Annotated in this window: 101 protein-coding genes and 1 pseudogene (2 of these 102 cut by a window edge); 35 read left to right on the top strand and 67 right to left on the bottom strand. The window is 71.1% G+C overall.

All coding sequences use genetic code 11. The features are described from left to right. Together KIK09_RS45370 and KIK09_RS45365 are read right to left on the bottom strand one after the other, a co-directional pair. Nucleotides 1–1,035 carry the 5' portion of an ATP-binding protein gene (locus KIK09_RS45370; RefSeq protein ID WP_214325743.1) on the bottom strand. Its footprint begins 42 nt before the window's first position, so the window shows 1,035 of its 1,077 coding nt (coding positions 1–1,035); its start codon is at nt 1,033–1,035; its stop codon lies off the left edge, out of view. Further along, nucleotides 1,032–4,523, bottom strand: a complete 3,492-nt coding sequence (locus tag KIK09_RS45365; protein WP_214325742.1) for a DUF4132 domain-containing protein — start codon at nt 4,521–4,523, stop codon at nt 1,032–1,034. The genes KIK09_RS45370 and KIK09_RS45365 overlap by 4 nt, the downstream gene beginning before the upstream one ends. 119 nt (nt 4,524–4,642) lie before the next feature. On the opposite strand from KIK09_RS45365, the gene KIK09_RS45360 reads away from it, so the two are divergent. Together KIK09_RS45360 and KIK09_RS45355 are read left to right on the top strand one after the other, a co-directional pair. Continuing rightward, complete coding sequence (locus KIK09_RS45360; RefSeq protein ID WP_214325741.1) at nt 4,643–5,080, top strand: RrF2 family transcriptional regulator; 438 nt, start codon at nt 4,643–4,645, stop codon at nt 5,078–5,080. 100 nt (nt 5,081–5,180) lie between these two features. Continuing rightward, a complete protein-coding gene (locus KIK09_RS45355; protein WP_214325740.1) occupies nt 5,181–6,365 on the top strand; it encodes a globin domain-containing protein in 1,185 nt (394 codons plus the stop codon). Nucleotides 6,366–6,394: 29 nt separating this feature from the next. On the opposite strand, the gene KIK09_RS45350 is transcribed toward KIK09_RS45355, so the two are convergent. The 5 genes from KIK09_RS45350 to KIK09_RS60815 all read right to left on the bottom strand — a co-directional run bounded on the left by KIK09_RS45350 (nt 6,395) and on the right by KIK09_RS60815 (nt 10,201). Next, nucleotides 6,395–7,033 (bottom strand): TetR/AcrR family transcriptional regulator, encoded by a 639-nt coding sequence (locus KIK09_RS45350; RefSeq protein WP_214325739.1) that lies wholly within the window; start codon nt 7,031–7,033, stop codon nt 6,395–6,397. A 106-nt stretch (nt 7,034–7,139) separates the two neighbouring features. Further along, the gene (locus tag KIK09_RS45345; protein WP_214325738.1) at nt 7,140–7,568 is read right to left on the bottom strand and encodes a hypothetical protein; all 429 of its coding nucleotides are present in this window, start codon (nt 7,566–7,568) and stop codon (nt 7,140–7,142) included. 308 nt (nt 7,569–7,876) lie between these two features. Then, nucleotides 7,877–9,124 carry a formamidase gene (gene fmdA, locus KIK09_RS45340; protein WP_214325737.1) on the bottom strand — a complete coding sequence of 416 codons (1,248 nt, stop codon included), beginning with the start codon at nt 9,122–9,124 and terminating at the stop codon, nt 7,877–7,879. Nucleotides 9,125–9,187: 63 nt separating this feature from the next. Further along, the gene (locus KIK09_RS45335) at nt 9,188–9,850 is read right to left on the bottom strand and encodes an AmiS/UreI family transporter (RefSeq protein WP_214325736.1); all 663 of its coding nucleotides are present in this window, start codon (nt 9,848–9,850) and stop codon (nt 9,188–9,190) included. A gap of 69 nt (nt 9,851–9,919) precedes the next feature. After that, nucleotides 9,920–10,201 (bottom strand): FmdB family zinc ribbon protein, encoded by a 282-nt coding sequence (locus KIK09_RS60815; RefSeq protein ID WP_372455771.1) that lies wholly within the window; start codon nt 10,199–10,201, stop codon nt 9,920–9,922. Nucleotides 10,202–12,557: 2,356 nt separating this feature from the next. On the opposite strand from KIK09_RS60815, the pseudogene KIK09_RS45320 reads away from it, so the two are divergent. Together KIK09_RS45320 and KIK09_RS45315 are read left to right on the top strand one after the other, a co-directional pair. After that, nucleotides 12,558–13,020: pseudogene (locus KIK09_RS45320) on the top strand (Clp protease N-terminal domain-containing protein); the annotation flags it as partial. Nucleotides 13,021–13,131: 111 nt separating this feature from the next. Then, nucleotides 13,132–16,047 carry an SCO7613 C-terminal domain-containing membrane protein gene (locus KIK09_RS45315; protein WP_214325734.1) on the top strand — a complete coding sequence of 972 codons (2,916 nt, stop codon included), beginning with the start codon at nt 13,132–13,134 and terminating at the stop codon, nt 16,045–16,047. Nucleotides 16,048–16,069: 22 nt separating this feature from the next. On the opposite strand, the gene KIK09_RS45310 is transcribed toward KIK09_RS45315, so the two are convergent. From KIK09_RS45310 to KIK09_RS45285, 6 genes are all read right to left on the bottom strand, one after another. Then, a complete protein-coding gene (locus KIK09_RS45310) occupies nt 16,070–16,666 on the bottom strand; it encodes an FkbM family methyltransferase (RefSeq protein ID WP_214325733.1) in 597 nt (198 codons plus the stop codon). Between the two features lie 92 nt (nt 16,667–16,758). Beyond that, entirely contained in the window at nt 16,759–17,919 is a 1,161-nt protein-coding gene (locus KIK09_RS45305; protein ID WP_214325732.1) for a hypothetical protein, read from the bottom strand. Between the two features lie 62 nt (nt 17,920–17,981). After that, a complete protein-coding gene (locus tag KIK09_RS45300; protein WP_214325731.1) occupies nt 17,982–19,175 on the bottom strand; it encodes an SGNH/GDSL hydrolase family protein in 1,194 nt (397 codons plus the stop codon). Nucleotides 19,176–19,188: 13 nt separating this feature from the next. Then, entirely contained in the window at nt 19,189–20,493 is a 1,305-nt protein-coding gene (locus KIK09_RS45295; protein WP_214325730.1) for an FAD-binding oxidoreductase, read from the bottom strand. A gap of 22 nt (nt 20,494–20,515) precedes the next feature. Then, nucleotides 20,516–21,220 (bottom strand): SDR family oxidoreductase, encoded by a 705-nt coding sequence (locus KIK09_RS45290; protein WP_214325729.1) that lies wholly within the window; start codon nt 21,218–21,220, stop codon nt 20,516–20,518. Further along, on the bottom strand, nt 21,214–21,666 hold the full coding sequence (locus KIK09_RS45285) for a carboxymuconolactone decarboxylase family protein (RefSeq protein WP_214325728.1): 453 nt from the start codon (nt 21,664–21,666) through the stop codon (nt 21,214–21,216). The genes KIK09_RS45290 and KIK09_RS45285 overlap by 7 nt, the downstream gene beginning before the upstream one ends. A 142-nt stretch (nt 21,667–21,808) precedes the next feature. Between KIK09_RS45285 and KIK09_RS45280 the strand changes: the two genes are divergently transcribed. From KIK09_RS45280 to KIK09_RS45270, 3 genes are all read left to right on the top strand, one after another. Then, nucleotides 21,809–24,550: an AfsR/SARP family transcriptional regulator gene (locus tag KIK09_RS45280; protein ID WP_214325727.1), complete on the top strand. Its 2,742-nt coding sequence runs from the start codon at nt 21,809–21,811 to the stop codon at nt 24,548–24,550. A gap of 241 nt (nt 24,551–24,791) precedes the next feature. Continuing rightward, nucleotides 24,792–26,717, top strand: coding sequence for an elongation factor G (gene fusA / locus KIK09_RS45275; protein ID WP_214325726.1), 1,926 nt, complete (start codon nt 24,792–24,794; stop codon nt 26,715–26,717). Nucleotides 26,718–26,918: 201 nt separating this feature from the next. Continuing rightward, the gene (locus KIK09_RS45270; protein WP_214325725.1) at nt 26,919–27,767 is read left to right on the top strand and encodes a S1 family peptidase; all 849 of its coding nucleotides are present in this window, start codon (nt 26,919–26,921) and stop codon (nt 27,765–27,767) included. On the opposite strand, the gene sigJ is transcribed toward KIK09_RS45270, so the two are convergent. After that, on the bottom strand, nt 27,745–28,680 hold the full coding sequence (gene sigJ / locus KIK09_RS45265) for an RNA polymerase sigma factor SigJ (RefSeq protein ID WP_214325724.1): 936 nt from the start codon (nt 28,678–28,680) through the stop codon (nt 27,745–27,747). The two genes, KIK09_RS45270 and sigJ, sit on opposite strands and share 23 nt — an antisense overlap. Nucleotides 28,681–28,829: 149 nt before the next feature. On the opposite strand from sigJ, the gene KIK09_RS45260 reads away from it, so the two are divergent. After that, nucleotides 28,830–29,228 (top strand): hypothetical protein, encoded by a 399-nt coding sequence (locus KIK09_RS45260; protein ID WP_214325723.1) that lies wholly within the window; start codon nt 28,830–28,832, stop codon nt 29,226–29,228. Nucleotides 29,229–29,270: 42 nt separating this feature from the next. Continuing rightward, nucleotides 29,271–29,792, top strand: coding sequence for a carboxymuconolactone decarboxylase family protein (locus tag KIK09_RS45255; protein WP_214325722.1), 522 nt, complete (start codon nt 29,271–29,273; stop codon nt 29,790–29,792). On the opposite strand, the gene KIK09_RS45250 is transcribed toward KIK09_RS45255, so the two are convergent. Beyond that, complete coding sequence (locus tag KIK09_RS45250) at nt 29,771–30,058, bottom strand: DUF1905 domain-containing protein (protein WP_214325721.1); 288 nt, start codon at nt 30,056–30,058, stop codon at nt 29,771–29,773. The two genes, KIK09_RS45255 and KIK09_RS45250, sit on opposite strands and share 22 nt — an antisense overlap. Before the next feature lie 19 nt (nt 30,059–30,077). Next, nucleotides 30,078–31,145 (bottom strand): zinc-dependent alcohol dehydrogenase family protein, encoded by a 1,068-nt coding sequence (locus KIK09_RS45245; RefSeq protein WP_214325720.1) that lies wholly within the window; start codon nt 31,143–31,145, stop codon nt 30,078–30,080. Between the two features lie 268 nt (nt 31,146–31,413). Between KIK09_RS45245 and KIK09_RS45240 the strand changes: the two genes are divergently transcribed. Further along, complete coding sequence (locus KIK09_RS45240) at nt 31,414–33,291, top strand: CASTOR/POLLUX-related putative ion channel (protein ID WP_250574781.1); 1,878 nt, start codon at nt 31,414–31,416, stop codon at nt 33,289–33,291. Nucleotides 33,292–33,300: 9 nt separating this feature from the next. Here KIK09_RS45240 and KIK09_RS45235 read toward each other — a convergent pair whose 3' ends face one another. The 4 genes from KIK09_RS45235 to wrbA all read right to left on the bottom strand — a co-directional run bounded on the left by KIK09_RS45235 (nt 33,301) and on the right by wrbA (nt 36,576). Next, nucleotides 33,301–33,804: a DUF3995 domain-containing protein gene (locus KIK09_RS45235; protein WP_214325718.1), complete on the bottom strand. Its 504-nt coding sequence runs from the start codon at nt 33,802–33,804 to the stop codon at nt 33,301–33,303. A gap of 95 nt (nt 33,805–33,899) precedes the next feature. After that, a complete protein-coding gene (locus tag KIK09_RS45230) occupies nt 33,900–34,364 on the bottom strand; it encodes a spore-associated protein A (RefSeq protein WP_214325717.1) in 465 nt (154 codons plus the stop codon). 122 nt (nt 34,365–34,486) lie between these two features. Further along, on the bottom strand, nt 34,487–35,881 hold the full coding sequence (locus tag KIK09_RS45225; protein WP_308164692.1) for an MFS transporter: 1,395 nt from the start codon (nt 35,879–35,881) through the stop codon (nt 34,487–34,489). A gap of 29 nt (nt 35,882–35,910) precedes the next feature. Beyond that, complete coding sequence (gene wrbA / locus KIK09_RS45220) at nt 35,911–36,576, bottom strand: NAD(P)H:quinone oxidoreductase (protein ID WP_214325716.1); 666 nt, start codon at nt 36,574–36,576, stop codon at nt 35,911–35,913. Nucleotides 36,577–36,654: 78 nt separating this feature from the next. On the opposite strand from wrbA, the gene KIK09_RS45215 reads away from it, so the two are divergent. Both KIK09_RS45215 and KIK09_RS45210 read left to right on the top strand, forming a co-directional pair. Next, entirely contained in the window at nt 36,655–37,104 is a 450-nt protein-coding gene (locus KIK09_RS45215) for a MarR family winged helix-turn-helix transcriptional regulator (RefSeq protein WP_308164691.1), read from the top strand. A 175-nt stretch (nt 37,105–37,279) separates the two neighbouring features. Further along, on the top strand, nt 37,280–37,816 hold the full coding sequence (locus KIK09_RS45210; RefSeq protein ID WP_214325715.1) for a hypothetical protein: 537 nt from the start codon (nt 37,280–37,282) through the stop codon (nt 37,814–37,816). 4 nt (nt 37,817–37,820) lie between these two features. Here KIK09_RS45210 and KIK09_RS60340 read toward each other — a convergent pair whose 3' ends face one another. Together KIK09_RS60340 and KIK09_RS45200 are read right to left on the bottom strand one after the other, a co-directional pair. Then, nucleotides 37,821–38,873 carry a helix-turn-helix transcriptional regulator gene (locus tag KIK09_RS60340; protein WP_214325714.1) on the bottom strand — a complete coding sequence of 351 codons (1,053 nt, stop codon included), beginning with the start codon at nt 38,871–38,873 and terminating at the stop codon, nt 37,821–37,823. A gap of 106 nt (nt 38,874–38,979) precedes the next feature. Beyond that, a complete protein-coding gene (locus KIK09_RS45200; protein WP_214325713.1) occupies nt 38,980–42,078 on the bottom strand; it encodes an ATP-binding protein in 3,099 nt (1,032 codons plus the stop codon). A gap of 130 nt (nt 42,079–42,208) precedes the next feature. Here KIK09_RS45200 and KIK09_RS45195 point away from each other — a divergent pair, with 130 nt between their 5' ends. The 6 genes from KIK09_RS45195 (at nt 42,209) to KIK09_RS45170 (ending at nt 47,096) form a co-directional block, all read left to right on the top strand. Beyond that, nucleotides 42,209–42,697, top strand: a complete 489-nt coding sequence (locus tag KIK09_RS45195; RefSeq protein WP_214325712.1) for a hypothetical protein — start codon at nt 42,209–42,211, stop codon at nt 42,695–42,697. Between the two features lie 86 nt (nt 42,698–42,783). Beyond that, nucleotides 42,784–43,527, top strand: a complete 744-nt coding sequence (locus tag KIK09_RS45190) for an SDR family oxidoreductase (protein WP_214325711.1) — start codon at nt 42,784–42,786, stop codon at nt 43,525–43,527. 48 nt (nt 43,528–43,575) lie between these two features. Beyond that, a complete protein-coding gene (locus tag KIK09_RS45185) occupies nt 43,576–44,448 on the top strand; it encodes an arginase family protein (protein ID WP_214325710.1) in 873 nt (290 codons plus the stop codon). Nucleotides 44,449–44,548: 100 nt separating this feature from the next. Next, nucleotides 44,549–45,346: a hypothetical protein gene (locus KIK09_RS45180; RefSeq protein WP_214325709.1), complete on the top strand. Its 798-nt coding sequence runs from the start codon at nt 44,549–44,551 to the stop codon at nt 45,344–45,346. Further along, a complete protein-coding gene (locus tag KIK09_RS45175) occupies nt 45,346–46,458 on the top strand; it encodes a sensor histidine kinase (RefSeq protein WP_214325708.1) in 1,113 nt (370 codons plus the stop codon). Before KIK09_RS45180 ends, KIK09_RS45175 begins: the two co-directional genes overlap by 1 nt. Continuing rightward, complete coding sequence (locus KIK09_RS45170; RefSeq protein ID WP_214325707.1) at nt 46,455–47,096, top strand: response regulator; 642 nt, start codon at nt 46,455–46,457, stop codon at nt 47,094–47,096. Before KIK09_RS45175 ends, KIK09_RS45170 begins: the two co-directional genes overlap by 4 nt. On the opposite strand, the gene KIK09_RS45165 is transcribed toward KIK09_RS45170, so the two are convergent. Next, entirely contained in the window at nt 47,066–49,834 is a 2,769-nt protein-coding gene (locus KIK09_RS45165) for an AfsR/SARP family transcriptional regulator (RefSeq protein ID WP_214325706.1), read from the bottom strand. The genes KIK09_RS45170 and KIK09_RS45165 overlap by 31 nt on opposite strands. Before the next feature lie 120 nt (nt 49,835–49,954). On the opposite strand from KIK09_RS45165, the gene KIK09_RS45160 reads away from it, so the two are divergent. Then, entirely contained in the window at nt 49,955–50,509 is a 555-nt protein-coding gene (locus KIK09_RS45160) for a dihydrofolate reductase family protein (protein ID WP_214325705.1), read from the top strand. Nucleotides 50,510–50,533: 24 nt separating this feature from the next. On the opposite strand, the gene KIK09_RS45155 is transcribed toward KIK09_RS45160, so the two are convergent. From KIK09_RS45155 to KIK09_RS45135, 5 genes are all read right to left on the bottom strand, one after another. Then, nucleotides 50,534–50,902 carry a barstar family protein gene (locus KIK09_RS45155; RefSeq protein WP_214325704.1) on the bottom strand — a complete coding sequence of 123 codons (369 nt, stop codon included), beginning with the start codon at nt 50,900–50,902 and terminating at the stop codon, nt 50,534–50,536. Between the two features lie 8 nt (nt 50,903–50,910). Continuing rightward, entirely contained in the window at nt 50,911–51,312 is a 402-nt protein-coding gene (locus tag KIK09_RS45150) for a ribonuclease domain-containing protein (protein WP_214325703.1), read from the bottom strand. A gap of 115 nt (nt 51,313–51,427) precedes the next feature. Further along, the gene (locus KIK09_RS45145) at nt 51,428–52,297 is read right to left on the bottom strand and encodes a lysophospholipid acyltransferase family protein (RefSeq protein WP_214325702.1); all 870 of its coding nucleotides are present in this window, start codon (nt 52,295–52,297) and stop codon (nt 51,428–51,430) included. Beyond that, nucleotides 52,294–53,010 (bottom strand): GNAT family N-acetyltransferase, encoded by a 717-nt coding sequence (locus tag KIK09_RS45140; protein WP_214325701.1) that lies wholly within the window; start codon nt 53,008–53,010, stop codon nt 52,294–52,296. Before KIK09_RS45140 ends, KIK09_RS45145 begins: the two co-directional genes overlap by 4 nt. A 224-nt stretch (nt 53,011–53,234) precedes the next feature. Continuing rightward, nucleotides 53,235–53,702: a nuclear transport factor 2 family protein gene (locus KIK09_RS45135; protein ID WP_214325700.1), complete on the bottom strand. Its 468-nt coding sequence runs from the start codon at nt 53,700–53,702 to the stop codon at nt 53,235–53,237. Between the two features lie 132 nt (nt 53,703–53,834). Between KIK09_RS45135 and KIK09_RS45130 the strand changes: the two genes are divergently transcribed. Continuing rightward, nucleotides 53,835–54,428, top strand: coding sequence for a TetR family transcriptional regulator (locus KIK09_RS45130; protein ID WP_214325699.1), 594 nt, complete (start codon nt 53,835–53,837; stop codon nt 54,426–54,428). 39 nt (nt 54,429–54,467) lie between these two features. Here the strand turns inward: KIK09_RS45130 and KIK09_RS45125 are convergent, their stop codons facing one another. Next, entirely contained in the window at nt 54,468–55,001 is a 534-nt protein-coding gene (locus tag KIK09_RS45125; RefSeq protein WP_214325698.1) for a P-loop nucleotide/nucleoside kinase family protein, read from the bottom strand. Between the two features lie 58 nt (nt 55,002–55,059). On the opposite strand from KIK09_RS45125, the gene KIK09_RS45120 reads away from it, so the two are divergent. Continuing rightward, a complete protein-coding gene (locus tag KIK09_RS45120; RefSeq protein WP_214325697.1) occupies nt 55,060–55,725 on the top strand; it encodes a hypothetical protein in 666 nt (221 codons plus the stop codon). Between the two features lie 13 nt (nt 55,726–55,738). On the opposite strand, the gene KIK09_RS45115 is transcribed toward KIK09_RS45120, so the two are convergent. Then, nucleotides 55,739–56,770 (bottom strand): hypothetical protein, encoded by a 1,032-nt coding sequence (locus KIK09_RS45115; RefSeq protein ID WP_214325696.1) that lies wholly within the window; start codon nt 56,768–56,770, stop codon nt 55,739–55,741. Between the two features lie 242 nt (nt 56,771–57,012). On the opposite strand from KIK09_RS45115, the gene KIK09_RS45110 reads away from it, so the two are divergent. Continuing rightward, nucleotides 57,013–58,026, top strand: a complete 1,014-nt coding sequence (locus tag KIK09_RS45110; RefSeq protein WP_214325695.1) for an MASE1 domain-containing protein — start codon at nt 57,013–57,015, stop codon at nt 58,024–58,026. 30 nt (nt 58,027–58,056) lie between these two features. Here KIK09_RS45110 and KIK09_RS45105 read toward each other — a convergent pair whose 3' ends face one another. Then, entirely contained in the window at nt 58,057–58,662 is a 606-nt protein-coding gene (locus KIK09_RS45105) for a TetR/AcrR family transcriptional regulator (RefSeq protein WP_214325694.1), read from the bottom strand. A 107-nt stretch (nt 58,663–58,769) separates the two neighbouring features. On the opposite strand from KIK09_RS45105, the gene KIK09_RS45100 reads away from it, so the two are divergent. Further along, nucleotides 58,770–59,999, top strand: a complete 1,230-nt coding sequence (locus KIK09_RS45100) for a glycoside hydrolase family 113 protein (RefSeq protein ID WP_250574780.1) — start codon at nt 58,770–58,772, stop codon at nt 59,997–59,999. A gap of 334 nt (nt 60,000–60,333) precedes the next feature. On the opposite strand, the gene KIK09_RS45095 is transcribed toward KIK09_RS45100, so the two are convergent. Continuing rightward, nucleotides 60,334–60,876, bottom strand: a complete 543-nt coding sequence (locus KIK09_RS45095; RefSeq protein WP_214325693.1) for an LGFP repeat-containing protein — start codon at nt 60,874–60,876, stop codon at nt 60,334–60,336. Nucleotides 60,877–61,066: 190 nt separating this feature from the next. On the opposite strand from KIK09_RS45095, the gene KIK09_RS45090 reads away from it, so the two are divergent. After that, entirely contained in the window at nt 61,067–61,525 is a 459-nt protein-coding gene (locus tag KIK09_RS45090) for a DUF2871 domain-containing protein (protein ID WP_214325692.1), read from the top strand. On the opposite strand, the gene KIK09_RS45085 is transcribed toward KIK09_RS45090, so the two are convergent. The 5 genes from KIK09_RS45085 to KIK09_RS45065 are packed head-to-tail and all read right to left on the bottom strand — an operon-like array spanning nt 61,522 to nt 67,355. Then, the gene (locus KIK09_RS45085) at nt 61,522–62,406 is read right to left on the bottom strand and encodes a DUF1028 domain-containing protein (RefSeq protein ID WP_214325691.1); all 885 of its coding nucleotides are present in this window, start codon (nt 62,404–62,406) and stop codon (nt 61,522–61,524) included. The genes KIK09_RS45090 and KIK09_RS45085 overlap by 4 nt on opposite strands. After that, entirely contained in the window at nt 62,403–63,389 is a 987-nt protein-coding gene (locus tag KIK09_RS45080) for an LLM class flavin-dependent oxidoreductase (protein WP_214325690.1), read from the bottom strand. The genes KIK09_RS45085 and KIK09_RS45080 overlap by 4 nt, the downstream gene beginning before the upstream one ends. Then, nucleotides 63,389–63,931 carry a YybH family protein gene (locus KIK09_RS45075; RefSeq protein WP_214325689.1) on the bottom strand — a complete coding sequence of 181 codons (543 nt, stop codon included), beginning with the start codon at nt 63,929–63,931 and terminating at the stop codon, nt 63,389–63,391. Before KIK09_RS45075 ends, KIK09_RS45080 begins: the two co-directional genes overlap by 1 nt. Continuing rightward, nucleotides 63,931–65,148, bottom strand: coding sequence for a metal-dependent hydrolase family protein (locus tag KIK09_RS45070; RefSeq protein WP_214325688.1), 1,218 nt, complete (start codon nt 65,146–65,148; stop codon nt 63,931–63,933). The genes KIK09_RS45075 and KIK09_RS45070 overlap by 1 nt, the downstream gene beginning before the upstream one ends. Next, the gene (locus KIK09_RS45065; RefSeq protein WP_214325687.1) at nt 65,145–67,355 is read right to left on the bottom strand and encodes an alpha/beta fold hydrolase; all 2,211 of its coding nucleotides are present in this window, start codon (nt 67,353–67,355) and stop codon (nt 65,145–65,147) included. Before KIK09_RS45065 ends, KIK09_RS45070 begins: the two co-directional genes overlap by 4 nt. A gap of 103 nt (nt 67,356–67,458) precedes the next feature. Here KIK09_RS45065 and KIK09_RS45060 point away from each other — a divergent pair, with 103 nt between their 5' ends. Further along, nucleotides 67,459–68,292, top strand: a complete 834-nt coding sequence (locus tag KIK09_RS45060; protein ID WP_214325686.1) for a MerR family transcriptional regulator — start codon at nt 67,459–67,461, stop codon at nt 68,290–68,292. Here KIK09_RS45060 and KIK09_RS45055 read toward each other — a convergent pair. The 7 genes from KIK09_RS45055 to KIK09_RS45025 form a co-directional block, all read right to left on the bottom strand. Continuing rightward, nucleotides 68,289–68,954, bottom strand: a complete 666-nt coding sequence (locus KIK09_RS45055) for a response regulator transcription factor (RefSeq protein ID WP_214325685.1) — start codon at nt 68,952–68,954, stop codon at nt 68,289–68,291. The genes KIK09_RS45060 and KIK09_RS45055 overlap by 4 nt on opposite strands. Then, a complete protein-coding gene (locus tag KIK09_RS45050) occupies nt 68,951–70,069 on the bottom strand; it encodes a sensor histidine kinase (protein ID WP_308164690.1) in 1,119 nt (372 codons plus the stop codon). The genes KIK09_RS45055 and KIK09_RS45050 overlap by 4 nt, the downstream gene beginning before the upstream one ends. 76 nt (nt 70,070–70,145) lie before the next feature. Beyond that, nucleotides 70,146–71,342 (bottom strand): alpha/beta hydrolase family protein, encoded by a 1,197-nt coding sequence (locus KIK09_RS45045; RefSeq protein ID WP_214325684.1) that lies wholly within the window; start codon nt 71,340–71,342, stop codon nt 70,146–70,148. Nucleotides 71,343–71,478: 136 nt separating this feature from the next. Next, nucleotides 71,479–74,766 (bottom strand): beta-galactosidase trimerization domain-containing protein, encoded by a 3,288-nt coding sequence (locus KIK09_RS45040; RefSeq protein WP_214325683.1) that lies wholly within the window; start codon nt 74,764–74,766, stop codon nt 71,479–71,481. Then, a complete protein-coding gene (locus tag KIK09_RS45035) occupies nt 74,763–75,575 on the bottom strand; it encodes a carbohydrate ABC transporter permease (protein ID WP_214325682.1) in 813 nt (270 codons plus the stop codon). The genes KIK09_RS45040 and KIK09_RS45035 overlap by 4 nt, the downstream gene beginning before the upstream one ends. Next, the gene (locus KIK09_RS45030; RefSeq protein ID WP_214325681.1) at nt 75,572–76,432 is read right to left on the bottom strand and encodes a carbohydrate ABC transporter permease; all 861 of its coding nucleotides are present in this window, start codon (nt 76,430–76,432) and stop codon (nt 75,572–75,574) included. Before KIK09_RS45030 ends, KIK09_RS45035 begins: the two co-directional genes overlap by 4 nt. Further along, nucleotides 76,429–77,721 carry an extracellular solute-binding protein gene (locus tag KIK09_RS45025; protein ID WP_214325680.1) on the bottom strand — a complete coding sequence of 431 codons (1,293 nt, stop codon included), beginning with the start codon at nt 77,719–77,721 and terminating at the stop codon, nt 76,429–76,431. Before KIK09_RS45025 ends, KIK09_RS45030 begins: the two co-directional genes overlap by 4 nt. A gap of 297 nt (nt 77,722–78,018) precedes the next feature. Between KIK09_RS45025 and KIK09_RS45020 the strand changes: the two genes are divergently transcribed. Further along, on the top strand, nt 78,019–78,756 hold the full coding sequence (locus tag KIK09_RS45020; RefSeq protein WP_214325679.1) for a DeoR/GlpR family DNA-binding transcription regulator: 738 nt from the start codon (nt 78,019–78,021) through the stop codon (nt 78,754–78,756). An 18-nt stretch (nt 78,757–78,774) separates the two neighbouring features. Here KIK09_RS45020 and merB read toward each other — a convergent pair whose 3' ends face one another. Together merB and KIK09_RS45010 are read right to left on the bottom strand one after the other, a co-directional pair. Continuing rightward, a complete protein-coding gene (merB, locus tag KIK09_RS45015) occupies nt 78,775–79,134 on the bottom strand; it encodes an organomercurial lyase (RefSeq protein WP_214325804.1) in 360 nt (119 codons plus the stop codon). Nucleotides 79,135–79,180: 46 nt separating this feature from the next. Further along, on the bottom strand, nt 79,181–80,119 hold the full coding sequence (locus KIK09_RS45010; protein ID WP_214325678.1) for a LysR family transcriptional regulator: 939 nt from the start codon (nt 80,117–80,119) through the stop codon (nt 79,181–79,183). Nucleotides 80,120–80,226: 107 nt separating this feature from the next. On the opposite strand from KIK09_RS45010, the gene KIK09_RS45005 reads away from it, so the two are divergent. Then, the gene (locus tag KIK09_RS45005; protein WP_214325677.1) at nt 80,227–81,039 is read left to right on the top strand and encodes an isocitrate lyase/PEP mutase family protein; all 813 of its coding nucleotides are present in this window, start codon (nt 80,227–80,229) and stop codon (nt 81,037–81,039) included. Between the two features lie 65 nt (nt 81,040–81,104). Next, nucleotides 81,105–81,731: a TetR/AcrR family transcriptional regulator gene (locus KIK09_RS45000; RefSeq protein ID WP_214325676.1), complete on the top strand. Its 627-nt coding sequence runs from the start codon at nt 81,105–81,107 to the stop codon at nt 81,729–81,731. Here the strand turns inward: KIK09_RS45000 and KIK09_RS44995 are convergent, their stop codons facing one another. After that, on the bottom strand, nt 81,732–82,700 hold the full coding sequence (locus KIK09_RS44995) for an LLM class flavin-dependent oxidoreductase (RefSeq protein WP_214325675.1): 969 nt from the start codon (nt 82,698–82,700) through the stop codon (nt 81,732–81,734). Between the two features lie 69 nt (nt 82,701–82,769). Between KIK09_RS44995 and KIK09_RS44990 the strand changes: the two genes are divergently transcribed. The 3 genes from KIK09_RS44990 to KIK09_RS44980 all read left to right on the top strand — a co-directional run bounded on the left by KIK09_RS44990 (nt 82,770) and on the right by KIK09_RS44980 (nt 85,045). Then, on the top strand, nt 82,770–83,438 hold the full coding sequence (locus tag KIK09_RS44990; protein WP_214325674.1) for a TetR/AcrR family transcriptional regulator C-terminal domain-containing protein: 669 nt from the start codon (nt 82,770–82,772) through the stop codon (nt 83,436–83,438). Between the two features lie 129 nt (nt 83,439–83,567). Then, a complete protein-coding gene (locus KIK09_RS44985) occupies nt 83,568–83,843 on the top strand; it encodes a DUF6011 domain-containing protein (RefSeq protein ID WP_214325673.1) in 276 nt (91 codons plus the stop codon). Next, nucleotides 83,840–85,045: an alpha/beta hydrolase family protein gene (locus KIK09_RS44980; protein WP_214325672.1), complete on the top strand. Its 1,206-nt coding sequence runs from the start codon at nt 83,840–83,842 to the stop codon at nt 85,043–85,045. The genes KIK09_RS44985 and KIK09_RS44980 overlap by 4 nt, the downstream gene beginning before the upstream one ends. On the opposite strand, the gene KIK09_RS44975 is transcribed toward KIK09_RS44980, so the two are convergent. The 9 genes from KIK09_RS44975 to KIK09_RS44935 form a co-directional block, all read right to left on the bottom strand. Beyond that, nucleotides 84,978–85,193: an FCD domain-containing protein gene (locus tag KIK09_RS44975; RefSeq protein WP_214325803.1), complete on the bottom strand. Its 216-nt coding sequence runs from the start codon at nt 85,191–85,193 to the stop codon at nt 84,978–84,980. The genes KIK09_RS44980 and KIK09_RS44975 overlap by 68 nt on opposite strands. A gap of 12 nt (nt 85,194–85,205) precedes the next feature. Continuing rightward, the gene (locus KIK09_RS44970; protein ID WP_214325671.1) at nt 85,206–86,585 is read right to left on the bottom strand and encodes a DHA2 family efflux MFS transporter permease subunit; all 1,380 of its coding nucleotides are present in this window, start codon (nt 86,583–86,585) and stop codon (nt 85,206–85,208) included. A 1-nt stretch (nt 86,586) separates the two neighbouring features. Then, nucleotides 86,587–88,203 (bottom strand): AMP-binding protein, encoded by a 1,617-nt coding sequence (locus KIK09_RS44965; protein ID WP_250574822.1) that lies wholly within the window; start codon nt 88,201–88,203, stop codon nt 86,587–86,589. Nucleotides 88,204–88,205: 2 nt separating this feature from the next. Beyond that, nucleotides 88,206–89,042 carry a family 3 encapsulin nanocompartment shell protein gene (locus tag KIK09_RS44960; RefSeq protein WP_214325669.1) on the bottom strand — a complete coding sequence of 279 codons (837 nt, stop codon included), beginning with the start codon at nt 89,040–89,042 and terminating at the stop codon, nt 88,206–88,208. Further along, nucleotides 89,039–89,740, bottom strand: coding sequence for a sulfotransferase-like domain-containing protein (locus KIK09_RS44955; protein WP_214325668.1), 702 nt, complete (start codon nt 89,738–89,740; stop codon nt 89,039–89,041). The genes KIK09_RS44960 and KIK09_RS44955 overlap by 4 nt, the downstream gene beginning before the upstream one ends. Further along, on the bottom strand, nt 89,737–90,720 hold the full coding sequence (locus KIK09_RS44950; protein ID WP_214325667.1) for an aldo/keto reductase: 984 nt from the start codon (nt 90,718–90,720) through the stop codon (nt 89,737–89,739). Before KIK09_RS44950 ends, KIK09_RS44955 begins: the two co-directional genes overlap by 4 nt. Before the next feature lie 2 nt (nt 90,721–90,722). Further along, nucleotides 90,723–93,776, bottom strand: a complete 3,054-nt coding sequence (locus tag KIK09_RS44945) for a non-ribosomal peptide synthetase (RefSeq protein ID WP_214325666.1) — start codon at nt 93,774–93,776, stop codon at nt 90,723–90,725. A gap of 71 nt (nt 93,777–93,847) precedes the next feature. Further along, on the bottom strand, nt 93,848–94,954 hold the full coding sequence (locus KIK09_RS44940) for an NAD(P)/FAD-dependent oxidoreductase (protein ID WP_214325665.1): 1,107 nt from the start codon (nt 94,952–94,954) through the stop codon (nt 93,848–93,850). A gap of 412 nt (nt 94,955–95,366) precedes the next feature. After that, nucleotides 95,367–96,110, bottom strand: coding sequence for a dienelactone hydrolase family protein (locus KIK09_RS44935; RefSeq protein WP_214325664.1), 744 nt, complete (start codon nt 96,108–96,110; stop codon nt 95,367–95,369). A 267-nt stretch (nt 96,111–96,377) separates the two neighbouring features. Here KIK09_RS44935 and KIK09_RS44930 point away from each other — a divergent pair, with 267 nt between their 5' ends. Further along, a complete protein-coding gene (locus KIK09_RS44930; protein ID WP_250574777.1) occupies nt 96,378–99,548 on the top strand; it encodes a glycosyl hydrolase family 95 catalytic domain-containing protein in 3,171 nt (1,056 codons plus the stop codon). Nucleotides 99,549–99,584: 36 nt separating this feature from the next. On the opposite strand, the gene KIK09_RS44925 is transcribed toward KIK09_RS44930, so the two are convergent. Beyond that, nucleotides 99,585–99,803 carry a hypothetical protein gene (locus tag KIK09_RS44925; protein ID WP_214325663.1) on the bottom strand — a complete coding sequence of 73 codons (219 nt, stop codon included), beginning with the start codon at nt 99,801–99,803 and terminating at the stop codon, nt 99,585–99,587. A gap of 123 nt (nt 99,804–99,926) precedes the next feature. On the opposite strand from KIK09_RS44925, the gene KIK09_RS44920 reads away from it, so the two are divergent. Beyond that, entirely contained in the window at nt 99,927–101,138 is a 1,212-nt protein-coding gene (locus KIK09_RS44920) for a sensor histidine kinase (RefSeq protein ID WP_214325662.1), read from the top strand. Between the two features lie 300 nt (nt 101,139–101,438). Here the strand turns inward: KIK09_RS44920 and KIK09_RS44915 are convergent, their stop codons facing one another. The 7 genes from KIK09_RS44915 to KIK09_RS44885 all read right to left on the bottom strand — a co-directional run bounded on the left by KIK09_RS44915 (nt 101,439) and on the right by KIK09_RS44885 (nt 109,329). Then, nucleotides 101,439–103,082 carry an FAD-dependent oxidoreductase gene (locus tag KIK09_RS44915; RefSeq protein ID WP_214325661.1) on the bottom strand — a complete coding sequence of 548 codons (1,644 nt, stop codon included), beginning with the start codon at nt 103,080–103,082 and terminating at the stop codon, nt 101,439–101,441. A 46-nt stretch (nt 103,083–103,128) separates the two neighbouring features. Beyond that, nucleotides 103,129–104,097: a PucR family transcriptional regulator gene (locus KIK09_RS44910; RefSeq protein ID WP_214325660.1), complete on the bottom strand. Its 969-nt coding sequence runs from the start codon at nt 104,095–104,097 to the stop codon at nt 103,129–103,131. Continuing rightward, nucleotides 104,097–104,888 (bottom strand): efflux permease Rv1217c-related protein, encoded by a 792-nt coding sequence (locus tag KIK09_RS44905; RefSeq protein ID WP_214325659.1) that lies wholly within the window; start codon nt 104,886–104,888, stop codon nt 104,097–104,099. The genes KIK09_RS44910 and KIK09_RS44905 overlap by 1 nt, the downstream gene beginning before the upstream one ends. After that, nucleotides 104,866–105,777, bottom strand: a complete 912-nt coding sequence (locus tag KIK09_RS44900) for an ABC transporter ATP-binding protein (RefSeq protein ID WP_214325658.1) — start codon at nt 105,775–105,777, stop codon at nt 104,866–104,868. Before KIK09_RS44900 ends, KIK09_RS44905 begins: the two co-directional genes overlap by 23 nt. A 97-nt stretch (nt 105,778–105,874) precedes the next feature. Next, nucleotides 105,875–107,347 (bottom strand): cobyric acid synthase, encoded by a 1,473-nt coding sequence (locus KIK09_RS44895; RefSeq protein WP_214325657.1) that lies wholly within the window; start codon nt 107,345–107,347, stop codon nt 105,875–105,877. Nucleotides 107,348–107,685: 338 nt separating this feature from the next. Next, entirely contained in the window at nt 107,686–108,414 is a 729-nt protein-coding gene (locus KIK09_RS44890) for a carbon-nitrogen hydrolase family protein (protein ID WP_214325656.1), read from the bottom strand. A gap of 402 nt (nt 108,415–108,816) precedes the next feature. Then, entirely contained in the window at nt 108,817–109,329 is a 513-nt protein-coding gene (locus KIK09_RS44885; protein WP_214325655.1) for a DUF1707 SHOCT-like domain-containing protein, read from the bottom strand. Nucleotides 109,330–109,436: 107 nt separating this feature from the next. Between KIK09_RS44885 and KIK09_RS44880 the strand changes: the two genes are divergently transcribed. Beyond that, nucleotides 109,437–110,384, top strand: coding sequence for a quinone oxidoreductase family protein (locus tag KIK09_RS44880; RefSeq protein ID WP_214325654.1), 948 nt, complete (start codon nt 109,437–109,439; stop codon nt 110,382–110,384). Here the strand turns inward: KIK09_RS44880 and KIK09_RS44875 are convergent. Next, the gene (locus KIK09_RS44875) at nt 110,381–111,109 is read right to left on the bottom strand and encodes an SDR family NAD(P)-dependent oxidoreductase (RefSeq protein ID WP_214325653.1); all 729 of its coding nucleotides are present in this window, start codon (nt 111,107–111,109) and stop codon (nt 110,381–110,383) included. The two genes, KIK09_RS44880 and KIK09_RS44875, sit on opposite strands and share 4 nt — an antisense overlap. A 53-nt stretch (nt 111,110–111,162) precedes the next feature. Here KIK09_RS44875 and KIK09_RS44870 point away from each other — a divergent pair, with 53 nt between their 5' ends. Further along, nucleotides 111,163–111,693 carry a TetR/AcrR family transcriptional regulator gene (locus KIK09_RS44870; RefSeq protein ID WP_214325652.1) on the top strand — a complete coding sequence of 177 codons (531 nt, stop codon included), beginning with the start codon at nt 111,163–111,165 and terminating at the stop codon, nt 111,691–111,693. Nucleotides 111,694–111,846: 153 nt separating this feature from the next. On the opposite strand, the gene KIK09_RS44865 is transcribed toward KIK09_RS44870, so the two are convergent. Together KIK09_RS44865 and KIK09_RS44860 are read right to left on the bottom strand one after the other, a co-directional pair. After that, on the bottom strand, nt 111,847–113,463 hold the full coding sequence (locus KIK09_RS44865) for a serine/threonine-protein kinase (RefSeq protein ID WP_308164689.1): 1,617 nt from the start codon (nt 113,461–113,463) through the stop codon (nt 111,847–111,849). 6 nt (nt 113,464–113,469) lie between these two features. Continuing rightward, a protein-coding gene (locus tag KIK09_RS44860; protein ID WP_214325651.1) for an HAD family hydrolase crosses the window boundary here: on the bottom strand, nt 113,470–114,072 show its 3' portion. 84 nt of this gene lie beyond the right edge of the window; only the last 603 of its 687 coding nucleotides appear in the window; its start codon lies beyond the right edge, outside the window; the stop codon is at nt 113,470–113,472.

Raw genomic sequence — 114,072 nt, 5'->3', positions numbered from 1 at the left:
CTGGTCGCCACCCCGCCTCTGCTGCAGGTATCTGCGGAGCTTCGCCAGGTCCTCCGGGTTGTCCTTGGCCGCCGTGCCGGCCAGACAGGAGACCAGGTCGGCGGCGGTGCCTGGCTCGCCGCGCAGGAACCAGCCGCGCAGCCCGACGGCATGCGCGACCGAGACGGCCTCGGCGGTGCTCATCACCCCCGACAGCCGGTCGGTGGCGTCGCCGCGCGCGGTCTGCCCCTCGCGCAGCTCACGGAACGCGGTGACCAGGACCTCCAGCACGTCGCGCCGTGGCGGCGCGCCGACGCCCGAGCGCTTCAGCAGAGCGGTGGCCTCCGCCTCCACCAGCAGCAGCTCGGTGTCGAAGTCGGCGATCGGGAAGACGGTCTCGAAGTTGAACCGGCGCTTGAGCGCGGCGCTCATCTCGTTGACGCCGCGGTCGCGGGTGTTGGCGGTGGCGATGACGGTGAAGCCCTCCTGAGCGAACACCATCGCCTCAGGACCGGTCAGTTCCGGTACGGCGAGCACCCGGTCCGACAGCGGCGACAGCAGGCAGTCCTGCACCTCCAGCGGGCAGCGGGTGATCTCCTCGAAGCGCACCACCTTGCCCTCGGCCATGCCGCGCAGCAGCGGAGCGGCCACCAGCGACCGGGTGGACGGGCCCTCGGCGACCAGCAGCGCGTAGTTCCACGAATATTTGATCTGGTCCTCGGTGGTGGCCGCGCCGCCCTGGATGGTGAGCGTCGAGGTTCCGCTCACGGCCGCGGCGAGCAGCTCGGACAGCAGCGACTTCGCCGTGCCAGGCTCGCCCACCAGCATCAGGCCACGATTGGTCGCGAGCGTCACCAGCGATCGGTCGATCAGTGAGGCATCACCCACGAACTTGCGGCTGATGCCCAGCTTCTCGTCCCCGATGACGAAGCGCCGGGCGGCTCGCAGGCTCAGCGCCCAGCCGGGTGGCCGGTCGTCGGTGTCGTTCTCCCGCAGCCGGGCCAGCTCGTCGGCGTAGCGGATCTCGGCCGGAGGCCGCTGGGCGTGTTCGTTCATCGGGTGATCTCCCGTAGGTCTCGCAGGATCTCGGAGACGGTGATCGGATCGAGGCCGTCGAGGGAGACCCCCTCCAGGGTCTGCTCGTCGGCGTAGTCGAGGTAGCCGATCGCGATGCCGGGATTGAGACCGATCGTGATGGTCCTGCCGCCGGGCACGTCCCGCTCGATCCAGCCCTGCCAACCGGCGTCCTGCGGGTCGCCTCGCCGCCAGCCGCGCCGTTCCAGGCCGACCACCTTGACGGTGGGGATTCTGGCGGTGCTGATCTCGTTCAGCAGCGTCTCGTCCGGGGCGTAGGTCTCGCGGCCCAGTTGCGGGAACGGCTGGAGGATCTCGTAGTCGGCGAACACCTCGGACCAGGCTGCCAGCTTCTCCTGCAGTTCCAGCGGGTGCGCCACCCCGACGACGGCCTCGTCGGGCAACGTCAGCGTGTCGTCCTCGACGTCGGCGAAACTGCGGTCCTCGGCCACCCGCAGGGCGCCCGTGAGCCGGCCTGAGGGGTCGTAGAGCCCCCACACCAGCCGCCGCACGATGTGCCAGAGCAGCGGGTGGCCGACGAACAGCCGCTTGAAGTCCGCACCGCTCCAGCGGCGCCGGATCACCATGGCCTGCTCCAGCCTGCGGATGCTGTCCGAGGCCACGGCGCGCACGTCCTTCTTCAGCCCGGCGAACCGCTGGTAGGCGGCGGGCGCGAGCTCCGGATCGTCGTTCGCCCCCGGCTTGGGAAGGTTCTTGAGCCGCTTTCCCGCGGCGTCGGCCACGTACGGCTTGAGCTGCTCGTCGAAGCCGACGACGAACTGCCTGCGGCCGTAGTCGAGGGTCAGGCTGCCGTCGGTGGACAGCCCGAAGTCCGGCACCAGCCGGTCGGCCAGTTCCTGCGCCGTCAGGCCGAGCTCCGCGGCGACCTCGTCCATCTTCTGCCTGGCCCGGTTCTTGAGCCCGCCGAACTTGACCTTCTCGGCGATGCCGTGCAGGTGCATCAACGCGACCTCGGAGCCGATGCCGGCCAGCAGGTCCAGGCCTGCGACCGCACGCGCGTGCCCGCCCTCACCCGGCCAGGTCCTGATCAACGGCGTCAGCCGCCGGACGGTCTCGTCGTCGCCGAGCAGTCCCAGCGCGTCCATCACCCAGCTCTCCTTGGACGGGTAACCGGCCGCCTGCCAGCGCTGGAACAGCGCCCAGCCGAAGTCCGCGAGGCCGCGGCTGTCGCAGGCCTCCTTGACCAGGGCGAGACCGGCGTACGGATCACCGGGCCTGGAGATCGCCAGCATCGTCATCACATGGCGGACCGCCTCGGCCGGCAGCGCCCCCGCGTCGCCGCGCAGGTGGATCGGTGTCAGGAGCGCGACCTCCGCCCACTCGGGCAGCACGGGCATCTTGCCGGGCAGCGCGTCGAGCGGGTCGGCAGAGAGCAGATCGGCGACGGCGGCCTCGGCCGCGGGGCCGTAACCCGCGGCGGCCTCCGCCACGGCGTCGCGGTTACCGCTCGCGACCAGCGCCGCCAGCGCCCGCTCGGCCTGCCGCCTGGCCAGGCCGGGCTTGCCCAGAGCCGGTGGGATCAGCGCCCTGGCGGCCGCCTCGGGGTGTCGTGCCAGCCACGCCAGCGCGGTGGCGCGCACGGACTTCAGCCGGGAAAGCCAGTCGGCCATCAGCACGGCGATCTCCGGAGCGGCGAACGGGAGCAGCACAGGAGCGACCGCGACGGGGCTGCTCCGGGCGCTGTCCAGCGCCCTGGACAGCGCTGCGAGCTCGAACCTGGCGACCACCCTCGGCATCCACTCGGAGGCTCCCCACAGGTCGCGCGGACGCCACTTCTCGATCAGCGGTCTGGCCAGTTCCTCGGGTCCGGCGACGAACAGGGCGATCTCGTTGTGCCAGCTGCCCCGCCGGGCATCGGCGATCTGGCCGGCGACCTCTTCCCAGCTCTGTTGCCAGGCCTGATCCCATGAACCGTGTTCCGGCCGGCCGGAACGCCAAGCGTCCCGCTCGCCCGGCCGCCACGCCATTGTCGACTTATCTGCACATACCAGGCCATTCACCACGACCGGCTTGCGGGCCGTACGCGGGCGGGTCCAGGGCGGGCTGACCAGCACCTCGGGCAAGGCCTCGAGCGGAGCCGTGGCGACCGTGGCGACGGCCGCGATCTTGTTGATCCGCTCGGCGGAGGCGTCGTCGACGGTCGCGAGCACCTCGGCCACCAGATCGGGGTGCGCCAGCACGTGGGCGCGCAGCAGCAGGTCCACGACCTTGCCACGGGAGGCGGCCAGCATCCGCATCGCCCGGCGCGGGAAGCGGGCCGCCGCGCGCAGGAAGGCCGGCTGGGTGTACTTCTGCTCGATCCGGTCGAGGAGTGTCTGCATCGCCGCGTCGGTCGGCAGTTCGGCGAACATGCCCAGCAGCCGCCGCTCGCCTTCCGCGTCGTAGTGGTGGCCGAACCATCCGGCCAGCACCGGCACGGCCGCGACCCCCATGCCGTCGACGACCGTGGCGGGCAGCGCGAGGGATTGCAGCAGGTAGAAACCCTCCACGTGGCTCGCGATGATTGCCGCATGCTCCGGCGTGCTGATCGCGGCGACCAGGCTGGAGGCGAGACCCGGATTGACGCTGCTCACTTCGGCGCAGTCGGCCGTGACCCAGTCGGCCTCGGTCGGCGCCAGGCAGGAAGCCGCCACCCGATGGTGGAGCCCGCCTTCACGGCTCACCGCCAGCGCCGCGACGACCTCGGCGTACTCGGCATCCGATGCGACCGAGAGGACGGCGCGAACCCGCGCGGCGAGCTCCGATGGATGCCAGCCGGACCAATGGCCGGGGAATTCACCGTCAGCCAGCCGCCGGACGCGCTGTGGGTACTCGTAGGGGTCCAGATCCAGCGAGGCCAGCTCGGTCACGGCCACCGCCGCGAACGCCAGGCCACGTTCGACCAGCCAGGCATCGGCGAACAGGGGCGGCCACGCCCGATCGTGCCACGACAGGGACGCACTCGCCGCCTTGGCGACCGCCGCGGCGCCCAGCGGCGTGGCGGTGGGCTCCCCGGCCAGGTATGCCGCGCCCGCGGAGGCGATCTCCGGGTCGGGACACTTCGCCAGCGAGTCGAGGATCGGCTGCCGGAGTTCGTCCAACCTCGCGGCGAGTTCCTTGGGCGCGCCCGCGTCCGGCTGCTTCACGGCGACCTTCACGCCACCCCGCCGGGGGCGAAGGCTGCGCAGCCAAGCGGCCGGCATCGTCAGCGTGTCCTCGTCCCCAGCGTTGTCGATGACCGCCGGGGCGGCGGCCGCCGCGTCTTCCGTGTAGCCCTTGCGTAACTTCTCCGCCACCAGCTTGTCGGCCGCCGCCGCGGCGGCAGCGGCGGAGTCGAACGACTTGACCTGCGCCTGACCGGCCGCGCCCAGCCGCCCATAGCGAATGTTCAGCTCCGTGCCGTCCTGACGCACTTCCCAGAACTTCGCCGAACCGGCGCCGACATAGGTCAGCATCCGATCTGCGCTCATGCGGATACCTCCACGCTGTTTTCGATCACGCTCTTGATCACCAGCGGCGAGTATTGCGCGCACGACTGACAAACCCGCGTTCGCCGCGACCGGTGTCCGGTAGCGCCTACCGTGGTGACATGCGTCTGACCGCCTTCACCGACATCTCGCTGCGTATCGTGATGCGGCTGGCCGTGGCGCATCGGGATGAGCTGCTGACCACCCGCGTGGTGGCCGACATGGTGGCCGTGCCGTACTCCCATGCCGCCAAGGCGGTGGCGCGCCTGAGCGAGCTGGGTCTGGTGGAGGCCAGGCGCGGGCGAGGCGGTGGCCTCCAGCTCACCGAGCGGGGCCGTGCGGCGTCCGTCGGGGAGGTCGTCCGCAGCCTGGAGATCGCCGGGGACGTCGTCGGCTGCGAGGACGATCCGCCCTGCCCGTTGCGCGCGGCCTGCCGCCTGCGGACGGCCCTGCGCCAGGCGCAGGAGGCCTTCTACGCCTCGCTCGACACCGTGACGATCGCCTCGCTGGTGGCCTCGCCGACCGGACCGGTACTGCTGTCCCTGCCCTCCCCTGAGTGACCCCCGGGCAGAGGGGCTCCAGGTGCGGCTTTTAATATGTATCTGAGATTCCAATTTTTCTTGGGGCCGGCTTTGCGCTGCCCCGCACCAGGAGGTTCACATGCTGTCCGTGGAAACCGCCGAGGTCATCCGCGCCACCCTCCCCGTCGTCGGAGAGTCGCTCGACACGATCACCGCGAGGTTCTACGAGACGATGTTCGCCGAGCGTCCCGAACTGCTCGATGGCCTGTTCAACCGGGGCAACCAGCGCAACGGCGAGCAGCGCAGGGCGCTGGCCGGCTCCATCGCCGCCTTCGCCGGCATGCTGCTCGAGCACCCCGACGAGCGCCCGGACGCCCTGCTTTCCCGGATCGCGCACAAGCACGCGGCAGTCGGCGTGACCGACGACCAGTACGTCATCGTCCACAAGTACCTCTTCGGCGCCATCGCCGAGGTGCTCGGCGCCGCCGTCACCCCCGAGGTCGCCGCCGCCTGGGACGAGGTCTACTGGCTGATGGCCGGTGCCCTGATCGCCATGGAGGCCCGCATCTACGCGGCGGCCGGCGCCCAGGACGGCCGCAGCTGGCGGCAGTGGCAGGTCGTCGAGCGGCACGAGGAGACGCCCGACGTCGTGTCCCTCGTGCTCCGGCCGCTCGGTGACGAGCCCGTCCCGCCCGCTCTGCCCGGCCAGTACGTCGGCGTCCGGATGCGGATGCCCGACGGCGTGCACCAGGTGCGCCAGTACACCCTCTCCGGCTTCGGCGAGGACGGCCTGCGCCGCATCACCGTCAAGCGCGTCCGCGGCGGCGACACCCCCGACGGCGAGGTGTCAGCGCTGCTGCACGCCACCGTCGAGGAGGGCGACGAGCTCACCCTGTCGGCGCCGTACGGTGACCTGGCGCTCGACGACGGCGACGCCCCGCTCGTCCTCGTGTCCGCCGGCATCGGCTGCACCCCGATCACGGCGATGCTGCAGCACCTGGCCCTCGCCGGTGCCACCCGGCGGGTCCTGCTCCTGCACGCCGACCAGTCCGAGGCCGACCACCCGCTCCGGCTGGACATGGAGCGCCTGGCCGGCACGCTGCCCGAGGCCGAGCGCATCTACTGGTACGAGCAGGGCGACGGCGCCCGTACCGGCCGCATGGACCTGACCGACGTCGAGCTCCCCAAGGGTGCCGTCGTCTACCTGTGCGGGCCGCTGCCGTTCATGCGCGATCTCCGCGCTCAGCTCATCAGCGCGGGCGTCGCGCCCCGCGACATCCACTACGAGGTCTTCGGCCCCGACCTGTGGATCGCCGCGGCCTGACACCGCAGCCAGGCTGTCCGTGGCCTGTGTCAGGGGGCCTTGCGGGGTGGGGTGAGGAGACGGTCGAGGAGGAGGTGGAAGAATTCGCGGAAGTGGGCTTGGGCCTGCGGATCATTGGGGTCCATGCGGTTTCCCTCATCGTTGAGTACGTCGCCGCCGGCGAAGCCCTCGACACACCAGATGAGCGTCCAGAGGATGTACCTGAAGTCGGGGGCGCTGTCGATGAGTCCGGCATCGAGGGCGGGCTGGATCGTCTTCTGGACCTCGACATGCAGTGGCCAGACGTAGTCACGCTCGAGGTCGGTGATGTCCTGGGCGTCGTCGAGGCTGCGATGCGCCCAGAGCGCGGGGATGTGCGGATTGGCCAGGCAGGAGTTCAGATAGCTGTCGGCCAGCGCGTGGATCATCCGGGGGGCGTCGGCGGGGGACATCGGGGTGAACCGGGCAATGACCTCCTCGATCGAGCGGCGATCGGTCTCGTGGGCACGTTGCATGACGGCGACGTAGAGATCCCGCTTGCTCCCCACCAGGGAGGTCACCGTGGCGACGTCGAACCCGGCGGCTTCCGCGATCTGCTGAAGAGTAGTCCCGTCATATCCGAAAGCCGCGAACATGCGGGTCGCGATCTGCATGATCGCCTCGCTCTGGTCGCCGGAAGCAGAGGTCATGAAGCGGACGGTACGAATGGTGATCCGGCAGGGTCAACCATTTGCCGGGCAAGGGCGGGCCAAGCAACAGCGTGGCGTGGTTTGCATCCACCCAGGTCAACCGGTTTTACGGCGCGCCGCCGATGGCGCAGGCCCGGCATGGGGGGCGTCCGCACGTGCACTGCATGATGGCGTCGAGAACGTCGTGGTCGTGGTAGAGGCACTGGTCCATGCAGGTGTGGCGCGGAACGAACCCTGCCTGGATCTCGTCGGGCCACGGCTCCTCGCCCTCGCGGCAGCGCACGAACAGCTCGGGATCCGCCGAGTGCAGCCCATGCATCCGGTCCCGTGCCTGGGTCTCCAGCAGTCGCGTCTCCGCCACCGCGGTCTTGAGCTGAGCGGCGAGAGCGGAGTACCGGTCGTCGCCGGTGCGTACGTGAGCGGCCCGCAGAGCCATCACGGCATTGCCCAGGAATCGGCTGGCGTCCTGAAGGTCGGTGGTGTGGTGCATCTGGATGCCTGTCACGCCTCGGACCCACACGGCGTCGTTGTTCATTGATCAACCTTTCGAAGCGGACAGGCGCCGCTGACACGTGCTCTGGAGTTTGCCCCGGTTCGGTAGATATTCGCTGTTTGTAGCTATCTGTGATGGTAACTCGAATTTTGCGGCTTTTTGCACTCGGTGGGTGGCGTTGACCGTTGGGTAGGTGAGCGGGGAACCCTTGATCAAGCTCGTCCGGCCCTCATCGCCCACGCCAAGGGCATATGGCGCGGCCCGGCGGCCAGGGATGCTTGTCGGGGAATATTGCCAAAATATTAATGACGGGAGGCCGCTCGTGCGGCGCTCCCGTCATGCTGCGGTGGTCAGGTCGTCACGGCGCACTTCCCCCGTTCCTTCTTCACAGGTCCCTCCGGGTTCGGACGTACGTCGAAGTCGAAGATCGCGGTGGGCAGGTAGAGCGAACAGCATGAGTTGGGAATGTCGACGATCCCGCTGACACGCCCCTCGATCGGGGCCGAGCCGAGGATCAGGTACGCCTGTTCTCCGCTGTAGCCCCACTTCTTGAGGTACTCGACGGCGTTGAGGCAGGCCCTGCGGTAGGCCACCGTCGCGTCCATGTAGTAGTTGGTGTCGGTGTCGTGGTCGACCGAGACCCCGATGAACGAGATGAACTCGGAGTACCGGGGCTCGACGTTGCCCGGCATGAAGATCGGGTTGGTGGTGACGCCGTACTTTTCCATGCCGCCCTTGATGAGGTCGACGTGGAAGTCGATGAAACCGCCCATCTCGATCGCGCCGCAGAAGGTGATTTCTCCGTCGCCCTGGCTGAAGTGCAGGTCACCTCCGGAAAGCTTGGCGTCCTTGACGAAGACCGGGTAGAACACCCTGGCCCCGCGAGTGAAGTTCTTGATGTCGTGGTTGCCGCCGTTCTCCCGCGCCGGGACGGTGCGGGCACCCTCGTTGGCGATCCGCTGCATCACCTCGCCGCTTGCCGTACCGCCGAGGGCGTTTTCGGTCAGCGGTGGCAGGCCGAGCGGTGGGACCCGTTGCGGGTCGGTGTCGATGAGTGCCTGCTCCCGGCGATTCCAGCTCGCGAGCAGTTCGGCGGACGGTGCGGTGCCGAACAGGCCCGGGTGGGTGATGCCGGTGTACCGTACGCCTGGCAGGTGACGGGATGTCGCAACCTGTCCGTGGAAGTCCCAGATCGCCTTGTAGGCGTCAGGGAAGTAGTCGGTCAGGAATCCGCCGCCATTCGCCTTGGCGAACACGCCGGTGTAACCCCACCCCATTCCAGGGGCGTCCCCGACCTGCTGCGGAACCGGGCCCAGGTCGAGGATGTCGACGACCAGGAGGTCGCCTGGTTCTGCTCCTTCGACCCCGATCGGTCCGCTCAGCATGTGTGCTCGACTCAGGTCGACGTCCCGTACGTCATTTGCGGTGTCGTTGTTACCGATCTGCGCGTCGGTCCATTCCCTGCATTCGACCCGGAATTCATCTCCGGGACGTACCATGTCGGCCACAGGGACGTCGGGGTGCCATCGGTTGTGCCCCGGCATTTTCTGGTCGCGCATTGACATCGACTGGTCGACGCTGAATACGACTTTCGGCATGATGAAAATGCCCCTCTTTGATTGTGATGCCCCCTTGGATATTCGTCCTGCCTCATCACCTCCTCAGGTGTAGCGAGGGCGATGCGCTTCCTCGCTGGTGCCTCTCTCCTCGCTCGGAGCGGGTGTTGCCACGGACGGTTCCTTTCCTCGTGTCAGTGGCCACAGGGCTCCGAAGACCACTACGCCGAAAACGGCGAGGATGACGGCGAGGACCTGAGGGTTCCGCCAGTAGCCGGTAAGGATCAAGAATGCGGGAATCGCCGCCGTGACCCAGCCCTCGATCGCCGTGACCCAGCCCGTGTACATCGTGATCCCCGCACGCTTCAGACCCAGCAGCATGAAGAACAGGAACCACAGGTAGGCCCAGTAGAGCCAGATGACGCCGAACGCCGGATCACCCAGGAGCCGGAAGTTGGCGAACGAGTAGCCAACCGCCATGACGGCCACGAACAGCGAGAAGTAGCCGACTCCGGTGGAGTCGAAGCCGCCCAGCAGATTGATTCCGACGTAGAGGTAGGTGAAGCCGAAGAGATAGATCCCCGATGCGCCGAGAATCTCGATCGGCCTGGCGAGATTGGCGATGATCAGCACCGTGGGCGTGATCACCTGCAAGGCCCCGACGAAGAGGTTGAACACGCCTGCCGCGCGCGGGTCGACCTTGCCCAGCAGCATCATTCCGTTCAGGAAGAGAACCGCGCCCACGTAGAGCAGTCCGACAGCTCCCATCAGCGACGCACCTCCTCACGCTCGTGATGGAGGGTTCCGATCGGTGGCGTCGCCGCTGCCCCACGCGTGTCAAGGTCGAGGCAGGCGTGACAGTGCCGGGTGCGGCGGCGGTGGGCGCCGCTTGGGAGGCACGCTCGTGACGACCTCGGGCGCTTCCTGGCTTCGCTCTTCCCGGCCGAGCGCGGCGGCCACTGCCGGGGGCACCCGGCTGAGATACGGCGAAGAGAAGACGCGGGCGGCTGGACGGTGGCACTCAGGGCAATCGCATGCGGGCGTGGCAGTGCCTATCGGCAGGCGAACCTCGAATCGCCCGCAATCAACGCAGCGATACTCATAGGTGGCCACAGGCATCTCCGCCAGAGATCAAACCCATGTTTATCCGGCCGGTGGCGCCACGGCCGCACCGCCGGTCGATGGCTTGATTCAAGCCACGCCTTCAGCCAACATCTCTCTTAACTGGGTGTCAAGTTATGGGCGGATTCGCCTCTGTGAAATGGCAAATGTTGCGGCATCCATAATTTGCCAGAGATTTGACGCCGCGCCACTCGAATATTGAGCTGACCAGGAGAGACGGTGCGCGGGCCCGGGGCCGAACGTATGGTTGCCGTAGGCTCCGGCACCGATCGTGAAACGAGCAGGTCGCCATGGTTCGTCATTCATGCCCGGCAGGGCGCGCTCAGGATGGTCGTCCCGTCGTAACCAGCGGAGCGTGATCCGCATGCGGCGGCCCTGGGCGGTTGCGTTACTGATCGTTTTTTGCGGCATGTGCCTCGAACTGGCCGTCAATCTCGCCGCCGACGCGTTACCGGACTGGGCGGAGCCGTACCAGCCATGGGCGTGGCTGCTGGCCCCGCTGCTGGCTCTCGGGGTCGGCATCATGGAGATTCGCCGTCGTTCCTCGGAAGCGGGGCGGTCGGTGGCCAGGGACATTCCGGCGCTCCTGGATCAGGCGGCGGACGACCTGGCTCTCGCCGTACGTGGGCAGTGGCACGACGAGGCCGCGCTACGCAGGCTGCATCAGCCGTCTCCGCTGCGCCTGCGCTGGTCGAGCACCGGCCGTCCGGTGGCGGCGAACCCGGCGGCGGTGCTGGGAGAAGGGGCGGTGGCAGGCCGGCCCGTCCGGCTCCGGCTGCACGGCGACGTGTCCGAGACGGCAGCCACGTTCCTGCGGCTGCCGAAGCGGCAGCTGGTGGTGCTCGGCGAGCCAGGCGCAGGAAAGACGGTGCTGGTGATCCTTCTCACGCTGCAGTTGCTCGAACGTCAGGGAGCAGTACCGGTGCTGCTTCCGGCCGCGTCATGGAACCCGCAGGCCGAACATCTGCACACCTGGATCGCTCGCAGGCTGGCCGAGGATTTCCGCGGGGTGAAGAACGACGATATTTACGGGCTCGACGTCTTCGCGCGGCTTTTCCAGGACGAGCGAGTGCTCCCGGTCATCGACGGGCTGGACGAGATGCCCGCCGCCCTGCACACCCTGGCCCTCCAGGCCATCGATCATGCCGTCGCCGGACGCGGACCGATCGTCATCACCTGCAGGACCACCGAATACGAATCCGCCATCGCCTCCGCCGGGCGACCGCTGGCCACCGCCGCCGTCGTCGAACTCGGCGCGGTCGGCCTCGCTGACGCCGCTAACTTCCTGACGGCGGGAGCCCTTCCCGGTGACGGCCGCTGGAGCCGGGCCCTCGGCCTCCTGTCCGGCCATCCCGACGCCCCGCTCGCGCAGGCGCTGTCGACCCCGCTCATGCTCTCCCTCGCACGCACGGTCTACACGACCCCGGGCTCCGAGCCCGCCGAACTGCTCGACGAGCAGCGGTTCCCGGATCGTGGCGCAGTCGAACACCACCTCCTCGACGCCTTCATCCCCGCCGTCTACGGTCGGCTTCCGGCACCGGCGAGGACGACCAGCCGGGAGTACCGCCCGGAGCAGGCGCGCGACTGGCTGGTGTTCCTGGCCTGTTTCCTCCAGCAGAGGGCCAGGCACGAGCTGGCGTGGTGGCGGCTGCACCGCGCTCTCCCTCCGCTCGGCAAGCGCATCGCCGCGGGCTGCTGCGCGGGGCTCGTGGCCGGGTTGCTGTCCGGGCTTCTCACCGGCCTGAGGGAGGCGCTGTCCGGAGGTCCGGCGTCCGCCCTGGACGCGGGAGCTCGTGCGGCACTGCTGGCCGCGGTGCCCGCTGGGCTGCTGGCCCTCGTCATGGCGCCGCCGTACGAGCCGAGCCGGATCAGCGCGCGGCTCAGTGGGCGGCTCGGGCAGCTGACCACGGAGCTGCGGGCTGACAGGCGTGCCGCCATCACGCTGGCGCTGGGCTACGGGGCGAGCGTCGGTGCGGCGATGGGGCTGGCTGCTTGGTCTTTCGGAGCGGACCCGTTCGCCTTCGCCCTCTGGGCGGGCGCCGTCGTCGGTGTTCCGATGGGGCTTCTCGCGGCCTGGCCCTGGTACCTGCTCAGCGTTGGATGGCTCGCGCTGCGGGGGAGGCTCCCCTGGCGTCTGATGACGTTCCTCGACGACGCGCACCGGCGTGACCTGCTCCGCAGGTCCGGCACGTCCTATGAGTTCAGGCATGCCCGGCTCCAGGACCGCCTCGCGGGTCGTCCCTTCCTGACCGACGAACGGCAGGCGAGCGGGTTCGCCGTCACCACGAGACGGCAAGGGGCCCGGCGGTCCAGGTGGAGAGCGAGGCTGACCGCGCGGTTGCTGCGTACAGAGCTGTTCGAGTGGACCACGGACCGGGCGCGCCGGGTCATCGTCCTGGCTCAGGAGGAGGCCCGGGCCCGGGCACGGATACATCGGATCGGAGCACATCCTCCTGGGTCTGATCCACGAGAAGGACGGCATGGCGGCCAGGGTGCTCAAAGGCATGGGCCTGTCCCTGGAGGAGGTCCGTTGCGTCATCGAGGAGATCATCGCCGACAGGGATGCGCCCGGTCGCGCCAGAGCCCGTGCGGTGCAGGTCAAGCAGGACACGGGAGTCGAGCGAGTGGAGCCGATTCCGTTCACACCGCGGGTCAGGAAGGCGCTGACGCTGTCGCTTCGCGAGGCTGTGCGCCTCGGACACGACTACATCAGTACGGAGCACCTCCTGCTCGGCGTGCTGGGGGAGGGCGGGAGTGCCGCGAGCCAGGTTCTGACGAAGTTCGGTATCGCCGCTGACCAGGTCCGGCGCCACATCGATCGGGAACTCGCGCGGCGCGAGGTCACGCAGGATGAGTCGTCGGACCTAGGTGCGGCTGAGTAGGTGAACGCAGGCGGTGGTGAGCGCCGAGACGGCATTCTTCTGCCCATGCATGTGAATTGTCCCGAGTGCGGGCTCGGGCTGGGAGGGCCGGTCGCCGCCTGCCCCAGGTGCGGGTTGCCGTTGACCGGGCCCGTGGCGGCTGAGCTCTGGCAGGTGGATCAGGAGCTCGCCGCCGTTCGGAGCCGGGTGGCGGGCTTGGAGGCTCGCCGTACCCATCTGCTGGGGTTGCTGCGGGTGGAGCGGGCCGCTCCGCCTGCCCCGATCGCGCAGGCAGGCGCTCCCCGGCAGGCGGCCGCCACGGAGGTGTCGCGGTGGGTCGTGCAGAACGTGCTGCTCGTGCTCGGTGGGCTGCTGCTGACCGTGGCGGCGATCGTGTTCACCGTGGTGAGCTGGGGGCACCTGGGCATCGGCGGCCGGGCGGCGATCCTGGGCGGGATCACCGCGGTCACGCTGGCCGTACCCGCACTCCCGTTCAGGCGCGGCCTGACGGCGACCGCCGAGACGGTCGCGGTGCTGGGGCTGGCGCTGATAGGGCTGGACGGCTACGCCGCGCACCAGATCGGGCTGTTCGGCGACGTGGCCGGGGACGCGTACGCCGCCGGAGTGGTGGCGGTCGTCGCGCTGGCCGCGGCGGGATACGGCAGGGTGCTGCCGCTGCGGATACCGCCGCCTGTGGCGGTCGTGCTGGCGCAGGTGCCGTTGCCGCTGGCGTTCAACGACACGGCGCCGCAGATCATGGCCGCCTTCACCGGGACCGTGGCGCTCGACGTGGCGGTCTGGGTGTGGGTGAAGCGGCGGGAGCTGCGGATCACCGCCACCTGCTGTCTGGCGCTGTCGTCGGCGGCCGCGCTGTTCGTGGGGGCTGTCGACTCGGTGGTCGGGGACACGGTTTTCGCCATGTCCGGGCTGCTGGGAGTGCTCGCCGGGTTTGGGATCTTCGTCGCTCTCCGGGAGGCGGGCTCGGCTCGGGTGGTGCCGGTCGGGGTGGCGGTGGTGGCGCTGACATTCGCGGTGGGATCGCCGGTTCGTCCGGCTCTGCCGTACGCCTGGCAGGTGCTGCCGTACCCGATCGCCGCCCTGGTCGTGGGGGTCGGTGGGCTGCTGCTGGCCGAGCGGTTACGGAACGCCTGGATGGCCTTCGGGGCGGGGGCGGCCTTCCTGGGGATGCTGCCGTACGTGCCGCCTGTGGTGTTTGCCTTTTGCGGGCCTTTCACCAATCTCGCGGGGGTGTGGGACAGGACGCCTTGGGCTCCTGTGGGGCTCGCCGCTGTGCGACCCGGCTCGGTGGTGCTCATGGTGTTCGCGGTGGTCTGCGGGGCTTTCGCGTGGCGGTATCGGCGGTGGGGGCCGGCGGGGGTGCTCGGCCTTGGATCGCTGGCGCTGGTCGTGGGGCCTTCCGCGTTCGGGCTCGGGTACGGCGGCGCCCTCGCGGTCATCGTACTGCTGGCCGTACTGCTCAGCGTGGTCGCCATTCGGCACGCCGACGCCGCGTGGGCGGCGGGGACGGTCGCCGTGGTGGGGGTCGCGTGGGCGCTGGCCTTCCAGTCGGCCACCTATGCGACGTTGGCCGTGCTCCTGGTGACGTGGAGTGTTCTGTACCGGCGGCCTGCCGCGCTCGCCGGGGCCGCGCTGAGTGGTGGCGGGCTGGTCTGGGCGGTGCTCGGGGGGTTCGGACTGCGGGTGCTGGACTCCTGCGCGGTGGGGTTCGCCGTCGCCGGGGTGCTCGCCCTGCTCGGGGCGTACGGCCTGCGCCGTCGGCCTCCGGCTGCCCGGGGAGCCGGGGTGTTGGCCGGGTGGCTCGCGGGGGCCTCCGTGCTGCCGGTGCTCGATGTGGTCGCCCGGGCGTTGACCGCCGTGGATCCGGTGTTCCAGCCGTGGCGGGGTGCGCGTGCCCTTGGAGTGCAGCGGCCGCTGGTGCTGGTGGCGTTGGGGATCGCCGTTGTGGTGCTCGTGGCTCTGCCGCGGTTCCGTGCGCGGGTCGCCGTCCTGGTGGGAGGTCTGGGGTTGCTGCTGGCGGTGGCCCCGGTGGCGGTCCGCATGCCGTACCCGGTGGTCGTGGTCCTGCTCGTCGTCGGGGCCGCGGCGGCGGCTTGGGTGGCGTCCAGCCATCCGGTGGATCAAGTTTCTGCCGGTCAGGAGCGTCGAGGGCTGATCGGTGTGGGTCCGGATGGGCCTGGGGTGCGGGTGGTCGCCGGGGTCGTGGGTGGCTGGCTCGGGGTGCTCGCCGTGGGGGCCGGATTGTCGGAGCGCTGGGCTACCTTGGCCGTGTTGCCCGCGCTGGCTCTGATCGCGGGCGCGACATCGGCGTTCGGCAGAGGGCGGGCGCTGGGGGTGACGCTGGCCGCGATTCTGGCGGCCGGTGAGGTGGCGGCCGTGGCGCAGGCGTCGGGGCTGCGCGCGGCGAGCCTGGTCAGCGCGACGGCCGGGGTGATCGCGGTAGCGGCGGGCGTGTGGCGGAAGCAGCGGAAGATCGGCTACCTGGGGATGGGGTTCCTGCTGGTCGCGTCCTGGGTGCGGTTGTGGGCCGAGCACGTGGAGGTGATCGAGGCCTATACGGTGCCGTTCTCCGTCGCGCTGCTCGGGATCGGGTGGTGGCGGACGAGAGGGGAGGAGGTGTCGTCCTGGCGGGCGTACGGCACTGGGCTGCTCTTCAGCTTCGGCCCGAGCCTGCTTGCGGAGCCGACGCCGTGGCGTTCGGTGCTGCTGGGGGCGGTGGCGCTTGCAGTCACGGTCGCCGGGGCTCGCGCCCGGCTGCAGGCGCCGGTGGTGCTCGGCGGGCTGACGCTGGCCGCGGTGGCGGTCCGCGAACTGGCACCCCCGATCGCCGAACTGGTCAGCGCCATGCCCCGGTGGATCCCCATCGCCGTGGGCGGCCTACTCCTCCTGGTGATCGGCGCCACCTACGAGTCCCGCAAACGCGACATACTCCGCCTCAAAACCGCCGTCACCAACCTCCGCTGACCCATCGAATGCAGGATCGGCTCTACGGGTGAGGAATGGTGAACAGGTAGTTGCGTAGGTGGGGGCTGACCTTGTTCGTGGGGATCCAGTGGTTGCGCCAGACGTGCATGGTATAGCCGCGGTCGATCAGGGAGGTCGTCACCTGCGTCGAGGTTCGGCCGTACTTGGCCAGGTGGCGGTCCTCGATCTCGAGGAGGAGGGTGGGGCGGTGTTGGTCGAGCGTCCACTCTGCTCCTTTGAGGACCTCTGCTTCGAAACCTTCCACGTCTATCTTCATGAAGTCCACCCGGGAGATCTCCCGGAGCTCGCAGATCCGGTCGACCGTGTATACGGGCACCTCGAGCGTTCTGGTGGCGGGGAAGCGGCCGGGGTGCTTCAGGCCGTGCTGGAGGTGTGCCCAGCCGTGAATGGGCAGGCCGAGACGGTAGGGGAGTCGTAGCTTCTCCCAGCCGGTCGACGAGCCGAGGGCGGCGTTGGTGAGCCGTATGTTTCGTGCGCCCGACATGCGCCGGCCGGCGTCCAGGATCCGATAGTGCAGGGGGAGCGGTTCGAAGCTGTGCACCTGGCCGGTCCGGCCGACGAGGTGGGCCAGCGGTGCCGGATACGGCGCCGTCGTCAACAACCAGTGGTTCGGGTCGACGGCGTCCTCGCACTACGCGGTGGTGCTGACGGTCTCGCAGTTCTAGCCACCGTGCGGGAACGAGGGCGCCCTCAGGGACTCTTCGCCACGACCTCGCGCATGAGCCGCCCGGTGAGGACCGTCAAGGCGGTGTGCATGCCGATGATGAAGATGTTGATCCGGTGGCCGGTGACCTGCGTGAGGGTCCAGGCCTGGGGGTTGACCTTGGCGAGGCCCGCCAGCATGAGGAGCACGACCACCTCCGCGACGGTCATGGCGAAGGCGATCTTCTGCAGGCGTTCCATCGCCTTGACCGCATGGATCAGGGCGACCGCCCGGCCTGCCGCCGCGTCGGCGGCGTGGATGCCCGAGGTGACGAAGTCCCTGATCTTCCTGTCCGCCACGTCCCTGACGTCGCTGTGCCAGGCGGCGGCCAGCGCCTGCCTGCCCATCGGGTCGCCGGCGCCGAACAGTGCGCTGAGTTCGAGGGCGGCGTCGGCCCAGCCGTGGATGACCTTGTCGACGGCGGCGTCGCTGGGAACGTAGGTGGAGAGCCACAGCAGGTAGGACATGCCCACCGCGACGCAGGCGCCGCTGGCGATCTTCAGCAGCGTCGTGGTGCGCGCGCTCAGGCGCTCCAGGTCGGTCACCAGCTCCGCCTTCGGCACCGGGGAACCGTCCAGCCCGGTGGCATCCATGAAGACCGTCCGGCGTCCGACCTGGCCGGAGAGCCTCCCGATCAGACGCGCGTCCCGTTCGTCGAGCAGCTTCAGTACGCCCTTGACGGTCTGCTGGTCATTGTCCAGCCGGTACCACGACCCGGCCGCGTAGACGAGGCCGGGCGCTGTTCCGTACGAGGTCCACCTGGGCGGGAAGTCGGCCTTGAGGTCGCCCCGCAGGTCCTCGCGCAGCCCTGCCTCGAGGATCGGGTCGTCCTGCGCGGGGGCGCGTCCGGCGAGTGCGAGCAGTGCCTGGACGGTGGCGTCGTCGGCCTGGATGTAGCGGTCGGCGGTGCCCTTGATCCTCTCCGCGATCTCCTCGGCGGAGTTCGCGCTCGCGCCCAGCCCGTCGATGAACGACTGCGCGATCTCGTTGTGCTTGACCGCGGCGAAGTATCCGACCAGTCCCAGGCCGAGCGGCTCCAGCCGGAGATCGACGGACTGGAGCCGCTCGAGCCGCTCGCGCACCTCGTCGGCGTTCAGGCGGGCGTTCTTCAGCTGGGTGGCGTGGAAGGCGAGCGGGGCCTCGTTCATGTGGACAAACGTCCCATGGGATCCCCGATCGCCCGCACGTCGTGATCTCTTCGTGACGATCTTTACAGGGTGTGCAGGTCGACGGCGTCCGCCATGGCCTGGTAGCCGGCCGGGTTGGGGTGGAGGTGGTCTCCGCTGTCCAGATCCGGCCGGATCCGATCGGGGTCCGCTGGGTCGGCGACGGCGCGCTCGAAGTCGGCGACCGCGTCGAATTCGCCGCTGGTCCTGATCCAGGAGTTGACCGTGTCGCGGACGGCCTCGGGCTCGCCGGTGAACCCGGCGGGCAGGATGGTGCCGCCGACGATCCGGACGCCTCGCGCGTGGGCGTCGCGGATGAGCCGCCGGTACCCGGCGATCAGGTCGTCGGCGCCGACCTTGACCGCGGGTGTGGTGCAGGGAGTGGGGTCCTGGAGGCCCAGCAGGATGTCGTTGATGCCCTCCAGCACGACCACGGTCTTGACGCCTGGCTGGTCGAGCACGTCCCAGCGGAATCGCGTCAGTCCCCGCTCGCCCAGGCAGGCCGAGTCGTTGAGCAGGCGATTGCCGGCGATGCCGAGGTTGAGCACCGGCCGCCGCCCGCTCAGCCTGCGGGCCAGCGCGTCCGGGTAGCGGTTGTCGGCGTCCAGGGTGGCACCGTACCCGTCGGTGATGGAGTCGCCGAAGGTCGCCACCGCGTCGCCGTCGCCGCGCACGTCCACGCCGGACAGGTAGAACCAGGAGCTGTTGGTCTCGGCGAAGGCGCCCGCTCCCGCGTCTCGGGTGTGGTCGCCGGAGGCCCGGTAGGTGGTGGCCTGGGCAACGCTGTGATAGGTGGACGGGCCGGTGTCGCCCTGGAAGTACAGCGTCACCGTCAGCCGCTCACCTGGGTTGACCGCCAGCCGTACGGGATCGCTGGCGGCGTGCCCGCCGGTGGGGATGTCGACGGAGGCGGAGTGCGCGAAGGTCAGCGTCCGGAGCGTGCCCGCCTGCACGGCGGCGCCCGTGCCGGCCTTGCCCACGCTCGCGCCGGTCAGCCGGAGAGGGGTGCCGCCGTAGGCGTTGGACAGCCGGATCCGGACCGTCGAGCCGCCGGCGGTGACCCGGACGGCCTGCCGTACGGAATGGTTGGCGAAACCCTTCTCCGCCCAGGTGGGATACCAGACGTCGGGCGACGGCTGCTGGACGGCGGTCGCCCACCCTGCGGTCCAGCAGGTGGCGGGAGCCGGTGCCGCCGTCAGGGCGGCGATCAGCGCGGCGGCGGTCGCGATTTTCAACATGTGGCTACTCCGTTCAACCCAGGACGGGGAAGTTGGCGCGGAACACGCCGTAGGGATCGCGCAGGCGCTTGATCTCGCGCAGCCTGCCGAGCGTGTCGGAGGGGAAGGCCTGGGCGGCGCTGTCCCCCGGCGCGAGGAAGGTGTACGGCTTGCGCCCGCTGACCGCCTGGCCGAGCGCCTCGACGAGGGCGGCCTGCTTGGCCTGCACCGCATCGGTGAGGTGGGGGAGCCGCAGGCCGAGCAGGTAGAGCATGTACGGCTCGGCCAGGGCGCCACCAGCGCCGCCGGCGGGATCGGTCTCGGCCAGCGCCCCGCCCAGATGACGGACCTGGAGGTTCAGCAGCGGCGCGAGGTCAGTGCCGGCGAGCGTGTCGAGCGTCGCCTCGTCCAGGCCGGTCAGCAGTTCGGTGCGGGCCAGCATCGGGCTGGGCTCGATGGGCTCCGCCGCGATCGTGCCCAGGTCGGCGAGGTCCATCAGGCCGCGGCTGTCGGAGAGGCTGCCGCCGATGCCGTCGAAGGCGGCAAGCAGCGCCTTGGCCTCGGCATCCTCGCCGAGGTAGGTCACGTCCACGGAGACCATCGCCGGGGCGGGCGGCGGCGGGGCCATGCGGTTGATCCACAGTGAAAGCTCGCGTGGCGCGTTCGCGGTGACCTGGCGGAAGGCGTCGAACACCTCGGCGGCGCGGGCCGCGGGCCAGACGATCCGCCCGCCGTACACGCTGGGTGCCGGGTGCAGCGCCAGCTCGATCGAGGTGATCAGCGCGTAGTCGCCGCCGCCACCGCGCAGCGCCCAGAACAGCTCGGCGTCGGATTCGCCGGTGACCCGCACGATCTGCCCGTCCGCGTCGACGATCTCGAAGGCGCGCACCGAGTCGGCCGCCCAGCCGTGCCTGCGGCCGAACCAGGAGACGCCGCCGCCGGCCAGGAACCCGGCCACCGTCACGGCCGGGCTGCTGCCGGCCATCCCGGTGAGGCCGTGCTTGCCGGTCTCGGCCAGCACCCGGCCCCAGGGCACCCCGGCGCCGACCCGGGCGACGCGCGCCTCCGCGTCGACCTCCACCCAGTCCAGACGGGCGGTGCGCAGCAGGATCACGCCCTGCACATCGCCCGAGGCGCCGTGGCCCGACGGCTGGGCGGTGACGGTCAGCCCGGCTTCGCGGGCGTACCGCACCAGCGCCGCCGCGTCCGCGGCGTCCTCGGCCTCCACCACGGCGGCCACCGGCTGGTGCACGCCCACCGCCCACGGGCGGGCCGCGTCGTCGAACCCGTCCTCGCCGGGAAGCAGCACGCGCCCCCGGACGGCGTTACGCAGATCCATAGCTGTTGTCTCCTTCAGGGGATTACCAGGGAAGAGGGCCTTCGTGCTGCACGAAGGTGGCGGTGGGGCCGTCGGCGTCCAGCAGGGCCATCGCGACGATCGGCGCCGCGCCGTCTTCGGGGGTCTTGATGCCCGTGTTGTGGTTGATGTCGGTCTTGACCCAGCCCGGGTCGACCGTGTTGACCTTGATCGGGGTGTCCCACAGCTCCTTGGCGTAGGACACGGTGATCATGTTGAGGGCGGCCTTGGAGGAGCAGTAGACCAGGTTGAGCATCGGCCACAGCGGATGGTCCCGGTCCAGGGCGCGCCCGAACGAGCCGCGTTCGCTGGAGACGTTGACGATGCGCCCGGCGGGTGACAGGCGCAGCAGCGGCAGCATCGCGTTGGTGATCTCGATGACGCCGAACACGTTCGTCTCGTAGACCTGGCGGGCCTCCGCGGTCGTGCTCCGGCTGGGCAGCCCGTCGTCGAAGGTGATCCCGGCGTTGTTGACCAGGATGTCGAGCTTGCCGTACTCCTGCTCGATCCGGCTCGCCGCGGCTCGGATGCTCGCCGCATCGGTCACATCGAGCCGCACGTACGGCAGGCCGAGCCGCTCGCCCGCGGCCCGCCCCCGCTCCTCGTCACGGGCACCGATGATCGCGGTGACGCCCGACTCGCCGAGCAGGCGGGCGACCTCGAAGCCGATGCCCTTGTTCGCTCCCGTGACGAGCGCGACCGCTACCATGCCGCACCCGCGATCTGCCGGGTGGTGGCGTTCAGCCGGTTCCACAGGTTGACGGTGGCGATCCGCATGATCAGCGCGGCGAGCTCGGTCTCGGAGTAGTGGTCGGCGGCCTCGTCCCACACCTCGTCGCTGACCTGGCCGCCGTCGGCGATCCGGGTGACCTGCTCGGTCAGTGCCAGGGCGGCGCGCTCGGCGTCGGTGAAGTACGGCGCCTCGCGCCAGGCCGCCACGGCGAACAGCCTCTCGTCGCTCTCACCCTCCTTGCGCAGGTCCTTGGCGTGCATGTCGACGCAGACGCTGCAGCTGTTGATCTGGCTGGCCCTGAGCAGCACGAGGTCCACGGTGACCTTGGGTAGCCCGGCCTGCTCGGTGGTCTTGTCCACCGCCATGAGCGCCTTCATGGCGCCGGGGAGGACGAGGGCGGGGTTCTTCATCCGTGCCTGCATGGGAACGTCTCCTCATGGGTGGTGATCGCCTGATGTGACCAGCATGGGGAGGGCCGTTAATACGATCGCGATGCGATGCCTATGCATCGCCGATGGCTCTGTTGTTCATCCGCCAGCAAAGGGGCATATGTAGGATTCGCGGATGGATGTCGGGTTCGCGATCCTGGGCCCCGTCGAGGTGTCAGCCGGCGGCCGATCGCTTCCCGCCCTGGCACCGCGTCACCGCGCGTTCCTGGGCTACCTGCTGCTGCACGCAGGCGTCGTGCTGAGCGTCGATCGGCTCAGCGACGCGATGTGGGGGCCGACGCCGCCGGACACCGCCCGGGCCCAGGTGCACGCCGCGCTGACCGCGATCCGGCGCACGCTGCGCGCCGCGGACGCGGCATACCTGGTGCAGACCCGGCCGGCCGGTTACGTGATCACCCCGGAGTCCGGGCAGCTGGACCTGCGGGAGTTCACCGCCCTGGTGACCGCCGCCCAGGCCGAGGCCGATCCCGAACTGGCCGGCGGGCACCTGCGTGCCGCCCTGGCGCTGTGGCGCGGACCGGCACTGACCGGCATCCAGGCCGACTACGCGGAAAGCGCCCGGGCCCGGCTGGAGGATCAGCGGCTGGCCGCGATCGAGCGGCTGGCGGAGCTCGAATTCGCCGCGGGAAGGCACACGCAGCTCATCGATCAGCTGACCGCCGAGCTGAGCGCGCATCCCTTACGGGAACGGCTCGCCGTACAGCTGATGCTGGCCCTGCACCGCGCCGGGCGCCAGGCCGACGCGCTGGCCGTCGGCCGTGACTACCGCCGCAGGCTCGCCGAGGAGCAGGGGCTGGATCCGGGACAGGCCTTCCAGGCCGCCGAGGCGACCGTCCTGCGCGGTGAGCCGCCCGCGGCGGCCGAACCGCCGGCTCCCGCCGCGGCCAGGCCTGTCGCGGCCTTCCTGCCCTACGACGTCGCCGACTTCGCCGGCCGTTCCGTCCAGGTGGAGGAGCTGTGCGAGCCCGGCTCACAGGCCGTGACCATCTCCGCGATCGACGGCATGGCCGGCATCGGCAAGACGGCACTGGCCGTCCACGTCGCGCACCGGCTCGCCGACCGCCACCCCGACGGTCAGCTCTTCATCGACCTGCACGCCCATACGGCGGGCCAGCGGCCGCTCCAGCCCGCGGAAGCGCTGGAGATGCTGTTGCGGCAGCTCGGCGTGCCGACGGAGCGCATCCCCGCGTCCATGACGGAAAGGGCCGCGCTGTGGCGAGCCGAGCTGGCCGGCCGCCGGGTGCTGCTGGTGCTGGACAACGCGACCGACGCCGCCCAGGTCCGGCCGCTGCTGCCCGGCACGTCGAACAGCCTGGTGATCATCACCAGCCGCCAGCGGCTCACCGACCTGGACGGCGCGCGGGCCCTGTCCATGGACGTGCTGCCCCTGCCCGACGCCGCCGCGCTGTTCACCGGCATCGTGGGCGAGCGCGCGGACACCGAGCCCGACGCGGTCGCTGAGGTCCTGCTGCTGTGCGGGTTCCTGCCGCTGGCCGTCCGCATCGCCGCCACCCGCCTGCGGCACCGGCCCCGCTGGAGCGTGGCCCATCTCGCCGAACGCCTGCGTGACGAGCGCCGCAGGCTCGCCGAGCTGGCCAGGTCGGAACGTGGTGTGGCGGCCGCGTTCACCCTGTCCTACCGCCAGCTCACCGCCGACCAGCAGCGGCTCTTCCGCCTGCTCGGGCTGCATCCCGGCCGCGACCTCGAGCCGTACGCGGCCGCCGCGCTCGCCGACCTCTCCGTCGAGTGCACCGAGGACCTGCTCGAGGACCTGCTGGACGCGCACATGCTCCAGCAGCGCGCCTTCGGCCGCTACGTCTTCCACGACCTGCTCCGCCAGTACGCCGCGCAGCTCGCGGCCGAGCAGGAGCCGCCGCACGTGGCGCACGCGGCGCTGACCCGGCTGCTCGACCACCAGCTGACCACGGCGGCGGCCGCCATGGACGTGCTCTACCCCGACAGCGCCCACCGGCGGCCGCGCATCGAGCGATCCGCGCCGCCGGTCCCCCTCCATGACGCCGCGCGGGCGCTGGCCTGGCTGGACGCAGAACGGGCCAACCTCGTCCTGGCCGCCGACCACGACGCGCCGCACACCTGCCTGCTGGCCACCACGCTGTACCGCTATCTCTACGACCACGCCCATCACGACGACGCCCTGGCCCTGTACGGCAAGGCCCTGCAGGCCGCCCGACGCCGCCAGGACCCGGCCGGCGAAGGGCGGGCGCTGACCGATCTCGGCTGGGTGCATCAGGTGCAGGGGAACCACGACGTCGCCCGTGAGCACTTCGACCGGGCGCTGGCCGCCTGCCGTACGGCGGAGGACCTGCGAGGTCAGGCGCGGGCGCTGGTCGGCCTGGGCAGGGTGGCCACCGACCACGAGCCGGCCAGGAAGGCGAACCTGCAGGCCCTGGAGCTGTTCCGGGAGATCGGCGACCGGTTCGGCGAGGCCGTGACGCTGGACTACCTCGGCATCGTCCACGAGCGGCTCGGCCAGTACGCGGACGCGGCCGACCTGCATCGCCAGGCGCTTGAGCTGTCCAGGGAGATCGGCAGCAGGGGCGGAGAGGCCGACGCACTGAACAACCTCGGGGCGGCCTGCGCCCGGCTGGGCCGGCACGCCGAGGCCCGCGACCATCTCGAGCAGGCGCTGGAGCTGTATCGACGCTTCGGCTACCGGCGCGGCGAGGCCACGGCGCTCAACAGCCTGGCCGAGGTCGCGGCCACCCTGGGCGACCCCGGCCAGGCCGTACGCCTGCACCATGCCGCTCTCGACCTGGCCGTGGAACTGAACAACCGGGGCGAGGAGCGACGCGCCCGCCAGGCCATCGCCCAGCTCCCGGCCACGTCGGAGCGCTGAAAACCCTTTTCGGGAATCACACCCGTGTGACTACACTCGCCACGACATTGCCCACCGTGGATGAGAGGAGCCCGCCATGCGGTACGGCGCCTCGCTGTCGCGGTTCGAGGTGATTCTGGTGTCTTCGCCGGCCCGGTGCCGGCTGCGCGCCCGGTGCTGGATGTCCTGACCACGCCCGCCGTACGGCGGAGCCTGGTCGCATCGCGCTGTCCCTTGCGGAATCCCCTGAAAAGGCAGTGCCATGAACGACGTCAGAAACCTCGGCATCCTCGCCCACGTCGATGCGGGCAAGACCACCGTGACCGAACGGATCCTCTTCCTCACAGGCGCCACCCACAAACGCGGTGAGGTCCACCACGGGACCACGGTCACCGACTTCGACCCGCAGGAGCGCGATCGCGGGATCACCATCTTCGCCGCCGCGGTGAGCTGCCTCTGGGCCGGTCACCGGCTCAACCTGATCGACACTCCCGGCCACGTCGACTTCTCCGACGAGGTGGAGCGCTCGCTGCGCGTCCTCGACGGGGCGGTCGCCGTCTTCGACGCGGTGGCCGGGGTCGAGCCGCAGAGCGAGTCGGTCTGGCGCCGGGCGGACCGCCACGGCGTGCCGCGCATCGCCTTCGTCAACAAGCTCGACCGCGTCGGCGCCGACCTCGACGCCGCCGTCGGCTCCATCCGCGATCGGTTACGCGTGACCCCGCTCGTGGTCCAGCTGCCGATCGGCGCGGAGGCCGGCTTCACCGGGGTCGTGGACCTGGTTCGCATGCGGGCGCTGACCTGGGCGGACGAGCTCGAGATCGGTCCCGTCCCCGAGGAGCTCGAGCAGGAGGCGGCACGACGGCGGCTGCTCCTGGAGGAGGCCGTGGCCGAGCTGCATCCTGCCGCCCTGGAGGAGTATCCGGGGATCTCTCCGGGGACGATGGAGGCCGCACTGCGCGACCTGACCCGCTCGGGCGCGGGCGTGGTGGTGCTGTGCGGGTCGGCCTACCGCAACCGCGGGATCGAGCCGCTGCTGGACGCGGTCGTGGCCTACCTGCCTCCACCGGAGACCGATCCGTCGGCACCGTTGGCGGCGCTGGTCTTCAAGATCAGGGAACGGCTGGCGTTCCTGCGCGTCTACTCGGGCACGCTGCGGAAGGGGATGGAGGTGCTGGATGCCGGGGCCGGCCGTACCGAGCGGGTCGGGCGCGTCCTGCGCGTCCAGGCCGGAAGGCACACCGAGGTCGAGCGTGCGGTGGCCGGCGACATCGTCGCCGTGGCCGGGGTCAAGGGCGTGCGCGCGGGGACGACCCTGTGCGATCCGTCGGCGCCCGTGCTCCTGGAACCTCCGGGCGCGGCCGAGCCCGTGGTCTCGGTGGCGGTGGAGGTGCGCAGGAGCACCGACATCGAACGGCTGGCCGGGGCGCTGACCAGGCTGGTGGAGGAGGATCCGTCGCTGGCGGTGCGCGCCGACCCCGAGGTCGGGCAGACGCTGCTGTCGGGGATGGGCGAGCTGCAGCTGGAGGTCGCGGTGGAGCGGATCCGTCGCGAGCACGGGCTGGAGCTGACCGTGGGCCGGCCGCAGGTGGCACACCGGGAGACCGTCGTGAGCGGGGTGAGCGGGCTGCTGTACCGCCACGTCAAGCAGGACGGCGGAGCCGGGCAGTTCGCTCATCTCGTCCTCGACGTGGTGCCGTCCGGCGACGGTTTCGCGTTCGGCTCGACCGTCACCGGTGGCCGGGTGCCGCGCGAGTACGTCCGCGCGGTGGAGGCCGGGTGCCGCGACGCGCTGGCGTCGGGGCCGCTGGGCGGGCACCCGGTGACCGGCCTGCGCGTCACGCTCACGGACGGGGCCACGCATCCGAAGGATTCCTCGGAACTGGCCTTCCGTACGGCGGGCCGCCTCGCCCTCGGCGAAGCGCTGCGTGCCTCGACGATGGCGTTGCTGGAACCGGTGGTCGAGGTCACGGTCACGGTCCCGGACGACGCCGTCGGCGCGGTGCTGGGTGACCTGGCCGCGCGGCGCGGGCACGTCTCCTCCTCGCTCGCCCGGGCGGGCGAGGTGGTGGTCACCGCCACGATGCCGCTGGCCCAGGTGTTCGGCTACGCCACCCGCCTGCGCAGCCGTACCCAGGGGCGCGGCACGTTCACGACCCGTCCCGCCGGCTACGCGCGGGTGGCGAGCTGAGCACCCCCGGTCGCCGGGCCGTCCAGCCCGGCGACCGGGGTCGTCACTCAAGGTCAAGGTGTCGGGAGCACTGAGAGTCGCAGGTACCCTGACCTACACTCGGCGCGTTGACCTGGCAAAACGCCGGCGCGCCGGCCGCAGGACGAGTCGTGGAGAGTTCAGGGAGACCCCCGGCCCGCACCTTCAACCGACTGGAGACGTGTGTTCAAGCGAAAAGTGGTGCTCGCCACCCTCATGGCCACCGGGCTCGCACTGGCCACCGCGACCACGGCCGCGGCGAGCACCGGCCGCCCCGCCATCATCGGCGGGCGGGACGCGACGGAGACCTACTCGTTCATGGTCTCCTTCCAGCTGAAGAAACTGCCCCAGCACCATTGCGGCGGTTCCCTCATCGCCCCCGACTGGGTGGTGACCGCCGCCCACTGCAAGGGGCTCATGAAGCCTGGCAAGACGCAGGTACGGGTCGGCTCGCTCGAGCGCGACAACGGCGGGGTGCTCACCACCGTCAAGCGCGTCGTCGTCCACCCCACCCACGAAGAGCTCGGGATGAGGGATGCGCCCAAGGACGACATCCTCCTGGTCCAGCTGGACCAGCGGGTCAACCTCGCGCCCATCCCCATCGCCGACGGCCCCGGCCAGGTTGGCGAGCCGACCCGCGTCATCGGCTGGGGCATGACCTGCGACGACACGGAGAATCCCGCCTGCGAGGACGGCCCGCGGCAGCTGCAGCAACTCGACACCGTACGCGTGCCCGACAGCCGGTGCTCCGAGCTCAACAGTGGCGAGGAGGTGTGCACCGGTGAGATCAACGGGCGCGCCGCCAGCGCCTGCAACGGCGACTCCGGCGGTCCGCAGATCCGCCGGGTGGGCAACCGCTGGGAGCTGATCGGCGCCACCTCGCGCGACGGCGACGACCTGGACGACCGCATGGACGGCAACGCCGGCTGCGCCACCAGCCCCGACGGCGGGCCGGGAGTGGGCGTCTGGACCGACGTGACCCACTACCGCCCCTGGATCACCGAGACCATCAAGGCGTACGGCGGCTCTTGATCACATCCTCCCCCGCCCAAGGCCGGAGCTTGTCGGGGTTGCGTACCGCCCAGATGTGCTTGATCCGGCCGCCGGTGAGGTCGAACGCGGCCACCGTCACGGTGACGCCGTCGTGCTGGGCCACCAGGCCGGGCTGGCCGTTGACCGTACGCTCCAGAATCGTCAGGCCGGGTGCCATGCCGGCGATGGCGAGGATGTAGCGGGCGACCTGCTCGCCGCCTTCGATCGGGCGGAGCCCGGCGCTGACCAGGCCGCCGCCGTCGACGATCGCGGTGGCGTCGGGGTCGAGGAGGCCGATGAGGGCGTCGATGTCCTTGGCCTCCCAGGCCTGCTTGAAGTCCCTGACGGTGCCGGCGTGCCGCGCCGTCGGCGCCGCGGGAGCCTGTGACGCGCGGATGCGGCGGCGGGCCGAGGAGGCCAGCTGGCGGCAGGCCGCCGGGGTACGGCCGACGACCTCGGCCACCTCGGCGAAGGCGTAGCCGAAGACGTCGTGCAGGATGAACGCGACGCGTTCTGCCGGGGTCATCGACTCGAGCACGACGAGGAAGGCCATGTTGATCGACTCGTCGAGGGTGACCCGGTCGGCCGGGTCGGCCGGCTGCCTGCTGACCCACTCCGTGGGTTCGGGCAGCGGCTCGGGGATCCATTCGCCGACGTAGCTCTCACGGCGGGCCCGCGCCGAGCCGAGCAGGTCCAGGCAGATGCGGCCGGCCACCTTCGTCAGCCAGGCGCCGGGGGAGTCGATGGCCTCCTGCTGCTCCCGGGTCATCGCGTACCAGCGGGCGTAGGTCTCCTGCACGGCATCCTCGGCCTCGGTCAGGGAGCCGAGCAGCCGGTAGGCGAGATTGATCAGCTGGCGCCGCTCGCTCATGATCGCGCTCAGGCCGTCTCCCGGCCCGGACTGGGTGGTCATGGTGTCCCCGACTTCCTTCTCGCATCTGCCCTCATCAGTACGACGAGACAGCACCTCGGAATGTGAGACCTCACATTTCGGGCGGCTGTTTCGTCGTACTGGTGAGACACCAGGTCGCAAGCCTCGAGACGGAGAAGGGAACACCTCCCATGCCCACACCCCCGACGACCAAGCAGGGCAACCTTACGCTGCTGCGCGTCGCGATCACCCTGCAGACCCTGGCCGTCTTCGTCGCGCCGATCACCGCCGGCCTGTTGCTGTCCGTGCCCAGCGGACGGGTACTGCACAGTGCCTCGGCGTACGGGGTGTTCACGGTGTCACTGCTGCACGTGGTCGCCGCGGTCCTGGCGTGGCGGCCGGGCGGCGGCTCGGCCCGGCCCATTCTGTACGCGGCCGGGTTCTTCGGGCTCACGCTGGCGCAGATCGCGCTGGGCATCGCGCACGTCAAGACCCTGCACGTCCCCCTGGGCGTCCTGCTGTTCGGCATGAGCGTCGTTCAGCTCGGCTGGGTCTGGGGCGGCCGTACTCGCGTGGCCGCCGCGGCGTGACGCCGCACATTCCAGCAGTCGTGTCGAAAGGAAGATCTCGCCATGTCCGCACCCGCTGAACAGGACGACCTCCGGTCGCGTCTGCCCGACCCCGCCCAGTTCTTCCCCGAACTGGGGACGATCGCGGTGGCCATCACCAAGGCCACCCGGAACGGTTCGATCCCGCACACCACCATCGGCCTCGTGCAGCTGCGTGCCGGGCAGATCGTCGGCAGCACCTACCACACCGTCCGGCAGACCGGCCTCCTCCGCAATGCCGGGGAGACGGAGGAACGCATCACCGCCGTGGCGTCATGGCGTGACGCCCCCTACTTCACCGACGCCGAACGGGTCGCGCTGGAGCTCGCGGAGGCCGTCCTGACCCCGAACCCGTCCGGGGAGCGCGTCCCCGACGAGCTCTACGCCAGGGCATCCGCCCACTACGACGACAAGGCGCTCTGGACGCTCACTCTGGCGATCTCCCAGATCTGCTTCTTCATCCCCGTCGCCCTCATCGCCAAGCCGATCCCCGGCAGGCCCCTCGGGAAGAACTACACGCCCGGTCAGACATCGACGGTCAGATGAACGGTCACCACTTCCCCCACGGCGAGCCCTTCGGCCTTCCGCACCGCCGCCTTCACGGGCACGAGGTAGTGCCCGTCCTGGGGGAACAGTGACGTCCTCCACCGGGTTTCCCGTATCCGAGCCGTCACCGGAATCATGCCCCAGCCGTAGCTGACCAGGGCGGCGGTCGTCTCCAGGTCGCGGCACTCGTCGTCGGGGACGGTGACGAAGTGCCACGGTGCCGGTCCCTTCCAGAACCACAGCTCGCCGCTGAACTCCACGTTCATCGACACAGGATAGGAGCCGTCAAACGCCTTCGCTCACCTGAACGATGATCTTGCCTCGCTGTGCGCCGGATCTCATCCGCGCATACGCCTCGCCGACCTCCGGGAGGTCGTGCACGCTGTCGATCACCGGGCGCCCGAAGGTGCCGTCGGCGATCCGCTCGAGGACCCACTCCACGCCCCGCCGGAGCCTGCCGGCGTCCCGCACCTCGTTGATGAGCGAGTAGCCGACCACACCCGCCCGCCTCTGCACCAGCGGCAGTATCGGGAAGGCGACGTCGTTGGTGCCCGACAGCCCGCCGTAGATGTAGGCGACGCCGTTCATCGCCATCGCCTCGACGTACTCGGCGATGAATCCGCCGCCGATCCCGTCGAGGACCAGGTCGGCCCCGTGGCCGTCGGTGGCGGCCAGCAGGGCGGGGGCGAACGCCTCTTCCTCGGTGGCGATCACCGCGTCGGCTCCCTGGTCGAGCAGGAAGTCGCGCTTGGCAGAGGTACGGCTCGACGTCACCACCGTGGCGCCCAGCGCCTTGGCGACCCGTATCGCGCCCAGCCCCGTCCCTCCCGACGCCGCGGTGATGAGCACGTAGGAGCCCTCGCCGATCGTGGACAGCTCCCGCATCGGGTAGTACGGCGTGAGGTACTGCATCCAGAATCCGGCCGCCTCCGCCGCCGACCATCCCTCGGGCCACGGCGTGGTGAACTCCTGGCGTGCGAGCGCGTACTCGTTCCCGCAGGAATACGGACCGTCCACGTTGGGGATCGTGCTCACGCGGTCGCCGGCCGAGAAACAGGTGACGCCCTCGCCGACCGCGTCGACGACGCCGCTGGCCTCGTATCCGATGCGCATCGGGAGGTCCGACGTCGAGTAGTGGCGTCCGGCCATCAGGAGCAGGTCGGCCTGGTTGAGGCCGTAAGCGGACACGCGGAGGCGGATCTCCCCCGGTCCAGGCTCGGGCCGCTCGATGTGCCGCACGACGAGACCCAGTTCGTCCGACCCGGGTTCGACCTGGTCGAAGAGCACGGCACGCATCAGAGGCGGCTGCTCAGGGGAGCGGTGGTCGGCGCGGTGCGGCTGCGATTCGGGCATTGCGGCCCTCCCTGGTGGTTCGGTGAGGCCTCATCAAAACAGGCGAGCGCCGCACGCGCAGGAGGCGATGTGCCCACCCGCCGCGCCCTGGCGGAGCAGTGTGCACCTTGAAGTGCCGTTGCAAGGGAGACGCAAGCGGAGGGAAAGCACCAACGCGACAATTGTTGCGACTGGTATCTTTATGGACCCCCGGTCGCCTCCTGTAGCTCTCGCGTTCATCTTTTACCGAGCAGATCCCAAGTGGCCGGGCCGACAGGACGGGGTGGTCATGGCCACACGGCGAGAACGTCTGCGCTACAAGTTCGACAACAGCATGTCGAAGGGCACGCCTGCCCTCATCGGCTGGCTCGCGCTGGTCACCGTCGTCATGGTCGTGGTGTTCGCGGTCCTGTCCATGCTCCTGGCCGACAAGGACGTGCACGACAGCTGGTACGTCGCGCTGTGGGGCAGCCTCATGCGGGCGATGGACGCGGGCACCATGGCGGGCGACAACGAGGGCAGCGCGATCTTCACGGTCCTCGGCTTCGCCATCACGATCGGCGGCCTGCTCATCGTCTCCAGCCTGGTCGGCGTGCTCACCACCGGCCTGGACAACAAGCTGACCGACCTGCGCAAGGGGCGCTCGCGCATCGTCGAGGACCGGCACACGGTCCTGATCGGCTGGTCGGACCAGATCTTCACCATCATTCCCGAGCTGGTGCAGGCCAACGAGAGCGAGTCCAAGTCCTGCATCGCCATCCTCGGCGACCGCGACAAGCTGGAGATGGAGGAGGAACTGCGCACCCGGGTCGGGGACACCGGCAAGACCCGCGTGGTCGTCCGGAGCGGCAGCCCCATCGAGCCGACCGATCTCGACCTGCTGAGCCTGGACACCGCCCGCTCCGTCATCGTGCTGTCCCCGCAGGGCGAGGATCCTGACGCGCACGTCATCAAGACGCTGCTCGGGCTGACCAACCGGAACTGGCGCAGGCGGCGCCCGCCGATCATCGCCTCGGTCGCCGACACCAACAACCTGGAGGCCGCCGAGCTGGCCGGGGGCGGGTACGCGCAGGTGGTCGACACCGACGACATCGCCTCACGGCTCATCGTGCAGACCGCCCGTCAGTCGGGTCTGTCAGTGGTGTGCACCGACCTGCTCGACTACGGCGGCGACGAGATCTACATGCGCGCCGAGCCGAAGCTGACCGGATTCCCGTACGGTGAGGCGCTGTTCGCCTACGAGACCGCCTGCCTGATCGGGATCCGGCGCGGAGACGGGTCCGTGGTGCTGAACCCGCCGATGGACACCGTGATCCAGCAGGACGACGAGATGATCGTGGTGGCCGAGGACGACTCCACCATCCGGCTGGTGCGCAGCTTCCCGCCCGTCGTCCAGCAGGCGATCGCCCAGCCCGTACGGCAGGCCGTACCTCCCGAGCGCACGCTGCTGATCGGCTGGAACAGCCGAGCCGCGAAGATCGTCACCGAGGTCGACCAGTACGTGGCGCCCGGCTCCACGCTGGACATCGCGGCCGGCGGCATCGAGGACGGCGACCAGGTGGAACGGATGAAGGTCGGCCTGCGCAACCTGGCCGTCAACGTCAAGGAGTGCGACACCACCGCCAGGTTCACTCTGGAGGCGCTGGATCCAGGGGTGTTCGACCACATCATCGTGCTGTCCGACGACGGGCTGGACGCTCAGCACGCCGATTCGCGCACGCTGGTGACGCTGCTGCACCTGCGCGACATCGCCTCGCGCACGGGACAGCGCTTCCCGATCGTCAGCGAGATGAACGACGACCGCAACCGCCGCCTGGCCCAGGTGACCAAGGCCGACGACTTCGTGGTCAGCGACAAGCTGATCAGCCTGCTGATGACGCAGCTCTCGGAGAACCCGCACCTGGGCGCGGTGTTCCGCTACCTGTTCAACTCCGACGGCTCGGAGATCTACCTCAAGCCCGCCACGGACTACGTCCAGCCCGGGGTCACGGTCAGCTTCGCCACCCTGGTGGCCTCGGCCCGGATGCGCGGCGAGACCGCCATCGGCTACCGCCTGCAGGTCGAGTCGACGGCCCCGCCGAACTACGGCGTCGTCCTCAACCCCGGCAAATCCGACCAGGTCACGCTCGGCCGCCGCGACCTGGTCATCGTCCTCGCCGAGGACTGACCCGCCCGATCACGCGCCCCGCGTGGTGAGTGGCCGGCCGCCCACCGGTGTCGCGACGGCCGGGGTCGTCGTCCGGGTGGCGATGACCGCCGCGGTGAACAGGGCCAGGCACGCCGGTGTGTAGGCGAGCAGATTGAGCCAGTAGAACGGCGTCGAGGGGCTCGCTCCGATCCCGAACGCCCAGACGAGGCCCGCGAGGCCGCGGATGAGGATCCCGGTGGCGACCAGCAGCCCGCCCAGCCTTCTGACCCGGGCGGGAATCCGCCGGGCCGGCCAGGCAGGGCGGCCGACCGCCACCGCCATCAGTGCCGACGCGCACACTGCCGCTGTCAGCGGAACGAGAAGGACCCGCGGCGTGAACGGAAACACGACGTTGAGCACCGCCAGCGACAGCGACTCGGGGTCCTGCGCCGGCCAGGTGCTGCCGGTCATCCAGTACACATGCACCGCGGCGTCCGCCGCCAGCACCGCGGCCACCGCCATCCCCGCCCGCACGCGCGTCCGATCCCGCATGACTCTCGCCTCCTGATCGTGTGAGCTACCTTCACCACGAGAGAGGACGGGAACGGACCGGAGGTTCCCTGTGACGTCGATCACTACGAACCTGGTCAGCGGCCGCAGTGTCCCTTGGGGATGGTGGCCGCGTAGCTGGTGTTCGACGTGGTCGAGAAGGTGTAGCCGATCACCTCGACACACTTGCCGGCCGCACTGACACGCACCGGCCCGGCGTAGTACTTGAAGTCGCCGTTGTTCTCGTGGTGGGTGAAGTTGTCGCCGCTGCTGAAGACGAGCAGGTCCAACCCGGTGTCCGTGGCCGTCCCGACGGCCACGCCCTTGATCGTGACGGCGCAGTTGTATCCGTTGGAGTTGTTGTACAGCAGGTAGACCTTGCCACCCGTGGAGCCGTTCTGGTGGGTCAGCGTCCTGGAGTCGACGACGTGGTAGCCGGAGCCGCAGACCCCTTCCGGCGTGTAGGGATTGGCGGCGGCCTGAGCCTCGGGCGTCAGGACGCAGGCGGCGCCGACCACGGCGATGACTGCGGTGGCCTTGGCCAATGCGGCACGTATGGGCATGTGCGGTGAATCCTCCGGGGTCTAGATCATTGATGCACGGCGCCCGAAACGATCGCATACGGACTTTACGATCAAGGTTGCTAGCAGTAGACAAGTCAGTGAACGCGCCTGCGGGCCGGTGGTCAGACGCGTCGATGCCGGGGAAGCAGCATGCTGACCAGCGCGATGGCCAGGGCGAGGCCGGCCGCCAGGAGGAAGACCAGGTCGTAGCCCGCGGCGAGGGCGGTCGGGGAGGTCCCGCCGGACTCCGTCGCGGCGCCGGCGGCCGTCGCGAGTACCGCCAGGCCCACCGATCCGCCCACCTGACTGGCGGTGTTGGCCAGGCCGCCGATGATCCCCGCGTCGCTCCCGGCAGCGTCGGCGGTCGCCGCGGCCATGAGGGTGGGGAAGGTCAGCCCGATGCCGACCGCGATGAGCAGCGTGGGCCCGAGCACCCCGGTGAGGTAGCCGGTGTCGGCGTGGGCCTGGGCGAGCCAGCCGAACCCGGCCAGGAAACAGCCGGAGCCGGCCAGCACCAGGGGGCGCACGCCGGTTCGCGGCAGCCAGGCGGCGGAGAGCCGCGCGATCACCACGAACGTCACCGCCGCGGGTGTCTGGCCGAGGCCGGCTCGAAGCGCACTGTAGCCGAGGACGTTCTGCAGGAAGAGCGACGTGAAGTACCACATCGCGATGGCGATCCCGCCGAACAGCAGCAGCATGCCGTTGCCGACGGCCACCCTCCGGTTTCTGAACAGCCGCAGGGGCATCATCGGCTGGGCGGCGAAGCGCGCCTCCACCACGGTGAAGGCGACGAGCAGGAGCAGGCCCGCCACCACCGGCACGGCGACCTGCACGGACGTCCAGCCGTGGTCGGCGCTCTGCATGACCCCGTAGATCAGCGCGGCCAGCCCCGCCGTCCCCGTGACCGCGCCGGCCAGGTCGAGCGATTCCCGCCGGGCGGTGCGCGTGCCGTACAGCGACATCATGGCCACGGCGATCAGCACCGCGCCGATCGGTACGTTGATCAGGAAGACCCATCGCCACGACAGGCCGGTCGTGATGGCGCCGCCCGCGATCGCGCCGGCCATCCCGCCCACACCGCCCGAGGCGGACCACGCGCCGAAGGCCCGGGCACGCGCGCGCGCCTCGGTGAAGCCGGTGTTGATCACGGCCAGCGTCGCCGGGGCCAGCATGGCGGCGCCCGTGCCCTGCGCGACGCGGGCCGCCACCAGGACCTCAGGAGCGGTTGCCAGGCCGCCGACCAGGCTCGAGGCGGAGAACAGGAACAGGCCGGCGACCAGCGTCCTGCGATGGCCGAACAGGTCGGCGGCGCGGCCACCCAGCAGCATGAAGCCGGCGAAGGTGAGCAGGTAGCCGTTCACCACCCAGGCCAGGCCGGTGGCCGTGAAGCCGAGGTCCCGCTGGATCGAGGGCAGGGCGACGTTCACGATGGACGCGTCCAGGATCACCATGAACTGGCAGGCGCACGCCAGTGCCAGGACCATCCAGGAAGGGGTGCGGAGCTCGGTGGTCGTCACAAGCGTCTCCTCGGTGCTGAATGCCGGGGTCACGCGGTCTGGGAGGCTCGCGCGGCCCCGTTCCGCGGGGCGGTCCCCTCGGAGACGCGGCCGGCCTCCATCAGCCGGATCGTGATCTGGGCGAGCCGTCGTCCCTGGTACCTGGCCGCCTCCAGCGTGGCGGCGTCCGGGCCGTCTCCGGCCGGGCCGGTCACGAACGACGTGCCGTAGGGGTTGCCGCCTGAGGCGGACACGACCGGATCGGTGAACCCGGGCGGGACGATCAGCGATCCCCAGTGGTAGAAGACATTGCTCAGCGACAAGATCGTGGCCTCATTGCCGCCGTGCCGGTTGAACGCCGAGGTGAAGGCCGTCACCGGCTTGTCGGCCAGCTTCCCTTCCTGCCACAGCCCGCCGGCCTGGTCGATGAACTGCTTGAGCTGCGCGGCCGGCGTGCCGAACCGGGTCGGCGTCCCGAAGGCGAACGCATCGGCCCAGGCCAGGTCTTCGACCGAGGCGCGGGCGATCTCCGCTGTGGCGTCGGCGTGCCGCCGCCACAGCGGGTTCTGGTCGATCGTGCTGTCGGGCGCCAGCTCGGCGACCTGCCGCAGGCGCACCTCGACCCCGGCCGAGGCGGCGCCCTCGGCGACGGCCTGCGCGAGCGCGTGCACGCTTCCTGTCGCGCTGTAGTAGATGACGGCGACCTTCACGGTCATGTCAGCTCCCTCGATGCAAGGTAAGATTAGTTACGTGCATAATGTTATGCGCATAACTAATCCGTCAAGGAGGGGCCCGTGGACTTCGAGCAAGCCGACGCCATCAACCAGGCCATCCGTCTGCTGAGCCTGCGCCACCGGGCCAGGGCCGCGGCGCTGCTGGCCCCGCTCGGCCTGCATCCCGGCCAGGAGGCGCTGCTGCTCGAGCTCGCCCGGACCGGCCCGATGATCCAGGCTCAGCTCAGCGAGGCACTCGGCTGCGAGCCGCCCAGCGTCACGCTCATGACCCGCAAGCTCGAAGCCTCCGGTCACATCCGGCGTAAGCCCGCCCCCTCCGACAAGCGCGCCAGCGTCGTCGAGCTCACCGACGCGGGCCGGGCGCTGGCCGAGCAGGTCAAGCAGCTGTGGCGCGCCCTGGCGGAGGAGACCGTGACCGGCCTGCCCGCCCGGACCGTGGCGGAACTGCCCGGCATCCTCAACACCCTGACCGGCAACGTCGACACCAGGCGCGCCGGGCGTAAGTCGTGAGCCATCCCCAATGTTGGGGATTTCTCTGACCTCCTCGATTTTCCATCCTGAAATGGCCGCGGAATGGCCGCGGGGCAGGGGAAATTCCGGGAGGAAATCTCAAATGTCGCAATTCACCGCAGAAGAGGCAAATGGTGTGGCCGCAGCCCTCCGCGAATGGGATACCGCGTCCCACGTGCGCGCCTCCGTCGGGGCCTCGCTGCACATGCCGGAGTCGCCCGTCAAGGGCGGCCTCGGGCAGCGCGTCGCCGCCGCGTCCGGGGTCGGGCTGCCGGTGGCGATGGATGCCCAGATGCTCGGCCCCTGGAACGCCAGTATCGGGTTCAGGGACGGCGTGGCCGTGGGCGGCTGGGCCAACCTGGGCCTGAGCGACACCGGCTCGTGGAACTTCAGCGGGCACTTCCACGTGTCCGGCGCGATCAGCTACGACACGGCCTTCGTCTGGGTCGTCAAGGACGCCGTCGGCAACCTCTACACCTTCGGGCACACCGGACGGGTGCACGGCACCTTCGAGTCCGGCTCACGCGATGACGACTGGGGCCACTCCGAGATCAACACCTTCATGCACGACCACTGGGGCGACCTGTACCGCAGCTGGTCCTGGCACTGGGAGGCGAGGGTCAACGCCGACTTCGTGCCCTTCCTGGACGACATCATCAAGCTCGTAGCCGCGGGACAGGCGATCGGCAATGTGGTCAAGGTCTTCGTCTGAGGTGTCAGCCGGAGATGGCCGCGATGAGTTCGTCCCTGCCCTGGGCGCCTGTCTTGCCGTAAAGCGACTTCAGGTGGTCGTTGACGGTGTAGGCCGACAGGTCCAGGGCTCGGGCGATCTGCTTCGGGGCGGCGCCGGCGTACAGAAGCTCGAGGATGCGGCGCTCACGTGCGGTGATGCCGTACCAGTCGCAGAATGACGGCAGCAGCAGGCTGCCGCCGGCCGCCTGGATGAGGATGGCGACGTCGCTGTCGCCGTGCTCGTCCAGCGGCTGGCCGTGGATGAGGACCCAGCGCCCGAAGTTGGCGGCGGGTGCGCAGAGCAGCGGCCGCCAGGCGCCGGTGTCGCGGGCGTGGGTGCGCGCGTGCAGGGACAGGCCGACCCAGAAGGCGTTGGCGATCCAGTCCGGCACGCCGCTCCCCGCGCCCGGCCACATCTGCCGCATCCAGTCGCGCGCCTGGGGCGAGATCGATCTGACCGCATGGTCGGGCCCGACCGTGATGACGCCGGTCGGCAGGGAGGGGACCGTGGGCGTCAGCGGACCCGCGGTGACGTAGCCGCGTAGGGCCGTCACCAGCGCGGGGACGAGCCGCTGCGCTTCCCTGCGGTCCGCCACGCTGAAGGGCCTGGCGCCTTCCGCGCGCAGCAGGCCGAGCAGGCCCCATGGCCCGTGCCTGTCCTTGATGAGCAGCCGGAGCTCGCCGCCCACGCCATGGGAGGACAGCAGCCGCCGCATGCCGGTGTCGCCGCAGCCTCCGGCTCCCACGACGGCGACCGGCTCGCCGAGCAGGGCGAGCGCCGGTGGCGGGCACGGGTCTCCGTGCAGGTACCGGTTGAGCACCAGGTCGCTGATGAGCGCGTGCTGGTATTCGTGCCAGAAGCTGAAGACGCCCAGGCCGACTCCGGTCGCCGGATTCAGGCCGACCAGGCGGAGCGCGTCGTGCGCCACGCGCCGTCCGATGATCTGGGAGATGGCCGCTCCTGTCGCGGCCGGACTGCCGCCCTGGACAATTGCGGCATACAAGTCACGGGCGATTCGCCCGTCCGCGTGTGTCACGCAGCACCACCATTCCTTGACAGGAATGGTTTACAACAGTTTTGACAACTTGAAAACAGGTTAAATTTCGGCGCCCGCCTTTTCGTGAATTAGTGGATCAAAGCCTTCACCCGAGGCGCTCGATCAGATCCTTGGCTCTGCGACGGTCGTAGGGTGCGGAGAGCCGCCCGGCCGCCCTCATGGCCTGTTCCGCCGCTTTACCCGCGGCCTTCCGTCTTCCTCCGTGGGCCAGGACGAGGGCACGGGCCCAGCCGATGCGGGCCGCGGCGCCTGGGTGGCGGGACTGGAACCCGGCCAGGTGCCGGCCGAGCCGGCGTGCCGTACCCGCGTCCGGGGGCAGGCAGGCGAGCAGTTCGGCCAGGCCGGACCAGCACTCCAGCATGCCGCGCTGGGCCGACGGCAGGCGGGCGGCCAGTTCGAGCGCCGTCGTCAGCGTCTCCCCGGGGTCGCGCAGCCCGAGCCGGGCCTCGGCCGTGAGCAGGCGCATCTCCTGGATCACCGGCATGACGGGGCCGTCACGCAGGCCCAGTTGCTGCTCGTGGGCGCGGCGGCGGTCGGTGGAGGCGCGGGCCGCTGCCAACACCTGGCCGATCCGTTCCGCGCCCGTCCCGTCGATCCGCAGCAGCGCCTCGGCCTGGCCGATCAGGCACCAGTGGCGGCCGATGTCGTCGCCGCCCACCCGCGCGGCCGCCTGCTCCGCCGTGTCGGCGAACAGCTCGGCCGCCTGCTCGAAGTCGCCGCGCCACAGGGCCGTCTCGGCGAGCATCCCCGCGCAGTTCTCGGCCACCCGGGGGTCGAGGGTCCTGGCCCGGCACTCGGCGAACGAGCCGCGCGCCCCCTCGAAGTCCCCGGTCGCGAGCAGGTCGAGGCCCCTGGCCAGGCGGGCGCGGCTTGCGGGTTCCGTCGGGTGGCCGATACTCCGCAGCGACCGGTCGGCGAGGGCGCCGTAGTGGGCAGCCAGGCGGTGGCCTCCGGCCACGCGGGCGATGGTGGCGAAGTTCGCGTACGCCTCGGCGCGTAGGGCGGGGTCGCGCGTCCGGCCGGCGGCGTCGAGCTGGCGCAGCGAGGCGGCCAGCATCGTGAGCAGGTCCTGCTGGTGGTAGGCCAGCCGCGCCAGGAGCGTCAGCGCCTGTGCCGCCTCGGCGCCGGCCGCCGAGTGGCGGGCCGGGAGGACGCGATGGAGGAGCAGGCGGGCGGCGGCCGTCAGGGCGGCGGCGGCGAGGCCGGGGCGGGACGCCGGGAGCGGCTCGCCCACCGTGTCGAGCGCGGCCCTGGCCAGGCGGGCGGACTCGCACTCCCTGGCCAGTTGGTGCTCGCTCACGCCCGCCATCCGCAACCAGCGCGCCCGCAGGTACGGGGCCTCGGGCGTGGAGGCCAGATGCCGCAGCACGACGGCGCCGGACTCCTCGTACAGGCGTAGGCGCAGGCACAGCAGCCAGTAGTGGTCGAGGAAGCCGGGCAGGCCCGACGCGGCCCAGGCCAGCCGGATGTTGTCCATCTCCACGCCCAGCACGCGGGTGACCTCGGCGTCGGAGGCGTCCTGGAGCGCCGTGGCGTGCCGGTCGAGCAGCCCGGCGAAGCAGGCCGCGTGCCGTTCCCGCACCGCGCGACGCTCCCGGGCATCCAGGTGCTCGGCGGCGTACTGCTGGATGAGGGGGTGGAGGACGTACCGGCCGGACGGGGCGAGCTGGATCATGCAGTGATCCACCAGGCGGACCAGCACCCGCGGCGTGGTCCTGGCCACCTCCAGCGCGGCTGCCAGCGTGCAGCCGCCGCCGAACGCCGACAGGGCCGCCAGCGCCTGCTGCGCGTCCGGGTCGAGCAGCCGCCAGGAGGTCTCGAAGACCGTCCGCATGCAGGCGTGCCGCGGCCGTACGGCGGGCCCGGCAGCAGAGAGCAGGTCGGCGCCGAGGCGCTGGGCGAGCTCGGCGGGCGGCACCGCGCGCAGCAGGCCCGCCGCCAGCTCGATGGCCAGGGGCAGGCCGCCGGTGGCGGCGCAGATCGCGGCGACCGAGGCGGCGTGCCGCTCAGGATCGAACGCCCCCGCGGCCCTGGAGATGAACAACGTCTCCGCCGCCGGGCTCGGCAGGCCCCGCACCTCGAACGTGACCTGTCCTGGCACGTCCAGTCGCCGTCTGCTGGTCGCGAGGATCTTCACCCCCGGAGCGGTGCCCATGATCCGGGCGATGACCGGATCGAAGTCCTGCAGGTGCTCGAGGTTGTCGAGCACGAGGAGCAGTTCGCGCCGGGCCAGGGCCGACAGCAGCAGGTCGAGGGCGGGACGCTGCGGAGAGAGGTCCACGCCGAGACGGCGGGCGAGCGTCGTGACGGCCGCCTCGGGGCCCACCCCGGCGAAGGACACGAACGCGCACGACGGCGCGGCGGCGGCGATGGCCAGGCGGGTCTTGCCGACGCCGCCGGGGCCGAGCAGGGTCACCAGGCGTCGCCGGGCCAGCAGCGCGCGCACGTCCCTGATCTCCGAGTCCCTGCCGACGAGGCCGGTGCGGGGAACGGGCGGGGCGGCGCGCACGAGCCCGCGCCGGACGGCCACCGTCTCCGGTGCGGGCTCGACCCCCAGCTCGTCGGCCAGGCGCCGCCGCAGGTCGTCGTAGCAGGCCAGCGCCGCGCCCCGGTTCCCCGACTCCGCCAGCGCCGTGATCAGCAGCCGGTGCGCCTCCTCGTCGTACGGTTCCAGCGCCGCCACCAGCCGCGCCAGCCGTACGAACTCCTCGGGCGGCGTGGATGCGCCGCGCAGCAGCAGCCCGCGCAGCAGCAGCCGGGCCCGGCGCCGCTCCGACTCCAGCCAGCCGCCGAAGGCCGGGGCGTCGCAGAACCACACGCCGTCCATGAAGTCGCCGCGCCACAACCGCAGCGCCTCGGCCACGCTCGGCGTCCTGGCCAGGCGCTCGTGGTCGACGAAGCAGCCGTCGCCGGCGCGGAAGCGCACGTGGTCGCGGGTGATGTCCAGCCACCCGCCGACCTCCCTGCGCAGCTCCGACAGCGACAGGCGCAGGCTGCCCCGGGCGTTGGCGTCGGGGCGCTCACCCCACAGCAGCGCCGCCAGCTCCGAGCGCGGGCGCGGCCCGGGCGTGGCGGCGAGATAGCAGAGCAGGGCGCGCGTCTTGGCGGCGCGGATGCCCACCGGCCGCCCTCCCACGGCCAGCTCCGGCGGGCCGAGCAGCAGCAGGCTCAGCGACTCTCCCATAGACGCGCACGGTAGGCGCGCCCGCGGCCTGCCGCCATGCAAAAAGGCACGTATGACCTGCGCTCTCACGATTCGCTCACGCCGCCCGCCGCACTCTGAGGCGCACGTCACACCGAAGGAGAAAGACGACATGCGCTCTCAGCGACTCATCCCCGCGCTCGTCCTGGCCGCGGGCCTGGCCATTCCGGCCGCGGTGGCCACGGCCTCGCCCGCCGGCGCGAAGGCGGCGGCCACGACGTGCCGGGTGGAGGTGGACTACGTCGACCTGTACGACGTGGACGAGAAGGACGGCACGGACGAGGTCAAGATCGATCTCGCCGGGTACTACTACCCCAGCGGCAGCAAGTACGTCGCCATGTCGAACGGCGACCGCGCCTACTCCGGCAACTTCGCCAACCCGACCACCACCATCGGCACCAGCGGGTGGGCGAACTTCAGCCTGCGCGAGGTCGACCCGCCGATCGTCGGCAGCGGCTACAACCTCGGCTCGATCAACGCGTACGGATCCACGTGCGCCACGCTCTCCACGGGGCAGATCGCGTACGTCTACAAGACCATCACCGGCACGCAGAAGACCTACTACTCGTACTACATCCGGCTCGTGATGACCGGGCTGTAGCCTGCTCGCTCCGGGGCGCTCGGCTGGGGGTGGCCCAGCCGAGCGTCTCGCGTGGGTTCGGCCTGGAAGGAGCGTGCGGAGGAACGATGACGGCCGGTGGAGTAGGGGTGGTGACGGGGGCCGGATCGGGGATCGGCCGCGTGGTGAGCAGGGCACTGCTGGATGACGGCTACCGGGTCGCGCTCGCCGGCCGGCGGGAGGGGGCGCTGCGGGAGACGGCCGGAGATCATCCGAGCGCGCTGGTGGTGCCCACGGACGTCACCGACCCCGGCTCCGTGGCCGCCCTCTTCGGCGCGGTTCGCGAGCGCTGGGGCCGGGTGGACCTGCTGTTCAACAACGCGGGCACCTTCGGCGCTCCTGGATCGGTCGACACGATCTCGGTCGACGACTGGCGCAGGACGGTGGACACGAACCTGACGGGCGCCTTCCTGTGCGCGCACCACGCCGTGGCGATGATGAAGGAGCAGCGGCCGCAGGGCGGGCGGATCATCAACAACGGCTCCATCTCCGCCCACAGCCCGCGCCCGGCGAGCGTGGCGTACACCGCCACCAAGCACGCCGTGACGGGCCTGACGAAATCGATCTCGCTGGACGGCCGGCCGTACCGGATCGCCTGCGGACAGATCGACATCGGCAACGCGGCCACCGAGATGACCGGAGGCATCGCCCAGGGGGCCACCCAGGCGGACGGCACCCGAGCCCCGGAACCGACCTTCGATCCGGCCCACGTCGCGGACGCGGTGGTCTACATGGCGAATCTTCCGCTGGACACGAACGTGCTGTTCCTCACGATCACGGCCACCGCGATGCCGTTCGTGGGGCGCGGCTGAGACGCGCGCCTTCCCTGGTGGACGCGGTCGCCGGAATAGTGTTGAGCCATGTGGACAGTGCTCGGTGCGCCCATCGACTCCTCCGGCGCCGGTCGGGGAGAGGAGTTCGCGCCGCAGGCTCTGCGCCGCGCCGGGCTGCCAGAGGTGTTCGGGGCCGTCGACGCCGGTGACGTGGCGCCGCCGCTGCGGGACGCGGTGCGTGATCCGGCCACCGGGATCATCGGCTTCTCCGAGCTGTGCGCCTCCGCACAGGCGCTGCGTGAGGCCGTGGCGGCCACACTGGCGGCCGGCGAGCGTCCGCTGGTGGTCGGCGGGGACTGCACGCTGCTGCTGGGGACGATGGCCGGGGTCCGCGACGCCGTAGGGCGGGTGGGGCTGTGGTTCGTGGACGGCCACGCGGACTACTACGACGGGACGTCGTCGCCCTCGGGCGAGGCGGCCGACATGGACCTGGCGATCCTCACCGGGGACGGACCGCCCGGCCTGGTCGACCTGGCCGGAGAGGTCCCCCTGGTGGAGCCCGCCGACGTGGTGATCCTCGGACACCGGCCTGCTTCCCTGAGCAGCGACACGGCGGAGGAGCTCGGACGGGTCCCCGACGCGATGGGGCGCATGAGCGCGGAGGAGATCGTCGCGGCGGGCCCCGAACAGGTGGGCCGCAGGTGGGAGCGGGCGCTGGCGGCACGGGGGCCGGTGTGGCTGCACGTCGACGTCGACGCCCTCGACGAGGCCGCGCTGCCCGCCGTGAGCTATCCCCAGCCTCGCGGGCTCGACTGGGAGGCGTTCGTGGCGCTGATGCGCCCCATGCTGGCCTCGCCCGCCCTGGTGGGGCTCAGCGTGGCCGACTTCAACCCGGACCTGGACGGCGACGGCGCGCATGCGCGGCGGCTCGTCGACGCGCTGGCCCGCGCCCTCACGTGACATGCACGTCTGGCAGGGGATTTCCATACCTCTCAGGTCAGATCTCGTCTGGACCTGACGCAGACGCGGCCCGCGGGTCGCGGCCGGGATCGTTGGCGTCATGCGACTCCAACGAATGCAGATCTCGGCGCTGATCGTTCTCGCGCTGGTCGTGGCGCTCGCGCTCGTGCCGCTGCCGGCGCCTGCCTACACCACGGGCTTCGCGCCGCACTGGGTGACCATATCGGCCGCCCTGCTGGGTGCGGTCTTCGTGGTGCGGCCGCACCCCGCCGGGTTGCTGCCCGCCGTCCTGCTGCTGTGGTCGGCGGGCGGCGTCGTGCTTGACGCCTTCCGCGCGTTCTTCGCCGTCACGGGCATCCCGGCGGGGGAGTTCGCGCGGGTCGACTGGCCGGGGATGGCGCTGCGCGGGCTCAGCCTGGCGGGCTGCGCGCTGCTGGGTGCGCTGCTGCTGCGGCACATCCGGGTGCCGGGCGGGGCGTGGCTGGGATACGGCGCGTTCGCCGTCGGGTTCGTCTATCCGATGGCCAAGCTGTACTGGTCTCTCGGTGGCACGCTGCTGCGTCCCGCCGGGTATGACGAGGGCCTGCCGTACGGCGAGCTGATCATGCTGCTCATCGGGGCGGTGGGATCGCTGGCGCTGGTCCAGCGGTGGGGACGGAGGCTGCCGCGGCGGCTGGTGCTGGCGGGCGGTTGGACGGGCGCCGCGATGTTGACCACTATGGGGACCATGTCCGTTTTCGGCACGCTTGCGCAGCTGGCCGGCCTCACCCGGGGGCCGGTGCCGCTGTCAGATCCCGCCGCGGTGGTGACGGTCGGGCTGGTGTACGGGAGCTGGCTGCTGTTCGGGCTGGCGGTCGGCGGGGCCACGCTGTCCTACCAGCGGGCGACCTCGCGGTGATGCCACGGCGCGCGGACCTGGTGCTGGCCTTCGTCGCCGGGGTGCCACTGTTCGCGCTGTCCGTGGTGGTGGCGGTGCTGTCGGTGCCGGGAGTCCGCGCCGGCCTGCTCGTGGGCGCCTGCCTGGTGGCGCACGCGGCCGTCGCGTACCGGCGGGACACCTGGGCGTTCTTCGTGGTCGCCGCCGCCTTCGGCGTGCAGGTCGCCGTGACCGGGCTGTTCCTCGTGCTGCCGTCGGCCGCGCTGTTCCCGCTCGCGGTCTACTCCCGCGCCGCGTACGGCCGGCGGTACCCTCCGCTGATCGTGGGCCTGGCGGGAGCCGGGGTGGCGGCGGCCAGGTTCGCGACCGACTCCAGCGTGGCGGCCGCGGACCTGGGGCCGAACCCGTGGCTGCTGTTCGGGCTGCTGGCCGCGGTGGTGGTCGCGGCCTGGGGGTTCGGCCTGTACCGGCGGACCCAGCTCGCCTACATCGACCTGCTGCGGGAGCGGGCCCGCGACGCCGCCGCGCGGGCAACCGCGGCGGAGCGGGCCAGGATCGCCCGGGAGATGCACGACGTGGTCGCGCACGCGCTGGCGGTCATCGTCGCCCAGGCCAGAGGCGGCCGGTTCGCGCCGGCACGCGCGCAGGAGATCCTGGCCACGATCGAGGACACCGGGCGCACGGCCCTCACGGACATGCGGGCCGCCGTCGGCGTGCTGCGCGCCGCGCCGGAAGAGGCGCAGCGGCAGCCGCTGCCCGGCCTGGCCGACCTGCCGGGACTGCTCGAGCGCACCCGGAGCGCGGGGCTGCCCGTCGCGGAGATCGTGCGGGGTACGGCCCGTCCCCTCGGGCCGGGCACGGAGCTGGTCGCCTATCGGGTGGTGCAGGAGGCGCTTACCAATACGCTCAAGCACGCGGGCCCCGGCGCCGGCGGCACGGTCCTGCTGGAATGGGCGGAGGACGGCTTGCACCTGACCGTCAGCGACGACGGCAGGTCCACCAGCGTGGCGGGAACGGGGAACGGGTTGGCGGGAATGCGGGAACGGGTGGGCGCCGTGGGCGGAGCCGTGGAGGTCCGGACGGGGGAGGCGGGCGGGTTCGTCGTCGAGGCGCGCCTGCCGTACCGGACATGACGATCCGGGTCTATGTCGTCGACGACCAGGATCTGGTGCGTACCGGCACGGCGATGGTGATCGACGCGCAGGACGACATGCGCGTGGTGGGCCAGGCGCGCGACGGGGCGGAGGCGCTGGCCGGGCTGCGCACGGTGGCGGCGGACGTGGTGCTCATGGACGTGCGGATGCCGCGCATGGACGGGGTCGAGGCGATCAGGCGGCTCCTGGCGCGGGGCGACGGGCCGAGGGTGATCGTCCTGACCACCTTCGACCTGGACGAGTACGCCTTCGCGGCGTTGCGGGCCGGGGCGTCGGGGTTCCTGCTCAAGGACGCCCCCGCCGACGAGCTGCTGTCCGCGGTGCGGACCGTCCACCGGGGCGACGCGGTGATCGCGCCGTCCACGACGCGGCGCCTGCTCGACCACGTCGCGCCGCGCCTGCCGGACGTCGCGCCGGACCCGCTGACCGAGCGCGAGCGCGAGGTGCTGCGGCACATCGTCTCGGGCGAGACGAACGCCGAGATAGCGGCATCGCTGTTCCTGTCCGAGGGCACCGTCAAGACCCACGTCGGCCGCATCCTGAGCAAGCTCGGGCTGCGCGACCGGGTCCAGGCGGTCATCTGGGCCTACGAACACGGCCTGAACAACCGTCCCTGAGTTTGGAAGGCATCGGCGGTGGGCCTGTCGATGACGGCCAGTTGGGTGTGGATCTGGTCGGTGGCGGAGGAGTCGAGGTCGCCCAGGAGGGCGTGGGCCTGGCGCCACTGCTCGCGGGCGGCCGCCCGCTCTCCGGCGAGGTGATGGCAGGCGCCCAGGTGGGCGAGGGTGCTGGCCTCCGCGTACGGGTCGCGGAACTCGCGGAACAGGTGCAGGGCCCGGCGGTAACAGGGGATCGCCCCGGCGGGGTCGGCCAGCTGGAGGCGGGTGTCGCCCAGGCAGGACCACGCGTGCGCCTCGTGCGCGAGGTTGCCGAGCTTGCGGTGCAGGACCAGGGCCTGCTCGCACAGCTCGAGGGCCAGGGCGTGGTTCCCCAGGCGGCCGTGGTGGAAGCCGAGGTCGGTGAGCGCGACGGCCTGGCCGACCTGGTCGCCCAGGCGTTCGAACAGGTCGTGGGCGCTCTGGGCGGCGTGCAGCGCGTCGGCCTCCCGGCCCTGGAGCGCGTACACGAGGTCGCGGTGGTAGTGCGTCCACGCCTGACCGGCCACGTCGTCATGTGACCGCTCCAGCGCCGTGTCGAGGTTGCGGTGCGCCTCGGCGAAGCGGCCCAGGTCGGCCAGCGCGAAGGCCAGATTGCGGTACGCGCGTGACTCCTCCACCGGGTCGCCCAGCCGCCGGGCGGCGGCCACGGCGGCCCGCTGGGTCTCGGCCCGGTCGTGCCAGAACCCCCGCCCGTGCAGGAAGACGAACAGCGCCCGGGCCAGGTGGCAGACCTGCCGGTCGAGGCCCAGGTCGGCGGCGAGCTTCAGGGTGGCGAGCAGGGCGGGGCGTTCGGCCGCGAACCAGGCCAGCGCCTCGTCGCGTCCGGCGAGCCCGGTCACGCGAACGCCCGGGACCGGCGTGGGAGGCTCGACGTCCGCCTCCAGGTCCCCGCCGAGCAGCCGCTGGGCGGCGCGCGCGGTGTGGACGTAGTGGTCGACGACGCGGAGCCGCGCGGCGTCCTGGTCGGCCTCGTGCGCCTGGCAGAGTTCGAAGGCGTAGGCGCGCAGCAGGTCGTGGCACGAATAGCGGCCGGGGACGTGCTCGGTGAGCAGGTTGGCCCTGGTCAGCTCGGCCAGCGGCGCGGCCACCCGAGGGACGCCCGCCAGGCTGGCGGCGGCGTCGATCGTGCTGTCGGGACCGGGATGCAGCCCGGCGACCAGCCGGAACAGCCGCGCAGCCGGCTCGTCGAGCGTCCGGTACGACCACGAGAAGATCGCCCTCACGTCGACGGCACGCTCCAGCGCGCCGAGCGTGTCCGTGAGCTCTCCGGCGAGCGCGGTGAGCGGGTGCGCGGGGTGGATCGCGGCTCGGGCCGCGACGATGGCCAGCGCCAGCGGCAGCCCGGCGCAGCGGCCGACGATCTGGTCGGCGGCGGCCGGCTCGGCGGCGATCCGGTCATCGCCGACCCGGCGGGCCAGCATGCGCCTCGCCTGGTCCGGCGGCAGCAGGCCGAGGGTGAACGGACGCGCGCCGTACCTGACGACCAGCCCGGCGAGGTGGTCCCGGCTGGTGACCACCACCAGGCAGCCGGGCGTCCCTGGCAGCAGCGGGGCTACCTGGTCCGCGTCGCGGGCGTTGTCCAGCAGCACCAGCATGCGCCGTCCGGCCAGCAGGCCGCGGAAGAGCCCGGCCTGCGCGGCCGGGCTCTCCGGGATCCCGTGCGGCGGCACCCGGAGCGCGTCGAGAAACTCGCCGAGGGCCGCCGCCGGATGCACGGCCTGGCATGACGGGTCGTATCCCCGCAGGTCGGCGTAGAGCTGGCCGTCCGGGAAGCGGCCCGCGATCCGGTGCGCCCAGTGGACGGCCAGCGTGGTCTTCCCGACGCCCGCCGTACCGGCGATCACCGCGATCAGCGGCGATCGGGGGTCAGGCTGGTCGAGGAGCGCGTCCAGCGCCGCGAGCTCGGACTCGCGCCCGGCGAAGCCGTCGATGGCGGCGGGCAACTGCCTGGGCACCGCGCGCCCACCGGGAGGAGCGCCGCCCGCGAGCAGGTCGGCGTGGACCTGCCGCAGCTCGGGGCTGGGGTCGGCGCCGAGCTCCGCGGCGAGCCGGCGCCGGATCGCGTCGTAGCGCTCCAGCGCTTCGGCGGGACGGCCTGCCGCCTCCAGGACCCGCAGCAGCCGCGCCCAGAGCGACTCCCGCAGCGGATGCCGCTCGGCCAGCTCCGCCAGTTCAGCCGGATCGGGCCGCGACCGGTTCGCCAGGTCCAGGTCGGCCCGCCGCTCGACCGCGGTCAGGTACCGCTCGTGCAGCGCCGGGGCCACGGACTGCTCCAGCCAGTCCGATCCGATGCCGTCGAAGGGGGCGCCGCGCCACAGCGCCAGCGCGCCGGCCAGCCGGGACCGCTCGGCCGCCGGGTCCGCCGCCGCCTCGTCGAGCAGCCGGCCGAAGCGCAGCGCGTCCACGCGGTCCGGTTCGATCACCAGCAGGTAGCCGCCGGGCCGGGCCGCGATCAACTCCTCCGCAGCGGGCCCCAGGGCGCGGCGCAGCCGCTTGACGTTCGTCCTGACGTTGGCCCCGGGGTCGCCGGGCGGATCCACGCCCCACACCGCCGTCGCCAGCCTGCCGGTCGGGACGGTACGGCCCGCCGACATCGCGAGTACGGCCAGCAGCACGCGCAACCGCCCGGTGGGCAGCTCGACGGGCCGCCCGGCCACCGAGACGCGCAACGGGCCGAGCAGTTCGACGGTCAGCACCCGGCTCGCACCCCCTCCGTGGACCGGCGGCGAGTTTCACAGGACTGACACCACCTTGCCACCCGCGGTCAGCCATCCTCGCCCTGAAGCCAGTGTGGATCGAGACCGCAGGAGGTCGAAGTGTCGATATCAGTGCTCGACATGTCCGTGTCACTCGACGGGTACATCGCCGATCCCGACGATTTCCTCGGCGGCGAGGACGGTGAACGGCTGCACAAGTGGGCCGACGCGGAGTCCGGGCCGGTCAAGCAGTTCCAGGACGAATGGAACACCGCCGGTGCGGTCCTCGCGGGGCGGCGGACCGCCGAGCTCATGGATCACTGGGGCGGCGACCACGGCGGGCTCCCGATCTTCGTGCCCAGTCACCGGCCGCCAGGTCCGGCCGCCCGCTGGGGCTATCCGCTGGTGACGTACGTGACCGACGGGATCGAGAGCGCGATGGCGCAGGCGAAGGCCGCCGCGGGCGGCCGGGACGTGCAGGTGCGCGGGGCGTACACGGGGCAGCGGGCGCTCGAGGCGGGGGTGCTGGACGAGGTGCAGGTCCACCTGATCCCGGTGCTGCTCGGCCGCGGCCGACGGCTGTTCGACGTGCTGCCGTCGGAGATCGAGCTGGAGGTCGTCCGGGTGATCGACACGCAGGAGGCCACCCACATCCGCTACCGCGTCCGCCGCTGAGAGCTCAGGGCGTCCACTGCGGCCTTAGGGCAGTGCGGTGGCGGCTCGTCGCTGGAGCAGGGCCTCGTGGGCGGGGTCGGTGCGGAGGGTGAGGGTCAGGCCGGTCCGGGCGGCGTCGGCGAGGACCGCGAGCAGGGAGGCGAACTGGTCGGGGGGCTCGGCGCTGAGCAGTTCCTCGGCGTGGTCCACGACCAGGGCGACGGGGCCGGTGTCGCGCAGCGAGTCGGTCAGCGCGTCCCAGTTGCGGCCGAAGTAGTCGGGCAGGCGCAGCACCCGCGCCACCTCCTCGAAGAAGGCGGCGCGGGTACGGCAGGCCCTCCCGTCCACCACCGCCGGCGCCGGACTGGTGGACACCGTCAACCAGGACGGCAGCGGACGTGCGGCGGAGGTCATCGGAATTCCTAGAGCCGGTAGAAGTCGGTGTAGTGATTGGGCGAGAACCACGTCACGCCGGTGCTGCGGTTGACGACGATCCGGTACGCGTCACGCGCGGCCCCACGTGACCGGGAGTACACGTCGTACTCATAGTAGGTAGCACCGCTCGGGAGCTGGCCCTCCCGGTTGTAGAAACGCCCGCCGGTGTAGTTGTACCTGCCGTCGGGCCAGGAGTACCAGCCGCTCTGGGTGGGGTAGCCCTTGCCCGCCCAGATCGCGTCGGCCGAGCGTGCGTCGGCGCAGCGGGCCATCGTGCAGGAGTTGTAGACGGTCGCGTTGGCGGGGGAGGGGCCGGTCAGGGTGATGAGGGACACGGCGGCGGCGAGGACGACGGCCAGCCGCACCGGCCAGGAAGGTCTGGGGCGCACGGAGCCTCCTTGCGGATATGACGAGACACAGTCATGATCGCCGGTCATCCCGGTCAAACAACCGTGAAATACCCCAAAGGCATGATGAATACTTCGGGGACAGTTCGGGTGAGCGTCATGCCACGCACTCGTCCACGGGTGTCGATGCGGTCTCGTGGCGGTCGATGACGCCGGTGCGGACCTGGGCCTCGGCGAGCCTGGCCAGCGCCGCGCGGGCCTCGGGCCGGCGTCCTGAGGGCGCCGGCCGTACGGGAGCCAGGACGGTGACCTCGACCATGAAGTGCCGGGTCGCGGCCACCCGCAGGATGGAGGCCAGCAGCGAGTCGTCCCCGACGTAGCAGGCACGGGTCGAGGTCGACTCACCCTCGCGGTAGCGCAGCGTGGCCGGGCGCACCGCGGCGCCAGCGTCGATCGCGGCCTGGAACACCGCCGGGCGGAACTCTCCCATGCCACGCCCGCACCAGGTGGTGCCCTCCGGGAACGCGATCACCGTGTCGCCCGCCCTGAGCGCGCCCGCGATCGTCGCGACGGCCGACGGCAGCGTGGAAAGCCGGTTCCTGTCGATGAACAGCGCGCCGGAGCCCGCCGCCAGCGTACGGATGAGCGGCCACTCGCCGACCTCCCGCTTGGCCAGCGGGCGTGACGGGACGGTGGCCGCCATGACGAGCGGGTCGAGCCAGGAGATGTGGTTGGCCACCAGAAGGGCGCCCTCGCCGGGCGCGGAGGTGACGTCTCCCGTGATCTCCACCCGGATGCCGAGCGCGCGCAGCATGAGCCAGGCCCAGGTCTTCGTGATCCCGGCTCGCCGTACCCCGCCGGCGCGGCTCGTCGCGAGGGAGACGGGAATGCCCGCGAGCAGCACGAGAGCTGCGCCGACGAGGCGCGCCATGCGCCGGAGCGGCCCGGCGAGGGCGGCCGGGGCCTCCACGCAGGCTTCCGGAGAGCACGGCCCCATCCGCAGCCAGGGGTTGACGGCCGTGCTCACAGCGGCTGTCCCAGGAAGAACCGCAGGTAGCGGTTGTTCACGTGGGTCATCGAGAGCAGCACGAAGAAGTCGGCGGTGCCGAAGTCGCGGTCGTGCGCCGGCGCGCCGCACACCCAGGAGCCGAGCCGCAGGTAGCCGCGCAGGAGGACCGGCAGCACGAACCGGTCGGAAGGGACGGCACTCTGGTCGCGCCACGGGAGGCGCGGGGTGACGCGATACTCCTCCGGGCCCAGCGGCACCCGGTCGACGACACCCGCCGCGAGCGCGCCACCGTCGTCGAGCGGCACCGAGCAGCACCCCGCCAGCCACTTGTAGCCGCCGTCCACCATGTAGCGCGCGATGCCCGCCCACATCAGGCCCACCACCGCGCCGTTGCGGTGATCGGGGTGCACGCAGGTACGCCCGACCTCGACCAGGTCCTTCCTGATGGACGCGAGGTTGCCGAGGTCGAATTCGGCGTCGGAGTACAGCCGGTCCGTACGCCCAGGGGGAAGCAGCCGGTAGGTGCCGACCACCTGGTCGCCGTCACGGACCAGGAGGTGGTCGCAGTAGGCGTCGAACCTGTCCACGTCTAGGCCGGAGACCGGGCTGTCGAGGCGCGCCCCCATCTCATCGGCGAAGACCTCGTGCCGCAGCCGCTGCGCGGCCTGGACGTCGGAAGCGCTCGTGGCCAAGCCGACCGTGTAACGAGCAGTGTCAAGAGAGATCGTCATGGGCGCGGTCCTTCCCTGGAAGCGTCTCGCGACCATGTCGACATGTCGACATGACGGCGAAAGCTCCCGCCGAAGGCATCAAGGCGTCCGCCCGATGAACCTCACACGCGCACGAGGCCGATCGGGCCGGCGCGTCTACCGCTCCGGCGATCTCGGGGGTGCACTGCGCGGCCTCCATACCGGCGACACGCCGGTATCACGCCGGTATAGAGGCTCCGTTCGGATCAGGCAGGTGCGTGGGCGCGGGCCTGCAGGGAGCGGATGACGCCGATCTCGATGCCGATCTGGTCCGCGAAGCTCCCGGTGTCCCAGTAGGAGCGGATCCGGTCGATCAGGCCGTCATCGTCGAAGTGGAAGAACGAGGCCATGGGCATTGAGTACGGCCGGCCACCCGCGGGCAGGTTCAAGGACTCCGCCAGCTCGCCGGGCACGGTGAGCGTGCCGGTCTCGACGAACTCGCACGCCACCGACCGGTCGTGAACCACGGTGGTGAGAACGTCCTGACGTACGTCCGGGATCACGGTGCTGAACAGCATCGACCACACGCGCCCGATGCTGCTCCTGCCCCGGATGGGCTCGGCGTTGGTCGGGAACTGGATGAGCACGCCCTCGGCCAGGTGGGCGAGCACGGCGTCGAGGTCGTGGGCGCTGTAGGCCCGCCAGTAGCGGGTCATGGTGTCTTCGAGAGTCATGGCCTTCACTTCCGCTCCGCGTCACGGCTGAGCCGTGACGATCCTTCACTGATCACCACAAAAATAGTGACACATCTGCCATTTGGCAATACTGCCATTTTTCAGTTGTGCCGGATTCGGTAACCTGAGCCCGTGGTCGATGCGGACATGGGCCTGCGAGCCCGCAAGAAGAGGCGGAACCAGGACGCGATCATCGACGCCGCCCTCCACCTGTTCGAAGCCAAGGGCTACGACGCGGTCTCGGTGGAGGAGATCGCGGCCGCGGCGGACGTGTCGCCGCGAACCTTCTACCGGTACTTCCCGGCCAAGGAGGACGTGCTCCTCGGCGCTCCGGACGCCGGCGAGGCGACCCGCCGAGCCCTTGCCGAGCGCCTGCCCGGCGAGTCCGACGTCGACTTCGTGGCCCGAGCCATGCTCGCCGGCCTCACAGCGGGCGACCCAGCACGCACCATGCGCGCCTACCGCCTGGTGCAGAGCGTCCCCGCACTCCAGGCACGCCTGTTCCGGCTCGTGTGGCGCGGCGGCCAGGAACACTTCGTCGAAGCCTTGCTCGCGAACCAGCCTCGAACCCGCGACGCCGAGCTACGGGCCCACGTGATCACCCACGCCGTGACGGACGTCATGCGCGTGGCCGCCACCTTCTGGCTCGGATCGCCCCGGCAGGCCCCGCTCGCCGACGAGTGCGAGAAGGCGCTGTCCTACCTGCGCGAAGCATTCACCGGCTAGCCGACCGAGCTCCTCAGCAACCCAGCCTGACACCCACGCCTACCGCCGTACCCACCCGGCGAGAGCACGGACGTCCACGTCCCTGCTGGTGTCGACGCTGTACGTGTGACCGAGGTCGAGTGGGCCCGCGTCCCGCTCCATCGCTCGCCAGGAGTGCTCGTCGAGCGGTGCGCCATGGTGGATCGGATGGCGGGAGGGTTCGCGCTCGATGTAGCGTCGCCGGGCGACCTCGAGCGGGACGACGCATCTGATCTCGTGCGCGGCCGAAGCGCCCGCGCGCCGCAGCCCTTGGCTGACGACGGGGCGGAGGGCGGCCGGCCAGTAGCTTTCCAGCACGGCGCCCACGGGCGAGTCCGCCAGCAGGGCGAAGAGGGTTTCCGATGCCGCGATGCCGAGCTTCCTGCTCCATTCACGCGGCGTGAGACCGGCAGGCGGATCAACGCCCAGATGGTCGGCCAATGTCTCCTTGATCTGGTCCTTGCTGAACAGCGGGAGCCCGAGTTCGACAGCCAGAGGGCGGGACAGCGTGGTCTTGCCCGCGCCGGGGAGGCCGTTGACCAGGACGACAAGCATGGGGCGGTTGCTGTTGTTTTGGGGGCTGGAGCGGGTGGGGGGACGTACACTGCGCGGCATGGGTGATCTTCCGGTTTACGATGTCGTGCTGTTGCCGCCCGCGGGTGTCGCGGCGGCGGCGGTGGGGTTGAGCCGGCGGTGCGCGCAGGTGGCCGGTGTCGAGTTCGTCCTGGCCGAGGAGGGCGCCTATCCGCATCTGTCGTTGTTCATGGCTGTTTTCGGCCCCGAGCAGCGGGAGACGGCAGAGCAGCGGCTGGCCGAGATCGGACGGCGGACGCCGGTGATCGAGCTGCGGGGTGATCACTTCGCGGGTAACGAGCACGGGATGTTCGAGCTGTTCTACGACAAGAGCGAGGCGGTCACCGCTCTGCAGGAGGACGTGCTGGGCGCGGTGGCGCCGCTGCGGACCGGATGGCGGGAGCGGGACCCGGTCGGGCGCGTCCTGGCCGACTACCGGGTCAGCGCCCCCGCGCTCGCGCGCGACAACCTCGAACGCTACGGCTATGACGAGGTCGGCGAGCTGTTCCGCCCGCACATCACCCTGACCCGCTTCCAGCAGCGTGATCACCGGGTCGACCCGGCGGACCTGCCCCCCGCGCAGGACTTCACGGCGGCCTTCGACACACTGGCGCTGTGCGTGATGGGGGAGCACGGCACCTGCACCGAGATCGTCGCCCGATTCATGCTCACCGGTGACGCGGTCGGCTCGGCCGCGTCCCGGTGAGCATGAACGCGCGTCAGCGGAAGTCGGAGATGCGGAACACGGCCATCATGTCCTTGGTCCTGACGCCGGGATAGAAGGACGCCTCGGCGCCGACCCAGCCACGGAAGGCTCCGCTGTCGTCGATGATCTGCAGCAGCGGTTTGATGTGCGAGTTGCCCGAGTAGCAGAACGTCTTGCTCTCCATGGCCAGGCAGGTGCACCAGTGCCACAGGCTGTCGCGGCGATCGTTGTTGGAGATCCTGACCAGGTAGTACTGGATGGAGCTGACGTTCGCCTTGGTACCGCCGCCGAAGTTGGGGCAGCCGCCCGACTTCTGGCAGGCGCCGGGGGATGATGGCTGCAGGTACGTCAGGCACCAGGTCGTGGTGGCGCAGTTGCGGAAGGCCGACTGCTTGAAGGCCTGTCCGGCCGAGTTCACGAGGTGACCGCCCGCCCAGGAGACCAGGTCCTGCTTGAGGACTCCGGCGAAGGATCGCACGGAGCTCATCGCGCGGCGGGTGCTGAGCGGGGCGTTGCTGCCGTAGCCGTACCCGTTGGTGGCCAGGGTGCCGCCCGCGAACTGCAGCCGGGCCAGCTTGCCGTCAGGCGACACCTGCACGCGCCACTTCTCGGTCCAGGCCTGGGCGATCTTCCACCTGATGCTCACCACGTCGCCCGCCACACTGAAGGTCCCGGTGCGTGACTCGTCAGGAGCACCCGTGAAGCCGGCCGCGGTCAACACGTCACAGGCGCGCACGCGGGTACTGGAGCCGCCCGCCTTGGTCGCGCAACTGGAGTCAGGGACGACACCGGTGGCCTGCCTGCCCTCCGGGTTGCGCTGCCACCAGAGATAGTTGTTCGCACTGACCGTTCCGTCGGGCTTGAACTGGTAGGTACCCAGCCGCACCCAGTTCTGGGTGGACGCAGCGCGCAGGAAGCCCTGCGACACCACGAAGTTGGCCTTTCCTCCAGGCAGGGACGACTGGCGTGGTGTGGCGCCGGCGGAGCTCACCCCGGTGACTAACAGGGCAAGCGCCGTGAGCACGGCGGTGAGAGCTGCGCGCACAGAGAACCTCCTCGATTTCGGTCTTCGCCGATTCTTGCTTACTCGGCCACTTGACGTCCGTCAGTTTGACTTTCGGCCACGGTCGAGATCCACGAGGACCGACATGCATGCCGTCTGAACTGCTCTTATCTCGCGAGTCACGAAGCGATAAGGTGGACGGAGCCTCGATCTGACTAGGACGGGAATCGCGCATGATGGAGGCTCTGCGGGGGCAGAGCACTCGGCTTCGCGGGCTTGCTGTCGTGAGCCTGCAGATCCTCATGGTCGCGGCCGCCTACCTCGTGGCAGCCAAGCTGGGGCTCCGGCAGGAGCTGGTTCGGGGGCAGGTGACGCCGCTGTGGCCGCCCACGGGCATCGCCCTGGCGTGCCTCCTCCTTCTGGGCCTCCGGATCTGGCCGGGAATCACGCTGGGCGCGTTCCTGGTCAACGTGGCGATCGGGCCGACGGCCTTCGCGGTCGTGATGATCTCCGTGGGGAACACCCTCGCTCCGGTGTGCGCCTACCTGCTGCTCACCCACGTGGGTTTCCGTCTCACGCTCGACCGGCTGCGGGACGCGCTCGCGCTGGTGTTCCTCGGCGCCCTGGTCGGGATGCTGGTCAGCGCCACCATAGGGGCCGGTGCCCTGGTGCTGTCCGGCGCGCTGGAGCCGGCCAATTTCTGGCCGACGTGGTCGGTGTGGTGGACCGGCGACGCGATGGGCGTGCTCGTGTGCACGCCGCTCCTGCTGGTGATCCGTCACACCTACCGGTCGCTCCCGGGCGTCACGCTGTCGCGGTGGGTGGAGGCGGTAGCGCTGCTCGTGAGCATCACCGTCGTCACGGTGATGGCGACGTCGAGCTCCATCAACCTGCTCTTCCTCGTCTTCCCGTTCCTGATCTGGGCGGCGCTGCGCTTCGAGCTCGTCGGGGCCGTGGTGTGCGAGCTGCTGGTGACGACGATCGCGATTCTGTCCGCCGCGCACGGTTCCGGCCCGTTCGCCGAGCACGACCTGTTCACCAATATGGTCACGTTGCAGGCGTTCAACGGGTCGGCGGCGCTGACGGCGCTCCTGCTCGCGGCGATCATCGCCGAGCGGAACCACGCTCACAAGAACATCAGGCAGGTCTGCGACCGGCTCACCGAAGTGATGAGCCGGATCGAACGTGGCCAGGGCCTGGACCAGTCGTCCCCTCCACAGGGGGAGACCGCCCAGGAGATCAGGCGCATTCTCGGGCGCTCGCCGCGCCCGACGACCCGCGCGGACGGCGAGCGCTGACGCGGTCGATCATCATGAGTACGGCCCGCGTCAGCCCGTGGCCGGGCCGCGCCGCCGTACCAGGGGCAGGTAGACCTCGTCGACGATCTCGACGAGGACGTCGTCGGGCGCGGTCGGGACGCCGCGGATGACGAACTCGTTGCGCAGCAGGACCATGGCCACGGTGGCGACCCGTGGGTGGAGCACTTCCGGGGCCACCTCGCCGCGCGCGACCGCGCGTCCCAGGATGGTCAGCCAGGGGGCGGCCGCGGCGTCGCCGGACTGGTCCTGCAGTTGGGCCAGGAGCTCCGACGCGCCTCCGGCCGCGGAGAGCAGCTCACGCAGGATCGCGCCGAGGGGGGAGCTCCAGTAGCGGTTGGCCTGACGGAGCAGCTCCAGGACGTCGCCCCGGAGGCTGCCGGTGTCGGCGGGCGTGACCGTCGTGGTCAGTTGCCGATAGGCGGCGATGCCGAGCGAGAGGCGGTTCGGCCAGCGGCGGTAGAGGGCGTTCTTGTTGGTGCCGGCGCGGGTGGCGACCTTGTCCATGGTCAGCCCGGCGTATCCGGACTCGGCCAGCTCGTCCGCCGCGGCGCGCAGGATCGCCTCCTCCAGCGCGGCCCCACGTCGCCGCGTCTGCCCGGCACCCGGCTCCTTCATCGGACTCCTCTGATCGATACCCGCCGTACCTTCCCATCTTGGTTGCAAAGCCTGAACCGCAGCAATTAGGGTACGTCGAGTACCTTAACGAGAGAAGGGCGCGACACGTGCGAGCCAAAGGCATCAGTTACGACACCGGTTTCGTCTACAAGGGAGCGATCGGCCACGAGAACTTCGACGCGGAAGTGGTCGGGCGCGAGCTGCGCATCATCCGTGACGACCTGCACTGCACCGCGGTCCGCGTCATGGGCGGTGATCCCGGACGGATCGAGCTCGTGGCGGCGCTCGCCGCCGACCTCGGCCTCGAGGTCTGGTTCTCTCCCTATCCGCTCGAGCTGACCGCCGACGAGATGCTGTCGCTGTTCGCCGACTGCGCCGAACGCGCGGAGCGGCTCAGGCGGCGGGGAGCCGAGGTCGTGTTCGTCGCCGGCGCCGAGCTGAGCCTGATGAACCAGGGATTCCTGCCCGGCCACAGCACCGACGAGCGGCTCGAGCTGCTGAGCAGGCCGGATCGCGTGCGCGAGCACATCGGCCAGGTCAGCACCCGCGTCAACGACTTCCTCGCCAAGGCGGTGTCAGTCGTCCGTGAGCGCTTCGGCGGCAGGGTGACCTACGCCTCCGTGCCGCTCGAGGGCGTCGACTGGGCGCCCTTCGACATCGTGTCCGTGGACCTCTACCGGTCGGCCGAGATCGCCGACCGCTTCGCCGACGGCATCCGTGGTCTCGTCGCCCAGGGGAAGCCGGTCGCGATCACCGAGTTCGGCTCGGCCGGCTACCAGGGCGCCGGCGACCGGGGCGCGCTGGGTCTGGAGATCGTCGAGTACGACGCCGTCACCCGCGCGCCTGTGCGGTTGACGGGCGAGTACGCCCGCGACGAGGCCGGTCAGGCCGCGTATCTGCGCGAGCTGCTCGAGGCGTTCGACGCCGGAGGCATCGACAGCACGTTCGTGTTCACCTTCGCGCTCTACGACCACCCGCACCGCCCCGACGGGGATCCCCGCGACGACCTGGACCTGGCCAGCTACGGCATCGTCAAGGTCTACGAGGACCGCCGCGGAGCCACCTATCCCGACCTGCCCTGGGAACCCAAGGCCGCGTTCGCCGCCCTCGCGGGCTATTACGGGAAGAACTGGCGCGCGTCGCGGCGCGAGCCATCAGATCTAGCGAGGGGACTGCCGGGTTTACCCGGCAGGGGAATCGCTTCCTTGATACGGCTTCTTTGTTCGAAACGGGCAGGGCTTGTCCGTCGCCTACCTCAGCCGAGGGAAGCGAGAAGCTGCTCCCTTCAGGGAGTGGAGGAGTCACCAGCAGGTACCGGTCCTCGACGACCGACCTGAAGAACCCGGTCCGGTTGCCCCGGGTGAACAGCACGTCCTCGGCCCGCATGCCGCCTGAGCCGGGCCGTACATCCGGGTGGGCCGTGCGCAGCAGCCGCGCGAACACCCCTCGCGCCCGATAGAGGAGCCGCAGCCAGCCGGGCGCCCACCCCATCGCGCCGGCGACGAACGTGCGCAGGTCGACCGCGGCACGCACCGCCAGGGTGTCCGTGAGGTCCCCGGTGTCGATCAGAGCGTGCAGGGCGGTGAAGTCCGTTGCCATCATTCTCCTTTTAGAGAGCTCTCTCTAAAAGGAGTACCCGGCCGCCTGGACGGGCGGCCGGGGGCGTGGCGGCTAGCTGGAGGTGGCCGACACCCAGATGGTCCAGCCCTGGCGGCAGGTGTCGGCGGGGAACTTGTTGTCGCAGCCCATGACGGTGAAGCTGACCCGCTTCCCCGCGCCGGGGTAGACGACCAGGCGGCCGTTCGTGCGCGGCTGGTCCTTCAGCTTCAGTACGCCGCGCAGCCCGCCGCTGAGGGTCACCTTGACGTAGTCGTAGTTGAAGGGGGTGCTCGGTCCCCAGCGGAAGACCAGGCCGTTCCTGCCGCCGACCTTGGCCGAGTAGGCCGCGACCATCATCTTCGGACCCTGGTCCGGAGACCAGGCGATCTGGCCGTCGTCGAAGTTCTGCCTCCGGCCGTTGCGGTTGGGTACGCCCCTCTCCTCGTCGGTGGGGCAGCCGATGATGGCGTTCTCCCCGCCGAGCGACTGCCAGTAGTCGCCGATGAGCCCGTACGGCTGGATCGAGCACGAGCTCGCCGAGGCGGGGTGGGCCACGAAGGCCGACCCGGCCACGACCAGCGCGGTTGTCGCCGCTACGCGAAGTGTCCTGTTCATGTCTTCCTGCCCTTCAGAGACGATCTATGTCCGAAGGTAGGCAGGGCTGATCGTGACGGCATGAGTACGGGTTACTCATTTGCCCGCAGTGGTGATTTGTCGGGATTGCGGAATTGGATCGTGGTTCGATACGGTCTCGACGCATTCGGACTGGGGTCCATCATTCCTGCGCGAGAGTGAAGGTCAGCACATGAGGAAGATCCTCAATATCGCTCACGTTTACATGATCATTGGAGTGGTCAGCGGCCTGTACTACCGCGAGCTCACCAAACTGAACGACTTCACCGGCGACACCCAGCTCGGCGTCGTCCACACGCACCTGCTCGCGCTCGGAATGCTGTTCTTCCTCATCGTCCTGGTCCTGGAGAAGCTGTTCTCGCTGACCTCCAGCCGGCTCTACAACTGGTTCTTCTGGATCTACAACGCCGGCCTCGTGCTGACCGTGGCCATGATGACCCTCCACGGAACCCTGACGGTCCTGGGCCGCCCCAGCGGCGAGGCCATCGCGCTGGCCGCGGGACTCGGCCACGTCCTGCTGACCGTGGGCCTGGTCCTGCTGTTCATCACCCTCGGCAAGCGCATCCCCGCCAAGTCCGCGCCGGCAGGCGACCAGGTGCCCGCCGACGCGGCACAGCAGCCGGCCGGCTAACCGAGGACGCCTTGTTCACGGAGCCGGTCAAGGAAGGCGCCCAGACCGGGGTTGGCGGCCACGGCCCTGGTGCTCGCCTCGTCCGCCTCGGAGCGCCGGCCCGCGCGGGCGAGCACGATGGCCGACCACATGAGCGGTTCCGCCTGCCCGGGCAGCAGCTCCGCGGCGCGTGACAGCGCGGACAGGGCCTCGGCCACCTCGGCGTCCGTCGGCGTCCTGTCACCGCTGACCACGCCGGGCGTGAAGATGACGCCGATGTCGGCGTAGGCGTGGTGCAGGCCGAGCAGCCGCCCGAGCTCCCGCAGCGGGTCGTCGTGGTCGTCGACCCGGAGGTCGACCTCCACCCCGGCGATGGGCGGCTCGGCCCTATCCGCCGCCACGACGTACAGGCTCGCCGACTGCCTGCCCCTGGCGTCCCCGCCACCCTGCTCGCCCGCCCGCAGGGCGGCGAGCAGCCGATGGGCGAAGTCTCCGTGCGCGTCGAGATAGGCCTCGACCATGGCATGCGGGATGCCCGCGGCGCCCAGCATGTTGCCCTGCGCCGACACGCCGGGCCCTGTCGCGTGCTCCGCCTCGGCGTAGCAGTGCCGTCCTGTGTGTACGGCGAGTGCGCCCGCGGCGTCGACCATCGCCACCTGGCGCTGGCCGCGATCGGGATCGGCCGCCAGGAGCCGGTCCAGCGCGCCCTGCGGCGAGTGCCCGGCGGCGAGCAGGTCGAGCCCGCGCGGGCCGTAGGCCGGGTCGACGAACGCCTGGGTGGCGATCGCCCCCACGCCGGCCCTGGCCCAGGGGGCGAGCCGTCCGACGCCGAGGAAGTGCGAGGCCACGGCGACGCCGAGCCGTCCCGTGTGCTCGTCGCGCGCGACGATGGAGAAGGTCATCGCGCACCGGCCGACGGGATCACGTCCGCTGCCAGCCGTTCGACCAGCTTGTCGATCGGCTGGTCGGGCGGGAAGGCGAGCGCGACCGCGTCCGCTCCCGCCTCGGCGAGGTCGGCGAGCCTGCGCGCGCAGTCGCCGGGCGTGCCCACGACGGCCAGCCGATCGAGCCACTCGTCGGGGATGTCGAGGATCGCGGCCTCGATCCCCCGTGCGGCCAGCGCCTCCGCCTCGTCGGCGATGCCCTGCACCTCCGACATCGGGTTGCGGGGACCGCTGAGCAGGTACAACCCGAACAACTCACGCAGCGCGGCCCGGGCGGCGTCACGGTCGTCATCGATCATGCACAGCGCGTAGACCACCACGCGGTGGCCGGCGCCGGCTCCCGCCTCCGCCAGCCGTTCGCGGGCCCACCGCACGTAGTCGGGGCCCGCGAGCACCGACAGCACGGTGCCGTCCGCCTCGGCCGCGGACAGCCGCAGCGCCTTGGGGCCGCCCACCCCCGCGTACAGCGGCGGCGGCGTCGCCGGTGGGTGTTCGAGCGTGACGTCGTGCGCGGTGAACGAGGCGAACTCGCCGCTGAGCGGGTCGCCTCCGAGGAGGGTGCGCAGCCCGCGCAGGGTGTCACGGACCGCGCCGAGCGGGGAGCGGGGGCGCAGTTCCATCGCGTCCAGCCATTCGGGCACGCCGAGGCCGACGCCCGCGCGCACCCTGCCGGGGTGCAGCCCGGCCAGGGTGGCGATCTCCATCGCGGTGACCGCCGGGTGGCGGGTGGTGGCGGGGACGATGCCGATGCCGACAGGCAGCCGCGTGGTGGCCAGGAGCGTGGCGGCGGTGGCGAAGGCCCCGGTGAAGAAGTAGTCCTCGCCGAGCCAGAGCTCGTCCAGATCGGCACGCTCGGCCGCGGCGGCCGCCGTCAGGATGTCCTGCGGCGACTGCGAGCTGCCGAGCACGAGGCCGAGGGAGGGAAGGCCGGCCCGGCTCATCACGCCTCCCGCGCGGGCAGCGGCTGCCACGGCACCCAGCCGAGACCGCGTTCCCGCATGGTGTCGGTGAAGCCGGGCCTGGGCTCGTCGTCAGGCGGGAGCGGGCTGATGTGGGTGTGCCACATCCGCCACTGCGGGAGTCCTTCGCCGTTGTCGCGGTGGTAGATCTCGGTGGCGCGCACCAGCAGCGTGTTCTTCGTGTCGGGAGCGTGCTCGCCGTCGGACAGCCCGATCTCGTCGATCCTGGCCTCACAGGCCAGCCACGCGGTGTCGCCGCGCACCTCCAGGCGCATGATCCGCACCTCCGGCGTGCCGACGAAGTCCTCGCTCGCGCGGTAGTGCTGCCAGAGCGCCACCTTCTCCCGCATGTTGAAATAGGGGTGGCCGTTGAAGTTGAACATCAGATACTCCTCGCCGGGCGAGGGGAACACCGCGGCCATGCGGGGGATGTCGTAGCCGATGTTGGACTCCCACCACTCCCGGTTCAGCCGCAGGATCTCCTCGATGTCCTCAGCCGGGGCGGTGCGCGTCATGAACTGCATCAGTGCTCCTCGTTGCTGTTGTCGAAACTCGCCCCGCCTACCAGCACGCCGTCCTGATAGACGGCCTCGATGCGGTCGGCGAGGCCGGCGAAGTCGAGCGGGTCACCGTTCACGACGGTGAAGTCGGCCCGCATGCCGGGCCGCAGGGTGCCGATCTCGTGGTCTGCGCCGAGCAGTTCGGCCGCGGCCGACGTCGCGCTGCGCAGCACCTGGGCCCGGTCGAGACCGGCCGATGCCAGGGCCTCGAGCTCGTCGAGGTTGCGGCCGTGCGGGGAGAACCCGGAGTCCGAGCCCATCGCGATCCGCACCCCCGCCGCCAGCGCGCGGCGCAGGTTGGTCTCGTGCACGGCGACGGCCTCCCTGGCCTGGGCCAGGCTGTCCGGATCGGCCGAGGAGACCTCGAGGAACGCGCGCGCCGCCGTGAGCGTGGGCACCAGGAAGGTGCCGTGCTCGACCATCAGGGCGATGCTCTCCTCGTCGATGAACACGCCGTGCTCGATCGAGGCGACCCCGGCCCGTACCGCGGCGATGATCGCCGCCGGTGCGTGCGCGTGCGCCATCACCCGCAGGCCCGCCGCGCCGGCCTCCTCCACCAGGGCGCTGAGCTCGTCCTGGCGGAGCTGGCAGTGCCTGGGGTCGTCGCGGGGCGAGCTGATGCCGCCGGAGACCGCGACCTTGACGACGTCGGCGCCCGCCCTGACGATCTCGCGGACCACCCGCCGCAGCCCGACGGGACCGTCCGCCACGGCGTCGGGCATGCCCGGGTAGAGCGGGAAGTGCCAGCGCGCGTCGGTGCCCGACAACCGCCAGGGGTCGGCGTGGCCGCCGGTCGGCGAGATCATGGCGATGGCCGTGCGCACTCTGGGGCCGCGGACGACGCCGTCGGCGACCGCCTGCGCGATCCCCGCGTCCGCGCCGCCGGCGTCGCGGACGGTGGTGATGCCGAGGTCCAGCGTCGTGGCCAGCGTGCGTCCCGTCTCCAGGAAGCGGCGGGAGAGCGGGGTGTTCATGAGCCGCAGCGGGTCGAGCGTCGGCAGCGTCACGTGCGTGTGGCAGTCGATCAGGCCGGGGATGATGCCGCGCCCTGAAACGTCCACGACGGACGCGTCCTGATCGGCGTGAGCGCCGATACGGCCGCCTTCGACCACGAGGTCGCCGATCACGGGCGGCGCTCCCGTGCCGTCGTGCACGGCCGCCCCGCGGTAGACCGTGGTCACGGGTGCCTCCGCAGGTGCTCGGTCAGCAGCGCCGTCAGGTCCTGCGGCGCCTCGTACATCGGCAGGTGGCCGACCCGCGGAAGGATCTCCAGTCGCGCTCCGGTGGCCTCGGCGAACCCGGCGGACTCCGCCGGCGGGCAGGTGCCGTCGAGCTCCCCGACGACGACCAGCGCGGGGCAGCGCAGCCTCGCCTCGGCCCGCTCCGTGTCGGTCGCCGCGGCCGCGCGCCAGATGGCGATCGTCGTCGCGGCGTCGTTGCGGCTGAGGTCGGCGATCGCCTCATCCGCGGCCTCGGGTACGGCTACCGCCTCGGCCGCGGCGTGGCGGCTGAGCGCCCGCTCGGGGCCGATCTCGACGATGTCGTCGATCAGGGTGCCCTCCTCGGGGTCGGCGGGGCGGAAGGCGCCGCCGACCGTGACGAGCGAGGCGGCCAGGTCCGGGTGCCGCGCGGCCAGTTCGACCGCGACGGCCGCGCCCGCCGACGCGCCGACCAGGTGTGCCCGTGGCACGCCGAGCGAGGACAGGACGCGCGCGCAGTCCTCGGCCCAGCTGTCGACGCCGTACGTGCCTGATCGGGTGGACTCCCCGTGACCGCGCAGGTCGAGCGCGATCCATCCCCGGTCAGCGGGGAGCCGTCGGGTCACCAGGCGCCAGCAGCGGGCCGACAGGTTGGCCGGGTGCAGGAACAGGACCGGTGCCGTCCCGTTCTGGCCGCGGCGCAGCAGGACGGACAGGTGTCCCGTCGCGGTGTGGACGGTCCGCCTCTCGATGTCGTCGGCGCTCTCGCCGAGCAGCCGCCGGCTGGCCGTGATGGCGGGCTCCTCGCTCGACAGGTCGAAGCCTCGGTTGGCAATCAGATAGGCCCCGCCGGCGACGAGCAGTCCCACGGCGAAGGCGATGTCCAGGCCGCCGAGCGCGGGCACCGCCGCGCCGGTGTAGAAGCCGGTGGACATGAAGGGGATCATCGCCGCGAAGCCGAGCCCGTAGGCGGCCAGCCCGGCGGCGCCCCACCGGCCGTAGACGCCGTTCTGGTCGAACAGCGCCGCGATCGCGTAGCGGCCGCGCCGTACCCAGTAGTAGTCGACGAGGTTCACCGCGGACCAGGGCACCAGCAGGTACAGCACGATCGTGACGAAGTCATTGAAGGTGCCGAGGTAGGCCGCGGGCATGGCCAGCGCGATCAGGTAGGCGCACACGCCGCCCGCCACGATCCCGATCACGCGGGCCCGCACCGAGAGAGTGATGGGCCGGAACCCGGCCGCGATGCTCACGCCCGACAGCATCGAGCCGTAGAGGTTGACGCCCATCAGGGCGATGGCGCTCGGCACCAGGGTGACCACCACGGCGAACGTCCCGAAGCCGGGGAAGAGCCGGTCGCCGATGTCCTGGAGGTTCGGCAGCGCGTCGGCGACCGGCACCGCGGAGGCGATGAACGAGCCGAGCGCCATCAGCCAGATCGCGGACGCCGCCGCGCCCAGATAGGTCCAGCCGACCACGGACCTGGTGGAGGTGGACGCCGGCAGGTAGCGCGAGTAGTCGGAGACGAAGACCGCGTACCCCAGCTGGTATCCCGCGGCGGCCACGAACTGGACCAGCATCGCGGCCACCGTGTCCGGGTGCCCGGTCGGCTGGGGATGGAGGTGGACGAGCGCGAGCACGGTCAGCACCACGAAGACCGGGCCCACCAGGTACGACAGCCACCGCAGCACCGCGTGCAGCAGGTCGTGGCCGACGATGGCCAGGAACGTGGCGAGCACGACGACGAGCGCTCCCCACAGCAGCGAGGGGCCGGGCAGCACCATCGAGATCGCCTGGCCGCCGAGCACGACGCCGAACACGCTGAGCCCCACGTAGAGGAAGATCGCCGCGGCCATCGGCAGGGCCGCGCCCTTGACGCCGAACTGCGCCCTGGACTGGATCATCTGGGGCAGGCCCATGGTCGGGCCCTGGTTGGCATGGAAGGCCATGAGGAAGGCCCCCGCCAGCGCGCCCAGCGCGCCGGAGGCGATGGACCAGCCCACCGACAGGCCCTGGGCCGGCCCGACGAAGCCGACGATGACCGTGGAGACCACGAGCTGGCCGGTGAACCAGAACGGCGCCTGGTGCCAGGCCTTGCCCCGGCGTTCCGATGGGGGGATGTAGTCGATGGAACGGACCTCGATCTTGTCGAGGAATCGCGTGGGCTTGGAGACAACGTCGCTGCTCAAGGGCATCTCCACTGAGGAGCGTAGGAACAGTGAGGGGAAAGCTACAAAAAAATTGCAGGTTTGTCGATAGTCGGTCCCCTGCGTCCCGCTAAACTCACCAGCCATGACGTACCGCACGATCGGCGAGGTCGCCGCGGCGGTCGGCGTGAGCCCGCAGACGTTGCGGGTCTGGGAATCCCAGGGGCTGCTGGTTCCCGATCGCAGCGGCGGGGGGCAGCGGCGCTACACCGACGAGCATCTGGCGCGGGCGCTGCGGATCGCCGATCTACGCCGCAGGCGCGGCTGGAATCCTGCGGCGATCCGCACGTCCCTGGCTCAGGAGTCCGCCGCCGACGGCGGCAGGCGCCACTGGGACAACCACTCGATCCGTAACGCCAGACGGGCCAGCGGGCTGTCTCTGAAGGAGCTCGCGGAGATGGTCGGAGTGTCGCCCGCCCATCTGGGCGCGGTGGAGCGCGGCGACACCGGCGTCTCCACGCAGCTCATCATGCGCATCGCGGACGCCCTGCTGGTGCCGCCGAGCGCGCTGGCCACGTTCCACGCCCGGGGCACCATGGTCGTGCGTCAGGACGAGCGTGCTCGCGGGCTGTTCGCGGGCGGGGTGGTCTGGGAGGAGCTCACGCTGCCCGGATACCGCCTGGAGTCCTCGCTGCTCACCGTGCCGCCGGGCGAGGCCAGCCACGGCGCCTACGCCCGCCCGGGGGAGTCGTTCGCCTTCGTCCTGGCCGGTCAGCTGCGGTTCACGCTGCCCGACGCCGAGGAGATCCTCCTGGCGGAGGGCGATTCGATCATCCTCACCGCGCAGACCTCGTTCTCCTGGGAGAACCCCGGACAGGAGCCGGCGCGGGTGCTGTGGGTCGAACAGCTGGAGGCGGGCGCGTGGGAGCACGCGAAGGCCACCAACATCGTCCGCTCGGCCCAGCCTGACGAGCGCTAACCGGTCGTCGGCCGGTTGGGGGTGACCAGGCCGCTCTCGTAGGCGTAGACGACGGCCTGGGCGCGGCCGTGCAGGCCAAGTTTGGCCAGGATCCTGTTGAGATGCGACTTCACCGTCGCCTCGGCCAGGCGCAGGTGCCGCGCGATGTCGGCGTTCGACAGGCCGCGCGCCACGTGCAGGAGCACCTCCAGTTCGCGCGCGGTGAGGCCGTCCGCCCGCGGGCCCGGCCCGCCGTCGGGCAGATGTACGGCGAAGCGTTCCAGCAGCCGCCGGGTGGTGCTCGGCGCGACGACGGAGTCGCCCGAGTGGACCGACCTGATGGCGCTGAACAGGTCCGCCGCGGGCGCGTCCTTGAGCAGGAAGCCCGACGCGCCCGCCTTGATCGCGGCGAAGGCGTACTCGTCCAGGTCGAAGGTCGTCAGGATGAGGACCTTGGGCGCCGCGGCGCCGGTACGGATGAGGGCGGCCGCCTCGAGGCCGGTCATCCGGGGCATGCGCACGTCCATGAGCACCACGTCGGCCTCGACCTGGTCGAGGACCTCGATGGCCCGCGCGCCGTCGGCGGCCTCGCCGACCACGTCGAGGTCGGGCTGGGATCGCAGGACCAGCCGGAACCCGGCCCGCACGAGTTCCTGGTCGTCCACCAGCACGAGCCGGATCATCCGGCGTGGCCGGCGGGCATGCGGACCGACACGTGGAAGCCGCCACCGGGCAGGGGCCCGGCGTGGAGGTCGCCGCCGTAGAGCGCGGCCCTTTCGCGCATGCCGGCCAGCCCGTGGCCGCCCGTGACCTGAAGCGCGGGTGCTCCCCGGCCGTCGTCGGCGATGTCCAGCCTGATCTCCTCGGGGCGAAGGTCGACCTCGACGGTGGCTCGGGTGCCGGGCCCGCCGTGCTTGAGGGCGTTGGTCAGTGCCTCCTGCACGATCCGGTAGATCGCGAGTTGCAGCCCTTCGGGCAGTGGCCGTGCAGGGCCGTGCAGGGTGAGGTCTGTCGGCAGCCCGGCCGTGCGGATCTGATCGACGAGGTCGCCGAGCGCCGCCAGCCCGGGCTGGGGAGCGTGTGGCTCGTGTGTGCCGGTGTCGTCGCGCAGCACGCCCACCAGCCGCCGCATCTCGGCCAGTGCCTGGCGGCCGGTGGCGGAGATGGTCTGCAGGGCCTGCGCGGCCAGGTCGGGTTCTGTGTGGAGGGCGTATCCGGCGCCGTCGGCGTGCAGGACGATCACGCTGACGTCGTGCGCGACCACGTCGTGCAGCTCGCGGGCGATGCGGGCCCGCTCGGCCGCGGCCGTGATGAGGGCCTGTTGCCTGGCCCGCTCCACCAGGCTGTGGACGTAGCGGCGGCGGGTGCCGGCCTGGATGCCGGCGATCCAGATCGCGACGACGAAGACGGAGAAGGCGGCGTACTCCTTGGCCAGCACGACCAGGGATTCGTCCGGCCGGAGCACCAGGAGGGCGATGCCGAGTTCGGCGACGGCTCCGGCGGCGATCGCCCAGCGCAGCCGGCTTCGTGCGGCCACGCCGTACATCGCGATCAGGACGGCGCCGTTGGCGGCGAGCAGGCCGAAGCCCGCCAGCCACCCGGCCAGGCTGGCCAGCGCCACGACCGCGAAGACGGCGACGGGGTGGCGGCGGCGCCGGGCGAGCGGGACCAGCAGCGCCGCGTGCAGGGTGAGCATCGCCCAGGGGTCGCCCACGGCCGGGCTGAAGTACCTGATCTGGATCACGCAGCACAGCGCGAGCAGCGCGATGACGAGGGCGTCCTGGTGGCGGGCGAGCACGGGTTCTACGTTAGGAAGCGATCTCCTGCGCTGCTTCCGCCTGGAGGCGGAGATCCGCGTGCAACCCAGGTTGCACTCACGGGATGAGCTTCACCTCGGGATAGGCCTGGCTGGGGCCGTCGAAGAGGGGGCTGTGCCGTCCGCGCAACTGCTGGTCGAAGAAGGCGGTGAGGTAGGCGCGCTGGGCGGCGATCGAGCGGGCCGGGTCGATCGTGCCGATCAGGTCGGTGACGGGTACGTTCGGCAGCCTGCCCGCCAGCTGGGGGAAGATCGCCTGAAGGTCGAAGAAGGAGAAGTGCTGTGTCCCCGCGAAGCGCGCCTCGCGCTTCCAGCCGGTGGAGGCATCCCAGAAGCTCTTCCAGGTCGGCTCGCTGCTCCGGGTGGTTGGCCCGCCCGCCACCTGCAGGAACGGCTTGGTGACGCCGCTTTGCGCGACCGGTCCGAGCATGATGCCGTCGAGGTTGGCGCCCGCGTCGACGCGCCTGTCGTCGTGCACGAGCTGGGCGGCCGTGGCCCCGCCCATGGAGTGGCCGAACACCCCGACATGGGTCAGGTCCAGGGAGCCGCGCAGCCCGGCGGGCAGCGGCGCGTGGTCGGCGTCGGGGTCGTGCCCGCGGTCGAGGCGCGCCAGCTCGTCCAGGACGAACCTGAGGTCCGCGACCCGCGCCTCGAGCAGGACCTTGAAGAGCTTGGCCTGCTCCTGTTCGTTCCGCACCGGAGGCAGCTCGTCGCCCGCGACCCGGCCTCCGGGGAACTCCACCTGGTCAGGCTCGTAGGTGTGGTCGACGGTGACCACGGCGTAGCCGCGGCTGGCCAGCTCCTCGACCAGGACCGTGCTGAGCGTGCGCGGCGCCTGGAACCCTGGCGAGAACAGGACCACCGGCAGCGCGCCCGCCCGCCGCTCGACCGGGGTGCGGACCCCGGCGTGCGTCTTGGTCGCCGCCCAGTCCACCTCGCCGGGCTTGATGCCGAGATCGGCGGCCGTGTCCTTGTCGAAGCCCGCCGCGGCCAGAGGCGGCATCTGGGGCGATTGCCCCGGCTCGCGCGCGGGGTACCAGATGCTCACCATGAGCTCCCGGTACGGCCGCGAGGTCACCACCGGGTCCCGCCTTGACCGGTCCACCAGGTGCAACGCGACCGTCCCGACGGGGTACCGGCCGGTGGGCGCGGGCAGCGTCACCCGGATCGCCTCGGCCGGCCGTACGGCTGCCGCCGCCGGTGTGGCGGAACCCAGCACCAGCGCGGCGATCGCCAGCAGTGACCTCGTCCTCATGCGTCATCTCCTCGTAGCTCGTTCCTACGAAGAGCCTTCCAGCGAGCTTCCCGCCGTCCTTCGTCCTCGATGACGAACCGCGCTTGGTGCGGAAGGTGGGCTCCACGGCGCCACTGCACCACCCGGTGGACAACTTTCAGAAACTCAGTCGCACCGGGCCGAACAGGCCGCTCACGCGCTGGCCCTTCCCGATGAAGTGGGTGGGGCTGTTCTCGTCCATGTGCGGGCCCAGCGTGCCGAGGACGAGGATCTCCAGGCTGCTCTCGGGGGCCTCGAGGTCCAGGTCGAAGGCGTACGGCGAGCACACGCGGACCCCCTGGGACCGGCCGTCCACGAAGACCTCCGCCGTGCCGCGCACCCGGCCCAGGTCGAGCCTGGCGGGGCCCCGCACGGTGACCGTGGTCCGGTAGCGGACGCCGCCGCTGAAGCCCGCCAGCCCCTGGGACTCCCAGTCGCCCAGCCGCATCCGCCCGGCCCCGCAGGCGAATCGGATCGGCCCGCCCAGAGTGGGGTGGCCAGGGGGAGTGGTGATCTGGAGTTCCACGCGTGCCGGCGCCTGACCGGGCAGCCAATCCACTACCCCCCAGGCGGGCACGGTCATGCTGGTCGCTCCCGGCGGCACCTCGACGACCAGTTGCTCGGTCCGTTCCTCCGCTCCGGGAATCGTGAAGACGGCGGGCAGCGAGGTGTCGCGGCCGTCCAGCCACCCCGCCTCAGGGAGCGGGTGAGGGCGGGGAAGCAGGTGCAGGGCGGCGGGGTCGCCGTGCTGGCGGCGGCGGACCGTGGCGTCCTTCCAGTGCGGTCCCGACACGGCCGCGCCGTCGACCAGGACGCGGCCCTCGCCCTCGATCCGCAGCGTCCCCGCGGGCACCTGGTAGCGGCGCACCCGGGGGATCTCCGCCTCGGCATAGGGGTCGAAGCCGCCCTGGCGGCCCACCTCGGCGCCGTCCACCAGGATCCGGCACTGGCCCAGGGAGGCCACCTGGAGCAGGCCCGCCGAGGTCCGGACCTCCATGGCCGGACCCTCGATCCACTCGGGCCGGCGCACAGAGTCCGGATATTTCGTGAACGAGACGTGGGCCCGCAGCCACACCTCCTCGTCCGGCACGAACTCCACCAGGTACGACCCCCCGCCCACCGGCGAGGCGCTCACCGCCAGGTACCCGGCGTCGTCCAGGACCACCTCGGCCCCGTCCACCCACACCCGCTTGACCCCCGCACCCCCCACGACCAGCCAGGAACCCTCGGCGACCGCCACGTCGGCCATGAACCACGCCGACCGCCCCGCCTCCACCCGCCCGAAGTCGAGGAACTCCTCCGGCACCCGCCCCTTGGGCCCCAGCGTCTCCCGGTGGATCGGATCCTTCAGCATCCCCCGCGAGGACGACCACACCGCCTCCCGCCACTCGTCCGACGTCCGCACCAGCCCCCTGGCCGCGAACGTGGCGTGCACGCCGCCCACCGACCACCGCTCGACCCCGGAGGACCCGAAGTCCCCCCACGTGTCGTCGATCGTCTCGACCAGCTCCACGTCCCACTCGTCGCCGAGATCGGCCACCTCCCGGTGGTCCGCGGGCGCCGGCCCGGGCGGGACCTCCTCACCGGTGAAGAGCAGCAGCGCCGCGGGCCCGTCGTCGAACGGCACCCGCACCTCGACCGCCCCATCCACGATCTCGTACGGCAGGCCGCGCGCATCCCCGCCGAAGGGCGAGACGAGCAGCGGAGTCCCCGAGACGTCCCGCACCCGGACCGTCATCTCCCGGGCGTAGCGTGCGGGGTCGAAGTCGACCACGGCGTCCAGCCAGCCGAGCTCGACGCCCCGCTCGTCCGGCCTGCCGACGCTGACCTCGCTCGCCCTGGCGGCCGCCGTCAGGAACACCACGGTCGTCCCGTCCACCTCCCGTACCAGCGGCGTCACCGCCGCCTCCACCCGGGGGACGTGGTCCGTCAGAGCCGCGGGCAGGTCGCGTGCCTCGGCGACGAAGCGGGCACCCTCGACCGGCGCGGTCTCCACGGCCACGAGGATCCCGCCCGCCCGGGCGAACTCCGCCAGCCGTGCGGCGACGTCCTCGTCCAGGACGGTCACCGCGGGCAGGATGACCACGCGGTACGACTCGGTGGAGACGCTCAGGCGCCCGCCCCGCGCCGTGGCCCGCCGTAGCGAGTCGTCGTCGATGACGTCGAAGTCCAGGCACAGCCGGTCCAGCACCCCCGGCCGGGCGTCGAACCAGGTCATGTCCCCGACGATCTCCCTGTACACCCGCTGCGCCGCGGCGGCCTCGGCGGGTGCGGACTGCGCGGTCGCCGTGGGGTGCAGGACGGCGACGTCGCACAGGTGCCGGCCCAGGGAAAGCGCGGCGCACAGCCGGGTCACCGCGTCGGCGAAGACCCGGTGGTGCCGCCAGTACGGCTGGCGCCAGTCCGTGGCCGGCGGCGCCCACTCCCACCAGGAGGCCTTGGTCGAGTAGTAGACCGCGTGCGGGTTGTAGAGGGTGGCGCCGGCGCGCAGCCACGGCAGGAGCCAGTCGAAGGTCTCCTCGAGAGTGCCGCCCCAGCCGCTGGAGTGGAAGGCCTCGATCCACACGCGCGGCCGGCCGTACAGGTGGGCGAGGGAGGAGTGGAGGTGGGCGTCGCCGTGGTGGTCGGAGCCGGGGGCGGTGAACCAGCGGTGGGTGCGCGGGTAGTCGGCGTACAGCTCGACCCCCTCGACAGGGTGCCCGGCGCGGGCCGGGTCCTGCTGGTCGCAGCCGTGCAGCAGGCCGTGGCGGGCGTGCCAGTCGTGCAGCGGGCGGAAGAACGCCTCCTCGGCCAGCTCGGCCCTGGTCCGCTGATGGTCGCGGCCCGGGGAGAACGGGCGCCCGCGGCGGGACTCGTACTCGGCGGCGAACGTGGCCGACCAGGTCGGGATCGACGGCAGCTCGTCCTGGAACGAACCCACGATCACCCGGCCGAACCAGTGGCCGAGGCGGCGTTCGAACTCCCCGTGGACGCGGTCGATCAGCGCGGCGCACGCCGTACGGGACAGGTAGTCGAAGCCGCGCAGGGAGACCGAGCCGTCGGCGGCCAGCCACTGACCAGCGAAGGCCGGGTTCTCGGCCACCAGGCGGGCCTGGATGTCGGCGCCCGAGAAGCCGAGCTGGTCGTAGAACCACAGGAAGGCGCCCAGCTCGAAGGCGTCGGCGCAGACGCCGTCGAGCAGTTCCCACCAGGCCTCGGAGAAGAACGGCGGGTCGTCGGCGGCCGAGCCGAACAGCGGCCCCGACGGCGCCAGGTTGAGGATCACCAGGTTGTGCACCCCGCCCGCGACCAGGCGTTCCAGCTGCCAGCGCAGCCGATCGCGGCGCAGCGGCTCTCCACTCCACCACCAGATCGCGGCCGGGGAGTGGCTGCGCGGCGGGTTCCTCAGGACGTCGAAGAGGTTCATCCCTTGAGCCCGGTGGAGAAGCCCTTGATGACGTAGCGCTGGAGCAGCAGGAAGATCACCACGATCGGGAGGGCGCCGAGCACCAGCCCGGCGAAGACGAGACCGTAGTCGGAGACGTACTGGCCGACGAAGGCGAAGACGCTCACGGGGATCGTCTCGAAGCCGGAGCCGCCCAGGTAGAGCAGCGGCGTGAAGAAGTCGTTCCAGATGAAGACCGCGTTGAGGATCAGCACGGTCCCGGTGATCGGGCGCAGCAGCGGGAAGACCACCCGGGTGAAGGCGGTCAGGTGGGAGGCGCCGTCGATCTGCGCGGCGCTGGCGTACTCGCGGGGGAGCGCCCGGATGAACCCCGTGTACAGAAAGATCGTGAAGGGAAGCTGGATGCCGGTGTAGAAGAGGATCATTCCGGCGTGGGTGCCGAGCAGCCCCAACCGGTCCACGAGCTGGTAGAGCGGGATCATCCCGAGCTGGAACGGCAGGATGATGCCCAGCAGGAACAGGATGTAGAGCCCGTAGCCCCACCGGCTCCTCGCCCTGGCCAGGAAGTAGGCGGCGAAGGACCCCAGCGCGATGAGCGCCACGAGGCTGACCGCGGTGATGATCGTGGAGTTCATCAGCGACGGCCCGAGCGCCGCCGCCGTCCACGCCTTGCCGAAGTTGCCCAGGGACGGCGGCGACGGCAGCGACAGCGGCGAGCGCGAGATCTGCCCCGGATCCTTCAACGACAGCGTCACCAGCGCGTACACCGGGAACATGAACGCCACGGCCACCGCCACCATGACGATCTCCAGCGCGAACGTGCGCCTCACTGGGCCACCTCCCGCGACCTGAGGTAGTACACCTGCACCAGCGACACCGCCGCCACGAACAGCGCGAGCACCAGCGCCACCGCCGTGCTGTAGCCGAACTTCCCGAACACGAACGCCTGCTTGTACAGCACCGTCGACAGCGTCTCCGTGGCGTATCCCGGCCCGCCGTTGGTGGCCGCGAAGACCTGGTCGAACAGCTTCAGCCCGCCGATCGTCGAGAGCATCAGGTTGACCGTCAGCGCCGGGGCGAGCAACGGCCACGTCACGTAGCGGAAGCGCTGCCACGGCCCCGCCCCGTCGATCATGGCCGCCTCGTGCAGCTCGTACGGCACGCCCTCCAGCCCGGCCAGGAAGATGACCATCGAGTAGCCGGCGTACTGCCACACCACCATCCCGGCGATCGACCAGAGCGCCACCGACGGGTCGCCCAGCCAGTCGACATGCAGGCCGAGCAGCGCGTTGAGGCCCCCGGCCGGGTCGTAGACGTACTTCCACAGGAACGCCACCATGACCGGCGAGACCACCACGGGCGCGAAGAACACGACCCGCAGCAGTGCCCTGCTCTTCAGCTTGGCGTTGACGCCGAGCGCCAGCAGCAGGCCGACGCCGTTCTGCACGACCACAATGGCCACGGTCAGCAGCAGCGTGTTGCCGATGGAGCCCATCGCCTGATCGTCGCCGAACAGCGAGCCGAAGTTGGCCAGCCCGACGAAGCGCATGTCCTGGCCGATGCCGCTCCAGTCGGTGAAGGCGTAGACGACGCCCGCGACGCTCGGATACAGCACGACGACGGCGTAGACGAGCAGCGCGGGCGCGGCGAACAGCCACGAGGGCGACAGCGCGTTGAACCGGCTCACTTCTGGTAGGCCTCGTCCATCTTCTTCAGCGCCTCGTCGATCGTGGACTTGCCCGCGAGCAGGTCCTGCACGACCGCGAAGTGCACCGGCTGCACCTCGGCGTTGGGCCAGCGCTGGTCCATGAACGGCACGGCCCGGTCCTTGGTGAACGGCAAGAACGATTTAACTGCCGGGTCGATCGTGGACGAGGCGTCCTGCGTGAGCGGGATCGCCGCGATCGCCTTGGCCCACCGGTTGATGCTGTCCTGCCTGCCCAGGAAGTCGATGAACGCCTTGGCCTCGGCCAGGTTCTTCCCCTTGGCGTTGGCGCCGAGCCCGACCACGACCCCGGCGGGGATCCAGACCTTGGCCGCGTCGTCGGCGCCGGGCAGCGGGAACATCGACAGGACGTCGGGCGAGGAGGCCGCCTTGCGGAAGTCGGGCAGCACGGCGGAGACCTGGATCGCCATGCCCGCCTTGCCGGTGGCGACCATGGAGATCTGCTGCTCGAAGGTCGTCCCGTTGGGCTTGTCGTTGAAGAAGCCGCGCTTCTGCAGCTCCAGGTACATCTCCAGGGCCTGCTTCCACCCCGACTGGGCGAAGGTGGCCTGCCCGGCCAGCTGCTTGTCGTCGAAGGTGGGATCGTTGGCGTACACGGTGGAGGGCACCAGCGCGTAGGTGATCAGCTGGGTCACCCACGGGGTCTGCGCGCCCAGCGCGATCGGCACCTTGCCCGCCTTCTTCAGCTTGTCGCAGACCGCCAGGAACTCCGTCCATGTCGTGGGCGGCGCGTCGATGCCCGCCGCCTTGAAGACCTCGGTGTTGTACACGGCGCCGATCACCGACGCCCCGGCCGAGAAGATGTAGGTCTTGCCGTCGAGCTGGAAGGCCGGCTTGAAGCCGGCGGGGATCGTCTGCGTCCAGGCCTGCTCCGACAGGTCGGCCAGCAGGCCCGCCTTGGCGATCTGGGTCATCGACATCGCGCTGCCGTTGCCGGGGTAGACCACGTGCAGGTCGGGGCCGTTGCCGGCGCCCAGCTGGGTGCGCACCGAGGTCTGCACCTGGTCGGTGGGGGCGAACGAGGTGGCCAGCGTCACGTTCGGCTTGATCTGCTTGTAGGCGGGGACCAGCTCGTCCATCGGGGCCTTCTGGTCGGCCACGCCGACGAAGCGCAGCTGGACTCCTGTGCCCGACGCTGACGTGGTCTGCTGCCTGGTCGAGCAGGCGGTCACCGCGGTGGCCACGGCCAGGCCGCCCATCATGCGGAAGAAGTGGCCGCGGCTGAGCTTGGCGGCGCGTAGGTCGTTCATGGGGTTTCTCCTCCGAAGGTGTGGTCCCCCGAGCTATGCGAACGTTTTAATGAAGACCATGCGAATGTGGGACGCCTCGCCGTACCGGATGCTCTGCCGAGCCTGCTGGGTGCTGGCACGTCCGCCACCTCATTGTTAAATCTAACGTTTAGCGGTGAGATGTTGTGATTGATGGGTGACACTATGAGGCGCCCGAACACGTGTCAATGGTGAATTCGTGCGCGCTACGATGCGCCGTGATCGATCTTTGGAGCGGGCCAGGTGAGTAGGAGCGGCGGGACCGCCCGGCGTCAGGCCATGGCCGAGCATGTCATGCGGCTGGGGTCGGCCTCGTTGGCGGAGCTGGCGGAGACGTTCGAGGTCAGTGTGATGACCGTGCACCGCGACCTGGACGAGCTGGAGCGCCAGGGGATGGTGCGCAAGTTCCGCGGCGGGGTGACCGCGCAGGCCTCCAACGTGTTCGAGAGCAACATCGCCTACCGGATGACCGCCCACCTGGCGGCGAAGCAGGCGATCGCGCGGCACGTGGTCACCATGATCGAGCCTGGCAGTTCCGTCATGCTCGACGACTCCACCACCGCGCTGGCCGTGGCCAGGCTGCTCGGCGAGGTGGCACCGCTGACCGTGGTCACCAACTTCCTCGAGGCGATCAAGCTGCTGGCCGGAGCGCCGGGGATCCGGCTGATGGCGCTGGGCGGCGAGTACCACGCCACCCACGACTCCTTCCTCGGCGTGGCCTGCGTGGACGCGATCGAGGCGATGAGCACCGACCTCGCGGTGGTGTCCACCTCGGCGGTCTCCAGCCGCTACGCCTTCCACCAGGAGCAGGAGATCGTGCTGGTCAAGCGGGCCATGCTGGGCTCGGCGGTGCGGCGGATCCTGGCCATCGACCACACCAAGCTGGAGCGGGTCGCGCTGCACCGGGTGGCGCCGCTGTCGGACTTCGACGCGATCGTGCTCGACGCGGGCACGCCCGCGGCGGCCGTGGACGAGCTGCGCGAGCAGCGGCTGCACGTCCACGTCGCGCCCATGTGATATTCACAGGAATCTTTGTTAAGGCAGCCCCCAGAACGGCCCGTGCAGCCCCACCTGGGCGAAGTACGCCGCGGCGGAGACGGGGTCGCGCCGGATGTAGCCGGGGTCCATGCGCCCCGCGTACCAGTCGCGGGCGAGTCGCCACAGCGTGGCCAGGTCCATGACGTAACCGGGTGGCTGCCCGGTGTCGGCCAGCCAGGCGTCGACGCAGGCGGTCGAGCAGAACAGGCGCTGGTTGGCGCAGGTGTGCACGACGTCGTCCCAGGCGCGGTGGACGGGCGTGAGGAAGTGGGCCACCTGGTCGCCCGGGGGAGGGCCCTGCCGGGTGACCACCCAGGCGTGCGGGGTGTCACAGGCCGGGCAGCGGGTGGCAACCAGGACGTCCGGCTCCTGGTCGACTAGACCGCCAGACGGACCTGTTCGTTCATCTGTCCATCCTGCGACCCGAGGGACCGGAAGTCTTGAACGCTGGTGCGCGCAACTCGGGCGTGTGTTCCTTCAGCGCGTCCAGGAAGGCCGTGGCCGGCCTGCTCCGGTAGCCGCTCCTCCGGCGGACGACCACCACGGGCAGGCTCGCGCCGAGGTTGTCGATCTCGATCGCCCGCAGGCTGCCGATCCGCAGTTCCTCACGGACGCTGCTCGTGGGCATGAGGGCGATGCCGAGCCCGGCCTCGACCAGCCGCTTCTGCGCGGTGAGGCTGTCGACCCTGGTGATCGGGGACTCCGTGAGCCGTTCGAGGAGGTGCCCGAGGGAGTCGGACTGGCCCCGCTCGGGCGGGAAGCCGAGCCACCGCTCGCCGTGGAAGGCCCGCAGGTCCGGCAGGCGGCGGGCGGTGACGGGGTGTGAGGCGGGCACCACGACCAGGAGCCTCTCCGCGCCGAGCGGGATCGACTCCAGCTCGGGATCGGCGTCGGGGAAGTAGCGAAGGCCCAGGGACGCCTCGCCGTCGCGGACGAGCGTGCTCACCTCGCGGCTGGTCGCGGTGCGCAGGTCGACGGTGACCTCGGGGAAGTGCGCCTCGAAGGCGCGCAGCGCGTCGACGATGTGCGAGTCGGCCAGGGTGCCCACGATCGCGAGGCTGAGACTCTGCGCGCCGCCCGGCTCCGACACGTCCTGTACGGCTCGCTCGCCGTCGCGGATCGTCGCCAGGACGGTCTCCGCGTACGGCAGGAGCGCCCGTCCCGCCTCGGTGAGCGCCGCCCGGCGGCCGGTCCGCTCGAACAGCTCCGTGCCCAGCGACCGCTCCAGCTCCCTGATCCGGCGGCTGATCGCGGGCTGCGACCGGTCGAGCCTGCGGGACGCCTCGGTGAACCCGCCCAGGCGGGCGATGCACACGAAAGCCTCGATCTCCTCGATCGTCACAATCAATCAGTATTCCTGATGAGTCATATCCCATCTATGCATTTGACGGATCATTCGGACGGCGCCGACAGTGAGCCCGTACCCGCAGCCGATCCCTGGAGCGCATCATGATCGACCAGCTGACGAAGGCCGTCCGTTTCCGTGCTCTGCACGAGCGACCGGAGCCCTTCCTGATCCCGAACCCGTGGGACGCGGGGACGGCGCGGCTGCTTGCAGGACTCGGCTACGAAGCCCTGGCCACCACCAGCCTCGGCGTGGCCAACGCGCTCGGCCGCACCAGGGCCGGCAAGCAGGACATCCTCGACAACTGCCGCGTCATCAGTGAGGCGACGTCGCTGCCGGTGAACGCCGACCTGGAGAACGGCTACGCCGACGAGCCCGCGGAGGCGGCCAAGATGGTCGAGCGGGCCTGCGCCCACGGCGCGGTCGGGGCGTCCATCGAGGACGCCTCCGGCGACCCCGGCGCGCCGATCTACGACTTCGGGCTCGCCGTGGAGCGGGTGCGCGCGGCCGTGGAGGTCGCCCGTGCCCTGCCCGTCCCACTCGTCCTGACCGCCAGGGCGGAGAACCTCCTGCACGGGGTCAACGACCTCGACGACACCATCAGGCGGCTGCAGGCCTTCGAGGCCGCCGGCGCGGACGTGCTGTACGCGCCGGGGCTGCGCACCCTCGACCAGATGCGCGCCGTCGTCTCCTCCGTCGGCAAGCCGGTCAACGTGGTGATGGGCTTCGCCGATCCCACGATCACGCTGGACGGGCTCGCCGAGATCGGCGTGCGCCGGGTGAGCATCGGAGGCGCGCTGTCCCGCCTCGCCCTGCGCTCCTTCCTGGACGGAGCCCGGCAGATGCTGCAGGGCCGCTTCGGCTTCGTCACCGACCTGGCCTCGATCTCCGAACTCCACCAGGCATTCGAGGCCTGACAGTTTGCTTGAGTCTGTCAATCAGTTAGTTGATCAATTTTCTCAAGCGTGTGTACGATCCCTCTGTGTCGCCGTCGAAACCTCGCAGGTCGCCCAAGCCGCAGGAGCGGCAGCGCGACGCGGAGCGCACCCGCAAGCTCATCCTGGAAGCGGCGCTGGCCGAGTTCGGCGCGCACGGTTACGCGGGCGCCAGGACCAGCGCGATCGCCGCCAGAGCCGGTGTCAACCAGCAGCTGATCTACTACTACTTCGACGGCAAAGAGGGCCTCTACCAGGCCATGTCGGAGCAGTGGCAGCAACGGCAGCGCGAGCTGGCGGCACCGGGCACACCGCTGCCCGAGCAACTGCGGCGCCACGCCCTGGAGGCGCTGCACAACCCGGACGGGCCGCGCCTGCTGGCCTGGAGCGGCCTGCAATACAGCGGCCCGGAGGGCGACCCCGACCACGCCGCCCGCGCCAGAATGCTCGGCGAAGGCCTCGACGGGCTGCGCGAGCTGCAGCGGGCCGGCCGGCTTCCCGCCGAGCTGGATCCTGCCTGCCTGCTGGTCATGCTGATGGCCGCCGCCATGGCGCCTACCACGCTGCCGCACGTCATCGAGGGGGTCTGCGGCGCCGATCCCAGGTCTGCCGAGTTCATCGAGCACTTCGCCGAGCAGGTGGCCGTCCTGGCCCGGCACGTCGGCCTCGACTGACTACACCAGCGGGAGGACCTCCTCGACCAGGCGTGACAGCTGTGTGCGCTGGTCCCACGAGGTCAGGCGGAGCGCCAGGTGGGTGGCGCCCCCGTCGAGCAGGGCGCGCAGGCCGGCGGCGCACTCGGCGGGCCGCCCGGCGGCCGTCCAGGCCGTGACCATCTCGCGCGGGGGCTCCTCGCCGTTCTCGTGGGTGGCGATGAAGCGGGAGGTCTCGGCCAGGCACGCCTCCCTGTCCTGCCCGATGCTGACGTTGTGCATCGCGATGACCGGGAACGTACCCGGATCGCGCCCCGCCGAGGCCAGCAGGGCCCGGAGCCGCTCCCACAGGCCGTCGAAGAGGCCGGGCCAGCTGGAGGCCGTCATCCAGCCGTCGGCGAGCAGGGCCACCCGCCGCAGCGCCCGGTCGGCGAAGGCGGGGTTCCACGGGTTGGCGGCGATCACCACCGGGCACGGATCCTGCACCGGGGTGGGGGCGATGGCCAGGTCGCGGTAGGTGTGGAAGCGGCCGTCGAAGTCGATCGCCTCGCCGGTCCACAGCGCGCGGCAGATCCGTACGTTCTCCTCCAGGCGGGCGGCGCGCTCGCGGTCGGGCACACCCCAGTGGGCGCCCTCGGCCTGGCTGACCCCGCCGGAGACCAGCCCGGTGCACGCGCCGAGGACCATGCGCCCGCCGGACAGCTGGTCGAGGGTGCCCCACTGGTAGGCCAGCTGCGCCGGGTCGCGCAGCGGGAAGCTGGCCAGGCAGGCCGTACCCAGCCTGACGCGGCGGGTGAGCGAGCTGAGCGCGGCCAGCAGCGAGACCGAGTCGGGCCGAGGTTGCGCGGTCAGGCTGTCGCCCACCCACACCGAGCTCAGCGCGCCGCTGTCCTCCGCCAGTACGCCCAGGTGCAGCAGCTCGTCCAGCGTTCCGAGGCCGAAGCCGACGCCGCGCTGCGGGATCAGAAGTCCGAACCGGGTGTCGAACATGATCGCATCTCCCTTAATCCAACAGTGTTGGTTTAGTAGGATGGGGAGCCTAACCCAGAAGGAGGCGGCGTGACCAGACCTCGGCGCGGTCGGCCCGCCTCGGGCTCCGAGCTGTCCCTCGGGGCCGTGGTGGCGGCCGCCCGCGACCTGGTGCGCGAGCAGGGCGTGGAGGGGCTGAGCATGCGGCGCGTGGCGCTGCGCCTGGGCGTGGACGTCTCCTCCCTCTACTGGCACGTCAGCGGCAAGGACGAGCTGGTCGACCTGGTGGCCGACGACCTGCTGAGCGAGGCGGTCTGGCCCGACCCCGCGCTGCCCTGGCGCGAGCGGGTGGAGGCGGCGCTGGTGGAGTACCGCCGGCTGCTGCTGGCCAACCGCGACGCCGCGAAGATCATGGCGGGCCGCTGGGTGCAGGGGCCCAACACGCTGCGCGCCCTGGAGACGCTGCTGTCGGCCCTGCTGTCGGCGGGAGTCGAACGGCGGGCCGCGGCGGAGACCGCGTTCCTGCTGACCGGCTACGTCAGCGGCTTCGTCCTGCAGGAGCTGCGGCCGATGAACTCGGCCGAGGCGGCGGGCGGCGATCCGTCCGACGTGCTCGCCCGGGTCAACCAGCAGCTCAAGGCGCTGCCGGAGGAGGAGTTCCCGAGCGTCCGCCTGCTGGCCGACGACCTGACGGCGCGCACGATGGACGCCCGCTTCCGCCGCGGCATCACCCTCATGCTGAACGGCCTGGACGCCTAGGGGCTTACCGGACCACCACCGCGACCGGATCAAGGGCAATCGCGCGTCATGGATGATCCTTCCCCGTGGGTTGGCCGACACGTTGCTCGAATCCGCAGGTCGGCGGCGGGAAGCTGATGAACTGGGGACATGGATCGGGAGGAAGAGGGCATGGGTCAACTGCAGTTGCTCGTCCTCGACCTGGAGGAGTTCAAGCTCCGCTCCCACCTGGCCCGGTGCCGGGCCTGCCGGCACCGCCTGCGCACACCGGCGTCCCAGGCCCTCGGGATCGGGCCTGAGTGCGCGGCTCGGCTGGGCATCGCGCCGAGACGCTCCATCCGGATCACCGGTGTCCCACGGGGATGGGCCGTCGCGGGACAGGCCGACCTGCTCGAGGAGTCGTGCGTCAACGGGGGTGTGGCGTGAAGCTGTTCTTCGACGATCCGCTGTTCGACATGTTCGCCTGGCGGGCCGTGTCCACCATCTCGCGGGGTGGGGCCGAGTACGGCGAATGCGCCGCCACCGCCGCGAACATCGTTTCCGGCGACCCCACCAGCTGGTACAACGCGTGGGTGTCGACCGCGGGGCGGCTCGAGGATCAGGGATCCGAGAGCGACACCGCCGGGCACGCCGTGAGCGCTCGTGAGGCGTTCCTGCGGGCCTCCACCTACTACCGCGTCGCGTGCCTTCCGCTGTTCGGGGAGCCGGTCGACAGCCGGCTCGTCGTCGCCTCGGATCGGGAGGCGTCGTGTTTCTCGCGTTTCGCGGAGTTGATGACGCCGCCCGTGGTGCCGGTCGAGGTGCCCTTCGAGGGGACCGTGCTGCCGGGGTACCTCTGCCTGGCCGATGATTCGCGGCACCGGCGCGCCACGCTCGTCGGGGTGAACGGCTACGACTCCAACGTGCACGAGATGTACTGGTCGCACGCGGTGCCCGCGACCCGCCGCGGGTACAACTGCCTGCTGGTCGACGGGCCAGGACAGGGACGGGTGCTGATCAAGCAGGGGCTGCGCATGCGGCCCGACTGGGAGAACGTGCTCCGGCCGATCATCGACTTCGCGCTGACCCGGCACGAGATCGACCCGGACCGGATCGCGGTCATGGGGTGGAGCTTCGGCGGGTTCCTGGCGCCGCGCGCCGCCGGCGTCGAGCACCGGATCGCCGCGCTGATCGCGGACCCGGGGCAGTACGACCAGCTGGGCGCCATTCACGCCGTCCTGCCGCTTCCCGAGGAGATCAGGGACCGGCTGCCCGACGTGGACCTGGCGGAGCTGGACCCGTACCTGTCGGAGGTGTCCGCGGACCCGGTGGCGCGGTGGCGGCTGATCCAGCGCGGTCTGTGGGTCCACGGGCTGAAGACGCTGGGGGAGTACGTCGTCGACCTGGCGCGCTATCGCCTCTCGGACGTGGTGGCCGGCATCTCCTGCCCCACGCTGGTGGTGTGGGCGGAGAACGATCCCACGGCCTCGTACGCGGATCGCCTCTACGACGCCCTGGTGTGCCCGAAGACCTTCGCCAGGTTCACCGCCGACGAGGGCGCGGGCGGGCACACCGAGGCGCTCAACCGGTCGCGGTTCGACCAGGTGGTCTTCGACTGGCTGGACGATCTCCTGCAGCCGGCAAGGTGAGCAGGGTCTTGATGACGCTGCGCAGGTGGGCGCGGGCGGCCTGCTCCGCGGCCTCGGGGTCGTGGGCGCAGACGGCGTCGATGATGGCCAGGTGTTCAGGCAGGGAGACGCCCGGGCGGCCGTTTCTGTCGGCAAAATTGTCAACAATCTGGTCGACGCTTCAGTTGGACGGGCTCGGCTGGGGCTCCGGGGTGCGCAGGCCCGCGGCGGCGACGGCGACCAGGGCGCAGATCGCCATCATCGTCGTCCAGACCCCCTGGTAGGCGCCGATCGACCCGAGCCGGTCGCCCGACAGGACCAGCACGAGCGCCGATACGCCGATGACCGCGCCGACGGCCCTGGAGGTGACCGACAGGGCGGTGCCGGTGGCCAGCCGCGAGGGCGGGATCTCGGCCACGGCCGCGCCGCTGAGCGAGTTGACCAGCACCGCGATCCCGGTCCCCGACAGGACGACCGCGGGGAGGACCATCGTGAGATAGGTATGGCCGCCGCCCGCCGCGAACGCCAGGTACGCCGTGGCCAGCGCGAGGAGCGCGACCCCGCACAGCGCCAGCCTCCGGTGACCGGTCCTGGCCACCAGCCGCCCGGCCAGCGGCGCGGTCAGCACCTGGGCGAGCGCCCCGGGGGTGATCGCGAGCCCCGCCGCGGCCTCGGAGTATCCCCAGATCCTGGTCAGGAACAGGATGTTGGCCAGCGGCAGCGCGAACATCACCAGGCCGAGCAGGAACATCGCGAGGTTGGCCCGCTGGGTGCCGCGCGCCCGCAGGGCGTTCAGGTCCACGATGGGGGCGGGGTGCCTGCGGGCGCGCCGGACGAACAGCACGCCCACCGCGACGCCCGCGGCGAGCGCGATGATCGTGCCCGGGCTGCCCGGGCCCCACGCGTCGCTCTGCACGATCGCCAGCGAGGGCAGGCCGATGGCCCCCACGAGCAGGAACAGGCCGGTGATGTCCGGCAGCCTGGACGTGGCGGTCTGCGTCACGCCCGGCTTCACGATCCGCCACGCGCCCGCCAGGATGACGAGCCCGACCGGCAGGTGCAGGAAGAACACCGTCCGCCAGTCCCAGACGCCGACGAGCATGCCGCCGAGCGAGGGCCCCGACGCCGTCGCGACCGACTGCGCCGCGCTCCACACGGCGATCGCCGTGCCGCGGCGCTCTGGCGGGTAGTACGGCAGGATCAGGGCGAGCGTCAGCGGCGTGATCACCCCGCCGCCCACGCCCTGCACGACCCTGGCGGCGATCAGCACGCCCGCCGACGGGGCGATCGCGCACAGCGCGGCCCCGACCACGAACACCGCGAGCCCGGTCAGGAAGACCCGGCGGTAGCCGAACCGGTCGGCCAGCCCGCCCGCGGGTAACAGCGCCGCCGTGAACACGATCGCGTAGCCGTTGAACACCCACGACAGCTCGGCCAGGCTGCTGCCGGGGAAGCTGTGCAGGATGTCGGGGAAGGCGATGTTCGCCAGCTGCACGTCGATCGCGCCGAGGAAGGCGCTCCCGCACAGTACGGCGAGCGGGAGCGCCCGTGACCCGGCCACGTCAGCCGGACGCCACGCCGAACCGCTCCCGCAGCTCGACCTTGCGGATCTTGCCGGTGGCGGTCCGCGGCATCGCGTCGATCAGTTCGAGCCGTTCGGGCCAGAACGTCTCGTTCACCCCGGCCTCCTTCATGTAGGTCCGCAGGTCCTCGAGCGTGGGCGGCTGCCCGGACGGCGTCACCACGACGCACACGAGCTCGATCAGCGTCGGATCGGGGATGCCGATGAGCGCGACGTCGCGGATGGCGCCGTGCCTGCCGAGCAGCGCCTCGACGTCGCTCACCGGGATCTTGAAGCACCCCTTGGCGACGATGACGTCCTTGGTCCTGCCGGAGATGCGGATGCCGCCGTAGCCGTCGTCGCGGGCCAGGTCGCCGGTGTCGAACCAGCCGTCGGGCGTGATCGACTTGCCGTAGATGTCGTCGCGCAGGTAGTAGCCGAGGCACTGCGCCGCGCCGCGCACCTGCAGCGCGCCGATCTCCCCCGTGGGGACCGGCCGGTTGTCCTCGTCGACGACGCGGACCTCCATGCCGTCCACCACGGTGCCGTCGCTCTCCCCGGCCCGCTCCGGCGGGTCCTGCGGCCTGGTCATGGTGACGCCGCCGTTCTCGGTCATGCCCCACAGCGCGTACACCCGTACGCCGAGGGTGTCGTTCAGCCGCTCCACGAGGATCGGCGGGACGGGCGCCGAGCCCGACACGAAGCTGCGCAGGCTCGGGAGCGCGCGCGGGCGGGCCGCCTGCTCCTCGCTGATGTCCCTGGCGAACGGGGGCGAGCCGTAGAACAGCGTGACGCCGTGCTCGACGGCGAGGTCGAGGTAGAGGCCGGGGTCCCAGACGTCGGCGGTGACCGCGGTGCCGCCCAGCGTCAGCGCCGTCAGGTACGTCATCACCAGGCCCACGTAGTGCATGGAGGTCTGGGAGGTCATGATGACCAGGCTGTCGTCCAGGTCGTACGCCTCGGCGTAGCCCTTGATGGCGGCGTAGAGGGTGTTCTGGCTGTGCAGCGCGCCCTTGGGCTCGCCCGTCGTGCCCGAGGTGAACAGGATGAGGAACGGGTCGTCGGGTCCCAGCGCCCTGCCCTCGAGCTCCTGGGGATCGCCGGGCTCGTCGCCGAGCAGGTGCTCGTCGAAGTCGAGCGACCCGAGCGGGCCGTCGCCGCCGATGACCACCACGTGCTCCAGCGCCGGGATCTCCTGCGAGAGTGTCATCGCCATCTCGGCCGTGGCCAGGTCGCCGATCGTGTTCAGGGTGATGAACACCCGCGCCTCGGTCAGCCGGATCATGAAGTCCAGCTCGCGGTGCCGGTAGAGCTGCATCTGCGGCGCGATGCGCGCCCCGATCTTGATGCAGGCCAGCGTCAGGGGGAGCGTCTCCTTGCGGTTGGGCAACTGGACGGCCACGAAGTCACCCGGCCGCACGCCGAGCCGGATCAGGCCGTGGGCGATCCGGTCGGTCAGCCGGTCCAGCTCGGCGTAGGTGATGTCATCGGTGACGCCGTCGGCCACTCGACGACTGATGAGGACGGACTTGTCGGGAGATGTTGCGACGTGGCGCTTCAGGTCGTCCAGGAAGGTCTCGCTCCGCCACCAACCGTTGCGCCGGTACTCCTCTGACATGGTCACGGCCTTTCCTTGTTCTTCGTCGTCGGGGTAACCAGGTAGAACAGGCCCGGTAGGTGGACCGCGACGCCTTCGTAGACCTCCGCGCAGACGGCCACGCCGGGCCGGGCGAACGTGCCGGGCGGCGGCTCGGCCACGCGGATCACCGACCGGCCCGCGTCGAGCAGCCTGGCCGCCACGGAGATGTCGCCGACCAGGGCGTCTCCCGGGTCGATCCACCGGTTGCGGCTGACCTTCATCCCGTTGCCCTCGGCCAGCTCCGCCAGCAGCCCGCCGCGGCCCACCAGCCGGTGGTAGTAGTCGTTCGGGTTGACGATCATCGCGTGCGGGGTCGCGCCCGACTGCTCGACCTCGTCGCAGGCCGCCAGGATGCCGCCGGCGTAGTCGGTGTCGTACGGCAGGCGGGCGATCTCCGGGTGGCCGAGCAGGGCGGTGGTGAGGGCGAGGTTCTCCGCGGTGGCCAGCCGTACCAGGAGGCGGTAGTCGAGGAAGGTGGCCAGCGCGTCGGGGGAGGCGGCCAGCCCGTCGGGGATCTGCACCCAGGCCCGGATCGGCTGGACCTTGGCCTCGGCCATCCCGAACCTGAACGCCGCCTCCCGCCGGACGCCGGAGTCGCGCACCGCCTGCCGCTCCTCCTCGCTCGGCGGGGACTCCGTCCAGAACCTGGCGCCGTCGCCCTCGACGGGGACGACCCTGAGCAGGTTGCGCACGGTCAGCCGCGGCCTGTCCTTGGTCGGCTCGTGCGCCTCGGTGATGGTGTAGTCGAAACTCACCTGCGCGTTCTCGGGGTCGCCTGCGTAGGCCTGGGCGAACAACTGGCCGGGGGACTGCTTCATGCCTGCTCCACAAGTCGCTGGTAGAAGGGCAGATGGTGGTCGTAGAAGGCCCGCAGGGCCGGGTGGTTGTCCACGGTGTCCCGGTAGGTGTTGCGGCGCTCCTCGAACCCGGCGCTGCCGCTCGTGTCCAGGTGCCAGCGGCGGGTCCGCTCCCACTCCGGCCGGTCACCGGCCGACCAGGTGAGCGCGTGCGGGAGGAACGGCAGGCCGGTGTACTCGCAGAAGGCCTCGACCACCCTGGCGGGCTCCCGCACCAGGTCCTCGGTCCGGATGACGAGCGGCCTGCGGCCGGTGGCCTTCCAGGCCAGCTCGAACAGCAGGAACAGGCGCTCGTATCCGATCTCCTCGCAGGTCACCGCCGGTTTGATCGCGTAGTGCGAGGCGATCGTGGGTCGCGGGTCGCGCACGATGAAGGTGTGCACGATCCCGGCCAGGTCCTCCGGATGCCCGAACAGGTGCGGGTACTCGTAGTCGAGCACCTCCTTGACGAACACCGGCGCCAGCTCGGCCAGCCGTACCAGCAGTTCCCGCTCCGAGCGGACCGTCACCCCGCCGGGGAGATGGAGCTCCTCCTCCTCGGTCACGGCCAGGAACGGCTCGTGCAGGACGGTCACGTCGCCCCGCTCGATCATCATGCGTTCGAACGCCGTCGAGGCCGAGCGCGAGTGCCCCCACATGACGATCGGCGCCGCGCTCACATGGACCACCAGGTGGGCTCGCGGTCCCAGCGGTGCCCGCGCAGCTCACGCAGCAGGTCCTCGGCGAGGGGCCGCCCGTCGCTGACGGCGAGGTTCGCCCGGACGTGGGCGGGTCTGCGCATGCCGGGGATCACCGTGCTGACCGCCGGGTGATGGAGGATGAACCGCAGTGCCAGCTCGGGGAGCGACATCCCCTCGGGAAGGACCTCCTTGAGACGTCCGGCGCGCTCGACGCTCGGCAGCAGGTTCTCCGGGCCGAAGTAGGTGCTGCGCCAGTCCTCGTCCGGCCAGGTGCTCGCGGTGGTCAGCGTGCCGGTGAGCGTGCCCTCGTCGAACGGGACGCGGGCGATGATCCCGACGCCGTCACGCAGCGCCCGGTCGAACAGCTCGTCCTCGGGCGCCTGGTCGAAGATGTTGTAGATCACCTGGATCACGTCGATGAGGCCGGTGTCGAGCGCGGCGAAGCAGTTGGCGGGCTCCCACCGGTTCACGCTGATGCCGACCGCGTCGATCAGCCCCTCGCTCTTGAGCCCGGCGATCGCCTCCTGCCACCGCTCGTCGCCCGCCCACCGGTCCTCCCAGGTGTGGAACTGCATCAGGTCGATGCGCGAGACCCCGAGATTTTCCAGGCTGCGATGGGTGTACTCCCTGATGTGGTCAGCGGGGTAGGCGTCGTCCAGGGTGTCGTCCGGCCCGGGAGGCCATTCCCTGTTCTTCGGCGGGATCTTCGTGGCGACGTACAGCCTCCTGTCCGGATGGCGGCGCAGCAGCGCGCCCAGCAGCTGCTCGCTGACCCCCCGCCCGTACACCCAGGCCGTGTCGAAGAAGGTGCAACCCAGCTCGACGGCCTCGTCGAGGCACTGCGGCGCTACGTCGTAGTCCCAGCCGGTGAAGCCGCCGGGACCGCCGCCGATGCCCCACATGCCGTATCCGACCTCGCTGACCTCCCAGCCGAGGTTCCCCATCTTGCGGTAGCGCATCCTTAGCCCCTCTGTCCTGTGGTCAATGCCAGGCCGTTGCCGTTCCTGCTCGCCAGCCGGGCGTGGTAGGCGGCGATCGGGCCGTCAAGGGTGCCCTCGTCGAGCCGCCACCGCTGTTCGAGCCGGTGGCACTCGTCCTTGCGGAACAGCGCGGGGTTGTCGGTCAGCAGGCTGCCGAAGGCCCGCCGTAACTCGCCCTCGTCCTGTACGGCGGGCAGCAGCGAGGCCAGCGTGGTCAGCTCGCGGTCGCCGGTGGCCCGCCCGGTCTCGCGGACGAGGGACACGAAGTCCCCGCACGGGATGGGCGCGATGGGCACGCCCGCGCGCGCCAGGACGTCGTCGAGGCTGACGCTCTCCGAGCGGAAGACGTGCAGGGTACGGCCCCAGACCCCGGTGTCGGACACCGCGGCCGCGACCCGTGAGGCCACGTAGTCGACCGGGGTGTAGTCCGAGCGCGTGGCGACGTCGGGCCGCACGCCGAGCCGCAGGAACGCCGACAGCAGCAGGTGGGTGAAGGCCACCGGGTTCGGGTAGCCGTTGTCGGCGCTCGGCATGATCTCGCCCAGCCTGAGCACGGTGACCAGCGCGCCCCTGTTCCGGGCCTCGGCGAGGTAGCGTTCGGCGACCCATTTGGAGCGGCTGTACCCGCCGGCCGGCGTCCTGGCCAGGGAGGGGTCGCAGTCCTCGGCGAGGCGTTCGCCGCGGTGCAGCGCCTCCTCCTGGATCGCGGCCAGCGTCGAGACGTAGTGCACGGGGACGGGGCGGTAGGCCATCGCCAGCCGTACCAGCTCGATGGTGCCGCGGACGTTGACCTGGCGGTGGGCGCGGTAGTCGAACAGGAAGTTGACCATCGCGCCGTTGTGCAGCACCAGGTCGCAGGTGCGGGCCAGGTGCTCCCAGGTCCTGGTGTCCAGCCCGAGGCCCGGTAACGCCAGGTCGCCCGCGTACCCGTCGAGCCGGTCGGCGAAGCGCCGCTCCCACAGCCCCCGCTCGGTGAGCGCCGCCACGACGCGCTCGGTCGCGGCCTGGTCGCCTGCCGCCCGTGCCAGGCACGCCACCCGCAGGTCGGTGCGGTCGAGCAGCTCGTGCACCAGGCGGCTGCCGACGAACCCGGTCGCGCCCGTGACCAGCACGGTTCGCAGCCTCTCCGGCCTGGGGGCGGGGCGGATGGGTTCGCCCTCGGGCAGCGCGGAGTCGCGTGCCATCAGCACGGACTCCTCCTCGATGGCCGCGCCGTCGCGGCGGCGGCGTTCGATCAGGAAGGTCAGGTCGTCGGCGGTCGGATGGTCGTACAGGTCCTTGACGTCGACCCGCACCCCGGTCTCCGCGGTGATCATGTGCACCGCGGACAGCGCCTGGATGGAGTCGCCGCCCGACTCCGCGAAGTGCGTGCTCGCCGTCAGGCCAGGCCAGCCGAGCGCCGAGCGCATCGCCCGCAGCACCTGGTCGGCCAGGCTCGTGGTCGGCACGCTCTCGGCCAGCAGCGCGGTGTCCTCGGCGAGCCTGCCGTCCAGGATCTCCTGGAGCCGCCCGCGGTCGACCTTGCCGTTGTCGTGCAGCGGCATCTCGGGCAGCAGGAAGAAGTAGCGGGGCAGGCTGGTCCTGGGCAGGGTACGGCGCAGCTCCGCGCCCAGCGCGCTCTCGGTCAGCCCGTTTCCCGAGGCGAACAGCGCCAGCGCCTTCGTGCCTGCCTGCTCGCCCACCAGGACCTCGGCCTGCCGTACGCCGGGACAGCGCTGCGCGGCCGCCGCGATCTCGCCCAGCTCGATCCGCACGCCGTGGATCTTGACCTGGAAGTCCTTGCGCCCGGAGAAGAACAGCAGGCCCGCGCCGTCCAGGTGCCCGAGGTCGCCCGTCAGGTAGAGCCGATCTCCGGGGATCCGCTGCGGGAACGGGTTGCGGACGAACGCCTTGGCAGTGGCGGCGGGGTCGCCCAGGTAGCCGGCGCCGAGGCAGGCGCCGCCGATGGCGATCTCGCCGGTCGCGCCCGGCGGCAGCGGGCGCAGGTCGTCGTCGACCACCACGGCGTAGCAGTTGTCGATCGGCCGACCCAGCGGGATCGTGTCGCCGTCGGCGGCGGACACGCGGTGGAACACCATCCCGATGGAGGCCTCCGTCGGGCCGTAGCCGTTGGTGACGCTGAGCCCGGGCAGCAGGCTCATCAGCCGGTGCACCGCCGGCGGGTTGACCGCCTCGCTGCCGACGATGAGCCGGCGCAGCGTCGACAACCCGCCCAGGGCCGTCTCGTCACCGTCCACGACGGCCACCAGCGCGTTGAAGACGCTGGAGACGAAGTCGGCGGTGGTGATGCCGTACTGGGCGATCAGGTCGATGGTGTGCCGCAGGTTGAGGAACTCGCCCTGCACGGGCAGCACGGTGCGCCCGCCCGTGGTCAGCGGCCAGAACAGCTGCCAGATCGCGGAGTCGGAGGTGTGCCTGCTGTTCTGCAGCACCACGTCGTCCCCGGTGGCGGCGAAGTAGCGGGTCATGAAGCGGAACCGGTTGGTCAGCCCGCCGTGCAGGTTCATCGCGCACTTCGGCGTGCCGGTGGTGCCGGAGGTGAAGTAGCCGTACACGGGGTCGCCTGGGCCGAGGTCGACCGCGGGGCGGCGGCCGGTCGGGACGATCCCGTCGAGGTCGACGGTGACCGCCCGGTGGCGTGAGTCCGGCGGCAGGGCGTCGTCGGCGGCGCACAGGATCGGCCCGTCCGGCAGCACCTCAAGCGTGTCGCGGATCCGCTCCCGCGGCCACGACGGGTCGAGCGGGACGAACGCCGCGCCCAGCTTCATCAGCGCCAGGTACGTGACCGGCAGCTCCAGGGAGTTGACCAGCAGGGCGGCGACCACGTCGCCCTTGCCGACGCCGTGCCCGGCCAGCGTGGCGGCCAGGCCGTTCACCAGGTCGTCCAGCTGTCGGTAGGTGAGCGTCCTGCCGTCGTAGGTGACCGCCGGGCGCTCGGGACTTCGATCCGTCTGCTCCTCGATCATCGCCGAGACCGGTCTGAAGGGACCGAAGCCGATCGCTCGGCCGGCGAAGCCAGTGGGGTTGCCGGTCATCTGCACCTCTCTGTGTTAGGAATGTCCGATTGGCGACCGGTTCCTTCGCCCCACACGCCCCGTCGCCTTCCTCATAGGCGTTCCATGTCGTTCCACACGCGTCGGGCCGCGTACGCCACGTCGGGCGGCGTCCCCCTCGCCGCGGCGGCGGCGATCCTGCCGATCGCGGGCGAGGTCTGCACCCCGTAGCCGCCGAGCGCGGCCAGCCAGACGAAGCCCGGCGCGTCCGGCGCCTCACCGACCACCGGCGTGTCGTCCGCGACCGTGCTGCGCAGCCCCGCCCAGGCGTGCCTGACGCTGCGGATCCGCAGCGTCGTGGCCTCCTGGACCCGCTCGACGCCGATCGCGACGTCCACGTCGTCGGGGCGGGCGTCGCACGGCGGCATGGGCGCCGCGTCGGCGGGCGAGACGAGCAGCCGGCCCGACTCCGGCTTGAAGTAGAACGTGTCCGCCACGTCGGTGACCATGGGCCAGGCCGCGGCGTCCACCCCGTCGGGAAGGTCCGCCAGGAACGCGGTACGGCGCAGCGGCCGCAGCCCGACGGGCCGCACGCCCGCGAGGCCGGCCACCTCGTCGGCCCAGGCCCCGGCCGCGTCGACCACGATCGGCGCGGCGTGCTCGCCCGCGTCGGTGACCGCCCGCCAGACCCCGCCGCGCCTGGACAGCGCCAGCACCCGCGCCGAGGTGATCACCTGGCCGCCCCTGGCGCGGATGCCGCGCAGGAACCCCTGGTGGAGCGCGTCCACATCGATGTCCATCGCCGCGGGCTTCAGCATCGCCCGGCTGCACCAGCCCGGGCGCACGATCGGGCAGTACCGCCCGACCTCGCCGGGGTCGATCTCCACGGCCGGCGTGGGGGCCTCCTGCCCCTCGGCCAGCACCTCGTCGAACACTTTCTCCCCGCCGGGCGGGCACAGCGCGAGCAGGCCCCGCGGCGTCAGCAGCGGGGCGTGGGCGAAACCGTCAGGCGGTGCGGCGAGGAACGATCTGCTCGCCGCGGTGAGAGCTCGTACGGCACGGTTGCCGAAGTACTCCGAGAAGAGTGCTGCCGACCGTCCGGTCGAGTGGTAGCCAGGGGCCTGCTCCATTTCGAGCAGGGTCACGGTTCCGGACTCGGCTAGGAAGTAGCCGGCCGCGGCGCCCGCGACGCCGCCCCCGACGATGAGAAAATCTCTCACGTCCGTAAAGTCACCACATTGCGCCGCGTTCCCGCAATTGTATTACAAAGCATGACAGATATTACTGGCCCGAAACTGACAGTCAGTCAAGGTGTAAAATGACTACGGTCCGTCGCCGAGCAAACGCGAAAACTATTCGGATTCTGATATATTTCCGCAGCTCAAATGCCATATTGCGCCGTTCTTGACGGGATGGCGGGCGGTGATCTCGTCGCGTTCTTCATCACGCACAAGAACATCGGCGCCGACAATGTGTCAGAACGCGAAGCCGTTCGCTCGCCTGCGACTGTTACATGGCGCGACCGGTGTTCTACCTATGGTCAGCGGATTCATCCCGCCGATTACCAGGCATGTCTTCCCGTGCCGGCAAAGTGATGCCAACCGGCGCCCGCTGCGAGGGAAAGCACTCGTGTCAGGACGACCGGCCGTGGTCGGCGACGTGCTTGTCGAAGAAGGCGAACGTGCGCTGCCACGCGTCGTCCGCCGCCGTACGGACCAGGCCGTGGTGCAGCGGGAACAGGGCGAGCCTGGCGACGGGGTGATGGCCGTCGGTCATGAAGGAGTGCCCGGCGGCCGGATACTCCTCGACGTCGTGCTCGATGCCGAGGGCCCGCATGTGCTCCCGCAGCCGCCTGCCGTGCGAACGGAAGCCCGCGTCGCGACCACCGTAGGAGCCCACGACCGGACACGCCGACCGCAGCTCCTCCTGGTCGCTGGGGACCGCGCCGTAGTTGACCGACGCGGCGCGCACGCCGGGAGGCGCGCCGGCCGCGTAGGCGAGGGCGAACCCGCCGCCCAGGCAGAACCCGATCACGCCGAGCCGTTCGCCGTCGACGTCGTCCCGGTCCGCCAGCCATTGCCTGGTCACGTCGATGTCGGCGGCCATCTGGCCCGGCTTGCCGGTGCTGAACTGGTGCATGGCCCGCGCCAGGCAGCCGATCCTGCTGCCGTGGCTGTACAGGTCGGGCAGGACCGCCGCGTAGCCGCGCTCGGCGAACAGGTCGAGCACCCGCAGCATGTCAGGCTCGACGCCGTAGATCTCGTGCACGACCACCGCGCCCGGCCATCCGCCCGCGGGCGCCGTCCCCTCCGGCAGTGCCACGGTCGCGTCCAGCGAACTGCCGTCCGGTAACGGGATGCGCACCTGTCGTCTCACGCACCGCAAGGTAACAGGAAACATCCGGGTGGCGCATACATCGGATGTCTGCTTCAGAGCGACCGGTCAAATCTCGCACAGGTGAGATCACGTGCCAGCAAACATCGGAGGGAAGTTCTTGTTCGGCAAGCGGTTGCCGTGTTACCTAATCGAGGGCACCGACCGACCCATCGGAGGTCTACTGTGGTCCTCGCCCGCGTGGCAGCCGCCTTATCCCTGATCGCGACCCTCCCCGTGCTCTCCGCCCCTCAACAGACACCCGATGACATGACACTCTGGTACGACAAGCCCGCCACCAGCTGGGAGACCCAGGCCCTGCCGATCGGCAACGGCGCGCTGGGCGCCAAGGTCTTCGGCGGGGTCGGCAGCGAGCAGCTCCAGTTCAACGAGAAGACTCTGTGGACCGGCGGACCCGGCTCCAAGGGCGGCTACGACTTCGGCAACTGGCGCAGTCCCCGCCCGGGCGCGATCGCCGACGTCCAGGCGCAGATCGACCGTGACGGCAGGATGTCGCCCGATGCGGTGGCGGCCAAGCTGGGCCAGCCCAGGGCCGGCTACGGCGCCTACCAGACCTTCGGCGACGTGTGGCTCGACACCGGACACCAGAACGCCACCGGCTACCGCAGGGAGCTGTCGCTGCGCGAGGCCGTGGCCCGGGTCGGCTACACCGCCGACGGTGTCACCTACGCCAGGGAGTACTTCGCCAGCCACCCCGGCAACGTGATCGTCGGCCGCCTGACCGCCTCGCAGGTGGGCAAGGTCTCCTTCACGCTCAGGACCGGCTCGCCACACCAGGGCAGGCAGGTCACGGTCAAGGACGGCCGCCTCACGATCACCGGCGCGCTGGCCGACAACGGGCTCCGCTACGAGTCGCAGATCCAGGTCGTCGCCAGCGGCGGCAGCCGTACCGACGCCACCGACAGGATCACGGTCAGCGGGGCCGACAGCGCGATGTTCGTGCTGTCGGCGGGGACGGGCTACGCAGACAGCTACCCGGCCTACCGCGGCGAGGACCCGCACGCGCGTGTGACCCAGGCCGTGGACAAGGCCGCGGCGCAGGGCTGGGACGCGCTGCTCGCCGCGCACGAGGCCGACTACCGTGCCCTGTTCGACCGGGTCAAGCTGGACATCGGCCAGCAGGCCCCGAAGATCCCCACCGACCAGCTGCTCAGGAACTACACCGGCGGCGCCGCCACCGACGACAGGGCGCTGGAGGCGCTGTTCTTCGCCTACGGCCGCTACCTGCTCATCGCCTCCTCGCGCTCGGGCTCGCTCCCGGCCAACCTGCAGGGCGTGTGGAACAACTCGACCAGCCCGCCCTGGTCGGCCGACTACCACACCAACATCAACCTGCAGATGAACTACTGGCTCGCCGAGCAGACCAACCTGGCCGAGACCGCCGCACCCTACGACGACTACGTCAAGGCCATGGTCGCGCCGGGGACCAGGACCGCGAAGGAGATGTTCGGCTCGCGCGGCTGGGTGGTGCACAACGAGACCAACCCGTTCGGCTTCACCGGCGTGCACGACTGGTCGACCGCGTTCTGGTTCCCCGAGGCGGCCGCCTGGACCACGCAGCAGCTCTACGACCACTACCTGTTCGGTCGCGACCTGGACTACCTGCGTTCGGTCTACCCGGCGATGCGCGAGGCGGCGCTGTTCTGGGTGGACAACCTGCACACCGACCCGCGCGACGGCAGGCTCGTCGTCTCGCCCAGCTACTCGCCCGAGCACGGCGACTTCTCCGCCGGCGCCTCGATGTCGCAGCAGATCGTCTTCGACCTGTTCACCAACGTGCTCGCCGCCGCCAAGGCGCTCGGCACCGACGAGCCAGAGGTACGGCAGGCCCTGTCGAGGCTGGATCCCGGCCTCCGCATTGGCTCCTGGGGCCAGCTGCAGGAATGGAAGACCGACTGGGACTCCAGGACCGACGACCACCGGCACGTCTCGCACCTGTTCGCCCTGCACCCCGGCCACCAGATCGCGCCGGGCTCGAAGGAGGCCGAGGCGGCCAAGGTGTCGCTGACCGCGCGCGGCGACGGCGGCACCGGCTGGTCCAAGGCCTGGAAGATCAACTTCTGGGCGCGGCTGCTCGACGGCGACCACGCGCACAAGATGCTGCGCGAGCAGCTGCGGACCTCGACCCTGGAGAACCTCTGGGACACCCACCCGCCCTTCCAGATCGACGGCAACTTCGGCGCGACCTCCGGGATCGCGGAGATGCTGCTCCAGTCGCCGACCGGCGTGGTCGACGTGCTGCCCGCGCTGCCGTCGGCCTGGCCGTCGGGCTCGGTGTCGGGGCTGCGGGCGCGCGGCGACGTGACGGTTGACGCCTCCTGGAAGGACGGTACCGCGAGCGAGATCGCGCTCCACGCCGGGTCCGCCGGGCCGATCCGGGTGCGGAACAAGATCTTCGCCGGGCTGTACCGGCTGGTGGACTCCTCGGGGAAGCAGGTCCCGCACACGCGGGACGGCGACACGGTCACCTTCACGGCGGCGGCCGGGCAGGTGTACCGGGTCGTGGGCGAGGTCTCCGTCGCCCTGCGCGCGCCGGGCGAGACCGGGCCGGGGCAGTCGTTCCCCGTCACGGTGACGGTGAGCGGGACCCGGGTGGTGCCCGCCGGTGACGTGTCGGTGCGGGTGCCCGCCGGGTGGAGCGTCTCGCCCACCTCGGCGCACCTGCCCGCCACCCATCCGGGCAGCCCGCGCACGGCGACCTTCACGGTCACGGCGGGCACCGGGTCCCGGTTGGAGCGGCTCGTGGCCACGGTCACCGGTGATTCGTGGTCGGGCACGGCCTCCGCCTCCCTCGCGGTCGCGCCCTGCGCCGTGCCGTCGCCAGGCAAGCCCCTGGTGGCCTGGGATCCCTCGAGCGGCTCCACGATTCCTGATATTTCGGGTAATGGGCGGGATGCGACGGTGGTCGGCAACGCCGCCTACGCGGACGGGGCGCTGGTCCTGGACGGCTCCACCTACCTGACCACGGCGCCCACCACGCTCGGCTTCCTCAGAGAGGCGTCGTTCGCGGCGAACGTCAAGGTGGCCGGGAGCGGGTACCGGCGGCTGTTCGACTCCCAGCCCTCCGGCGACCCGGGCAACGACGGGGTGCTGGTGGACCTGACGCCCGACAACCGGGTCCGCTTCATCGGCTCCGGCCAGAACGTCACCACCGACGCCAAGGTGCCCACCGGCCGCCTGGTTGACCTGGTCGTCACGATGGCCCGCGACGGCGCCGTCACCGTCTACGTGGACGGCGCCCGGGCAGGCGGAGCCCGCGTCCCCACCGACGGCATCACCGGCTGCGCGTCCCGCTCGCTCCGCTTCGCCGCCGACCAGAACGGCGGCCAGCGACTCACCGGCGCGGCCGGCCGTATGGCCGTCTTCGCCCGTGCCCTGACCGCCGACGAGGCCAAGAACTGGCAACAGCTGGCCTTCTGACCCACCTCAGCCAGGGGCCGCCCTCCCGGCCCCTGGCTACCGGGCCGCGCGTCGGCGGACGGCCGCCTCGATCCGCAGCCCCAGCCCTGTCAGCGTGATCAGCCCGAACACCGACAGAACCTGCCAGGTCGGTTCGCCCGACTCGACGATCAGCGCGCCCACGCTGAGCGCGAGGCCCAGCACGAGCAGGATGCCGCCACAGGTGCGCACGGTGCCGATGTGGTCCGACTCGGTGGGCGGCGTCGTGTGCAGCATGGTCGGGCCCTTCCTCGTCCGGTCACCCGGGAGAGCATCGCATGGGGATTCGGCGCAGGGAAGATCCCGTGCTTCGCGCTGTGTGGCGGTGCATCATGGAGGAGGGGATTCGGCATGGTTGACGTGGACTTTGAGGCTGTGTTCGATGCTGTGCCCGGGGCCTGCGCGCTGCTGTGGCCGGATATGACCTACGCGGCGGTCAACCGGGCCTACGAGAGGGTGTCCGGGCGCAGCCGGCGCGAGCTCATCGGAAAGAATGTGTTCGAGATCTTCCCCGGCGGGCCGTCCGGGCGGGGAGTGCATGAGCTGCGGGCCTCGCTCGAGCGGGTGCTGCTCGAGCAGGAGCCCGACGTCATGGCGTTCCAGCGGTACGACGTCGAGATGCTGGGGTCGCCGGGGGTTTTCGAGGAGCGGTACTGGAGCATCATCAACACCCCGCTGATCGGCCCCTGCGGCAAGGTGCAGCTGATCATCCTCCGGGCGGAGGAGGCCACCGCGTTCATCCACCAGCTGCGCAAGGCGCGCTCCGAGCTGACCATGCAGCCGCCGGACTCGGCCGCCGCGCAGCTCAACGCGATCGAGGCGGAGATCTTCGCGCGCGCCCGCGACCTGCAGGAGGTCAACCAGCGCCTGCGCCGCGCGCAGTCCAAGGAACGGCAGACGACCGAGGCGCTGCGGCAGGCGATGGAGCAGCAGCGCGAGCTGGTCGCCGACACCTCGCACGACCTGCGCAACCCCATCACCGGGCTGCAGACCCTTCTGCAGGACGCCCTCGACGACCCCGGCGCCGACGTCCGCCAGATCCTGCTGGCCGCGCTGCGCGACGCCGAACGGCTCGGCGACATCGTCGCCGACCTGCTCGAGCTGGCCCGCCTGGAGGCCGGCGCGCTGCCCGCCCCGAAACCGGTCGACCTGAGCTGGCTGGCGGAGAACGAGCTCGCCCGGCTCGACTGCGAGCACACCGTCGACATGCAGCTGGAACGCGACGTCGTGGTGGACGGCACGAAGACCCAGCTGGCCCGGCTGCTGAACAACCTGCTGGCCAACGCGGCACGCCACGCGCACAGCAGCATCACGGTGCTGGTCAGGGCCGAGCGCGAGCGGGCGGTGCTCGAGGTGATCGACGACGGCCCCGGCATACCCGCCGCCGAGCGGGAGAGCGTCTTCAAGCGCTTCTACCGGCGCACCGACGCCCGCCGTACCGATCCCGGAGGGACGGGGCTGGGGCTGCCGATCGCCCGTCAGATCGCGCATGCCCACGGCGGGACGCTGCACATCGGCGATCAGCCCGAGGGCACCCGCATGATCCTGCGGCTGCCGCTTCACCAGGCCTGACGCCCGAGCACCCCTCAGCCCCCCGTACGGTCACCAGCAGCAGGAGCCCGTCGGGCGATGGGCGCGGCGGACGCCAGGCGGGCCAGCGCGAGCGGCGGGCTCACCGGCCCGGCCCGCCGGACGGGGCGAACAGATCGGCCAGGTCGTCGAAGCGGATGACGACCAGCGCGAGGATCATCGCCGCGCCCAGGCACAGCCCGACACCCGCCACGGCCACGGGACCCTGGCTCCACCAGGAGGAGATCCTCCTCGCTGACCTCGACCACCCCACGTTATGCAGCGGCCACTTTCGCGCGCCTGTCACACATCTGTCGCACCGAAGTCGCGTACGCGGTCGGCGATGTCCGTGGCGGCCACGTAGCCGAAGGTCATCGCCGGGCCCAGGGTCGCGCCGGGACCCGGGTAGGTCTCGCCCATGACGGCGGCCGAGACGTTGCCTGCGGCGTACAGGCCCTCGATGGGGGTGCCGTCCTCGCGCAGGACGCGGGCGGAGGCGTCCGTGACGACGCCGCCCTTGGTGCCGATGTCGCCGGGGACGATGGGGATCGCGTAGTACGGGCCCTTGGCCAGCTCCGCCAGGTTGGGCGAGGGCAGCGTGGGGTCGCCGTAGTAACGGTCGTAGGCGCTCTCGCCGCGGTGGAAGTCCTCGTCGCGGCCCTGGCGGGCGAAGCCGTTGAACCGGTCGACGGTCCTGCGCAACCGGCCGGGCGCGACGCCCATCCGCACGGCCAGCTCCTCGACGGTGTCCGCCTTCTTGACGAAGCCGCTCTTCAGCCACGACCGCTTGAACGGCTGGCCGGGGAAGTGGTTGAGGATGATGTAGCGGTTCTTGGTCCGCTGGTCGATGACCATCCACGAGTGCACGGCGTCCTTGGCGTACATCGTGTCGACGAACTCGTGGTACGGCACGGCCTCGTTGACGAAGCGGTCACCGCGCGAGTCCACGATGACCATCCCGGGCACGGCCCTGTCGGTGACCAGGAAGACGGGTGCCTCGCCGGGCGGGACCGCCGTCGGCATGCCCCACACGCGGTCCATCAGGTCGAGCCGGGCGCCCAGGCCGAGGGCGGCGCCGATGGTGTCGCCCGTCTGGCCGGGCGCGGCCGAGGTCCAGCGCGCGTCGGTGGGTTTGGGCAGGTACCGTTCCCGCAGCGGCCGGCTGTGCGAGAAGCCGCCGGCCGCCAGGATCACGCCGCCTCCGGCCTCGATCGTCCTGCCGCCCGCGCGCACTCCGGTGACCCGGCCGTCGGTGACGACGAACTCCTCGAAGGGCGTGTTCACCAGGATCTTGCCGCCCGCCTCCGCGAGCGCCAGGCTGAGCCGGCCGACGAGCGCCTCGCCGAGCGAGGCGTAGCGGGCGCCGGACAGCAGCGACCAGACCGCGCGCAGGCCGATCTTGAGGGCCATCCGCTTGCCCCGCCAGGTCGGCACGATCATGTTGACCTTGTGGAACTCGCGGGAGTTCATCACCATGCCGTAGGTCGGCAGCCCGGCCCTGCGCATGATCCGGCGCAGCGCGCCCAGCTTCCGCAGGTCGAACAGCGCGGGCTCGACCGACCGGCCCAGCGCCTTGCCGCCCGGACGTTCGGGGTAGTAGTCGGAGTAGCCCGGCGTGTACTCGAAGCGCACGTGCCGCGTCCTGTCGTGCAGGAAGCGGACCATCTCCGGCCCGCGCTCCAGGTAGGCCTCGCGGCGCTCCTCCGGGACGCGGTCGCCGACGGTCGACTTGAGGTAGGTGCGTGCCTCCTCCCTGCTGTCGCGCAGCCGGGTGCCGTCGAGGTAGAGGTTGCCGGGCACCCAGATGGCGCCGCCGGACAGCGAGCTCGACCCGCCGTACCTGTCCGTCTTCTCCACCACCACCGCGCTCAGCCCGCGCAGCTGCGCCGTCAGCGCGGCCGCCAGCCCCGCGGCGCCCGAACCTATGACGACGACGTCGTACCGCATGACCCCGCTCCTTCAATGAGACATCAGTGTCTCATTTCAAGATACGTCATTCCCATGGCCAGCCGAGCAGCCGGGCGCCCAGCACGGCCGTCTCGAGCGTGAAGCGCTGCGTGGGATCGTCGGGGGAGAAGCCGGTCGTGCGGCGGATCCGTTCCAGCCGGTAGGTGACCGCCCTGGCGCTGATCCCGAGCCTGCGGGCCGCCGCGGTCTGGTTGCCCTGCGAGGCGAACACCGCCTCCAGCGTCTCCAGCAGCGGCTCCGGCCCGCCGCGCGCCCGCAGCAGCGGGCTCAGCACGCTGCTCACCAGGTCCTCCATCGCCGCCCTGTCACGCAGCAGCACCGGGAAGACGAGCAGGTCCGAGGCCTTGACCACGTCGACGCCCAGGCCCAGCTTGTCGGCCATCTCCAGCGCGTTGGCCGCCTCCCTGAAGGAGGAGACCACCCCGGTCGGGCCGCGCTGCGGCCGCCCGACGCCCACCCGCCACCCGTCGGCGAACCTGGCCCGCACGTGGTGGGTGAACTCGCCCACCGCGGCGGGCAGCACGGCCGGCGCCACGCAGACCAGCAGCCCGTCGCGCACGGCCACGAGCACGTTGTGCGAGCCGAACCTGGCGATCAGGTCGCGTTCGATGCGGTCCTCGTCGCCCTGGCGCAGCCCGCGTGCCACGGCCACCACGTACGACTCGGCCAGGCGCAGCCCGAAGTGCTCCGCCCGCTCGGCCAGCCGTTCCGCCCTGCCCTGCAGCAGGTCGTCGACGAACTCCCTGCGGGCGGCCTCCTCGTTCCTGATCGCCAGCAGCTGCGCCTGCTCGTGGCCCTCCAGTAAGGCGTCGACCACCTTGCGCAGCGCGGGTCCCGCCTGGTCGCGCAGCGCGTCCTCGACCAGCGACCTGGGTGAGACGCCCAGTTCGGCGGCTCGCGCGCCGGCCGTACGCAGCTCCTCCAGCTCTTCCCGACCGGGCAGCCGGCCGGTCCGTGCGCACCCGGCCAGTACCCGCGAGACTGCGTCCTCCATCAGACTCCTACGTCACGCCTTTCGAAGGCGAGGACCGCGGTGAGCACGAGCACGGCCGTCGCCCCAGCCAGCACAAGGTAGTCCCCGACAGGGAAGCCCTGGTAGATCGGCCTGCCCTCGGAGTAGTAGTGGAACGGCGAGACCCACTTCAGCCACGAGATCGCCGAGACGCCCCTGCCGATCGTCACGACCATGTAGCCGAGCACGGCCCAGGCGCCCACGACCGTGCTGGCCACGTTCTTCCTGCCGGTGGCCGCGCCCACGGTGAGCGCCACCGATCCGAAGAACAGGGCCAGCAGGAACACCCCGGTCTGGCCGGCGAGCATCCGGTCGAACGGCACGTCCGCGCCGGCCGCCCGCTCCACGCCGAAGGCGATCAGGAACGTGACCGCGTTCAGCCCGGCCAGCGCGATCACCAGCGCGGCGAACCGGTCGAGGATCAGCCGCTTCCTGTCGACGGGCAGCGTGACGACCAGCTCCAGCGTGCCCGCCTCCTCCGGCTGGGCGATGGCCTTGTTGGCCATGATCGTGGCGCAAGCCGTACTGAACGCCGGGACGAACAGCTGGTAGACGACCGTCTGCAGGTAGCCGTAGCCGGAGGTGAGGTCCTGCAGCCCGCCCATCAGGTCCTTGAGCGGGCCGGGGAACTTGGCCATCGCCGCCTGGCTGTAGACGTCGGGCGCCAGCTTGATGTTGGCGTAGATCGTCAGATACAGGGTGACGAAGACCGAGATGCCGACGGTCCAGCCGATCAGCGGCCGACGGAAGTCACGCAGGCTCCTGAACAGCATGGCGCCGCTCCTCCTCGCTGTAGTAGGTGAGGAAGATCTCCTCCAGGTCCGGTTCCGCGCTGACCAGGTGCACGACGGTGAAGCGGGCCGCCGCCTTGATCAGCGCGTCCGGCCTGCCGTCGATCGTGCACCGCACGCTCGCGCCCTCCACCCGCAGCTCGCGCACGCCCGGCAGGTTCTCGAACGCCTCCCGCGGCACCGGCGCGTCGAAGTGCAGCTCGATGCGGCGCACGGCCCGCTCGCGCAGCGCCGCCACGTTCTCCACGGCCACCAGCCGCCCGGCGCGCACGATGCCCACCCGGTCGGACACCTCCTGCACCTCGGCCAGCACGTGCGAGGACATCAGCACCGTCCTGCCCGACGTGCGGACCTCGCGCAGCATGGCCATGACCTCCTGCTGGACCAGCGGGTCCAGGCCGGTGGTCGGCTCGTCCAGGATGACCAGCTCCGGCTCGTGCATGAACGCCTGGATCAGGCCGATCTTCTGCTTGTTGCCCTTGGACAGCCGGCGCATCTGCACGGAGAGGTCGGCGTCCAGCCGGTCGGCCAGCTCGCCGATCCTGCCCGCCGAGACGCCGCCGCGCACCCTGGCCAGGAACGCCAGATAGTCCCTCGCCCGGTCACGGCTCTCCAGCGCCAGCTCGCCCGGCAGGTAGCCGATCCTGCCCCTGACCCTGGCGTCGCGCGAGTCCGCGCCGAGCACGGTGATCGTGCCCCTGGTGGGCCTGATCACGTCGAGCAGCAGGCGGATCGTGGTGGTCTTGCCTGCGCCGTTGGGGCCCAGGTATCCGAAGATCTCGCCCGGTTTGATCTCGAGTGTGAGGTCCTCCAGCCCCAGGCGCTTTCCGTAGTACTTGGTCAGGCCCTCGGCCCGCACCACTGGTGTCATGCCCGTCATGGTGCGCCCGGGCCGTGCCCGCGGTCACCGTCCAAGTTCGGCAGTTCGGCGGCCGCTTCCTTTCCGGGATCAGGCTCCCTTTTCGGTGTCAGGCTCCTGGGGGCAGGTTCGGTGCCTTGACGGGGCCGTTGGCGATGAGGTCGAGGAGGGCGTCGGTGTCCAGGTGGTGCTCGACCAGGTCGCCGAGGGCGTCCAGGCGGTGCTCGCGGGCGGCGGCGAAGCTGGTGCCGGGGTGCGGGGTGAAGTCCCGGTCCGCCAGGCGTGCCACGTCCGCGAGGAACGCCCTGCGGAAGGCGTCGTTCTCCAGGGCGCCGTGCCACGTCGTGCCCCACACCACGCCCGCGCGGCAGCCGTCGAGGAACGGCTCGCCGCCCTCCACCGTGACCCGGCCGTGGTGGATCTCGTAGGCCCGCACCGGGTGACCGTAGGCCTGGCCTTCCGGTCTGGCGAGCGTCTTGTCCGTGGCGAAGGTCGTGGTGACGGGGAGCAGGCCGAGCGCCTCGGTCACTCCGGTCCGCGACTCGACATCGTCGTGGATCTCGCGGCCGAGCATCTGGTAGCCGCCGCAGATGCCCAGGATCGGCCCCTTCCGCTCGGTCAGCGCCTCGGCGATCCCGCGCTCGCGCAGCCAGGCCAGGTCGCTCACGGTGGCGCGCGAGCCGGGGAGCACCACCAGGTCGGCGTCGTCCAGCTCTCCTGGGTCGGTCACGAACGCCACCCGGACGCCCGGCTCGGTCGCCAGCGCGTCCAGGTCGGTGAAGTTCGAGATGCGCGGCAGGCGGATCACCGCGACGCGCAGGCTCTTCCTGCCGTACGGCCGGCGGGTCTCGATCCTGCGGGCGTCGAGAGCCAGGGAGTCCTCGACGTCCAGCCAGAGCCCGTCCAGCCAGGGGAGGACGCCGTAGACCTTCCTGCCGGTGATCGTTGTCAGCATGTCCAGCCCGGGTTCGAGAAGTTCTCGCGCTCCGCGGAACTTGTTCACGATGAACCCCGAAATATGGGCTTGATCTGCCGCGTCGAGCAGGCCGACCGTGCCGTAGAACGCCGCGAACACCCCGCCGCGGTCGATGTCGCCCACCACCACGACGGGCAGGTTCGCGGCCCTGGCCAGGCCCATGTTCGCGATGTCGCCCGCGCGCAGGTTGATCTCCGCCGGGCTGCCGGCGCCCTCGCAGATCACCACGTCGTACTCGCTCCGCAGCCGGTCCAGCGACTCCAGCGCCCTGGCGCGCAGCATGTCCTTCAGCCCGCCGTACTCCATCGCGTCCACCTCGGCCACCGGCCGGCCCATCAGCACGACCTGGCTCCGGCGGTCGCTGCCCGGCTTGAGCAGGATCGGATTCATGTCGGCGGTCGGCTCGACCCCCGCGGCCTGCGCCTGCATCGCCTGCGCCCGGCCGATCTCGGCCCCGTCGGCGGTCACATAGGAGTTCAACGACATGTTCTGCGCCTTGAACGGCGCCACCCTCACCCCCCGCCGCGCCAGCCACCGGCACAACCCCGCCGCCACGACACTCTTCCCCGCATCAGACGTCGTCCCCGCCACCAGCAACGCCCCCATACGCCTTCCTCCTCCTTCTCGTGCTACGGCGAGCCCTTTTGCTACGGCGAGCCCTTTTGCTACGGCCAGTTCTTTGCTATCGCGACCTCTTGTGCCACGCGAGTTCACGTGCTGCGGCGAGTTCTTGCGTTACGGCAAGCCACCGCCACCGGCCGCCCGCCGCACTCCGGCCGAGGACCCGCGACCGGCGCTTCCGGCGAGTCGGTGACACTCGCCCACCGCAACGCCACTTCGGAGACCTCTGACCCGGCCTCCGCTCCCGCCGACCCTTCGCATTTCACCCACCCCCGCCGTTGGGGGCTCGTGGGGTGTGGAGGGCTTGCCGTACATCGGGGGTGTCATCGGAAGTTGCGGGTGGCGCGGTCGGCGCGGAAGGCGGTGAGGCGGGGGAAGTCCAGGTCGTGGACGGTGGCGCCGGGGGTGAAGAAGACGCCGGTGGTGGGGCAGGGATTGGCCAGGCCGGTGACGCCGGCGCAGGGGTGGCCGTGGTAGGTCGCCTCGTGATGCCAGTCGCTGACCGCCACATAGGTCATGAACTCGTAGGCCCGGGCGACGCTCATGTGCTCCCACAGCGTACGGGCCGGCAGCGGCGTCCCCCACTGCGTCACCGAGAACGCCGGGACCAGCACCACATCAACCGGATCGGCCAGGCGTGCCAGGCTCCCGGAATACCAGAGATCCGCACACAAGAGCACCTGCGCCCGCCGCCCCAGCAGCTCGAACCCGTGCGACGGCGCCCCGGGGATCACACCGGTCTGCTGCTCAACCCCGTACGGATGCACCTTGTCGTACTCGGCCACCACCTCGCCCCGAGGATCCACGACAGCACCCCGATTGACGACCCCGGCCTCAGTCCGGTCGTAATATGACCCACCCACCACCGTCGCCTCAGTCTCGGCGGCCAACCCACGTAACCGCTCGAGATACTCACCCCTGGCCAGGCTCGACCCCACCAACTCAGGCAACAACACCACGTCGACCCCCGCCGGAACCACTCCCTCGATCCCGTCGAAATTCACATGCCCATCAGCCGACCACCGCTCCGGCCCCACCAACGCGATCCTCACCCCAGCACTGTCCCACGCCCCTTCCCTCCACCCACACCCCGTCCCTGGCCGCCCGAATCTGCGGTAGGCGTGTGTGGTGGGGCGCGGTGTGCCTTGCGCCGGGTGGCGCCGTACGTCGTCTCGCCGTACCGGCGCCGGGCGGATGGTGGGTGGTCTGTGGGCTACGCGGTGTGTGGGGCCGTGTTCCGTGGCGGGCGGTGGGTGGTTGGGTGCCGTGCGCGTTGCGCCGGGTGGCGGCGTATGTCGGCTCGCCGTACCGGCGCGGGGTGGGTGGCCGGAGGGTGAGGTCCCGGCATTCGTGCTCGGTGCGCGGTGGTGCCTGGCGCGTGGGCGTCGCCGTACCTTGGCTTGCTCTACCAGCGTGGGGTGAGCGGTAGTGCAGGGTGAGGGGGCCGGGTGGGGTTAGCGGTGGCGGATTCGGAGGCGGCCGTAGGGGAGGGTGCCGGAGACCTGGATGTGGGGGGAGCCGGGGGTGCGGAGGGAGGAGGTTTTGAGGGTGAGGGAACCGTAGCCGATGTTGACCGCGTCGGCGTCGGCGGTGCAGGTCCTCGGGAGGAGGATGGTGGCCGAGCCGTAGGACAGGGCCAGGTCGATCGATATCAGGTCGTGGTCGATCTGGGCGCGGCGGAGGTCGAGGAGGACACGGCCGTACTCGGAGACGACGCGTAGGCGGGCGGGGACTCGCCAGAGGCCGGTGCGTTTGATGCGGCCGCTGTTCACCCGGATCTCGACCTCTTCCGGCTGGGCGGGAGCGGGGAGGTCGGCCAGGGCGGGAGCCAGGTCGGCGTGGGTCCTGGCGGTCAGCGCGAGCTCCAGGCGCTGGCCCATCTCGTCGAGGGCGAGCCGACCCTCGGCGTAGGCCTCCTGGAGGCGACGGGCGGTCGCCTCGCGTTCGAGGTCGGAAACGCGTGTCACGGTGGCACCCCTTTCCTTGTGGTGTCAGCGTAGCACAAAGTGGCGTCATTGTGACGTCATAGAGGTGTCGCGGAAGGATGCGGAACCCTCTGTAGTTGACTGAGAACATGCGTGCCATCGTGATCGCCGCCCAGGGCGGCACAGAGGTTCTCGACTACGCCGAACTCCCCGACCCCGTGCCGGGCCCGGGGGAGGCGGTGGTGGACGTCGAGGCCAGCGGCGTCAACTTCATCGACATCTACCACCGCTCCGGTACCTACGCCCTCCAACTGCCCTCCAAGCTGGGCTCCGAGGGAGCGGGCACGGTGTCCGCGGTGGGCGAGGGCGTGGAGAGCGTGAAACCGGGCGACAGGGTCGGGTGGGTGAACGTGCTCGGCAGCTACGCCGAGAAGGCCGTCGTCCCGGCCGACCGGCTGGTGCCGGTGCCCGACGGCGTGTCGACGGAGGTGGCCGCCGCGGCCCTGCTGCAGGGGATGACGGCGCACTACCTGACGCGCTCCACGCACGAGGTCAAGGAGGGCGACCAGGTCCTGGTGCACGCCGCGGCGGGTGGCATGGGGCTGTTGCTGACCCAGATCGCCAAGATGTTCGGCGCCACCGTGCACGCCACGGTCTCCACGGCCGAGAAGGAGAAGCTGGCCAGGGAGGCGGGCGCCGACGAGGTGCTGCGGTACGACACGTTCGCCGAGGCGCTGCGCGACCGGATGGACGTGGTCTACGACGGCGTGGGCAAGACCACGTTCGACGGCGGCCTGGACGCGCTGCGGCCGCGCGGGCTCATGGCGCTGTACGGCGCCGCCAGCGGCCCCGTCCCGCCGCTGGACCCGCAGGTGCTGAACAAGAAGGGCTCGCTCTTCCTGACCCGGCCGACGCTCGTCAACTACATCGCCGAGCGGGAGGAACTGCTCTGGCGTGCCTCGGAGCTGTTCGACTGGATCTCCTCGGGGAAGCTGAAGATCAACATCTTCGAGCGCTACCCGCTGGCGGAGGCCGCCCGGGCCCACGAGGACCTGGCGGCCCGCCGTACGACAGGAAAGCTCCTGCTCATTCCCTAGACGTGGGAGCCGCCGTCGACGCGGAGCTCGACCCCGGTGAGGTAGGCGCCGTCGGCCGAGGCCGCGTAGGCGATGGTGCCCGCGATCGCCTCCGGGTCGCCGAAGCCCACCTGGGGCATGATCCGGCCGTAGAAGGAGGCGTCGACCCCGTCGGGGAAGGTGACGCTCGTCATCAGCGGCGTCACCACCCCGCCGGGTGAGACCGCGACGACCCGCACGCCGTCGGCGGCGACCTCGGCCGCCAGGCTGATCGAGAACGCCAGCACGGCCCCCTTCGAGGCGGCGTACGCCGTCATGAACGGGTGCGCGTGCGTGGCCGAGGTCGAGGCGGTGTTGACGACCACGCCCTTGCGATCGACCAGGTACGGCATGGCTTCACGGCAGAACAGGAACGTGCCGAGCAGGTTGACGTCGAGCAGCCGCCTGAAGTCGTCGAGCGAGAGCGCGGCCAGCGGCGTCGTCCTGTGGATCCCCGCCACGTTGGCGAGCACGTCGATACCGCCCATGGTGGACGCGGCGGTGGCCACGGCCGCCTTGACCTCGTCCTCGTCCGATACGTCCACGACCCGCGTGTGGATGCCGGAACCCAGCTCGGCCAGCCCCGCGGCGTTGACGTCGACCGCGAACACGGTCGCCCCCTCGGCGGCCAGTCGCAACGCCGTGGCCCGCCCGATGCCCGTCGCCGCCCCGGTGAGCAGCACGTTCTTACCCGCGAAGCGCTCCATCTACGTTCCCGTCTCGATATAAGACATCATTGTCTCGTCTAAGATATCCCTCGATGAGCATGGCCCTTACTCGCGACGCGATCCTGCGCGCCGCCGCCACCGCACTGCGCACCCACGAGCGTGCCGGGATGGCCGACATCGCCGCGGCCGCAGGGGTGGGGCGCGCGACGCTCTACCGGCACTTCGACAACCGCGAGGACCTGCTGCTCGAGCTCGGCCGCTTCGCCGCGCAGGAGTCGCTGCGGGTGATCGACGCGGCCCGCATCGACGGGGTGCCAGCGCGCGAGGGGATCCCGCGCCTGGTACGGGCCCTGCTGACCGTCGGGCGCGAGTTCTGGGTGGTCAGCAGGCACCGCACGCAGCTCTGGCCGGAGGAGGAAGAGGTCGGCACCCGCCTGCGCGCCCTGGCCGAGCGCGGCCAGCGCGAGGGGGTGCTCCGCACCGACCTCCCCGCCGACCACCTGGCCACGCTGCTCGGCTCCATGGTCATCGGGGCGCTGAGCATCGCCCCGCTGTCGGAGCTGGGCGTCGAGGACGCCACCGACACGATCGTCAAGGTCTTCCTGGACGGTGCCCGGCCTTAGGCTGCCTTCCGTTGAGGCTTCGGGCTTTCTGCTGTACGGCAAGCCACCCCACCGCGCACGCGCCGACGCCCCGTCCCCCTGTCCTGGCCGGCCGGGATGGCCAACGGGCCGCCCGCCGTGACGACGTCATGTGACCCACCCTCCGGGCCCCTGCTAGGGCTGCTTCTGGCCCCGGAGTTCGAAGTCGTCGTAGGTGGCGTTGAGGGTGGACTTGCCGTCCTTGGGGACGCGGGCGAAGAGGCCGGCATAGCCGTTGCCGAGCCCGTTGGGGTCGTTGGCCTGGGCCACCCGCGTGCCGTTGACCCACATCGTCAGCCGCACCCCTGACCCGTCCTGCTCGCAGGCCGCCTCGATCCGGTTCGAATGCCCGGCCAGGTTGGAGATCTTGGAAGGCTCGGACAGCGTCCCGCCCGCGTTGTCCACGATGCGGCGGATCCGGGCGTTGCCCTGAGTATCGAGGCCGAACTCGTAGAACGTGCCGTCCTTGGCGTTGTGGCAGTACACCCCGTACTCCCCGCCGCCCGCGACCTTGGCCGTGACCCCGACGACGACCGACAGGGGCAGCATCGGCGTGGGCGTGGCCGAGGGGGAGGGCGACTCGGTGGGCGTGGCGATCAGGAAGGGCGCGGGCGCCCTGGCGTAGCGCTCCTCGTTGCCGTCGGCCACGTCGATCCGGTAGGTGCCGTCGCTGCTGTAGCCGTAGCTCGGCTCGTTGCCCGGGTCGTAGGTGCCGTCCCAGCCGCCCTGGGTGGAGGTGAAGTCGTCCTGGTAGATCACGCCGAGGTCGGGAGGCCCGCCGGGGGCTAACGCCCGCCACGCCACCACCCCGCCCGCGATGACGACCGCCGCCGCGACCGCCAGCCCCGCGAGGAGCCTGCCGTGCCGCTTCCCGCTCGTGGGAGGGAGCGGCGTCGTCCCGCCGGGAGGTGTGGAGACCCAGGCAAGCTGGACCGTCCTGGCCGCCTGCTCAGGCGCCGCCGAGCGGCCGACGAGCTCGTCGAGCAACTGCTGCGCGGTGGGCCGCCGGGCGGGGTCCTTGTGCAGCGCGGCCCGCACCAGCTCACGCAGCCCCGGGTCGACCTGGTCGAGGTTGGGCTCGGTGTTCATCACCTGGTAGACGATCGCCGGCAGCGTGTCGCCGGCGAAGGGCGCCCGCCCGCTGGCGGCGAAGGCGATCAGGCAGCCCCAGGAGAACACGTCGCACGCGGGCGAGACCGGCTCGCCGCGCAGCACCTCGGGAGCCATGTACCGCGGCGTGCCGACCAGCTCGCCCGTCCCGGTGACGCCGCCGAGCGTGTCGAGCGCCCTGGCGATGCCGAAGTCGATGACGCGCGGCCCGACGGGCGACAGCAGCACGTTGGACGGCTTGAGGTCGCGGTGCACCACTCCGGCGCCGTGGATGGCGGTGAGCGCGGTGGCCACGCTGACGGCCAGCGCGTCGAGGCTGGACCCGCGCAGCGGCCCCGACTGCTTGACCGCCTCCTCCAGGTTGGGCCCTGGCACGTATTCGGTGACCACGTACAGCTGGCCGCCGTCGAGAGCGGCCTCGAGCACCCCGGCGGTGCAGAACCTGCGCACCCGGCGAGCGGCGTCCGCCTCCCTGCGGAAACGCATGCGGAACTGCTCGTGCTGGCTCAGCTCGGGATTGATCACCTTGATCGCCACCCGCTGGCCCGAGGGATCCTCGGCGAGGTGGACCGTGCCCATCCCGCCCCGGCCCAGCACGCTCAGCAACCTGTAGCGCCCGATGTGGGGGGCTTCACCGCTCACGGCGGGCTAGCTTACCGACATCGCCCTCAGTGCGGGCAGGCCGGCCGCGGGGTCCACCACCACGACCCGGCAGCCCGCGGCGGTCGCGGCGGCGACACCGGTGGGGCTGTCCTCGATGGCCACGCACAGCTTGGGGTCCACGCCGAGCTGCCGCGCCGCCTTCAGGTAGGGGTCGGGGTACGGCTTGCCGCACGCGGTGTCCTCGGCGGCCACGACCAGGTCGAACGCGTGGCCCAGGCGTGGCATGACCAGATCCACGATGCTCCTGGGGGAGGCGCTCACCAGCGCGGTGGGGATGCGGGCTTCCGTCAGCTCGCGGAGAAGTTCACGGGCTCCGGGCATGACGCGGACGCCCTGCCGGATGTGGTCGGCGAAAGCCTCGGTGAGCAGGCGCGCGACCGTCGGCTGGTCGCCGTGTTGCGGCGCCGACCTTCGCCGTACCCCATCCCGCCGACCCGGTGCCGGGGAGGCGTCGCCTGTGTCTCCCTCAGGGAGGGGAGCCTGCCGGACGGAGAGGAGGTGGGCGGCGGTGTCTTCCACGGTGCGGCCGAGGACGTGGGGTGTGTCGTCGGGAGTGAGGAGGACGCCGAGGGAGCCGGCGACGGAGGC

The organism is Nonomuraea sediminis (assembly GCF_018531495.1).
Classification (GTDB): Bacteria; Actinomycetota; Actinomycetes; order Streptosporangiales; family Streptosporangiaceae; genus Nonomuraea; species Nonomuraea sediminis.
The sequence above is the reverse complement of the archived record's forward strand: the minus strand, read 5'-3'. Positions and strand labels throughout refer to the sequence as shown.

Bases quoted from the DNA above. Each gene is read 5' to 3' on its own strand.
- KIK09_RS45295 (WP_214325730.1), bottom strand. From the start codon at position 20,493: ATGGATCTGCGTAACGCCGTCCGGGGGCGCGTGCTGCTTCCCGGCGAG.
- KIK09_RS44950 (WP_214325667.1), bottom strand. From the start codon at position 90,720: ATGCGCTACCGCAAGATGGGGAACCTCGGCTGGGAGGTCAGCGAGGTC.
- KIK09_RS45040 (WP_214325683.1), bottom strand. From the start codon at position 74,766: ATGAACCTCTTCGACGTCCTGAGGAACCCGCCGCGCAGCCACTCCCCG.
- KIK09_RS45300 (WP_214325731.1), bottom strand. From the start codon at position 19,175: ATGTTGAAAATCGCGACCGCCGCCGCGCTGATCGCCGCCCTGACGGCG.
- KIK09_RS45175 (WP_214325708.1), top strand. From the start codon at position 45,346: ATGCCACGGCGCGCGGACCTGGTGCTGGCCTTCGTCGCCGGGGTGCCA.
- KIK09_RS45280 (WP_214325727.1), top strand. From the start codon at position 21,809: ATGGATGTCGGGTTCGCGATCCTGGGCCCCGTCGAGGTGTCAGCCGGC.
- KIK09_RS45005 (WP_214325677.1), top strand. From the start codon at position 80,227: ATGATCGACCAGCTGACGAAGGCCGTCCGTTTCCGTGCTCTGCACGAG.
- KIK09_RS45090 (WP_214325692.1), top strand. From the start codon at position 61,067: ATGAGGAAGATCCTCAATATCGCTCACGTTTACATGATCATTGGAGTG.
- KIK09_RS45075 (WP_214325689.1), bottom strand. From the start codon at position 63,931: ATGCAGTTCATGACGCGCACCGCCCCGGCTGAGGACATCGAGGAGATC.
- KIK09_RS44905 (WP_214325659.1), bottom strand. From the start codon at position 104,888: ATGCTGTTCAGGAGCCTGCGTGACTTCCGTCGGCCGCTGATCGGCTGG.
- KIK09_RS45125 (WP_214325698.1), bottom strand. From the start codon at position 55,001: ATGCTTGTCGTCCTGGTCAACGGCCTCCCCGGCGCGGGCAAGACCACG.
- KIK09_RS45200 (WP_214325713.1), bottom strand. From the start codon at position 42,078: ATGGGAGAGTCGCTGAGCCTGCTGCTGCTCGGCCCGCCGGAGCTGGCC.
- KIK09_RS44960 (WP_214325669.1), bottom strand. From the start codon at position 89,042: ATGAAGCAGTCCCCCGGCCAGTTGTTCGCCCAGGCCTACGCAGGCGAC.
- KIK09_RS45250 (WP_214325721.1), bottom strand. From the start codon at position 30,058: ATGAACGTGGAGTTCAGCGGCGAGCTGTGGTTCTGGAAGGGACCGGCA.
- KIK09_RS45255 (WP_214325722.1), top strand. From the start codon at position 29,271: ATGTCCGCACCCGCTGAACAGGACGACCTCCGGTCGCGTCTGCCCGAC.
- KIK09_RS44895 (WP_214325657.1), bottom strand. From the start codon at position 107,347: ATGGGGGCGTTGCTGGTGGCGGGGACGACGTCTGATGCGGGGAAGAGT.
- KIK09_RS45365 (WP_214325742.1), bottom strand. From the start codon at position 4,523: ATGAGCGCAGATCGGATGCTGACCTATGTCGGCGCCGGTTCGGCGAAG.
- wrbA (WP_214325716.1), bottom strand. From the start codon at position 36,576: ATGACCGTGAAGGTCGCCGTCATCTACTACAGCGCGACAGGAAGCGTG.
- KIK09_RS45290 (WP_214325729.1), bottom strand. From the start codon at position 21,220: ATGGTAGCGGTCGCGCTCGTCACGGGAGCGAACAAGGGCATCGGCTTC.
- KIK09_RS45230 (WP_214325717.1), bottom strand. From the start codon at position 34,364: ATGCCCATACGTGCCGCATTGGCCAAGGCCACCGCAGTCATCGCCGTG.
- KIK09_RS45085 (WP_214325691.1), bottom strand. From the start codon at position 62,406: ATGACCTTCTCCATCGTCGCGCGCGACGAGCACACGGGACGGCTCGGC.
- KIK09_RS45060 (WP_214325686.1), top strand. From the start codon at position 67,459: ATGACGTACCGCACGATCGGCGAGGTCGCCGCGGCGGTCGGCGTGAGC.
- KIK09_RS45260 (WP_214325723.1), top strand. From the start codon at position 28,830: ATGCCCACACCCCCGACGACCAAGCAGGGCAACCTTACGCTGCTGCGC.
- KIK09_RS45240 (WP_250574781.1), top strand. From the start codon at position 31,414: ATGGCCACACGGCGAGAACGTCTGCGCTACAAGTTCGACAACAGCATG.
- KIK09_RS45120 (WP_214325697.1), top strand. From the start codon at position 55,060: ATGGGTGATCTTCCGGTTTACGATGTCGTGCTGTTGCCGCCCGCGGGT.
- KIK09_RS44875 (WP_214325653.1), bottom strand. From the start codon at position 111,109: ATGGAGCGCTTCGCGGGTAAGAACGTGCTGCTCACCGGGGCGGCGACG.
- KIK09_RS45235 (WP_214325718.1), bottom strand. From the start codon at position 33,804: ATGCGGGATCGGACGCGCGTGCGGGCGGGGATGGCGGTGGCCGCGGTG.
- KIK09_RS45080 (WP_214325690.1), bottom strand. From the start codon at position 63,389: ATGAGCCGGGCCGGCCTTCCCTCCCTCGGCCTCGTGCTCGGCAGCTCG.
- KIK09_RS45045 (WP_214325684.1), bottom strand. From the start codon at position 71,342: ATGAGGACGAGGTCACTGCTGGCGATCGCCGCGCTGGTGCTGGGTTCC.
- fusA (WP_214325726.1), top strand. From the start codon at position 24,792: ATGAACGACGTCAGAAACCTCGGCATCCTCGCCCACGTCGATGCGGGC.
- sigJ (WP_214325724.1), bottom strand. From the start codon at position 28,680: ATGACCACCCAGTCCGGGCCGGGAGACGGCCTGAGCGCGATCATGAGC.
- KIK09_RS45020 (WP_214325679.1), top strand. From the start codon at position 78,019: ATGGCCGAGCATGTCATGCGGCTGGGGTCGGCCTCGTTGGCGGAGCTG.
- KIK09_RS44880 (WP_214325654.1), top strand. From the start codon at position 109,437: ATGCGTGCCATCGTGATCGCCGCCCAGGGCGGCACAGAGGTTCTCGAC.
- KIK09_RS44900 (WP_214325658.1), bottom strand. From the start codon at position 105,777: ATGACACCAGTGGTGCGGGCCGAGGGCCTGACCAAGTACTACGGAAAG.
- KIK09_RS45315 (WP_214325734.1), top strand. From the start codon at position 13,132: ATGCATGTGAATTGTCCCGAGTGCGGGCTCGGGCTGGGAGGGCCGGTC.
- KIK09_RS45285 (WP_214325728.1), bottom strand. From the start codon at position 21,666: ATGCAGGCACGGATGAAGAACCCCGCCCTCGTCCTCCCCGGCGCCATG.
- KIK09_RS45140 (WP_214325701.1), bottom strand. From the start codon at position 53,010: ATGACGATCTCTCTTGACACTGCTCGTTACACGGTCGGCTTGGCCACG.
- KIK09_RS45195 (WP_214325712.1), top strand. From the start codon at position 42,209: ATGCGCTCTCAGCGACTCATCCCCGCGCTCGTCCTGGCCGCGGGCCTG.
- KIK09_RS44965 (WP_250574822.1), bottom strand. From the start codon at position 88,203: ATGTCAGAGGAGTACCGGCGCAACGGTTGGTGGCGGAGCGAGACCTTC.
- KIK09_RS45335 (WP_214325736.1), bottom strand. From the start codon at position 9,850: ATGGGAGCTGTCGGACTGCTCTACGTGGGCGCGGTTCTCTTCCTGAAC.
- fmdA (WP_214325737.1), bottom strand. From the start codon at position 9,124: ATGCCGAAAGTCGTATTCAGCGTCGACCAGTCGATGTCAATGCGCGAC.
- KIK09_RS60815 (WP_372455771.1), bottom strand. From the start codon at position 10,201: ATGCCTGTGGCCACCTATGAGTATCGCTGCGTTGATTGCGGGCGATTC.
- KIK09_RS45190 (WP_214325711.1), top strand. From the start codon at position 42,784: ATGACGGCCGGTGGAGTAGGGGTGGTGACGGGGGCCGGATCGGGGATC.
- KIK09_RS44930 (WP_250574777.1), top strand. From the start codon at position 96,378: ATGACACTCTGGTACGACAAGCCCGCCACCAGCTGGGAGACCCAGGCC.
- KIK09_RS45360 (WP_214325741.1), top strand. From the start codon at position 4,643: ATGCGTCTGACCGCCTTCACCGACATCTCGCTGCGTATCGTGATGCGG.
- KIK09_RS45350 (WP_214325739.1), bottom strand. From the start codon at position 7,033: ATGACCTCTGCTTCCGGCGACCAGAGCGAGGCGATCATGCAGATCGCG.
- KIK09_RS45095 (WP_214325693.1), bottom strand. From the start codon at position 60,876: ATGAACAGGACACTTCGCGTAGCGGCGACAACCGCGCTGGTCGTGGCC.
- KIK09_RS44925 (WP_214325663.1), bottom strand. From the start codon at position 99,803: ATGCTGCACACGACGCCGCCCACCGAGTCGGACCACATCGGCACCGTG.
- KIK09_RS45135 (WP_214325700.1), bottom strand. From the start codon at position 53,702: ATGACTCTCGAAGACACCATGACCCGCTACTGGCGGGCCTACAGCGCC.
- KIK09_RS44910 (WP_214325660.1), bottom strand. From the start codon at position 104,097: ATGGAGGACGCAGTCTCGCGGGTACTGGCCGGGTGCGCACGGACCGGC.
- KIK09_RS45345 (WP_214325738.1), bottom strand. From the start codon at position 7,568: ATGAACAACGACGCCGTGTGGGTCCGAGGCGTGACAGGCATCCAGATG.
- KIK09_RS44995 (WP_214325675.1), bottom strand. From the start codon at position 82,700: ATGTTCGACACCCGGTTCGGACTTCTGATCCCGCAGCGCGGCGTCGGC.
- KIK09_RS45245 (WP_214325720.1), bottom strand. From the start codon at position 31,145: ATGCCCGAATCGCAGCCGCACCGCGCCGACCACCGCTCCCCTGAGCAG.
- KIK09_RS44985 (WP_214325673.1), top strand. From the start codon at position 83,568: ATGGATCGGGAGGAAGAGGGCATGGGTCAACTGCAGTTGCTCGTCCTC.
- KIK09_RS45355 (WP_214325740.1), top strand. From the start codon at position 5,181: ATGCTGTCCGTGGAAACCGCCGAGGTCATCCGCGCCACCCTCCCCGTC.
- KIK09_RS44945 (WP_214325666.1), bottom strand. From the start codon at position 93,776: ATGACCGGCAACCCCACTGGCTTCGCCGGCCGAGCGATCGGCTTCGGT.
- KIK09_RS45025 (WP_214325680.1), bottom strand. From the start codon at position 77,721: ATGAACGACCTACGCGCCGCCAAGCTCAGCCGCGGCCACTTCTTCCGC.
- KIK09_RS45155 (WP_214325704.1), bottom strand. From the start codon at position 50,902: ATGACCTCCGCCGCACGTCCGCTGCCGTCCTGGTTGACGGTGTCCACC.
- KIK09_RS44870 (WP_214325652.1), top strand. From the start codon at position 111,163: ATGAGCATGGCCCTTACTCGCGACGCGATCCTGCGCGCCGCCGCCACC.
- KIK09_RS45305 (WP_214325732.1), bottom strand. From the start codon at position 17,919: ATGAACGAGGCCCCGCTCGCCTTCCACGCCACCCAGCTGAAGAACGCC.
- KIK09_RS45185 (WP_214325710.1), top strand. From the start codon at position 43,576: ATGTGGACAGTGCTCGGTGCGCCCATCGACTCCTCCGGCGCCGGTCGG.
- KIK09_RS45055 (WP_214325685.1), bottom strand. From the start codon at position 68,954: ATGATCCGGCTCGTGCTGGTGGACGACCAGGAACTCGTGCGGGCCGGG.
- KIK09_RS45105 (WP_214325694.1), bottom strand. From the start codon at position 58,662: ATGAAGGAGCCGGGTGCCGGGCAGACGCGGCGACGTGGGGCCGCGCTG.
- KIK09_RS45180 (WP_214325709.1), top strand. From the start codon at position 44,549: ATGCGACTCCAACGAATGCAGATCTCGGCGCTGATCGTTCTCGCGCTG.
- KIK09_RS44915 (WP_214325661.1), bottom strand. From the start codon at position 103,082: ATGCGGTACGACGTCGTCGTCATAGGTTCGGGCGCCGCGGGGCTGGCG.
- KIK09_RS45170 (WP_214325707.1), top strand. From the start codon at position 46,455: ATGACGATCCGGGTCTATGTCGTCGACGACCAGGATCTGGTGCGTACC.